Here is a 115343-nt window from a genome sequence, read left to right as displayed (position 1 = left end):
GCTGCCGGGCGGATATAGCACGAGGCGCGGCGCGAGCAATGCGCGTATGAAGGCAAGAAGAGCATGGCGAGTTTGCGGCCGATGCTTTTTTTGTCTTTTTATGTCGCTTGATTGCTAGACAAGCAGTCGAATCTAGTCGATTATGCTATACTTTGAAATAGGAAAAATAGTCCTTGTAAAATCTTTCAATGGGGGTACCCTACTATGATCGGAAGACACGGAAGACGTATAAGAGCGATGCGTGGCTTATCGGTATTTGTCGTATTGGCCATTATGCTTACTAGTTTCAGCGGGCTGGCTTTTGCTACTGTTCCGGACAGGGGAACGGCAGCGACGGCGACGAGCAGGACGATTTCGGATTTTGATTTCTCGGGGATCAACGCCAAGAACTTCTCGATCAGCGATGGCGCTCACGCGGCCGAGATCGCGTTGACGGGGGATCTGACGGACATGGACGGCTTGGTTGGCTTTATCAATCAGGCGCTTACGGATGCTCATGCTGCTCTGACTGCCTCTAATTCCGGCAGTACATTTAAGCTCACCTCCTCCATAATCGGGAAGAACAGTTATCTTGCCGTTTCGGGCAATGACGCTGCTGCGTTCTTTGCGGTTGTCGAGTCCCGGGGCATGGCGACCGATGCGGAAAGCGTCGCGGATACGAAGGCGAGCCTGACGCCGTTCTTCGGCGAGGACGAGAGCATGGGCCGCGTCCTCACGAGCATGACGCTGCCGACGGAGGACATGTTTACGGGCACGGGCATTACCTGGTCTTCGGGTACGCCAGACATCATCGAGATCAACGGCAATCAAGGGTTCGTCAAATCGCAGCCGCTGCATGACACGATCGTCATATTGACGGCTTCGATTACGAAAGGCTCGGTAACGGAAACGCAGGACTATGAACTCAATGTCATCGGCTCGGCTCCGCCTGCGATGACGGATACCGATGCCGTGGCGAACACAAGCGCAAGCCTTTCGCCGTTCTATGCTGCGGACGAGTCGTCCGGCTATGTCACGCAGAGTTTGAGGCTGCCGACTGCCGATGCTATTAATGGGACGGATATTTCCTGGAGTTCGGAGAATCCGACTATCATTCAAACGGATTGTGCTCCGGTATTTGCTGCGGTATGCACAGCTATGCCGAACATGATAGAGGTAGCGGTACGTCGGCCGGCCGTTACAGCCGAAGTGACGTTGACGGCTCACATTAATAGGAACGGCGAGTCTGCGGACGTAACGTTTCCGATCACGGTAATCGGCACGGATTCCGAAGTGGTTCTGTTCGCGAAAGCGGGCTTGAACCCCGGCTATGCAAACGGAGATTCGCCTTCTTCGGTAACGCAGCCGCTGGTGCTGCCTTCTACCTTGAATGGTAATACTGTAACCGTCAGCTGGAGCTCCGCGAATGCAGCCGTGCTCGGGGCTGACGGCACCGTGCATCGCCCAAGCTTCACGGCAGGCTCGGCGGAGGTGGAATTGACGGCAACGCTCAAGCTGCATGATGCCGTAGAGACCAAAACCTTCTCCATTACGGTTTCGGCGATGCCTGAAACCGACGAAGAAGCGGTGACTTACGATCATGACCATCTTTCGGTCGGATACCAAACGGGGGATTCCGCCAGCAAAGTTACAGGCAATCTGACTTTGGCGGCTCTGGGCGCGCACGGTTCGGCCATCGCGTGGTCTTCCGACAAGCCTGCTGTCATTTCGAATGACGGCAAGGAACATCGGATTACGGGACGGGATGAGACGGTTACGCTGACCGCCGAGATTACGAAGGGCGATGAAACGAGCTCGGCTTCGTTCATAGTAAAAGTGCGGGGTATGGCATACGAGACTGTCGCCGATCCGGGCGAGACGGTCACTCCTCCGGCGCCTGCCGTTGATTTGACCAGCGCGACCAAGGCGTTAATCGGGGCATTCGACAGCAAAGTAATCGTTGCTCCCGTCCGTGCTTCCACTACTGATACCGGAGATACTGTAACGACAATCAATGAAGCGGACCTTCTGAAACAAGCCGGGGATACAGGCGTGCAGGCCGTCGTCGTGCCGGTGGCCGAATCGAATGGCAAATCGATCGTATCGTTAACGGCCGGATTGCTAACCGAACTGCTCAAGCAGGATGCGAAGGCGAAGGTCGTCTTCCAAGTCCATGGCGTAACCTATGAGCTTCCTGCCGCGCTGGCGAATACCGCCGCCCTGGAGCAAGCGCTCGGATTGTCGGGCGAGGCCGTCAAGGATGCCGAGCTTCGAATCACGATTGAGCTAGTACCGGCAAGCGCGGTGCAGCAGCAAATCACCGCCGCAAACGGTACGCCCGCCACGGCTGTCGCAAGCTTCTCGATCGACGTCGTCACGGCGGACCGGACATACGCGTTGAACGACTTCCAAGGCATCTACGTGAATCGCTCCTTTGAACTGCAGCCAGCTGCGGACAAGACGACCGCAGTAGGCGTAGTGCTTCATTCCGACGGCTCGGTAACGCCCGTGCCAACCGACTTCACGGTCGTCGGCGATACGACGGTAGCCGTTCTTAAGACGGATCATAACTCCGTGTACACCGTCATCTCGCACGCAAGCAAGCTTTCCGATATCGATGGCTCTTGGGCCAAGGATAAGATCGGCGCGCTGGCGAACAAGCTGATTATTAACGGCTACGAGAACGGCATGTTCAAGCCGAACGCGAACGTAACGCGCGCGGAGTTCGCCCAAATGATCGCGAAAGGCCTTGGTCTGAACGCGGGTACCGGCACGCCGGAATTTACCGACGTGCATGCATCGGCTTGGTATGCCGGCGTTCTTGACGCAATGGTCTCTCGCGGGTTCATCACCGGGTACGCGGATGGCAGCTTCAAAGCGAACCAATCCATTACCCGTCAGGAAGAGGCCGTCATTCTGGGCCGCGTGCTTGCTTATTTGCATCAGGCTCCAGAATCGAATGCCTCCAGCCTGGAGCAGTTCCATGACCGGGATGCGATTGCCGGTTATGCCAAGTCCGCAGTCGCGGCGCTTGCGGGAATGAAAATCATGAACGGCGATGCCAAGGGTAACTTGAACCCTACGGCAGCCGCCACGCGCGCGGAAACGGCAGCGTTGATCTATAACCTGCTGCATCTGACGGGGCTTATTAACGAATAGAATCCTGAACTTTTACCGGCACGGAAACGGGGAGCGAGCAGTACGGCTTTCCGCCCGTGCAATGATGGCCGTTAGTCCCCTCGGGGCCTGACGGCCTTTTTGCTTTGCGGACATGCGCATAGTTCCCTGGAGCGGGGCGCACACTATTGGAGCCATTTCCCAAGCATGCCATTCTATCAATCGGGGGAACATTCATGTCGGAACGTACGGTATTCGCTTATTTCAATACGCCGGATCAAGCCAAGGAGGCGCTGGAACAGCTTCGCTCGCTTAAGCTCGTCGACTATGCGATCGAGCGCATCGACGGTTATGCGGGCCCGGGCGTTCAAAGCCTGGACAAGCTCGGGGCGACCATATCCGGAGACTTTCCCGGACTCGGGTCATTAACGCTCGGCGGCGACTTCGACGGTCCCGACGCGGGCATTCTGTCCGCTTCCAGCGTCAGCGCAAGCGGTTATAGCTCGGGCAGCCCCGACAATCGGGTCAGCGGGCGGGATATTATGCTCGTGGCGATCGTGGAAGAGGAAGATTACGAGCAAGCGGATGAAATCGTCCGGGCGGCGGGCGCCCTGTAGTCGGGCCCATAGAGATGGCCGTCGCGGAATGACCCTTGTTTTGTATAGGTAAGGCGCAATGAGCGGGACTTAATGCGCCTAATATGGAGTACGAAGTTTGGAGCACGGCGCAGCGGCGCTGATGCTCTTTTTTGCATGCCCGCGGGCTGCCAGGATCGGTACATTCTGCCATGCCAGAAACATTTTGCCCCTGTCTGGCGTATAAGAGGGATACATAAATTTTGCACCGAGGTGGGAGCAAGGAATGAAAATGAAAAAAACGACGATCGGAGTGGCTGCCGCTGCCGGTCTATTCGGCTCGTTATGCATTTGGGCGGGGGCGGCATCTGCCGCAGAGAAATTCAGCGACCTGCAGTACTCGCAATGGGCGGCGGACAGCATTGAATATCTGTCGAATCGGGGTACGGTAGCCGGTTACGGAAACGGAAAGTTCAAGCCGGAGGGGGCGGTTACCCGCGGCCAGGCGGTCACTTTCATGGTGCGGGAGCTGTACCCGATGGGAGTGCCCGAAGCCGCAGGTAGCGCTGCGTATACGGATGTCTCGCCGACGCACCCGTTCTACCGGGAAATTGCCGCGGCCGCGAAGACGGGGCTGGCAGGCGGATTTCCGGACGGCTCTTTCCATCCGGATGCGCCGATTACCCGTGCGGAGACGGCGTCTTTCCTCGCTCGTGCTTACGCGCTTGAGGAAGGGGGTAAGCATATGCAGCTGTCGGATGCGGATTCCTCCTGGGCGGCCGCGCCGATTCGCATCATGAGTTCAAACGGATTGATCGGGGGCTATGCGGACGGTACCTACCGTCCGAATCAATCGGTAACGCGCGCGGAATTCGCGGTCTTCATGACGCGTGTGATCCGCTTCGAGCGCGAGGCGGCCATCGGGGCGAAGGACTGGGACAAGCTGATGTCGTACATGACGTTGAACGAGCAGGTCGGACAGATGCTGATGCCGGATATCCGGATGTACAAGGGTCAGCCGACGACGACCGTCAACGACGGTCTGAAGGACATCATCCATGAGCAAGCGCCGGGCGGTTTCATCGTATTCGATAAGAACATCGTTAATGCGGAACAGCTTACGACATTGACCGACGGGCTGCAGGCCGAAGAAGCGAAGGCGGGCGATATTCCGCTCTTCCTCGGCGTCGATCAGGAGGGCGGCGTCATTAAGCGCATTCCTGGAGGCACGAACCTGCCGGGGCAGATGGCGCTCGGCGCAACGGGCGATGCCGGGCTCGCCGAGGCGGCGGGCAAGCTGACGGGCGAAGAGCTCAAGGCGCTGGGGCTGCAGCTGAACTTTGCGCCGGATTTGGACGTGAACAGCAATCCCGATAATCCGATCATCGGGAAGCGGTCGTTCGGGTCCGATCCCGATCTGGTGTCCAGCCTCGGCCTTGCGACGATGCGGGGACTGAAGGCTTCGGGCGTTATCGCGGCGGTGAAGCATTTTCCGGGACATGGGGACACGACGGTCGACTCTCACCTGGGTTTGCCGGTGCTCATGCATGACCGCAATCGGCTGGACGAAGTGGAGTTGAAGCCGTTCAAGGCTGCCGTCGCGAGCGGCGTGGACATGATCATGACCGCCCATATCGCCTTCCCCGCCGTGGATGACGAGCATGTCGTCTCCTTGAAGGACGGCAGCAGCGTGCCGATTCCCGCGACCATGTCGAAGAAGGTGCTGACGGGATTGCTGCGGGAAGAGCTGGGCTTCAAAGGGGTCATCATCTCCGATGCCTTCACCATGAACGGCATCGCGGAGCATTTCGGCGAAGCCCAGGCGGTCACGCGCGCCGTGAATGCCGGCGTGGACATCATTCTCATGCCGCAGGATCCGGCTGCCGCGCAGCGGACGCTGGTGAAGGCCGTTCAGAACGGCTCCGTTCCGATGGTACGCATTCATGATTCGGTGAAGCGCATCCTGTCGCTCAAGGACAAGTACGGGCTGTTCGATCGCGGCGAAAGTCTATCTGCCAAACTTGCGTCCTTGAAGGGCGTTATCGGAACCGACCAGCACCGGCAGGTGGAGCGGACGATCGCGGAGCGCGCGGTGACGCTGCTGGCCGGACGTGACGGGAAGCATCCGGATCTCATCCGGCAGGGAGATCGCGTGGCGATCGTCGCGGCCGACGAGGAGCAGGCGAAGCAGCTGGAGAGCCAGCTGGCATTGGCGGGCGCGGGGAAACTGTTGAGGACGCAGGTCGTGGTGATGAAGCCGGGCAAAGCGAATGAGGCGATGCCGGCCATCGACCAGGCGGATTACGTTATCGCCGCTTCTTATCAGTTCCGCAATACGGCGAGCCAATTCAGCTGGTCCGACAGCCAAGCCGTCATTGACGAGCTGAACAAGCGCGATAAGCGCTATGTACTGCTGTCGCTCGGCAATCCGTACGAGATGCTGTACGTGCGGAACGTGAAGTCGGGCATTGCCGCGTACGGGAAGGAAGAGCCGAATACGGCGGCGGCTATCCGCGTACTGCTCGGACAATTGGATCCGCAAGGCGTTCTGCCCGTTGCTTCCTAAGCACAGGCGAGAGCGGAGGAGAAGGGCTGCGACAGTTTGCCGGAAGGCGGGCGATCGCAGCCCTTCTTCGCGTTCTTTTCGTTTGAATGAATGGGCCCCTCCCTCTTGGCGGGCTGCGCATAACACGGACCGGCCGGGCTCCTATTCGAGGAGTCCGGCTGGTTTTTTTTGGCGGCTGCTCGGCCTGGTCGCGCGCCATCAGCCGTACGGACATACAGGCCGCCGTCATCGGACATACTGACGGTGATTGGCATGAAATGCCTTGAGGGCGGCGGGGGCGAGCTCCATTATCGGGGCAGGCTTCTTCCTCGGGACCGGCCTTTCGATTCGGACGGCAGGCCCTTCGGTGCTGATCGGCTATTTAATCGCGGGTCTCGCGACGCTGATCGTGTTCGCTGCGCTTGCGGAAATGACGGCTAACGACCCGCGGCCCGGATCATTCCGTGCGTACGCCAAGCTGGCCTTCGGGCACTCCGCGGGATTTCTGTCCGGCTGGGTGTATTGGCTTGCCGGCGTGCTGATCATGTCGAGCGAAATCGTCGCGCTCTCGACATTCACGGAATATTGGTTTCCCCGCGTGCCGCTCGGCGTCTTCTCTCTGATTTATGCAGCGCTTGGCTTCAGCATTAATGTGATGGGCGCGCGAAGCTTCGGCCGGATCGAGTCGGTGTTCGCGGTCGTGAAGCTGGCTATTCTGGTCGCGTTCATCCTATTCGGGGGGTTGTTCGTCTTCGGCGCGATCTACCCGGCCAAGGCGGCGCAAGTGGCATCGCTGCACAGTCAGACATGGTTTCCGTACGGTGTCCAAGGCTTATGGTCGGCAATGGTGTTCGTCTTCTTCTCGTTCGGCGGCATCGAAGTGGTGGGCGTGACCGCCTCCGAGCTGAAACGCAAGGTGGATATCGCCAAGTCCGGCATCGTGCTGCTGATCTCGCTCGTCCTCTGCTATGCGCTCGCGCTGTTTATGGTGCTGCGCATGGCAGCCTGGAACCGCTACGACGAGTCGGAAAGTCCGTTCGTCACCGCATTGTCCGTCTTCCGCATTCCTTATCTCGATACGGTGTTCAATCTTGTCATAATTAGCGCCGCCTTCTCTACGATGGTCGGCGCGTTCTTCGCCATCAGCCGCATTATGGTGACCCTGTCGGAGGACGGGGATGCGCCGCGCGCGCTCGGCAAGGTGAACGAACGAGGCATCGCGTGGCGTTCGCTGCTGCTGACGGCCGCCGCGCTGGCGGTATCCATCGGCTGCTCGTACATCCTGCCGAATACGATGTACGAATACGTAACGACTTCCGCGGGCGTGATGCTGATTCTGAACTGGATGCTGATCCTTGCCTCGTATTTGAAGCTCCGCCGCCATTCTTCGGCTGCTCCCTCAAAGCCGCGTGCATGGCTCTATCCATATGGCGCCTATCTTGGAATCGCCTTGATCGCGGCGGCTGTTTCGGGAGCATGGCTGCACCGCGACGAGCGTGTCGGTCTGTTGCTCAGCCTGGGATTGATCGTCCTTGTGTTCATCGCCTCACGGTTCTCGGCCAAAGGCGGGCATTCTCAGTGAAACCGACGTAATACCCTGTAATCAATGCGTCAATCGGTATTCTCCGCGAACAATCCGGCTCGGCTGGCAGCGAGTCCTGCGCCGTACAGATGCGAAATGTCCCCGACGCCATAGCAGCGGGGAGCGGCCCAGCCATGCGCGCGTTCTTCCATGACGACGGTCGTCACCGAGCTCGGCGCGATCCAGAAGCCCGACCATACCATCGACAACGGCAGCTCGAGCAGGTGGGACAGCCAGGCGAGACCGAAGCCGAGGTGGCAGAACACCGCGATTGCTTCCCGGTTCGGCTCCACGATCCGGTATCGGCCGCCTTCGCGGCGATAGCCGTGCTGGAGGAAGAACGCATCGGAGTCCGCTTGGATTTGCGAGAATTTCGCCTTGAAGACCGGATTGTCGAATGGCGCGCGCGCATGCCAATCGTCGCTGGACGGAAAAGGACGCTGCTCGCGTACCCACGTATGGTCGCTGTTCCAGGCTACCATGCTTTCCCCGGAAGGCTGGGTAATCTGCCAGCCGTCCAGCTCCGCCGTCCAAGGGAGTACGGTCGGCGTCATGCCCAGCGCATCGGAAGTATACTGCATGGTGTGCAGCGCCCTGCCGAGCGGCGAGCTGTAGATCCGGTCGATCTTCGTGTTCGCGAGACGTTCGGACAGCGCCTTTGCCTCCAAATGTCCGGGCGCCGTAATCGTATGGTTGGGGTAATCCGGATCCGCGTGGCGAATGATATAAAGTTTCACTTTATTCCCTCCAGATGTTGGATGAATGAAAATTCAACCTTAGTATAGTGGAGCGCGACGGCTCGTACAATGGACGAATTCGTCATCGAGTACACGAGCACGAAGAGCAGCGAATGCGAAAAGGGCGCCTCGCAAGGGGACGCCCTTTCTCTGCTTCAAACTCCGATTAACCGCCGCCGGATCAGCCTTGGTAGAAGTTCCGATCCCAACGATGCGCTTTGAGCTTGCTCAGCTTCTCTTGGGATAATCCCAGTCCGTCGCCGACGCGCATGTTGCGTTCCACGTTGCTAACCGTACGCATGCCCGGGATAACCGTCGAAACGGCGGGGCTGCTGAGCACGTAGCGCAGCGCGGTTTCCGCCATTTCGTCGACGGAGATGCCGAGGTCGGAAGCGATGGCCTGCACGCGGTCGTAAACCTCTTGCTTGCGGTCGCCGCGGAAGTAGCTGCCGCGGAAATCGTTCGCGTCGAACGTCGATTCCGGCGTGATGCGTCCCGTCAGCCCGCCTTCGTCGAGCGCCACCCGAACGATGACGCCCACGTTGTGTTTCTCGCAAGCTTGCAGGAGCGCGTCCTCGGGACTTTGGTCGAAAATATTGTAAATGACTTGGACCGTATCGACGACGCCGGTTTCGATCAGCTTGATGGCGTTGCTTGCTTGATGATCGTTGATCGATATGCCGAAATTGCGGATTTTGCCCTGCTCCTTCAGCTTCTGCACGGCTTCCAGCCAATCGCCGCGTCCGACCCACTCGTCGGACCATACGTGGAGCTGCTGCACGTCGATCGTTTCCAGTCCGAGGTTGCGGAGGCTTTCCTCCGTGCAGGCGACGACGTGGTCCGCCGGGTAAGCTTCGTCCGGGGAAATGCCGGACGGGGCCGGCCATTTGCCGTTCTTCGGCGGGATTTTGGTAGCTACGTAGATGGGCTGCTTATGATCTCGCACCGCTTGGCCGACGAGCCGCTCGCTGTGGCCGCCGCCGTAAGCCAGCGCGGTATCGATGAAATTCAAGCCCAGCTCGATCGCCCGATTCAGCGCCTGCAGCGACTCGTCGTCGGAAGCTCCGATCCAGCTGGTTTTGCCGATCCCCCATGCGCCGTAGCCGATCTCCGAAACGTTCAAGCCCGTTCTTCCCAATGTACGATAATTCAACCTTGATTCCCCCTCATTAGTAGCAACCAGATGCCAGTATAGTCGGCTTGCTTAAGATTCGGATACGTAGTTCCGCCATGCATGCTTCGGCGTCCAGCCGAGCAGCTCCTTGGCCCGCGCGTTGCTGAGCAGCGATTCGAAGCCGTTCATCGGCTCGCGGAAATCGCTCACTTCCGGGAAACGCTCGGCGAGCAGCTGCCTGCTCGGAATGGCCATGCTCGAATCGTCCGCCGCGAGATTGATCGCGACCGAGCCGAGGCCGTCCTTCTCGATGGCCAGCCGGCACGCTTCCGCGATGTCCCGCGTGTCGACATAGCTCCACAGGATGCGGTCGCGTTCGGCAGAGTCGTGGATGAAGGACGGGAAGAGCGCATAGCGCTCAGGCGGAATGACGTTGCCGATTCGCAGCGAGACGACCTGCATGCCCGTGCGGCGGTGGAACATGTCCGCCGTCTGCTCGTTGACGACCTTGGACAGGCCGTAGCTGTCTTGGGGAAGCTGCGGATGGTCTTCGTCGACAGGCACGTAGGACGGCCCGAACCGATTGACCGCGAAGACGATGCCGTAGGACGACTCGCTGGACGCGATCACCGCTTTGCGGATGCCAAGTCCTGCCGCGGCCTCGAGAATATTGTACGTAGACATGACGTTGTTCTGGAACGTGACGTCGCTTGTCCGGATATGCGCCGCCGGAATCGCGGCCAGATGCACGACGGCATCCGCGCCGGCGAGCGCATTGTAGACCTCGCCCAGGTTGTTCAAATCCACGAGCAGCGTCGGGCAATGCTCCTCTTGCGGACGAATGGAATCTACGTTCACCACGTCATAGTTTTGCTCCGCGAAATGCTTGACGACCCAGCGTCCGAGCATGCCGCTCCCGCCGGTAACAACGACTTTTGCCACTTGTTCTTCCTCCTCGAATACTTCTGTCTGCCTTGCTCATGCTGTCTCTCCGGCTAATGCCGCTGGCGTATTGCCGCCGTTGCCGCACCACGCCGCTGCCTGCTCGTCGCTGCTTATACCAGAATTTCTTCGATGCGCGTCAGCGCTTCAGCCGAAAGCGCGATGCCGGACGCCGCGGCGTTCTCGGTGACCTGCTCCGGACGGCTCGCGCCGATCAAGGCGCTGGAGACGTTCGGCTGGCGCAAAATCCACGCCAAAGCCAATTGGCCGACGGAGATTTCCAGCTCGGACGCGATGACGCTGAGCTTCTGTACCTTCGCGATGGCCGTCTCGTTGATGCCTTTGCGAACCCAATCGAGCTTAGCCGCGCGGCTGTCTGCCGGAATGTCGCTGGCCGAGCCGTACTTGCCGGTCAACAAGCCTTGCGCAAGCGGCGAGAAGACAACTTGTCCGATACCGTTCTGCTCGCTGATCGGAATGATGTCTTTCTCGATGTAGCGGTTGAACATATTGTACACAGGCTGGTTGACGACGATGCGGTCGAGCAGATACCGATCCGCCGCCGCCAAGCCTTCGGCGATATTAGCCGCGGTCCACTCGCTGATGCCGACATAGAGCACCTTGCCTTGACGGATCAGATCGTCGATCGCCCGAAGCGTCTCCTGCACGGGCGTTTCCTGATCGTAACGGTGACAGTATAGGATGTCCACATAGTCCAGTCCGAGTCGTTTCAGACTGGCGTTCGCCTGCTCCGTAATATGTTTGCGCGAGAGGCCCCGATCGTTCGGACCTTCGCCCATTTTGCCGAATACCTTCGTGGCCAGGACGTAAGATTCGCGCGGATAGTTCCGCAGCGTTTCGCCGACGACGATCTCTGCCGCGCCCTGCTCGTAAACGTTGGCCGTGTCGAAGAAGTTGATGCCCAGATCGTATGCGGTCTCGATGGCTTTCACCGCGTTTTGTTTCTCTACATAGCCGCCATAGGTCAGCCAGCTGCCCAGGCTGATTTCGCTTACCTTCAGACCGGTACCGCCTAATCTCCGATAATGCATCGCAAATTCGCCTCGTTTCATCCGATTGTAAGCCTCTTAAAGCTCTAGTTAAGTATAAGAGTTCGCAGAAAACTCTGAAAGTAGTGAATATATGTTTCATTAATGAGGCAGGGGTTACCTACTATACTTTAATGGCGATCCGTATGGACGCGGATTCATGTTCCGAGTCGTGTATGGCGCAGGCGGCGGGGCTTAGCGGGTATCGGCAAGCGTGGCTCCCCATGCCTCGGGATGAACGTCGCGTACATGTTTGGCGAAAATCCATATGTGACCTTCCAGATCCGCAGCGGCGTATTGCCGTTCGCCGTATTCCGTATCGAACAGTTCCTCAATAATAACCGCGCCTGCGGCCAGCGTGTGCCGGTAATGCGCCTCCAGATCCTCGACGAAAATCATAAGCTGCTGCGACCCGCCGCCTAGCGAGGACGGGCTTGTGGCCTTGATCCCCGGGCTCTTGAGCATGACCCACGCTTCCCCGCGATAGAGAAGGGCGCCGTGCAGCGTGCCGTCCGGGAGCGCGAAACGAAACTGCTCGGCGAAGCCGAACGTCTCTTGCAGCCAGGCTAACGCCGCGGCCACGTCCTTGTAGAAAATATGAGGCAGGACAATATTTGCCGGGACAGAACGATTATCGATCATAGTCAAGCACCTCCGCGCTATAGTGATGTCAGTATACCATGGGCGGCGGCAGGGAAGGAGTATGCTAATTAGCAGCACATGAAGCATTCGACGATTTGCTTGCCTTGACGCTCTAATAATTTCCACTTTCTGCCGATAGTTACTTTATTCGACTTTATTTTGGGGAGAGTGTCTATGAGAATAATTATAGCTTCATTACTGAGCGGTTTTGTGCTGCTCTGTTTCTGTATTCCTGTGTCCTACGGTTTGGCTGGAGAGAAGAAGGCTATCACGGTCCAAATTAATGGCATGCCGGTACCTTATGAGGTTTCGCCGATTCGCGTAAATGGAGCTGTGATGGTTCCCATGAGGGAAACTTGCGAACAGTTAGGCGCCGAAGTAGATTGGGACGGTATCTCGGTTAATCTATGGGCAGCCAAGGGAGACCAGCATATGTTTTATCAAATCGGTAAACAAACCGTGCTGTTGAACGAGTCGCAGCTTCAGCTAGCATCACCGGGAATGACCGTAGACGGGACCTTGATGATGCCGCTACGTTTTGTTGCGGAAGCATTTGGTGCAACGGTGCGATGGGATGCGTCAATGAATACCGTCCACATTCAATCCGCACCTCGAATCCCGGCGGTCATTGAAGGGATCCAAGATGGGATGTACATTGTCATTACTTATCAAACTCCCAACGGGAACGCAACAGAACATGTGCGTTTAGCGGGACTGTCGCCGATACGAAACGGCATGGAAGCGACAGAAGCCATCCGGGCTTTGTTGCCAGCAGGATCAAACGTCGATGTGGAATTTTGGGGGGCTAGGGACAGGAACCAGAACCTATGGGCTGCTATTTATACGAAGGACGGCATTTTGATTAATCGAGAGCTTGTAGCTAGAGGGTATGCCAAGATCAGTACGTTAAATGTAACCCCCTATTTGCAGAGATCGCTTGTTTCTCTGCAGCAGGACGCCCAGTCCGCGAAGCTAGGTGAATGGGCAAACCACGAACCTTTCCTGACCCATCCGATTAAAACGGCGAGCATCGGCCAACAAATCTTACTTGTAACAGATACTGGGGAATTGTGGTCGTGGGGCCAGTTTTTTGAGAAGCCAACGAAGATCCTAGATCATGTTGCTCAAGTTCAAGAGGACTCGGATGTCGGGATTGCGCTAAAAACCGATGGAACAGTGTGGGTATGGGGATCTAACTTTGCAGGGGCATGGGGGAATGGTGAGGAATCCTTTACGGCTACCGAGATCCCCCGTCAAGTTGAGGGTCTTGCGCATATTGTTTCAATCGAAGCAAACGGCTTGACTGTCATGGCTATTAATGATCGCGGAGCCGTATATGCTTGGGGTTCGACTCATAGCGGAAGATTGGGAATTGAATATGATCCATGGGATCTTTTTGAATTAAGTCCGATTCAATTGGACTGGGCTGATGTGAAGCAAGTCCAAATGGGATATGCATATACAATGGTGTTGAAAAATGACGGAACCCTCTGGCAGACACAAAGCGACAGCTCCGAGTTAAAACAGGTGAAGGGGCTTAAGGATGTTACAAGCGTGTCGCTGGATAATACAGCTGTACTAGCGTTAAAGAAAGACGGCACCGTTTGGGGCTGGGATGAGCTAAGGGATAGTTATTTTGGGAGTGGTGATATGGCGTTTCCGATATCGCCGGCACCGGTCAAGGAATTAAGTCATATCGTACAAGTCGCATCCGGTTTTAGCCATTTCTTTGCTGTTAATGCTGATGGCGACTTATATGGTTGGGGAGCTAACGGGTTAGGGGAGCTCGGAATAGATGTTATGAATAAATGGATAGAGCGTCCGATGCTTATTCCTACGGTTACTGGTGTTACTAACGTCTTTGTGGGCAGCGAAAAGTCGTTATTCCTCAAGCAAGACCAAACGTTATGGGGATCCGGGAGAAACCCCTATTCGATATTAGGGGAAAAAACGCTTCGGAATAATCTGTATGACGCCGATTATCATCTGCTCACAGAAATTGCACTTCGGTAACAAACATCGATAAGGACTACCGAATGCCGGATCGCTCGTGAGAGTGTATTCCGGCTTTTATGTTTCGACTAAAATTAATTTCGAAGACAAAGCCAAATACGCCTTATGCGCGTCTAATGTTTAGAAGCGGATGCAAAGGTGAAGCGGGTGATGACGATCATAGAACGGGTCAAGCGGGCTCGGCAGGGCGATGAAACGGCCTTTTTGGAGCTTTTTCAACAGTATGAGGCGGACATATACCGCACGGCCTACGCGTACGTGGGCAATCCCGAGGATGCGCTCGATATCGTGCAGGAAACGGCCTACCGGTCGTTCAAGTCCATTGGCGGCTTGAAGGAGCCGAAATATTTCAAAACCTGGCTGATCAAAATCGCCATGGGCTGCGCCGTCGATCTGTTCCGCAAACGCAAGCAGGAGGCGGCGTGGAGGCCGGAGTATGGCGAGGCATTGACGATCGGCGACGAGAATGACGACCTGCCGCTGTCGCTCTCGCTCCGAACGTGGATCGAGGCGCTGGACGCGGATGAGAAACACGTCATTCTGCTCCGGTATTACTACGATTATACGATTCGCGAAATGGCGGAAATCATGGATATCCCGCTTGGCACGGGCAAGACGCTGCTCTACCGGGCTTTACGGAAGCTGCGGATGCGGGCCGAGGCGGAGGGGGAGAACGAATATGCCTGACAATCAACTGAAACAGCAGCTGCAAGCGATACCGATTCCTCCGGAGCTTGGCGAACGAAGCCGCCTCGGCGTTCAGCAGGCCGCCCGGGAACTTCAGGATAGCAGGCGGCGCAAGCGGAACCGCTTCAAGCGGCAGGCATCGGCCATTGCTGCGGCAGCTGCCGTTCTCGTTCTGGCGGCACTGCTTCTGAATCATTCGAAGGTATGGGCCTCCATCCAGAAGGCGCTTCAGTTCGTGCCGGGGATCGGGGTTGTCGAAGAAGAGCATGCGACGCCGGACCGTTATGTGCTGAAGCAGCCGATTACCGTCAAGGCCGGGGACGGCTCCATCATGATTACCGGATTCCAGACCGATGAAGAAATGACCTATATTACGATGGCAGGCGATAATGCGCGGCAATTCGAGCGTATCGATTTGATCAACGAACAGGGAGTCGCGTATGAAGTGAATCGCTCCATGGCGACTTGGGGACCGTCCGAATGGACCGCTTCGTTCTGGTACAAGGGCAAGCTGGATCTGAAAGGGCGCATCACGCTGCGTATTCCGCTGGACCCGGCCATCGACGTGCCGGTGACGCTGGAACAGGCGAAATCGGTGAGCAGCTACTCCGATTTGGGCGAGACGGTGACGGTAAACGGGCTTCCGATTACGTTGATCGCCGACAAGCAGGGCGATAAAGCGAGGGTTTCTCTGGTAACGCCGCAGCGGAAGGACTATCAGCTGTTCGATTACGGGGTATTCGGCGTCTATATGCACGATGAGCGTTTGAAGCTGCGTGTAACGGACGATGCGGGCAAGCAGGCGGCCATCGAGAAAATCCCCGGCGTGAGCAGTCCGAGCGACGAGTTTTACTTCCCGTTGTCGGCGGATGCGAGCGGTTATACGGTCACGCTGCCCGAAGTCAGCGTCACGTACGACGATGAAGTCGAAATCCGCGTGCCGACGGAGCCCAACGCGCAGCTGAATCAAACATTCGACATCGCCGGGTTCCCGGTCACGATCACGAAAGTCGAACGGACGGCCGACGATCCGAACGAGGTCCGCATGTATCTCGACCTGCATTATGATGAGCATGCCATGTCGTCGCTGTATGATTTAAGCATCGATGCCTTGAGCAGCATGGCGAAGCTGAACGAACGGACGGGCGCCATTGATTACATGGAATTTCAAGCCGAGCCTGGCAGCAGCTATGCGACGCTGAAGTTGGTCAGGCCGCATGTCGTTATTCGCGGTCCATGGACGTTTCATATTACGGCGGAACAGCTGCAGGGCGAATGACGGCAATAATCGGCAACTATTTTGTGCCAAATGCGTCAATGATTGGTGAATCCATTATTCCATATGACGATGGCCAAACAGGAGGCTGATATTATGCACCGCAAATCGCTGCGATTGCGTACCCTTGCAACGAACGCCGTTCTTATTGCTGCTATGGCGCTGAGCGCCCCGGTTCTTACCGCTGCCAAGCCGGCAGCCGCGGCCGCAACGGCCGATTCATCCGCATCAGCGGGCATTACGGTCACGGTAAACGGTGCCGCATTCAAGCCGGCAACCGCGCCATTCATTGCCGACGGCACCGTCTACTTGCCCGTGCGGGATACCGGCGAGCTGCTCGGCGCGACGATTGCTTGGCTCGCGCCGACCCGTACCGTTACGATGCATTACCCGGAATTATCGGTCACGCTCGGCGAAGGCTCGGCGAGCGCGGCCGTCAATGGCAAGACTGTTACGTTAACGGCGCCGTTGAAGTCCGTTGGCGGTCAAGTCTTCGTCCCGCTGCGATTCTTCGCGGAGGTGATGGGAGCGGACGTGAAGTGGAATGCCGCGAGCAGAACGGTGAGCATCGCGCATGCGGACGATTTCATCAGGCAGAAATGGGGATCGATCTGGCTGAATCGGAAGACGGGGGAGCTGTATATCGCGAAGGACGATCAGTCGCAGGCCGTGGATTACGGCAAGCTCAATGTTTCGCTGCAAGGGGAAGTGACCTTCAACGCGAGCGGTTACAGCGGCGATAACTGGGTATTAACCGTCGTGGATCGCTACGGCGCAGGCCCCGTCCATTATGACGCGTACAATGTGCTCTTCCGCAAGCAGACGATCGTGGCCCAGAAGAAGGCCAGCTACGAGTCCCGCTATGAGCAAAACACGGCCAGCTTTCAGATGTACCAGTCGAAAGAATGGCTGTCCTACAACGCGTTGACGGACGGCAAAATCGTAACGGTGTACGACGGCGACGCGAAGGCGGTGAAGGAATACGATTTGCCTGCGCTGACCGGTCAGGACGATGTTTTCACCGTACTGGCTGTCGGCAACGACTATCTGGAAGTCCGTCCGGGCAAGACCGGTCTCCTGACGCTGATCGACCTGAAAGACGGCACCGTCGCGATTATGGCGGACAAGCTGCTGGATGGCCAAGAACTGAACGCGGTGCATGCGCATGCCGATCCGAACCATACCGACGGTCTCGGCTACGGCGGAGACACGGGGACCGGCGAGCTGGGATTCTACTATACCAGTCCGCTCGGCAGCGCGAACGGAAGCTCCATTCGTCTGACCTATGAGCGGCCGTCATACGACGAAGAGAGAAGCAAGCTGCCGAAGCCGAAGACCCTCGGCGAGTTAGCGGCGGCGTGCGGTCCGGCAACCGTGAAGACCGTTGACATGGCGGATGGCGATCAGATCTATATCCCGCTGTCGGGCGCCAATGAAGCGGATCGGACGGGGATCGCCGCCGTCTGCGGCATCGTGAGGAAATTCGCGGACAAGGGGGTGGAAGAGACGCTGCCTTCTTACTTCGGCGATCGGTTCTTCCACGGGATGGAGATTTCGTTCACGGGAGACGATTACCTCTCGATGTATATCGCGGGTCCGGGCAAGCTGGCGCTCGGCGCCGGATTGGGCGGCAAGACGACCGTGTTGAACGATTCGCAGGCCGTGACGGATTTCGAGCAATTGAAGAAGCTGCCGACCTCGATTGTCGTGAAACCGAATCCGGTTCATTTTGGAGAGACGCTTCATTTCAGCGGCAACAACGGCAACGGCGAAGCGTCGGGTCTCTTCCGGGTGTATTGGCAGCCGTCTGCGGCAGGCGCTTCGAGCCAAGCTCCCTTGGTAATTTACAGCGGAACGACGACGTTCGGGCGTTATGACGTACAATTCGGGATGCCGGCATTCGGGCAGGCGCCGGACGGAACGATGAAACCGATCCTGCCGGGAAAAGGTAAATTGTCGATTACGGGCAACGGCTCGGGCATGCCGTTTCCGGCGGATACGGAGCTGGCGGCAGCGAGCGCGCCGTTCCTATCCGTAAACGGCGTGCCTGCAGCCGATGCGGCGCTTAAACCTCTGGCAGTCGGCGGGCGGATCTACGTACCCGTCCGGGCCGTAGCTTCGCTGAGCGGTCAGCCCGTGACTTGGGACAAGGCGACGAACAGTATCTTGATCCGCACGAAGCCGTCTACAGCGAAGCCGGCAAGCAAGGGGGCGCTCACGCTGTGGATCGACGGCAAGCAGGGGGCGGCGGATATCCAGCCGATCGTTCGCGGCGGCGCGGCCTACGTTCCGATTCGCGCGGTAACGGCCGCGTTCGGCTACCCCGTAACTTGGAACGGCGCGAGCGGCTGCGCCAATATCACCATCGTCCGCCCGGGTAAATAACCGACGGGGCACAATCTTTAGAAAGAGCCTTCACTCCCGGTCGGAGCGAAGGCTCTTTCTAAAGTGCCAACTAGGCATGCCAGCAGCTTATTTCGCTGCGGGCTTGGCCGGAATGCGGAGCGAGATGCCGGCTTTCAGGCCTTCCTTCTCATTGAGGTTGTTTTGCTTCGCAAGGAAGCTCACGTAGTCGCCCGATTGGTAGAACAGCACGGAAATGCGGTACAGCGTATCGCCGGGAGTAACGAGGTAGGTTGCCGGCAGCTTGACCTTGGAATAATCCGCGCTTGAAGGCTTGGTGGGTACCGATGCCGCATCCGAGGTCAAAGCGGGAATCTTAATCGTATCACCGACTTTCATGTCGTTCACGAACGCAATCCCGTTGCGTTTCGCCAAGAAGGCCACATACTGCTTGGATTGATAAAACTTCAAGGAAATCGTCGATAACGTATCGCCTTTCTTCACGACGTAAGTCGTCGGGAGCTTCGAACCCGAAGCGTGGCCGGAGACGGCGGGCGCCTTGGTTCCCTTATCCGATCCGGTTTGTTTCGGAGGCTCTTGCTTAACGGGATCGGCGGCCGGAGCAGTGTCGGTCCCGGTATCCGCAGCGGCGTTTCCGCCGGAATCGGGCACTGAATCGCCGGCAGCAGGCGCGTCGCCGGCGTTGGAATCGGATGGCGCGTTCGCGCTCGGCTGGCCGGCATCCGCCGTGCCCGCATCATTGGCGCTTCCCGCCGCGCCCGGGGAATCGGTCGTACCCGCAGAGTCTGGAGCGTTCGCGGTATCCGAGTCGTTGGCGCTTGCGCCGGCGTTAGCCGAATCGCCGGCTTGTCCTTGATTCTGATTCGTACCGGAACCGGCTCCTCCATTGGCAGCGTTGCCCGCCGCAGGCGGCGTGGAAGCCTCGAGAGCTTTAGACCCGGAGTCTTTATGCGAAGCGAATATACCGTATAAGATAGCGCAAAGCACGATCAGAAAAGCCCCGGTCGTCAGCAGCATGCCGCTGGATCCGGCTTTCTTCTCCCGCACGCGTGCGGCTCTGGATCGATGACCCGTTTCGTTCGATTTGTTCTGCTGCATGCAATCAACTCCTTGTATGATGCTTGTCCTATGACTACTCTATTTTACTATAATTTCCTGAATGAGAATCACCCGCCGCAAAAATCAGTCCGTTTGCACTATCCCCTGCACTGCCTGGTGGCGTGGCGAGCAAGACCATTGAAGGTTAGGCGAACAGGAAGACATCAGTCATCCGGCGAATAATAAAGGTATATTCTTCGCCATATCGACAGGAGGAACGGCTAATGAATGAACATAAAGGATACGTCCCGTCCGCAGCATCAATCGCCCCGTGGCTCTCGGTAAGCAATGCTGCCGAGGCGCTGCGGTTCTACGAAACGGCGTTCGGCTCCGTGGAGTTGTACCGGCTGGAGGAAGAGGACGGCCGGCTCGTAATCGCAGAGCTCGCCGTAGGCGGCGCGGGCTTCTGGATTCAGGAGGATCCCGATTCCTCCCCTGACAAAGGGAGCGGAGGCGGATCAGTCCGCATGATTCTGACCGTGAGCGACCCGGATGCCGTGTTCGGGCAGGCCATCGCGGCCGGGGCGGCCGAAATCGCGCCGGTCGGCGAAGGGCATGGCTGGCGCATCGGCCGCCTTGCCGATCCGTTCGGCCACCACTGGGAAATCGGCCGGCGGCTTGAGGCGCGATGAAAGCGGCAGCGTCCAAGCCCAGTCGAAACAACAACAAAGACGCTTGAGCGGCCCATGCTCCAGCGTCTTTGTCTTTAAGCCCCTTGAATCCTTAATCCCCTAAATTCTATATCCGATTAAAGGAATTCCCGCACTCAGCCCATCTTGCTAGCTCGGATAATTTCCTCCCATGTCATGGCGATCCGCAGGACGTCCTCTTCACCCAGCAAATTCTCGCCGATCTGGACTGCAATGAACGTAAGCGGCGTAATCGCCTTGACGGCGTGCTTGGATCCGGCGGGGATCCGCAGCACGTCCCCGGCTTGTATCTGCATATGCGCGGCGTCCAAGAGGAATTCTCCAGTGCCCGAGAGGATGATCCACGTCTCCGTTCGCTTCCGGTGAAGATGATAGCTTGTATTTTTCCCAGGCAGGAGGGTGACTTTCTGCGTTAAGGTTTCCGATTCCGCATCTGTCTTGGCATCGTCCAGCACGTGATAGGTTCCCCATCTTTTCTCCCCGAAGCGGGGCTGCTGCCCGTCGGTTAACCGCTGTTTGATCTGATTGGATTTGTCTTTGCTGGCCACGAGAATACCGTCCGCGCTTGCAGCGACGATGACATTGGAAAGGCCGATTACGTGAATCGGACAAGCGAGCTCGTTGACCACGTGCGTATGAACGGAGTCGCTTGATATCTCTCCCTGGCCGATGACGGGACTGCCCAAATAATCCGGGAGCGCGTTCCAGTCGCCAAGATCCCGCCAAGCCTGATCATAGGCAATCACCGCGCGGCGCTGCGTCTTCTCCACGATCTCGACATCGAAGCTAACCTCGGGAAGCTGTTCATAGCGATCAAGCAGGTCTTCATAGTCCACGGGCAAACCTTTGCTCTGCAAACTCGAAAGCATGAACGACAACGGAAACGCGAACACGCCGCAGTTCCACAGCGCTTGCTTGTCAATCAGACGGCGCGCGGCTTCTTCGTTCGGCTTCTCGATGAATTGATCAACGGCAGCGTAGGCCTGCGATGTATGATCGCCCTTGTCCGTTGGCTGCGGCACGATATATCCGAATTGGCTGGAGGGATGCTTCGGCGTCGTACCGAGCAGGCCCAAATCCGCGCCTGATTGCGCAAGAACATCGGGAAACGCGTGCAGCAACCGGAAAAACTCCGACTCCACGAATAGATCGACCGGCAGCACGCAGATCGTTTCGTCCGCCGCCGCCAGCTGCCGGGCATGCAAATAGCTTGCAGCCAGGGCAACCGCCGCGAACGTCCCTCTTCGATGCGGCTCCGCATGGAACAGAATGCGGCTGCCCACATGATTTTGCGTAATTTCAGCTTGGCTATGATGAGCAACGATCGAGCTGTAAGGGAGCAATCCGGCCTCCTCCAACTGTCGGCATACCCGCTGAATCATGGATTCTTTGCCGCCGTCTTCGGAGGGGAGGAGCTTCAAGTAAATTTTCGAGCGAATCTCGTTCGACAACGGCCACAGTCTCTTGCCGGAGCCGCCGCTCAATAGAACAATCCGCAAGCGCAATCCTCCTCTCTAAAGATTAGGGCTGGCGATCGTTACAGTGGAATTCGAATCCTTTCTGAAGCCTGATCCAAATTCAAATCATCGCTTCTTACTCCTTGCATAGCCTTTGCGTTTATGGAAGGAGAGCGAGCGGTACTTCCGCGCCAGCGTCTTCCTTCGTCCCGGGGAGAGCTGCGCGATGTTCGTCGACAGGCTCTTGTTCAGCGCCTTCCTGAGAAGGACGCCGCTCGGATTGTTCGCATAGAGAAAGTTGCCGTACGTTTCGAATTCGGAGAATGCGAACTGCTTCGTGCGGTCCATCTTTTTCAGGATCGCCGCGTACCAGCTCATGCGGTGTTTCGCCGCGATGACGCGTTTCAATCGCCGCAGCTTCGATTTCTCGAACAGCATGTAGTGGGTGACGAAGGATGAAGGGGAGGCTGCCTTTCTGCCCAGAAGCTTCCGGTAGGTTTTAAAGTATTCAGGCTGGCTCCAATTCCGGCAATAAAATAACGTCTTTGCGCCGATCCTGAATACATGCGGACGAATGAGCACCGTGTCCGCGTCAATGGCCAAAAAGTAGTTGGAATTGCCCAGGTTGTCGCCGCTCATCTTCAATAATTGCTGAAAAAGCCAGCCGGAGCGTTCCCATTTCTTGGAGCGATAGCGGATGTTTCGTTTCGTGATTGGAAGCACGCTGTTTTCATTAACGAATCGGCATCCCTTGCGCCTGCACAGATTCCGCATCCGGGGGCGGTCCGGAGAGACGATCATGATTTGCCCGATAGGATGTTTCACTTGTTTTCTGACGGCGTCGATGACGTAGGGGAGCGTGACTAAATCTTTCTCGATCGCGGGGATCAAGACATCTATCTTGGTCTTGCTGTTTATTCTGGCTCGGATGGGGACTGACATCGCTTCATCTCCATTTTGGCAAGTAATGTGATCATGATATGCCATTATGGCGCTAAAGTGTGTTCATCCTCCGTTCATAATCCGCGGGTATCTTCGTTATTATCGTGAGAGCAGCAATCTTAATAATTTTGACATATGATTCAAATTGACAGTAACTATTATTTTATATACACTCTCATTATGCGAAACGCACGAAAGAGGAGGCAAACATTTTGACACGCACGAATAACAAGGCACTCATTATTATCGGTCTGATTATCGGGATTGTGTTCGCGGAGCTCGATGAGACGGTCGTCAGCACCGCGATGCCTACGATTATCCGCGATTTGAACGGATTGTCGCTGTATGGCTGGGTAGCCGGCATCTATATGCTGACCATGACGGCTTTCATGCCGATTCTCGGCAAGCTGGCCGATCTGTACGGCCGCAAGAAAATTTACATTCTAAGCATGAGCTTGTTCATCGCCGGCTCCATCGTGAGCGGATTCGCGGAGAACATGCCCGTACTGCTGCTCGGCCGCGGTATTCAAGGGATCGGCGCCGGCGGTCTGATGCCGCTCGCCATGGTGATCTTCGGGGACACCTTCACCGTTGAACAACGGGCCAAGATGCAGGGGGTCTTCGGCGCGATCATGTTCGTCCCGCAGCTGCTCGGGCCGCTCATCGGCGGTTATCTGACCGAGCATATTTCATGGCATTGGATCTTCTGGGTCAACATCCCGGTCGGCGTCGTGGCTGCGATCGTGCTGTCCGCGGGACTCAGGGAATCGACCGGCAACAAGAACGCCAGCATCGACTGGGCAGGCGCATTCCTGCTGGTCAGCTCGATCGTTTCGCTGCTGCTGACGCCCGTGCTGCATGAGACGGAAGGGTACGCATGGAGCTCTCCGACGCTGATCGGCCTATGGATACTCGGTGCGGTGCTGCTCGTCATCTTCGTCTTCGTCGAACGGAAGGCCAAAGAGCCGATCCTGCCGATGCATTTATTCAAAAACCGGACGTTCGTCGTCCTGTCCATCATCGTCTTCGTTCTCGTCTGCGGCGTTATGGGCTCGTTCGCTTCGTTCCCGTTCTTCGCTCAGAACGTGCTCGGCCTGACGCCGATCGAATCCGGCTACTTGACGCTTCCGCTCATGGTCGGCGCCGTGATCGCCAGCGTTATTACGGGACGTCTCATGACGAAAGTGCCTTACCGCACGACCTTCATCGTATCGATGCTGCTGCCGGCGCTCGCGTTCTTCCTGTTGACCGGCGTCGACATGAATACGGCGATCATCACGCTTCTAGGGTACTTCGTTATTCTTGGACTCGGGTTCGGAGTCATATTCAATAACAGCTTGATCGTGCAGGAGTCGGTGGACAAAGAACACAGCGGCATCGCCTTGACGTCGGTTACGCTGTTCCAATCGTTCGGCATGACGATCGGCGTGAGCATCTTCGGCAGCCTGCTGGCCGCCAAAATCACGTCGGGCATCGGCGGGCTGGCGAGCGGACTGCCGGCCGATCAAGCGCAGGAGCTCGGCCAAGCCGCGAAAGGCGGCATTCCCAAAGATATCGACCCAAGTCTGATCGAGCAAATTAAAGGCGTCTTCTCCGAAGCGTTCCAGCATCTCTATTGGGTATCGTTCTTCTTCGCGCTGCTCGTCGTCGTCATCTGCTTCTTCCTTAAGCGGGAAGTGTTGAAGGTAGGTAGCATACCCGAGCAGCAAACGGAGTTTGGGACCAGGGTCTCGACCGACAAGAACAAAGAAGAGTCGGACGCGGATGCTGACGGACCTGTGATGGAAGTTCAAAACTGATTATGGATACAATGAAACAGAAGAGGTGATGCGGATGTCATCGGAAGTTCCGGAACCCGGGAAGATCGGCCTTCGGGAGAAGAAGAAACGGAAGACCCGCCTGACCTTGCAGCAGCAAGGTCTGCGGCTCATTCGCGAGCAGGGCTACGCGGCGACGACAATCGAGCAGATCGCGGAAGCGAGCGAAATATCGCCCAGCACGTTCTTCCGTTACTTCCCGACGAAGGAAGCGCTGATCCTCGAGGATGACAACGATCCGCTTCTGATCGCCGCTTTCCTGAGGCAGCCTGCGGAATTAAGTCCGATTCAGGCGTTCCGCGCGGCCGTGCGCGAAGGGTTTGCCGACATGACGGGCGACGAGAAGGAGTCGCTGTATGAGCGCTTCAAGCTCTTGGAGTCCGTTCCCGAGCTGCGCGCCGCTTCGCTCCTGCAAACGAACGCAACGATGTTCATGATCGCGGAGCTCGTGGCAAAGCGGCTGGGGCGGGTTCGCAACGATTTCGAAGTGCTGTTGTTTGCCGGATCCGTGATGGGCGCAATGATGGCCGTGCATCATTATTGCGTCGACCATCCGGAGGCGGACTTTGTTTCGGTCATCGACCGGGCGCTGGCGTTTTATGAAGCGGGGCACCCGCTGGGGCCGCTCGGGATGACCAATTTATAATGATATATACGAAATTCAACAAGCCGTTCCGGGCCGATTCCCGGACGGCTTTTTTTAATTTGAATCGCTATTTCGGATGACATTACGTAAACAGTTCGGGTTTACAATTGAAGGATGGCTTCTACCGAACCCGAGGAGGTGCTGGGTCAGTGGCGGTGATGCGAAGGTTGGCGCCGACAGCTATGAAGGCTGCGCTTGTCGGGGTTATTATCTTCTTCGTAATGCGGAACATTCCGCTCAAGCTGGCGGATATCGAATCGTTCCTGGCGCATGCAAGCCTGCAATTCTATTCGTCCATGCTCGTATTCGCGTTCTTCCTGATGCTGCAGGCCGGCATTTGGGTCTTGATCGTGAACGCGGCGGGGGAGAAGGCGATTCGGAACCGGCAGGGCAGCAAGCTCCGGCTGCTGGAAGGCCTGCGCATCTTCATCGACTCGCAATTCGCGAAGTATCTCCCGGGCGGGTTCTGGAACTACGCCGGCCGAGTCGTGCTTGCCTCGCGCGCGGGCGTTGCGCTTGACGCGCAGCTGTCGTCGATCGTCTATGAGAACGTCCTGCTCGTCTCCGCGGCGCTCTGTTATGCGCTCATTCTGCTCGTCAGCTTGGACATTGCCCCAATCTTGTGCATAGTTGCCGTTCTCGCCGTGTTAATACTGGCATACGTCTATTACGACAAGGGCTCGACTGCGGTTCGCGGGTTGTTCGTCCGGGCATCGCGCTGGAAATGGCTGCATCGGGCGGCCGGCAAAATGACGGCTTCATTCCGGACGACCGGCGCGGATGCCTTATTGTCGCGCAATCGGTTCTTCGGCTATCTGGTCTGCTTCCTTGGCAGTCATTTCATCATGGGTATCGCATTCTGGATGCTGACGAACAGCTTCGGCAGAGGCCATATCGGCTTGCTGTACGCCGCGGGGACGTTCGCGACTTCTTGGCTGCTCGGCTTGTTCAGCCCTCTGCCGGGCGGGCTAGGGGTGCGGGAAGGGTTTCTGGTGTACTTCCTGTCCCTGAAGCTTGGCTCCGAGACCGCATTGTATATATCCGTCATCGCGCGTTTATGGAACATGATGGCCGAAGTGATGTTCTGGGCGATCGTAAGAACGGTCAGCCACATGACGAGAAGGGTGAAGACATATGAGGAATCGTAGGAAGGTCGTTCTTATAACGGGCGTGTTCCCTCCAGGCATCGGCGGCATGCAGAACTACTATTACAACCTCTCCAAGTTTTCGAAGCATGACGTGACCGTGGTCGCCCCGGAATATCCGGGAAGCGCCGCATTCGACGAAGGGCAGTCGTTCCGCATCGTTCGAGGGTCTTTCCTGCGGGACGAACGTACGGATGTAACCAGCTGGCTGCGCTTGTTCAAACAGGTGCGCAGGACGATGCGCGGCGAGGACCCAGACGTCACGATATATGGTTATGTGCTTATCGGTTTCATCGGTTTGCTGCTTCAGGTGACCACCGGGCGGCGGTACGTCATTTCGACCCATGGCATGGATATGCTGATGTTCAGGCGTTTCATCGGTCTGAACGCGATCGTGAAGCTGATTCTGCGCAAAGCCGACGGCGTGCTGACGAACAGCCATTTCACGAAGAAGCTGGTGGAGGAATACGGGGTCGATCCGCGCCGGATCGGCATCGTCAATCCCGGCGTGGAGCGCATCTACGAGAAGCGTCCGGCCGACATGGAGCTGATTCGGGAGCACGGCTTGGAAGGGAAATATGTCATTCTATCGGTAGGGCGGCTTGTTACGCGCAAAGGCCATGATAGGGTGATTGCGTCCATGCCGGCCGTCCTGCAGAAGATTCCGAACGCCGTCTATGTCATCGTCGGAGACGGGCCGGACCGGGAGCGGCTGGAACAGCTGACCAAGGCGGCGGGCGTCGCGGATGCGGTAGTGTTCGTGGGCAGCGTGCAAGGCAGCGAGCGGGTAAACGATTATTATAATGTGTCCCAGCAATTCATCATGGTGAGCCGGGAGCTGGAGAAGGGCGACGCGGAAGGCTTCGGCATCGTCTATCTGGAAGCGGCATCCGCCGGCGTCCCCGTCATCGCCGGGCGTTCCGGCGGTGCGTCGGAAGCCGTGCTGGACGGCGTTACGGGCTTGCTCGTCGATCCGCAATCCGTGGATGAAATCGCGGCCGGCATCGTTCGGCTGGCGAATGACGCCGCGCTGCGAGAGCGGCTTGCGCGCGCCGGCTACAAGCGCGCGAAGACGGAGTTTCAGCATGACGTGCTGGCGGAGGGCTTCGATCGCTACATCGGACGGATTTGCGCGCTTCCGGCGCTAGGTGCGGTACGGCGCAGATTGTCGAGAGAGTCCGCCCGCGAGAATGCCCGGTAAGACCGGCGCAGGCGACAATGGAAAAGGCTCCCGCAGCATCATTTCGATGATGCTGCGGGAGCCTTTTGTGCGGAATTGGCGTGCAAGGGAGCGTGCTAGTGAGCATGCAAGTGAGCGTGCAAGTTAGCATGCAAATGAGCAAATGAGCCAAATGATCAAATAAAGCAACTAAGCAAACGAGTGAACAAGTGTGCATGCAACTGAGCAAACGAGCAGACAAGCAGTTGAGCAAACGAGCAGGCAAGCAAGCTTAAAGCGCCGTATTAGGAAACGGACTCTTCTTTGCGCAGCCGGTGCAGCACCCAGACCGCGAAGCCGAACAATACCGAGCCGCCGCCGGCGATGCACACGCCGTGCCAGCCCCAGTGCCGCCAGGCAAAGCTGCCCAGCGTGGAGCCGAATGCCCCGCCCAAGAAAGTCGTCACCATCTGAACGGTGTTCAGCCGGCTTCGAGCCTCGGGGTTCAACGCGTAAATGCGCGCCATATTGGCGACCTGGGTACCTTGTACGCCGAGATCAAGCAGAATAACGCCGGCAATGAGCGCCCATAGAGACCCGCCCAATGCGCCGAAGAGCAGGTAGGAAACCAGGTTGAGCGCAAGCAGAATGCCAATCATCCACTTCGTGGGCAGCCGGTCGGAGAATCGGCCGATGACAGGCGCGCCGAAAGCGCCGGCGGCGCCAACCAGGCCGAACAAGCCGGCAATCTGGCTGCTGTAATGGTAGGGCTCGCCTTCTACGTAGAACGAAAGCGCCGTCCAGAACACGCTGAAAGCAGCGAAGTTGGCTCCGCCGATCAATGCCGATTCGCGCAGCGTCGCGTAGCGTTTCACGAGACCGCCCATGGAGCCGAGCAATTGGCCGTAGCGAATGTCGGCCGTCGGCTTGTTGAGCGGCAGCTTCATCCGCAGCAGCACGAGCAGCGCAAGCATGGCGGCAGCGGCGAGCGCGTACATGAAGCGCCAGCCCCAGGTGCCGCCGATCAAGCCGGACACGGTCCGCGTCAGCAAGATCCCGAACAGCAGGCCGCTTATGACTGTGCCGACTGCCTTGCCCTGTTCGCCGGGCGCGGCGAGCGTCGCGGCAAGCGGGACGAGAATTTGCGGAACGACCGTCGTGATACCGACGGCGAAGCTGGCGATGTAGATCCACGGCAGGTTTTGCGCAGTCGCGACGCCGATTAGGGAGACGCAGACGAGCGCGAGCAGAATGGTGATGAGTCCTTTGCGTTCCTTGATGTCGCCTAGCGGGACGAACAGGAACATGCCGAGCGCGTAGCCGATTTGGGTACATGTCGAGATGAAGCCGACAGCGTCCGGACCTACGCCGAAGTCGCGGCCGATGTCGGCGAGCAGCGGCTGGTTGTAATACAAATTGGCAACGGTCATTCCGGCGGCCAGTGCCATTAGCAGCAGCAGACCCCTGGAAAGCGCGGCCGGGGCTTGGGTCGCCGAAGGCGACGGCGAGAGCGCGTGTTGGGACATGGTTAGAATAAGTTCCTTTCTTTCAATCCGTGCCGCATGCGGCGGCCTGACGAGGATGGCAGCTGTTGCCGATTCCGCTGCTTGGCGCACGGTGTCTTTTGGTCCCATTCTAACAGTATCGGTCCGGCGTATCTAGTAGGGAATGGCCGCGGAGGGTTCTGCAAGCCGTGTACCGCATGGAAACGACGAACGGAAACCAATAGCGTGTTTGCAGCAGCGTGATAGTCATAGATAAAAAATCGTCAGCCGTCGGAATAGAACCGACAGCTGACGTTATGTTTGTTCTGATCAGAGGATGGCGGAGGCCGCACCTGCTAATCAGGCCGCTGGACACCCAACCACTTCGCCGGATACCGGAACTTACTGGTCCTGTCCGGCCATGCGGCTAAGCTCCGTTGCCAGCTGATCCAGCTGCAGGAAGCTGTTCATGACGTCGGCGATACGGGCGTCCTGCGTGCTCATGCTGCCGGCGATTTCTTGAATCGCGGTCATGTTCTGGCCGGTAAGCGCCGCGATGGTCGCGACCTGGTCGGCCATGCTGGCATAACGAAGATGCAGGTCGCCCGCGGAGCTCGCCACTTCTTCGGACTGGCGTTCCACCTCGCCCGAGTTGCCGGCGATCGCCTGCATGGCTGCCGCCACTTGCACCGCTGCCGAGCTGCTCTCGATGATCGCCGCCCGGCCCTCGTCGACCGTCTCGGCGGCTTCGCCCGCCTTCAAGCGGATCATCTCCAGGATCGTCTCGATCTCCTCGGTCGATTGCCGGGAGGATTCCGCAAGCTTGCGGATTTCGACGGACACGACGCCGAAGCCTTTGCCATGCTCGCCGGCGCGGGCCGCTTCGATGGCGGCGTTCAGCGCGAGCAGATTCGTCTGCGTCGAAATATGCTTGATCGCCGAGACGATATCGCCGATGGCCGCCGTCTGTTCGCGCAGCTCGATCATCAAGCTTGCGGATGCGCGGATCGTTTCGTTGGCCTGATTCATTTGTTTCTCCAGCGTCTCCGCTTTGCCGCTGCCCGCGCTGGACAGCTGCGCCGAGCTGGCGGAGAGCTCGCGCATTTCCGTCGATAATTCCGCGAGCGCGGCAACGGATTGCCGGGACAGCTGCATCGTCGCGCTAATATCCGTCACGCTGGCCGTTTGCGTCCCGATGCTGCCGGTGATTTCGTCGAACGACGAAGTTACCTCGCCCGAGATGACGCTCGTCGCGGCAATGTTCGTCTTGAGATTGGCGCTGAATGCATGCAGCGTGCCGAGGGAGCCGGAGACGCGGTCGACGATGGCCTGCGTGTGGTTCTTCTCGCGGATCGCGCTGTCGCTTTGGGCGAATACTTCGGTTTGCAGACGCTCGCTGAACCTGGCGGACGCGTAGAGCGGCGCCGCGAACAGCACCAGATACATCAAGAGCGAGAATGCGTCCTGTTCGCCGAAGAGATCCGCGGAATAAGGACTGAGGAACAGGTAGACGGTCAGGCCTGCGCCGGAGATGCCCGAGAAGGCGATGGAGCGGGAATTGCTGTATAAGGTCATGATGCCTAGATTCACGTACACGAGTAGATAAGTGCTCCAAATCGGACCGGTCATAATGAGCAGCAATGTCAGTACCGTCACGATGGCGGATATGAAATACATAATGTAGTTGGAGAACCAGCGGTTGAAGGTGAGAACCGTTGCCGCGGTGCAGGTCACGCCTCCGACCAGCAGCAGGATGGTAATGGATTTCATCGGGGCGCCCGTCAAGGCATCGACCGTGAATCCGAGCGCAAGCATCGCCCAAATGATATAAACGAGTAATTTATTGCGGTTATGCAGCGTTTCCGATTGCTTCAAGGCAGGTCCACTCTCCACTAGAAGATTTTAGGAAAATCGTACCACAGCTCCCTCCATTCGACAATCGTGCCAGAGAATTTGTCGAAAATAGGAAATGGGGCGCGAGGTTCATTTTCTAGCGGCGGGAGCGTGGGCATTCGTGCCTGAATCGGCTGCCACTCAGTAGGCCTCCCGCAGGGCTTCCTCCAGCTTGGCTTGCAGCCCGACCGTGATCGGCTGCAGCGGCGAACGAAGCGTATCGGACGCGATGAGGCCTTGGCCGGCCAGCAGCCATTTCAGCGGGGCGGGGTTGGACTCTTCGAACATCAGCCGGATGAGCGGAAGAAGCGCGTCGAACGTTCGGCGCGCCTGCCCGGTGTCGCCTGCCCGAAACTGCCGGTACATGCCGATGAACGCGTCTGTCCGCAGGTTGGCCGATGCGAGCATGCCGCCGGACGCGCCTTGGCGCAGCATGGCGTAGAAGTCCGCGTCTTCCCCGCACAGGACGGGCTTGCCGCTAAGCGTCGTGACAGCCGAGATAAGCTCGATTCCGCCGGAGCTGTCCTTCATGCCGATAATGCCGTTCAGCTCCAAAATCGCCGCGGCCGTATCCGGTTGAAGACGAACGCCCGTCCGGGACGGGACCTCGTAGGCAATGACGGGCAAACCCGTCTCCGAGGCCCGCCGAAAATGCTCCGCGATGCCGGATTGCGGCGGCTTGCTATAGTAAGGCACGACGACGAGCGCCGCGTCCGCGCCTAGCCGGCCGGCCAGTTCGGTGCGCCGTACGGTCGTCCGCGTATCGTTCGTGCCGGTGCCGACGATGATCGGAACCTGTCGATGCATAGCTGCCATGACGGCCTTAGCCAGCGCAACCAAACGCTCGACTTCGTCCCAGGATACCGTGGGAGATTCGCCGGTCGTGCCATTGATGACGAGACCTTGAATATCATGGGCGAGCAAGTGCCGCAAATAACGATCGAATGATGCTTCGTCGAGTGATTCGTCAGCCGAGAACGGCGTGGCGACAGGGACGAAAATCCCTCTTAAATCCGCTTCCTTCAACATAGCCGCACCTCCGAAAATGTGGTTGTGAAATCAATATAGCATGACGCGAGGTATCGGAGTTATCTATAATAAATGATAAGAGAAATCAATAATATTGATGATAGAGGAGGCGGAAAAATGGACCTGGTTTATTTGCAAACGTTCCGTGAAGTCGCGCTGCGCCAGAGCATCACCCGGGCTGCGGAAGAGCTGGGCTACGCGCAATCCAGCGTGACGACGCAGATTCAGAAGCTGGAGAAGGCCTACGGCGTCGAGTTGTTCGAGCGGTTCGGCAGGGGGCTGCGGCTAACGTCGGCCGGCGAGGAGCTGTTGAAGCTGGCCGTGCAGATGCTGGATCTCTATCAGGAGTCGAAGGAGCGGCTGGCTCGCCAGGGAGGAGGAACGCTGTCGATCGGGACGATCGATTCCGTCGCTTCGTACTATCTCCCGCCGTATATCCAATCCATGCGGCGGGATTACCCCGAGCTTTCGATCCGGCTGCAGCCGGATCGCGAAGATACGATCGTCCAGCTCGTCAGGGAAGGGGAACTCGATGCGGGACTCATCCTGGGAAGCGGTCCAACCGATCCGCTGCTGGAATGGCAGGCGATTCGAGAGGAACCGCTCGTGTTGATTGCCAATCCAAGCCATCCTCTGGTGCGACAGGACATTATCCGGCTGCCGGAACTCGCCGGCATGGAGTGGTTTATGAGCGAGGAGAGCTGCAATTACCGCATCATGCTGGAGAAGGTGCTGCGGACGAACGGCATCGCCTTCCGCGTCGGCCTCGAGCTGGGCAATCCCGAGGCCATCAAGCGCTGCGTGATGGCCGGGGACGGCATCGCGCTGCTGCCGCGGATGGCGGCGGAAGAAGAGATCCGCCGCGGGGAGCTGGCTGCGCTCGCTTTCGCCCACCCCGATATTCGGTTGTCGCTTCAGCTTGTCATGCATCCGAAGAAGTGGATCTCCCATGCGGTGCGGGATTTTATCGGCCGCTTGCAAGTGAGGGCGTCGGGCGAGACGAACGGGGCAGCCGGCTGACTACTGCGCGGGAGCGGAGAGATGCCGGTCGAGAAAATCGAGCACTCGGCCGATGTTCGCCGACGCTTCGAATGCAGGACCGCCATGTCCGGCGTCTTCGATGAAATCGAGCGTTACGCGCTCCGTGCCTGCGGCTTGCTCAAGCGCCGCGGCGAATGCGATGCTCTGTTCGACGGGGATCAGAACGTCCTGCGTTCCGTGCTGGATGAGGAAAGGCGGCGAGTCGGCCTTAATGTACGTTTCGGCGCTCGCCTTGCGAACGAGTTCGGGGTTGTCGCCGATCGGTGCGCCCCAATATAGGGATTTCCGGTGAATCCGGGGCGCTGTGCGATGGCTCGCCTATGCCGCTCTTACGGAACTGCGCGTCCATATCGTTGAAGTTGACGGGGCCGTACCAATCAACGACCGCTTGCACCGCGCAGGATACGGTTCTTTATCCGTTCAGGATTCGTTTGTCTCATGCAGCTCGAAGGTATGCATGAACCGCGTGATGATTTCGTCCACGGCTTTGAGCTCTCCGCTGACGACTTCTTTGATGATGCCCATATCGGGATCGTTCATCTGCGCGCGAAGGACGTCGCGTTTGATGCGCAACTCTTCAAGGAAAGCCAATGCGCGTCCTCTGCGGAAAGTTTGTGCGGCGGAATGATGCCCGTCACGGCCTCTATGCCCGCCGCGTCCGCCATGCTTGCCATGTCCGCCATGTTCGCCGTGGCGATGCCCGCGTCCACTGCGTCCGCGCGTTTCATCTTCGGACCCGTCCTCCGTAACTTGGCCTCCGCGGCCATTAGCCTCGCCCGATTCTTGCAGGGCTTCGCCTTCAAGAGAGCGTTCGCGGCCGTCGTGCTGCTGATCTTCCGGGTGCAACTGGTCGTTCGTATCCATGGGTCGACCTCCATTCATGATTTTGTATACGAATGTATACATCTATTATCATATCCGATCTGTATACATTTGTATACAGAGGTTCTTTAAAGGTCGTTCCATGCTTCGTCTCCGGATGAACGAGGGACGACTCTTGGTGCGCGGCACGACGCCATTGCCAGCAGCGCTCGCGAGCAGAAATTGGCAGCGATCAAAGAGGGGAAAGGTGGAATAATAACCGAAAATCCGCAGGAAAGGAAGGGTAACCGTGAAAAGCCTGATTGCTCTTGCGATCGCAGCCATGCTATCCGTGTCGGTTCCCTCTTCGCCCAGTTCGGCGGCTCCGACGAAATATGATCCCGATGACGGCTATCACCAATACATCAAGTGGATTGGCGTGGCGCGCAAGGCCGCGAGTCAACGTTATCCGCAAGCGTCCCTCGTCGACCTGCTGTACGTAGGCTGCAAATCGGAATGGCCGTCCGCCAAGCAATTCGTGTATAAGTTCTGGATGCAGGAGAACGGCAAGGAATTCGGCGTGTACGTGACGGTCGACGAGGCGAAGGACCCCGGTAAGGCATTCGCGTCTCGCATCGAGAAGACCGACGCCCGCAACACTGCCTACGGGCGATGGGAACGGTATGCCGAAGAGGCCGTGAAAGCAAAGTACCCGGACGCGGAAATCCGCAGCTACCGGCCGTTCGGCTGTGCATGCCTGAACAAACAAGCGTCCAGCCAGATTTTCCGGTTCTGGATTGAGCCGGGCGGAATCATCGAGGCGGCGATTGAATACGACGTCAAGACGGACAAGGTGCTGGCCGTGAAGTTTAGGCCGCTCCGAAGCTTCTGACCCATCGCGCCGGCTGCTTAAACCTGCTCCGTCAGCAGCTGCACGAAATACTGCGCAATGACCGGCAGCGACATGCCGCGCCGCGTCGCGAGGCCGATCCGCCGCTCCGGAATCGCTTCCGCGGCGCGAAGCTCGAACAGCTCGCCGTCCTCCAGCTGCTGCCGGACGAACGCGCGCGTCAAGAAGGCCGCGCCATATCCGCGCCGCGCGAATTCGACGAGCATGTCCGAGCTGTTCAGCTCGAAGGCGGCATCGACGGCAAGCCCGTGCGCGGCGAACCAGCGCTCGGCGAACTGCCGCGTGCTGCTGCCGCTGGACAGCAGCAGCAGCGGCAGCTTGGCCAGCTCCGCGGCGGAGAGCGGCCGTTCCGCCAGCTGGCGGTAGCGCGGACCGGCGACGAAACAGTCTTGAATGGCCGCGAGCTGCCGGATATCCAGCTCGGGGTCGTTCATCGGCAAATGCACGATGCCGATATCGATCCGGTTCTCCTTCAACCAGGAGGCGATCTGGGCCGTCTTCCCTTGATGGAGCCGGATTTCAAGGTTCGGCGTCTCGTCGCGGAGCTTATCGAGCGGCGGCAGCAGCAGATGCTTGATCATCGGGCCGCTGGAGCCGATTCGAAGTTCGCCGGAAGCGCGATTGCGGAGCGAGGCCATCTTGCGTTCGCCGGCATCGAGCAGCGACAGCGACTGTTCCACGAATTTCATCAGATCCGCGCCTTCGGGCGTCAGCACGACGCCTTTGGACAGCCGGTCGAACAGCTTGACCCCCAAGCCTTCCTCCAGCTGCTTGATGGCATAACTGACGGAAGGCTGCGTGACATGCAGCTCCTGCGCCGCTTTCGTAAGATTGCCGGCATGCGCCGTATGCAGGAAAATCCGGTACCATTCCAGATGAAGCTTTGTACTGATATAAATCACCTCTATGGCAGACTGATGAAATTGCGATTTCATTTATCGTTATCCGTTTATTATAATCAAACCTAACATAAATGAAAACGTTACGGAGGTGCCTGATCATGGCTGGAAGTTCATTTGGGGATCGTTTCAAAATCACGACATTCGGAGAATCGCACGGCGTCTCGGTGGGCGTCATCGTCGACGGCGTCACGCCAGGGGTCGAGCTCGACGAGGCCTATATACAAGTTCAGATGGACCGGCGCAAACCGGGGCAATCGGCGGTCACGACGCCGCGCAAGGAATACGATACCATCCGCATCGTGTCGGGCATGTTCGAAGGCCTTACGACGGGGACGCCGCTGTGCATCCTGCTTGATAACAAGGATATGCGGCCGAGCGCGTACGACGGAATGGACGAGACGTTCCGCCCCGGACATGCGGATTATACGTATTTGAAGAAGTACGGCATCCGCGATCATCGGGGAAGCGGCAGGGCTTCGGGCCGCGAGACGGCGGCGCGGGTAGCCGGAGGCGCGGTCGCGCGCAAGCTGCTGGAAGGCAGAGGCGTCGAGATCGTCGCGTATACGAAGGAAATCGGAGGGATTGTCTGCCGGACGTATCAGCCCGAGACGATCGAGAAGAACAATGTTCGCGCCTGCGATCCGGAAGCCGCGGTCTGGATGGAAGATTACATCAAGACGCTTGCCTCCAAAGGCGACAGCGTCGGGGGCATCGTGGAATGCCGGATCAGCGGAGCGATGGCGGGCCTGGGCGAGCCGGTGTTCGACAAGCTGGACGCGGATCTAGCCAAGGCGATGCTGTCGATCGGCGCCGTGAAGGGCATCGAATTCGGCGCGGGTTTCTCGTCGGCCGGCATGCTGGGCAGCGAACATAACGACGGCATGAACGCCGACGGGTTCACGAGCAATCACGCAGGAGGCATATTGGGCGGCATCAGCACCGGAGCGGATATCGTATTCCGGGTGGCGGTCAAGCCGACCTCTTCGATTTCCGTGCCCCAGCAGACGGTAACCGTTGACGGCGAGGAGCGGGAGATACGCACGGAAGGCCGGCACGACCCTTGCATTTGCCCGCGCATCGTTCCGGTCATCGAAGCGATGGCATGCCTTGTGCTGGAGGACCATTACAAGCGTCAAGCAGCGCTGCACGGCTAACGATTTCGGCAATCGCAATCAGCTGCAACCAGTATCGATCAGCACAGCCAGCAACAATCAGTAACGACCAGCACAATCAGCAGCAACAGCACTAATCAGCGCAAAGCACGCTTCTTCCCTTTCATTCCGTGCATCGGCAGGCGGAACGGCCATGGGGAGCAGCGTGCTTTTTTCGTTTATCGGCATGGCAGTCCAAATTCAATATTTATCCAATACTATATTGACAGTCGATATATCATTTGCTAATGTATCATCATACGATATATCGACAGTCGGAGTAGTTATAAAACGAAGGAGGCAACCGAGGTGGCCGATTTGAAAGGCATGCTTCCGCTTACGGAGGCGTTTTATTACATCTTGATTGCACTATATGCCAAGCCGGCGCACGGCTATGGCATCATGCAGGACGTGGAAGAGATGAGCGGCGGCAGAGTGAAGATCGGGGCGGGAACGCTGTATACCGCGTTGAACACGCTGCTGGGCAAAGGGCTGATCGATCATTATCCCGTTCCCGAAGGGACGGATGCAAGACGGAAGATGTATGCGATCACGGAGGACGGCAGGGAAGTAGTCGCTGCCGAACTGGAGCGATTGACCGAGCTGCTCGCTTCCGGGCGGCGAATCGTGCATGCGGAGGAGGCATAAGGGAATGGCGAAGAAAGTGGAGAAACGGTACCATGTTTGGTTCAGCTGGGAGCATGAGAAGGAAGAGCGGTGGATCAACGATTTGTCGCGGCAAGGGCTGCATCTGACGGGGGCGGGTGCCATCAGCAGCAAATTCGAACGCGACGAATCGGTTCGTTACACGTATCGGATCGATCATCAGCCCGGCCTTGGCAAAGGGGAGAAGTGGAACGATTATGTTGCGCTTTACCGCGATGCCGGCTGGGAGTATGCGGGGAAATCGGGGGCCGTTTGGTTTTATTTCCGCAGGCCGTGGTCGCCGGACGAGAGCCCGCAGCTTTATACGGATCGGGACTCGATCGTCGCCTACTACAATCGCATTCGGCGCTTGATGGTCGCCATGTTTTTCGTCAATTTGATTATACTTTGCCTGAACGGCATTAACCTGGTGCCGCGCATTCACAGCAGCTTATGGGGAATCGTCGTGCCCGTGCTTGCGATTTACGCCGCCGTCTTCCTGCTGCTCGGGATCGGAATCATCAAGATCGGCCGCAAAATCAAAAAGATTCTATAAGCATTCGTGAAGCAAACGCAGAAAAACGCGGTCCCGCCGAGGGGCCGCGCTTTTCTTGGCTAGAGGTCGAAACATGGCTTCCTATGCTTCGTATGCCGTATGCTTCGTATGCCGTATGCTTCGTTTGTTTGCTTCCATACTTCATATGCTTGCAATACGTAACGCTTTGACGCTGCTTACTTAATTCGATCCCTGAGTCGTCTTGCCCGCCGCGTAGATGGTAGCCGCTTTGGCCACGCGCGCTCCGAGCGCTTCTCCCAGTGCGAGGCCCTTCGCGAAGAGCGATTGGCTCAGCGCATCATGGGTATCTTCGACGGGGGACGTAACCCCTACGCCGTAATAACTGCCGTACAGCGCATTCTCGGGAATATTGGCCGGCAAGCCGACGATCATCATCCCTTGGTGCAGCATCGGCGTAATCAGGTTCAGCAGGGTGGCCTCGCTTCCGCCATGGATGGTTGCCGTCGTGCAGAACACGGCGCCGACTTTGTCGATCAGCTTCCCGTTCGCCCATAAGTAACCGAGCTTGTCGATCCATTCTTTCAAGCCGGAGCTGATGGTGCCGAAGTGTCCGGGACATCCCCAGATAATCGCATCCATATCTTCGAGGTCTTTGACGTTCGCCTTATTGACGTGATTAATGAACACCTCTGCCCCTTCGACGCGTTCAGCCCCTCTGGCAATGGACCTAGCCAGTTGTTCCGTGTGTCCAGCTTCGCTATCGTAAACAATGTACATTTTCATCGTGTAATCTCCTCTCTTAGATGGGAAATCAAGTCAGATTCCTTACTCGTTTTCTTTTAGCGGTTTGGTTAACTTCCTTAGCGACTCGCGGTATGCTTTGTCGTTCATTTCTTCCTGGTGTTCCTCGGCATACGAAGTTCCCTTTAACTTAAGAATCGCTTTCCGGTACTCGTTATCGTTAAAATGCTCGTCCTTCGCCGGTTCGGGTTTCTTGACAAACCCTCGGATAGCGCTGCGGAATTCGTCGTCCGCGCTTGGCTGATCGGAGCGATCTTGGCTCTCGACGACGATTTCGGCCGCGGGCGCCGCCATCTCGGCAGCAACTTTGACTGGCTCTTGCAGCACGTCCTCGCGCGGCGACACTTTGCGAATGAAGAAGGCCAGAACGAGAGCGGCGACGGTCAGCCAAGTCGCGACGACGAAGGAATGGTTAATCCCGTAAATCGTAGCTTGCTGCGCGATCTCGCCCATTTTCACTTTGTCGGACGGATCGACCTGGCCGGCGATAGCCAGCTCTTTGGCATGCGAGGTCGCCTTATTCGTCATGAGCGTCACGAGTATGGCCGTGCCGAGCGCGCCGGAGACGTTCCGCAGCGTCTGGGACATGGCCGAACCGTGCGCGTTCAAGCGGCGAGGCAGCTGGTTAAGGCCTGCGGTTTGGATCGGCATCATCAGCATGGACATCCCGAACATCCGAAGCGTGTAGAACAGCATCATATGATTGTACGAAGAATCGATTTCCAAATGGCTGAATTCATAGGTGGTGATCGTTGTAATAATAAGACCGATAACGGCCAGCCAGCGAGCGCCGATTTTATCGAACACCATGCCGGTGATCGGCGACATGATGCCCATCAGGATAGCGCCCGGAAGCAGCAGCAAGCCCGATTCAAGCGGCGTAAAGTGACGGATGTTCTGCAAGAAAATCGGCAGCAGGATCATGCCGGAGTACATGGCCATCGTGATAATGGCATTAATTAGTGCCGTAAGCGAGAACATCGGATATTTGAAGACGCGCATCTCGAGCAGCGGCACCTTCACGAGAATCGAGCGGACGATGAACAGCAGGAGCGCGACCGCCCCGACAGCCAGGCAGACGATAACTTCGGTCGAGTCCCAGCCTGCCGTTCCTGCATCGCTGAAGCCGTAGAGCAGCCCGCCCAAGCCGAGCGTGGACAGGATGACGCTGAGCACCTCGAGCTTCGGCCGCGATGTCTTAATGACGTCCTTCATGGAGAAGGCGCCGAACACGACCGCCACGATCGCCAGCGGCAAGATGATGTAGAACAGGACATGCCAATCGTAGTTTTCGACGATCCAGCCGGACAACGTCGGTCCCACGGCCGGCGCGAAGATCATCGCTACGCCCATCATGCCCATCGCCTTGCCGCGTTCTTCGACAGGGAAGATGGTCATGATGACGATCATCATCAGCGGCATCAGGATGCCTGCGCCGCATGCTTGTATGAGACGGCCTGCCAGCAGCCAGGTGAAATCGCTCGATACGGCGCAGACGGCGGTACCGATCGCGAACGTGACAGAAGCGACCAAGAACAGCTTGCGGGTCGTAAACCTGTTAATCAGGTAAGCGCTGATCGGCACGAGCACGCCGTTGACCAGCATGTAGCCATTGGACAGCCACTGGATCGTGCTTTCGCCGACGTCGAGATCCACCATCATTTGCGGCAGCGCGACGTTAAGCACCGTTTGGGCTAGCAGCGCCACGAAAGCGGCGATGAGCAAGGAGGCCATAATCGGCCCCTTGCGCAATTGATTAGAAACCATAGTTGTCATGGCTTAAGCTTCCTCCTTGGATAGTTTCAGAATACGCAACACTTCATGTTGGAGCCGGTTGAGCTCGCGATGATCATGCTCGGACATAGAGAGGAGCGGACGCATCATATTCATGCGCGTCGCATCCGTCTCCCGCCAGAGCTCCATGCCTCTATCCGTCAGCGTCAGCGTCATGGCCCTGCGGTCCGCTACCGTGCGCTCGCGCTCCACGATCCCCGCCTTGACCATCCGGTCGACGATTCCGCTCGTCGTGCTGTTGCCGAGATTCAGCTTCTCCGCAAGCTCGGATACACGAATCTCGGGGTATTCATGAAGCACGCGCAGCACCACGAGCTGGAGGGCGGTAAGCTTATGCTTGCTTGCCGCTCTGGTCAGGAGCTGGAAGAAAGCCTGATTGACTTCGCGATAGGTTTGGAAAATATCTACGACCCGTTGATCCTCCACTACAGCTTCCTCCGTAAATAGTTCGTATGCGAATTATTATGAACCCAAACTATATTTTATGTCAATACAGACATATGTGAAAATGTTGCCCATGCTGGAATCAACCTGTTGCCCGTGGTCGTTAGTATCCGCAGACCGCTTGTCGTTCATCCCGCTGGCTAGGGAAGAAGCCGGATTCCAATGGATGTAAATAAATGCTATGATGGGCAAAACGGGACGGTATTGGATAACCGGATAGACGCTGCTGCGCTTGCGCTTATCGGACTAGCTTCCTGCGGTTCCCGATTTCGTGAACGAAGGCCAAAATGACGATGAATCGGAAGGTGACCGGTCATGTGCAGAAATATTAAAACGTTGTTCAATTTCGACCCTCCCGCAACGGAGGACGAAATCCAAGCCGCTTCCCTGCAGTTCGTGCGCAAGCTGTCGGGCTTCACGCAGCCGTCCAAGGCGAACGAAGCGGCTTTCCAGCTGGCCGTTCAAGAGGTTACGGCAGCGGCGGAGAAGCTGTTGTCCACGCTCGTAACGAACAGCCCGCAGCGTGACCGCAAGATCGAGATCGAACGTGCCCGCATCCGGTCCGTCAAGCGGTTTGGTCCGCGGGAGAGCTGAACAAGCAGGGTGGCTGACCCATTGAAGTCGGAACCGATGGAAATCCGAATCTGAAGCGATATTCGCGTTTGGCTAGCGCTCAGAGCTCAAACAACGGTAAGCTTTGCTCCTCCATGGGGAGCAAGGCTTTTTGCCATGTCCATCGTGACGGGCGCTCGCGTACTCAGGCTTAAGTCGGAAGGAAGACCATGCGGAAGTCGAGTTTCATCGCTTCTTCATTGTGCTAGCATGAGAACAGATGAAGAAATTGCGGCGGATCGCGAAGGATGTGCGGAGGGATGCGGGTGCGGGGCACAATAAGCAAGCATAAGGGATTGACGGCGATTGCGGTGCTGACGGTAGGGTTGTGTCTCTTTCTGGGCGTGCAATACTTCTATTACGGAAGCGACAGCTCGGGACTCGTGCAGGAGAAGCTGAAAAGCATGAGACTCGACAAGCTGTGGTATGCCATGCTGTACGTCCATATCGTCGGTGCCATGATGGCGCTCGGTTTCGGCTGGCTGCAGTTCGTCGGGCGTTTCCGGAGAGGTAAGGCTGTCCTGCATCGATTGATCGGGGGACTCTATACGCTTGGCGTTACGGTCGGGGGGATAGGCGGGTTATACCTGTCTTTCTATGCGACGGGAGGATGGGCGTCAAGACTCGGCTTCCTTTCGCTCTCGCTGCTGTGGCTGTATACTTTGGTTCGTGGCGTTCGCGCGGTGCTGGTCAACGAACGGGACCTGCGTGCGCACCGGGCCTGGATGACCCGCAACTATGCGCTCTCCCTTGCCGCGGTGGCGCTGCGCGTCTATCTGCCCGTCGCCATCGTGATCGTCGGCGAAGCGCGCTTCGATGATGCGTACCGCGTAATCGCCTGGCTGTGCTGGCTGCCGAATTTGTTCATTGCGCAGCTGCTCCTTAACCGGGCTGACCGGAAGAGGCGCAAATCCGGCTCGTCTTCGAAGCATGTATTCTAGTATTCTAATAAGCGATTAAGCGAGGATTACCGACTCCAATGTTGAAAACAAAATTGCCCTATTACCTTCTGCTCGTCATTGCTGCCTTCTTCATGGTCCATGTCATGTACGCCAATTTGATTGCCGATCCCGAGGCTTCCAATTTCTTGGGCCATAAGAACAATCCGGCCCATCTCGTCAACCTGCCCGTCTGGCTCGGCGTCATGCGCGTGCATCTCGGATTCGCATGCCTCGCGATGCTGTCGGGAGCCGTTAATTTCTCCCCTTGGGTGCGGCGTCATTATCGGCGGTTTCACAGGCGCAACGGTTACGCATACCTTGTCTCCGTGCTCGTCGTATCCATCACTTCCGGGTATATGGCGCCGTATGCGACAGGCGGGAAGCCGGTCAGTATTGCATTTAATATGCTAAACGTTCTCTGGCCGGCGTTTACGGTGCTCGCCATCAACAGCATCCGGAAGAAACGGATCCTGCAGCATCAGCGCTGGATGGTGCGCAGCTACGCCTTCTGTTTCACGAATATGGCCGTGCATCTGCTTGCCTACGCGTTCCGTCATTGGGCCGGAATGTCGTACCAGGCGGGTTACACGGCGGCTATCTACGGTGCTATCGTACTGCTTCTGCTGCTGGCGGAGCTCGTCATTCGGATCTTCTTCCGAAAGCCTGCCGGCGTTAGCGTGCTCCCTTAGCGGTAGAAGCAAGGGAAGGTCCGGCGGAAGAAACGGCGCCTCCCTTGCGCGACATAAGGTTAGCTGCATGCCTCCTCACGGGTGCTTGATGCAGCTGCTCGGCGCAGGCGGCCATCCGCTAGGAGCGGCCAAGCTCCCTGCTGTATTCCTCCGGCGACCGGCCGATCATCGCCTTGAAGCACTTAATGAAATGCGCCTGGTCATAGAAGCCGAGGTCCTGCGACAGGGAGATCCAATCCGGGACGCCTTGCTTCTCGATTAATTCCGCCGCTTCCTGCATGCGAAAGCGCTGGATCGTCCATTTCGGGCTGACGCCGACGTAGCGGCTGAACAGGCGCTGCAGCGACCGCTTGTTCAGTCCGAATCGATCCGCCAGCTCCTCGACCTTCGTGACTTCCCGGTGATCGATGACGTGCTGCACGATATCGCCGGCGAGCGCCGCGCCTTCGTCCTGCTCGGGCATTCGCGAGCGCAAGAAGGCTTCCGCCAGACGTATTTTCCCCTCGTCCGTTCCCTCGTTGAACAGCTGCGTCTCCGTCTCCCGTGCATGCTCTCCGAAGATGGCTGCGAGCGCGATCGTTTTCCCGGTCAGCAGCACCGCGGGCTGCTTCCAGAACGGATAGAAGCCGCCTGGCCGGAATTTGATGCCGAGCACTTCGCCCTCGTCTTGCAAATGGCGGGTGTACGTGCGCTGCGGGATGCCGTATACCCCCGCGAACGGCCCCTTATGGTCGCGTTCGAACGAGATATTCAGGTTCGGATAGGATAAAATCACTTGCGAATAGGGGGCTTGTCCGGTCAAATCCCAGCGCACGGTCCAATAACGTTCGATATAAGGGGCAAGGTCGGGCGAGGGCTCGAAGCGTTGCAGCGTAAAGTGCTGCCTGGCCGCTTCTGCCTTCAGTATGCCCCGGTCGGATGGGGGAATCGCGTTTTCGTTCATGACGATGACTCCCTTCGGGGGATGGTTGTCGCGTTTTTACAATACATGCTGTCCAAATCCTTCTACACTTGAGACTATCAGTTCGCTTCAATTCGCACAATGACCTTTCAAATTCGAAACGGAGGCTGCAAAATGGACGATCTCAAGTACGACATTTATATCGGGGCCAATCCCGAAGACGTGTGGAAGGTACTCGTTACGCCGGAGGGAACGAAGGCGATTTTCTTCGGCAGCGTGCTGGAGTCTACGTTTGAAATCGGCTCGCCCTACGCCTACGTCGGACCGGGCAATGACGGCGAGCGCACCGTGCACGTCTATGGCGAGGTGCTGGAGTACGAGGCCAATCGACGAATGAGCTATACGGAACATCCGGGCCCGTCCTATCGCGACAATCACGCGGAGCTGGAGACGCGCGTTACGCTGACGATGGAAGTCGTCGGCGCCGTAACGAAGCTGACGCTCGTCAACGACCGCTGGCCGGACGGACATCCTTCCTACGAGAGCACGAAGCAAAGCTGGCCGATGATACTCAGCAACATTAAGACCTATGCCGAGACGGGGAAAACGCTCGATTTCGGTTATTAACACAGTGAACTTGTCAGGCAAGGCATGTAACCCGTGCTAACCATGTTAAGACAGCCAGCCATAAGGCAGCCATGAGGCCATGCAAAAACGCGTCCCCTTTCGTCGTACGAGGAAGGGGACGCTTCTTTGTTTTATCGTGTTAAATGTTTGCCGTTCGTACCGGTTCCAGCCGGCAGATGCGCGCCGAGAAAGCCGATCCCCACAGGGATACGGTAATCAGCACGGCGAAGACCACGGCCGACAAGAGCAGCGCGGGGATGGAAGCGGAGAACGGATAGATTACCGCCAGCGCCAGCAGCCCGACGAGGTAAGGCGCGGGGAAGACGTTGGCGACGATGCGCATGAACAGCATGTTGCCGAGCAGGAACAGCGCCGGTCCCGCGAGGATAACGGCAGCCGCCTTGGCATGCGCATGGCCGGTAGGGTGGGCGAGCAGCAATTCGTCGCCTACGGCCGTCACGATAATGCCCGCGACCAGCAGCAGATGCGTGTAAGTATAAGCCGACCGCGCAATTCTGCCGGGGTCCGAGGAATGGGCGATGAAATGATGGCCCGTCTTCGCGGTCATATCGAAGTAGATCCACCACATGGCCACCGTTCCGGCGAAAGCGGCGGCGAAGGCCCCCATGGTAACTTCGCTCCACGCCAGCTTGCTGAACGTGGCGCCGGTCACCAGAATGGACTCCCCGAGCGCGATAATGATGAACAAGCCGCAGCGCTCCGCCATATGCGAGCCCTCTACGTCCCAGACGGAAGTCGGCGTTCTCCCGAGACGCGGCGTCCAGAAGCCGAGCGAAGGGGAGAGAAACTCAATGACGAGCGCGACAACCCACAGTGCGAGCCTCGACGATTCATGCGCGAATCCTCCGGCAATCCAGAATACGCCCGAACATGACAACCAGCACAAAATACGAACGAAGTTGATGCGCAGTTCTTTCAGCTCGTCCCGGCCTTTGCGCAGCACCCAGACCGTAAAAGCCGTACGGCCGATTTGGAAGCCTGCATAGGCGAGTCCGAAGTAGAGCCCCGAAGCTTCGAACGCCTCCGGTATGGAGGCCGACATAATGAGTCCGAGCAGCATGAGGGCAATCAGCAGAACGCGGACCTGCCGCGCTTCGGGATTAAGCCAGTTAATGACCCATGCCGTGAAAATCCACACCCACCACACGGCCATCGTCAGAAGGCCGAGTCTAACGGCGCCGATGAACGTGAGATTTTCCAAGAACGAGTGCGACAGCTGCGTGACCGCGAATACGAAGATTAAATCGAAGAACAACTCGATGAAGGATACTTTCCCGGAGTCGATGTGTCCTCTCGAGCGAAACAGCATCGCATGCGAAGCCAACTTTTTCATATTTCTCTCCTTCTCGTTAATGATTCAACGGCTTGATGGGGCCGTGTTTTTCCCTGATTGTATCACGGGCAACTTTGGCTAGTCATGGTAAAATGCCGCTGCTATGGCGTTCGTGCGGATAGTGGAGTGTTTAAAGCCGTTTTGAAGGCGGGTAATAGAGCATAGAACGATCGAAGGAGGGATTGCAATGAGCTTCTCGAATATTCTTGTTGCGTACGACGGAGGAAGTCCGTCCATGAAGGCGTTGGACAAAGCAATTGAAATGGTACGGCAAAATCCGGAGGCTAAACTGACCGTATTGTTTGTATATAGCGTGGCCGCAGTCGCCGTCGCCGATTCGGTCGTGGCCTTGCCGGTATCGGTTCAGCAGGAGCAGTTCGATCAGGCGCGCGAATTGTTGTCGGCGGCGGAACTCAGAATCATATCGCTTCCGAACGCACGCACGGAGTTTATGGAAGGCAGCCCCGGAGAGAGTATCGTGAACTACGCCAACCAGCACCAATGCGATTTAATCGTCGTGGGCAGCCGGGGGCTCGGAGCGATTCGCGAATTCGTCATGGGAAGCGTCAGTCATTACGTGCTCCAACATACGCTGCTGCCGCTGCTCGTCGTGAAGTGAGTTGAGAGTTGAAGTCGGCTAGACGCCATTATGAATTTATAAACCTATATAACCATTAGAGAGACCCGTAAGCGGACATGCCAGGTTGGCATCGCTTGCGGGTCTTTGATTTGCGACTATGTCCGGAAGTATGTTTGCGAGCAAGATTTCGTTATGGAAAAAGGAGGGAGTATGTGGTATTGTAATTTTGTAATATAAATTACAATCTATTGTGCAGGCAGGAGAACGTGAATGCCCTCGAAGAGAAAGAAAAGCATGGTCCTATCGATCCGGCTGGACGAAGCCGCGTTGGAGGCTGTCGACCTGCTCGTGGAATCCGGGCTGGAGCCGAACCGTTCCCGGGCGGTGACGCATCTGCTGAACGTCGGGCTTGGAGCGTCGGAAGAGCTGCTGGTCAAAGCGAGATCGCTGGCCGACCAGGTGAAACAGCTGCGCAGCGAAATGGTGGAAGCCGTCAAGGGCGGCCAGCTGGACAAGGTGTCCGCGCTGCTCGGCCAGGACGCTTCGCTTGCGAATGCGCGCAACGACAACGGCGAGACCGCGGTGTTAATGGCCGCCTATTACCGATCGTCGGCAATTAAGGAAATGCTGCTCGACCACGGCGCGGAGCTCTCCATCTACGAGGCTGCGGCCGTCGGCGGCACGCAAAGGGTCGCGGAATGGCTGGAACAATCGCCCGAGCTGCTGGGCAGCTACAGCAGCGACGGTTATACGCTGCTCGGCCTCGCGGCGCATTTCGGCAGCGAAGAGACGGTGCAGTATCTACTCGGGCAAGGGGCGGACGTCAATGCAAGAAGCCGCGACGGCAATCTAAATAACATGGCAATTCATGCCGCAATCGCCGGCCATTACGATTCGGTCGTCAAGCTGCTGATCGCCCACGGCGCAGACGTTAATGCGGTATGCCAGGGAAAATGGCGGCAGGGCTTCACGGCACTGCATGTCGCGGCGTATTTTGGCCGCAACGCCATGATTCCGCTGCTGCTCGAAGCGGGCGCGGACCGCGCTGCGCTGACGGACGAAGGAAGAACGGCGGCCGAACTCGCCGCGATGCGGGAGCATCCAGAAACGGCAGCTTTATTGCAAGCCTAATCCATCGATAAGGGAGAAGACGCACATGGAGTCCAAACCAAGCATCGCACCTGATTTGGTTAAAGAGTTCGTCGGCAATGCACACGGAGACTTGAATCGCGTCGAGCAGCTGCTGGAGCAGGAGCCGGGATTGCTGAATGCGGCTTGGGACTGGGGCGGCGGCGATTGGGAAACTGCGCTCGGCGCAGCGGCCCATATGGGAAGAAGAGATATCGCCTTGTTCCTGCTGGAGCGCGGAGCGCGGATGGATCTATTCGCGGCGGCGATGCTCGGCAAGCTGGAGATCGTCAAAGCGATGATCGCGGATCAGCCAGAATTGAAAAACGCGCTCGGGCCGCATGGCATTCCGTTATTCGTGCATGCGCAGGCAGGCGGCGAGGAAGCGTCCGGTGTAGTTGCTTTGCTGCAGGGACAGTAGCAGCCCAGCCGTAGGGCATTCAAATAGGAGCTGCCTTGACCCGTCATAGAGACGGCCAAGACAGCTCCTATTTATGTTTGCACGATAAACCAACCTCGCCGCTGAAGACCTGGCGGCCCAAAATTGCCGGCAAGCGCAGCGCACCCAGGCAATTAACATAAAACCAACTTCGCCGCCAAGAACCTGGCGGCCCAAAATTGCCGGCAAGCAAAGCGCCCCCAGGCAATCCACCCCCGCACCGAAAGTAAAGCGTGTCCCGCCAGGGACGAAAGCGACCCCAGCACGAATGAACTCACCATGCGTCTCTTGGGCGCAACACGTTCTAATGGTCCCGCAAGGGACAGCAGGTAACTCACAACCGCCAAACGTATAGCGTGTCCCGCCAGGGACGAAAGCGAGCCAACCACGACGTACCCCGGGTGCGCTGCTCAGTAACGCCAACGTTCGTCCGATTCCGGGTGTCCAGAGGGCGGAGCCCTTGGGGTCCCCCTTGGAGAAGGGGGATTTAGGGGGATTGCCGGCGAACAAAGCCATGATCGACGGCTTGAAGAAACAAACGCAGGATGCGGGCCTGATCGCGGCGATTACGGCTCTGATGGGCGTGCAAAAGGAATTCCTGCAAGCGGGTCTGGACGAAATGAAAGCGAAATACGGCTCCATCGACGCTTTCATCGAGAAAGGCCTCGGCGTAACGAAAGAAGAGCGCGCAAACTTGAAAGCCATGTACTTGGAATAGGTCTTATCCATAATTAATCCGCAAGCAAGCCAAACAAACCGGGAGGTCCTCATCATGAGGACCTCCCGGTTTGTTTGGTGTTCTTGTTTACGGCTGACTTCACCCTTCTTCATTGCTCTCTACAGCCGCATCCGCATTTGCTTCAGGGGCGGAGACGCCTGCTCTCTGCAGCGCATCGTCCAGCACGCTGCGGTACAGCGGCACATCCGGCTGCTGCTGGGCCAGCTGCTCGTAATAGTACGCCACTTTGCTGAAATAGTACGGGTAAGCGTCAACGGCCGGCACCAGGCCGCTGTTCTCTTCCCAGCGATAAGCCTCAATGCGGTACGATTGCTCCGAATCCTGCAGCCAGAGGGCGAGCTCGCATTTGCCGTCGGGTCCGTTCGCGGCAGGCATATCCTCGATTTCCAGCCAATCGTACGAGATCCCGTCCGGTACGATGCGCGCTAAGCCCGCCCCCGTCCATTGCAGGATATCGAGCTCGACTTCGCCGTCTTCGTGCTGCCAGCCGATCAAGATGCTGTTCTGTCCGGCTCTCGCGACGGGAGCGGCCGCCAAGTCGGCCACGTAGACGCCTTTGCCGCTGGCATGCGCGTACATATGCCAGTTGGAACCGCTGTTCTTCAACACGATCAGATTTTGCTCGCCTTGATAGCGGTAAAGCGCGATCAGCTCCACGTTGTAGTCATAATCGATATCCGCGAACAAGACGGCAGGCATGCTCCCGTGCCGCGACAGAACTGCCAGCTCCGCGCCGTACGGGATAAAGTGCTGAACGACCGATACCGCGTAGTTGACATTGTTATTCATCCTGGTTCCCTCCGTTTCAGTGGCATTCAAGATAGCATATGCCGGGGGAAAGGGGTGCATGTCACCGGATAGAGCCACGCGGGTCTTAGAGCGGCCGCATGCGCGCCGAGACCGTGCGAAGCGGACTTCAGGCCGTTTTATTATCTTTTGTAATCCTCGACAATGACATCAAGCACGCGTTTGCCCCAATTGGACAATTCCGAGCCTTTATCGTTCCAATCGTAGGTGATCAGCGCCTTCCACAAAGCCCAGCCGCGCGCGCGATTGACCATATGCTCGCCGGCATTCATGCTGCCGAGGAAGCGGCGGCGGCTTGCGTCATCGAAGAAATTCCAAGCCATCACGAGATCGCTCGAGGGATCGCCTACGCCCATCGTGCCGAAGTCGATGACGCCGCATAGCTTCCCGTTCCGGACAAGCAAGTTGCCTGCCGCAACATCGCCATGCAGCCAAAGCGGAGCCGAATCGTAGGTCGAGGCGAGCGCAAGCTCCCAAATTTCAATCAGCAGGTTTTGGTCGTAAACCCGTGCCAGTTTCTCGATGACGGACTGCGTATCCCGGTGGTACACGGCAAGATTGCCCCCGCGGTGGAAGTTTTGAACGCCTGCGGGCACGCCGCCGCTTGCATCGATCGCCTGCAGCTCGTGCAGAAACGCCGCCAGATCCTCGGCAAATTCGTTCCTATCGCGCACATTGGCATGCGTGACCGTATCGCCTTCAATCCAGAGGTTGACCGACCAGGGGAGGGGGTAGTCTTCCGTCGGTTCGCCCTTAGCGATCGGAGCGGGTATCGGCAGCGAAAGCCGAGGCTGGAAGATTGGAAGCCAGACCGTCTCTTTCTCCACGGCCGAGGCGTAGCTCTCGTGACTCGGCAGACGGACGGTCATTTCGTCACCCAAACGATACGTGCGGTTATCATGGCCGCTTTTCTCGACGGGTTTCACAGCCAGATGGCTCCATTGCGGAAATTGCCGGTCGATTAACCCGCGTACCAGTTTCGTTGTAATCTCGATCATGGTCGTCACTTCCTTTCGCTCCTTATTATGCTAAAGACTTACTTCGACATGCAGGATGCCATTCCCTTATGAAGCAGGAAAAAGCTGCTGTAACCCACGAGAGTAAGGAGGCGGCTATCGCGCTTTCTGCCTTCGCTGCCGAGGTGGTATAATGAGCACATTCAGTTTGGACAAGGAGTTGCATTTCATGGCGTTGGAAATCGAACGGAAATTTCTGTTGTCTGGCGATCCGTACAGCTTGATTAAGGAAGGCGTGCTGACGGTGCTGTCGAAGCGAAGAATCGAGCAGACGTATCTTGCGCTGGACGAGAATCAGGAGGTGCGCGTGCGGCGGCTTGTGGACGCATCGACGGGCGACGCGCACTACACGCATACGTTCAAGGCAGGCAATGGACTGTCCCGGGAAGAGATCGAGTACGAGATTACGGCCGGCATCTATGAACAGCTGACGGCCGTCAGAGGACTCGTCCCGTTGACGAAGGACCGCATCACGGCGCAGTGGGGCGAGCGCGTGGTGGAGATCGACTGCTATGATCAGATTCAATTGACGGTGCTGGAAGTGGAGTTCGACTCCATCGAGGAGGCGCATGCGTTTACGGCTCCGGAATGGTTCGGCAGCGACATCAGCTCCGAGCGGCAGTACAGCAACAAGAAGGTGTGGCGGGATCTCCAGAGCCGCGGCCTGTAAGGGAAAGGACGGTCATACTCGGAATGACAAGGACAACGGCAACCGATTCGGTCCTCGCGGCCGCGGAGGAGTTTGCCCGCGAAGAGCTGGGCGGGGACGTCACCGGCCATGATTGGTGGCATATTCACCGCGTCGTTCGAATGGCGCGGCATTTGGCCGAGCGGGAAGGGGCGGACGCGTTTATCTGTTCCCTTGCGGCGCTGCTGCACGACGTGGCGGACGAGAAGCTGAACGATTCCAAGGAAAGCGGGCTGCGCAAGGTCCGGGATTGGCTGGACGCTCAGCCCATGGAAGAGCAGGATCGCGCGCATGTCATCGACATCATCGCGAATATGTCCTTCAACGGCGGAGCCAATCCGCCTATGCGGTCGCTGGAAGGGCAAGTCGTGCAGGATGCCGACCGGCTTGACGCGATCGGCGCGATCGCGATTGCCAGAGCGTTCCTCTATGCCGGCTGGAAAGGCGATCCGATCTACGATCCGGAACTGAAGCCTCGCGATGCGATGACCGCGGACGAGTACCGGAACGGGAAAAGCACGGCGATCAATCATTTTCACGAGAAGCTGCTCAAGCTGAAGGACCGCATCAACACGGCTTCGGCGAAGGCAATCGCCGAAGAACGGCATGCTTATATGGCCGGCTATGTGGATCGGTTCATGCAAGAGTGGAACGGGATGGGAAGCTAGGCGCGCAAGCGCAGAAAGGCCTGCCGGGCTGCGGAGTTTCTCCGCAAGCCGCCGGCAGGCCTTAATCATTTCGAGAGTGAAGTGCAGCCGATTCCTTAAAGCTCAAGCTCCAGCACGACCGGGCAGTGGTCGCTGCCCATCACTTCGCAGTGGATTTCCGCATCGATGATCGCGGGCGCGAGCCTCGCGGAAAGGAGGAAGTAGTCGATCCGCCACCCCACGTTCCGTTCCCGCACCTTCGCCATGTAGGACCACCAGGAGTACACGTCGCCGCGGTCGGGGTAGAGATGACGGAAGGAATCGACGAAGCCCGACTCCAGCAATGCGGTCATTTTGCCGCGTTCTTCCAGCGTGAATCCGGAGTTGCCCATGTTCGGCTTCGGATGCTTCAGATCGATCTCCTCGTGGGCCACGTTCAAGTCTCCGCAGACGATGACGGGCTTCTTCGCATCGAGCTCCAGCAGGTAGTTCCGGAAGCGGTCTTCCCATTCCAGGCGATAGCCCAGCCGCGCCAGGTCGCGCTTGGCATTCGGCGTGTAGACGTTGACGAGATAGAAGGATTCGAATTCCAGCGTCAGCGTCCGGCCCTCGGGCTCGTAATCTTCCTCGATGCCGTAGCGGACGGAGAGCGGCTCGACTTTCGTGAACACCGCCGTGCCGGAATAGCCTTTCTTCTCCGCGTAATTCCAATACGGCTTATAGGCATCCCCGTGGTCCAGCTGGATTTGTCCCTCCTGCAGCTTCGTTTCCTGCACGCAGAAAATATCCGCGTCCACGGATGCGAAATAATCCATAAACCCTTTGGTCACGCAGGCGCGCAGCCCGTTGACGTTCCAAGAAACCAGTTTCATTCCGTACAGCTCCTCTATGCCATGTTGGGTTTACTGTACCCGGGATTCGGGGGAGGTGTCAACTTGTCCGGCATCGGGCAGGAGCAAGGCCGCACGGGCTTTTCGGACGCATGGAAGCGCCCCGGCTGCTCACGGCCGATCGCAAATTGACTTCCTGGAACCGGCTCATCTATACTTGCTTTCATTAGACTCGCTAGGGCAGATAGGGGATTGAACGGCTTGTCATCCACACGCAAACAGAAGTACGAGAATTTAGTGCCGACCTCCATGGGCATGAGCCTGGGGTCGTTAGCCGGTATGCTTCGGGACCAGTTCAAGCGGGACTCGCGCCGCAGGCCTCCGGGGCCGATTCCGGTCGTTCCGCTGTCGCTTCCCGCGGAGCTGCCGTCAGACGGCGTGCGGGTGACCTGGTTCGGCCATTCCGCTTTCCTGCTGGAGTTCGAGGGTAGAAGGCTGCTGTTCGATCCGATGCTCTCGCCATCGCCTTCGCCGGTGCCGGGCTTCGGCAGCAAGCGGTACAGCGGCGGAAGCCTGCCGCTCGAGCCGGAGGATTTTCCGATGCTGGATGCCATCATTCTCTCCCATGACCATTACGATCATTTGGACAAAGCGTCGATCCGCAAGCTGCGGAACAAAGCCCATTACTTCATCGTCCCCCTTGGCGTCAAGAAGCGGCTCATCCAATGGGGCGTGGACCCCGGCAGGATTACGGAGCGCGGCTGGTGGGAGGAATTGCAAGTGGCCGGATTGACGCTGGCATGCACGCCGGCGAGGCATTTCTCGGGAAGAGGGCTGGGTGACCGGAACGGAACGCTGTGGTGCTCGTGGGTCATTCTCGGGGAGCGTCATCGGGTGTTCTTCAGCGGCGACAGCGGCTATGCGCCGCATTTCAAGGACATCGGGGACAAGTACGGTCCGTTCGATCTGACGATGATGGAGTGCGGGCAGTACGACGAGCGCTGGGCGGCCATCCATATGATGCCGGAACAGACGGTGCAGGCGCACCTGGACGTTCGCGGCGGACTGCTCATTCCGGTCCATTGGGCGGCGTTCACGCTCGGGTTCCACGCCTGGGACGATCCCGTCGAGCGCGCCGTGCTGGCCGCTCATGCCCATGGCGTGCGCATTGCCACGCCGCGGATCGGGGAGACGGTAGATGCCATGGCCGGCGACTATCCGCAGACGGCATGGTGGCGGGAGACGACGATACGATAATTGGGAGAAGCCGGACTCAGGCGGAGTCCGGCTTCTTTGTGCTGCCCGATTTAGATGACGCGTTCGATAACCCAGTAGAATCCGACCACCGCGATCACGGAGAACATAACGGCCAGATTCATCTTATTGAGGAAATGTAAATTTTTAGCAACTTTTACCTTGCTATGACGTCTGGATATTAAAGGAGTTTATTATAGGAGGGGGTTATGCAATGAAACGCCTAAAAGCATCTTTACTAATGGCAGTATTATGTTTGGCTTTAACAGCTTGTGGTCAAAAAGTAAAATCTTTTGATGATACCATTGACTCAATACGAACTAATGAATTGATTGTAAATTGCTCCGATGTAATAAATCAGGGGAAAAGTAAAGTGAATGATATTGGATATTTATGTTCTATCAATGTGAATGAGACAACCGAATATAAAGCAAAGAATGGGGATTCGATCCAGTTCGATGATTTTTTGAAAGGAGATAAAGTACGAATCGTTTTTTCAAAACCAACAAATATCGAAAAGGAGAAACATCTATCGGCAAAAGAGATTATATTATTAGAACATGCCTCAAAGGAATAAGCAAAGTCACCTAAAGAATGAATTAAGATTACATCCCTTTCATTGTAATGGATAATATTAGATATTATTATAAAATTTGTAATCTAATATATATTCTATGAGGTGAAAGTGATGTTCAAGAAATTTGCAGGGGTAGTGACCACGGTACTAATTAGCTCATCCGTCATACTGGGAAGCACCGCCACTGCTGACGAAAGCACACCTAACGCGGATCATGTACTTGAAAGCTCTTCAGAACAAGCTCTTTCTGTTAAAGAGCAAAATGAAGAAGCTAAATTCAGAAATGAGTTTGGCCTCAACACATCCATTAGTCTCGCAAGATCTAATATTCAGTTGGAAGATTCGAAATATGGCGTGCGTTTATCAAAAGAGGAAGAGACTCTCTTGGATCAGAGATTTGCTTTTCAAGACAGTATTATACCCAAAGTTAAGAGTTTCCTAACAAATAATGCACCGAAAGATTCAGTAATCTTTATCGATCAAGCACATGGCGGCATAATTAATGTAGGTTTAAAAAACCTAAACATCGACATGAAAGAAATTACAGATCTATTTAAGTCAGCGCCCTCTAATTTAAACGTATTTAAGATTAATGCTTCTGAAAAAGATTTGAATAATCTTCAAGATAAAATTTGGAGTGGAAAAGATGAATTGGCTTCGAATAATGGGATAGTGATTCAACATGTTGAAATTGACCCAATATTACAAAAGGTTGTCATTGGGGTAGTAAACCTCACTCCAGATCAAACGGATCAGTTGATTAAACTGTTCGGGGATCAAATCGTTGCCAAAGAAGCTTATCAACAAGTAGATGATGATCGTGCGTCCACATTCAATCCAATTGAAGGTGGTGTCAAGATACTATATCCGAAGAATGATGGAAAAAATTATAAATGCTCTGTTGGTTTTCCAGTCACTGCTGGTTCTAATAAGTTCATTGTTACAGCAGGGCATTGTGTGTCTGACAATATCTCGGCGTATTATCACCAAGGAAGCACCAATTTGGGGCAAATGGTAATTCACGTACAGGGTGGATCTGCCGATGTCTCGATGATTGGCGGTGGGCCATCTAGCGTGACTTATCAAGGTGGCAATATTTACGATCCTTCAAATTCATCTCTAAAATACACAATGACGCAAAATGCTAGTGAAGACGTAGTAGGAGAAGTAGTTTGTATGTCCGGTTCTGCTACTGATACAAACAGCGTCCAATGTGGAACAATTGTTAGCACAAATTATAATACATCTATTGACGGTTTTAATTTCTCACAATTGAGAAAAGCGACCTACTTTAGTGATGGTGGCGATAGTGGAGGAACAGTGTATAACGGTAGCAAGTTAAAGGGGATTAATAAAGGACATGTAACTGATGGCGGAACTAGATATGCCATTTACTCCCAATTGGAAAAAGTTATGAGCGCTCTTAATAATGCTTATGCTAGTACGGTCTCAATTACTTTTTAGAAAACTTACAGTAGAAGCCGGACTCAGGCGGAGTCCGGCTTCTTTGTGCTGCCCGATTTAGATGACGCGTTCGATAACCCAGTAGAATCCGACCACCGCGAACGCCGACGACAAGCTGATTCCGGCCGGCAAAAGGCGAAGTTGCAGCCATGAAGCAGCTTGGCATTATTTCCGGCCAAGGCAATAATGCTTTTGCTCCGGCCGCGAATACGACAAGAGCCGAGGCTGTCGTCGTATTGATCAACATGCTGGGACAGAAGTAAAGATTAGCGCGGAGTAGTAAAGTAGAATAGTAAAGTAGAATAGTAAAGTGGAAAAGTAGGTGAATAAGCGAATACCCAGGCTGCTTAGGCGGCCTGGGCATTCGCTTTTCGTGTGCTTGGGGGCATAGTTCGAAATGGTTGATCTACGGCTGCGACGATGCGTGGTTCTGTGCGTTGAACAGCCCTAATATCGCAGGAGATTGCGCGAGCTCGTCGGCGCCGAGCTGGACCTCCCGAGCATGGCCGGTACAACCGGCAATCATCGCAAGGAAGATAGCCGAGCCCGCGGCTGTTGCTTTATGTTTCATTTTACAAACTTCTCTGCGATCACTTGTTCACGTAACAGATAGAAATATCTGGAAAATGTTTTATTTGACGTTCGCTGAAAATGACCCTGATTGCAATAAAAATAGGCCTCCGCGATAATGCAGCAAGCTGCGATCGCGGAGACCTGGAGCAAACGAATGATATGCGCCGGAGGACTGGCTTCGCAGCTTCCTTCCCCCAATGGCGGACATGCGTGACTCCGATTAGGACGGGGTATCGGCCGGAAGCGGCGGGGCGGCGAATGTAAGGCGGTGTTCTTGGGCGCCGGCAGCGGCGAATTGGAGCAGCTTCCTGCCTTCATCCGCCAAGGCGGCGCGATCGGTATCCGCAAGCGGCGTAAACGGCGTAATGACGAGTTCGGCTGTTTCCTTCGTCTGTTCGATCTTCCACAGCCCGCTCACGAAGCCGCCCACGAGAATAGCGGACCGTATGATGCCGTTCTCGGTGAATACGAGCGGGCGGTAAGCCTCCGGCAGAATGCGCGAGCGGTCGGCATGCGACAGCAGGATATTATCGAACTCCGCGAGGAAGCGTACGGGAGCGGGCGTGTTCTCATCCGGCAGGGGCGCGTCCGGCACGTCGAACAGCTCGGCCCCATGCTCGTCGCGGAAGACGCGCAGACGCGGGCGGAGCTTATCGAGGATGCCGCGCAGTCCCGACAGTCCCGACCAAGCGCCCATGTCTTTCGCGGAGGCGGGGCCGAACGCCGCGAGATAGCGGAGCAGCAGGGAGCCGGCATCCGTCTCGGCTTCGGCGGCCAGGCCATGCAGCCAAGCCTCCGCCGACGTGTGCGCGGCTTGCGCGCTCGCGCCCCACATGCCGCGGGGCGTTACCTGCACGAGCGGCACGTACGTGCGCACGGCATTGGCGAGCGCAGGCCCGTCGCGGTCCGGCCAGCACCGCTCGCGCAGCAGGGAGCCGAGCTCCGCGAACGTGAGCGGCCGCCCTTCGACGAGGGCGCGGCCCTCCCTAGCCAGCTCGGCAGGATCAAGCCCCGCAAGCTTGCGCCCGAAATTTCCTTTCAGCGCTCGTTCGTGCACGGACTGCAGGACATTGCGCAGCCTAAGGCAGTCCCTGGCGGAAACAAGGTGAATGGTCGAGCGCATAAGCGCGATCCGGACTGTCTGCCGATCGGCCAACAGCTGCGACAGGTCGTCCGTATGGAAATGCGCCAGCCGCGACCACAGCCCGACATACGGGGCGGTCGGAGCCTGCGACTGCATGCCGACGAGATGCTCGATGGCATCGACCGGCGTCAGGGAAGACCGTTCAAGCAGGAGCTGCCGGGCCAGGAGCGCCCGATTGAGCGCTTTTCGACCGAGCAGAGGAACTTCTTCTCCCCGCGAAGAACGCGTAAGGCTTTTCCGGGAAGCGGCGGGCAAGCTGTCCATCTTATATCACTCCTCTTCGGAATAATAGGCATACGCCGTAGAAGGCGCTCTAGGTTCATCATCTGTTCATAAATTGGGGATATGCTAACAACATCGAAAGAACGGCCGCGAACATAGCGATGGAGAAGAGGGATTAGGTGAAATGACAGACAAACCGACCTATACGATGCATCATGCGATTTCCGCCGACGGCACGGCCATCGGCTACCGCCGGCTTGGCAATGGACCCGGACTGGTGCTTATTCACGGCGCTTTCGTGTCCGGCGAGGACTACGAGAAGCTGGCCGCGGAGCTGGCGGACGTCTTCACCGTGTATAACGTCGACCGCCGCGGGCGCTTGAACAGCGGTCCGCAGGGCGACCGGTACTGCATGGAACGGGAGTGCGAGGACGCCTTGGCGGTCCTGCGGGCGACGGGTTCAAAATGGCTGTTCGGCCATAGCTACGGGGGATTGATCGCGCTGGAGCTGGCACGCACCTGCCCGGATGCTTTGACCAAGGCAGCCGTCTATGAGCCGGGCGTCTCTACGAACGGCGAGTTTCCTACCGATTGGCTGCCCGCATATAAGAACGCGATGGCTCGGGGCAAGAGCTTGAGCGCCTTCGTTTATTTTCTGAAGGGCATCGGCGCGTCGCCGGAGATTTCGCGGATGCCGGGCTGGCTAATCAAGCTGATGCTGACGCCTTCCTTGATGTCTCGGAAAGGCATGAGGCTGCGCGACAAGCTGCCGAATTTGCTCCATGAAATGAACGAGATGCTGCGGCTTGATTCCACCGTCCACCGGTATGCGGCGATTACGGCGGAGACGCTCGTCCTGGCGGGCACGAAGAGTCCGGAGTTTCTCCTGCAGGGCGCCCGCGCGTCGGCGGCGGTCATTCCGGGAGCCAGCTTAATGATGATGGAAGGGATGGGTCATAATGCGCCCGACCTGTTCAACCAGCGGGAAATTTCCGAACGGCTGAAGGCGTTCTTCTTAAAGTGAATCGCCCATCGGCTGCCTATGATGCGACAAAGAACCTCGGAACTCCGCTGCGCGCGGCGGAGACCGGAGGTTCTTCTGGCTGCATTTCTTGCAACGAACGGGCATGTCCCGGTGATTACTTCACACGATAGCATAGCGGAACGGGAAAGCCTGTCTACCGCTGTCTTTGGCAGAATCAGCGAAACTGCTCGCGGAGGAAAAGAATCCGTTCCCTGTTCTGCGCTTCGCTCACCTCATGGCCGCTGAACGGGTAATCCTTGATCGTTTTGGCAGACGCGATCCGGTTGTAGACCGCATAGATCGTCTCCGGCATGCAGACGGGATCCTTCCAGCCGACGGACATCAGCACGGGCGCTTTCACCCGCGGAGCCAGATTCAGCATATCGTAATGGGCGAGCGTGCGAAGCACCGCTTCGAGCCGATCGGGATAGCGCTTGAGATGCTGGGCGAGCTCGGTCAGCGAGCTGCTGGAATTGAGCACGCCGAAATCCATGTGGCACAGGTTCGGAATATCCGCGACGATCGCCGTCACCTTGGGATTCAAAGCCGCGGCGATCAGCGCCAGCCCGCCGCCTTGGCTGCCGCCCACGGTCGCCAGCTTCGATGCGTCGACTTCGGGCTGCGCGGCAGCGGCGTCGACGGCGCGGACCGCGTCGATCGTCATGGCATGGTAGTACGAGCTTTCCGGTTCCAGCACGTTGCCGGACACCCAGCCCTTGACGGCGCCGCCGCGAAGCGGCAGATGATTGCCGGTTTCGCCGCCTTGGCCGCGGACGTCCACCGCCAGCACGGCGTAACCTTGGAGCAGCCAGCTTGCATGGCGCTCGGGGTAACCGCGGTCATCGGTATAGCCGGGGAAGAGGACGACGCATGGGAGCGGAGCATCCGCGCCATCCGGGCCGCGGCGGGCGGCGGGCACCATGAACCAGCCATGGATCGGCGTATCGTCGTAGCCTTGATAAGTCAGGCGGTCGACCGTCACGCCGGGAAAGGGCGATTCCGCCGATTCGCGCCTGACGTCGAGCGGCTTCTCGGCATAGCTTTGAAGGGCGGCGTCCCAGAAGGCGTCCAGCTCGGCCTGATCGATCGTCAGGGGAGCGTTGTAGTTTTCCAGCTCTCTTTTGCGGCGGGCAATGGCATGATTCATGAGAATGATTCCTCCTATAGGGATCTTGTCTGTTCCTGCGCCCCTGCGATTCGCAGGCTGCTGCGGGATTGGCGGGCGGCGCTCGCTGCCCATGCCATGACGATCAGCAGCGCGAACGCGGCTGCGGCAAACAGCCAGCGCGTGGCATCGGGACCGTATTCGTCGAGAAACCAGCCCGTGGCTTCGGGCACCAGCGCGCCGCCGATTCCGCCGCAGGCCATCAATAGGCTCGTTGTCCGCTCGGCTGCGCCCGGGACGGCACGGTTGGCGAAGACAATGGCGATAGCGAACATGCCGGACATCATCAGGCCGACGATGAACGTGAAGAGGAAAGCAGGCACGGTGCCGGTGAAGAAGGTCATAAGTACGAAGAGGACAGCCGCGGCCAGACAGGTGGACAGCAGATAAACGGCACCGCCGACGCGGTCTGCAAGCTGGCCGGCCACCAACCGCCCGATGACCATTGCGCCCCAGAACAAGCTAAGCACAAGGGTAGCGGAGGCCTCGGTCATACCGTTGCTCACCACGAGCAGGGAGGGCAGATAGTGTATGAAGCTCATCTCCAGCCCGACATAGACGATGAAGAATAAGCAGCAAGCGGCCATGATCATGCCGGCTTGCCGATGCCGCCCGGCCGCGGATGCGGCTTCAGGTGCGGGCGGCCTTGCTTCCGAGCCGGTGCTTGCCGTAAGCGCCGGATCTTGCCGGGCCTGGTCTTGCGGGCGTCCGTCCAGTATGGATGGCCACCAAACGAGCCAGAGCGCGAAGAGGAGCGCGGACAAGACGCCCACGATGCCGAACGACAGCTTCCACTGGCCGGCTTCGATGAGCGCCGCTCCGGCGAACGGGATGAGCAGCGCGCCGACGCCGAAGAACGTTTCCACGCGGCTCATGGCGGTGTTGGCTTTGGCGCCGGAGGAGCCTACCACGAAGGCGCCGACGACGGACTCCGTCATGCCGAGCCCGATTCCCGCGAACGGGGCGATGGTCAGCATAACGGGCCAAGGAGGGAGCATGGCGTAGAGGAGCTCCGCGACTGCCATGATGCCGATCGCCGTCAGGAGCACGAACTTCTTGCCGCGCTTGCCGATGAGCCAGGGGGCGCACAAAATGCCGGCCATGCCGCCGAGAAACTGGTGCATGACGAGCTGACCGCCGTCCCCGTAATGAATGCCGTACGCGTGAACCATCGGTTCCAAGACGGCGCCGATCGCGAGCTGGCCCAAGCCTACGACCAGATAAGCGATGCAGCCTAGAACAAGAAGCCTCGACATCGAATAAACCCCTAACATGATAGACTGCTTTCACCTTAACACAATCCGACCGGCGGCAGTAGGTGAAAATGCTTTCATCATGAAGGGGCTTTGGATGCGCTTGGGCGCGTTATGGCAGGAGCAGGTGTGCTGCGGGCGAAAGCCGGTGGAGCTGGCGGCGGCGTGCCCGGTGAGCCTATCGGCTCGACTGCAGAAGCCTGGTCTGCCTGCGGGCGAGAACGCCCACGGAGGCCGGCCGCTGGCTGGTGCGAACGCACCCATGGAGGCCAGCCGTTGGCGGGCGCGAGCGCATTCATGGAGGCCAGCCCGCGGAGGGCGAAAACGCACCCACGGAGGCCAGCCGCTGGCGGGCGCGAGCGCATTAATGGAGGCCAGCCACCGGAGGGCGAGAACGCACCCATGGAGGCCAGCCGTTGGCGGGCGCGCCTCGTCCGCGGTGCACGTTCACCCGGCCGACTACTGCGGCGCAGACCGCCTTGCCGCAGGAGCCGGGCCCGCCGCCGTTCGGCTACCGCAGGTCGCTCGGCCAAATCACGAGCGAGCGGTTGTCGAGCTCCGCTCCCAATGCCCGCAGGATGCCGGCGGCGGGCGATTCCGTGACGGGCGCGCCGTTCCAGCGGTCGATTTTGATTTTGCTCAGCTTCTGCTGGCGCAGCAGCGTGCGGAAGATTTCGCGTAAGGCTGCGGCGAGTTCGCCCTCGTCCTCGCCCTCGCCCTCGTCCGCAGCCGCTTGCCGCCCGCTTGCCGCCGATTCGCTGGATGGCGGCTCTTCGGTCCGCTCCGGCAGTGCCGTCAAATCAACGATATGCCGGCCGTTGTTTTCCAGCCAGAAGCGCCACTTGCCCTGCTGCAGCACGAGGAAGCTGCCGCTCTTGCGGGCGAAGCCCGAGCCCCGCGCGGCAGGCCAGTCGGCCGCCAGCCCGAACGGGTTTGCCGGGTCCGTCGCCGCGAGTACCGTAATGGCGGCGCCCTCTTGAACGGGCGGCGCGAGCCGCACCGCATCGAGTCCTTCGCGTCTTGCAAACTGCAGCGTGCCGACGCCTTCCACGAGCAGGCCCCGCGTCACGACGCCCCATTGCTCGAGCTGCTTCAGCACGGGAAGCAGCTCGTCCCAGCCGAAGGGCGACAGCTGCTGCACGAGCTCCTTGGACACGATGCCGCAGCTGTCCAGCAAATGCTGCGTCCAGTGCAGCGCCGATTCCGACAGGTCCGAGCTCACGGAGCGAAGCGCCTCGGCACCGAGCTCGCGCCCGCCCGGAACGCTAGGCTCGTCTGCCGAAGCGGCAAGGCCTGCAATCTCAGCCCGCCCGTTTCCGCGGGCGGCAGCGCCCGCCGGCCCGGAAAGCCCTGCCGGCGCGGAAGGCCCCGCAGCTCCGGCGCCCGGCGCCTTTGCCTGCTGGCCGCGGCCAGCCCCCGTCGTGCCGCTTGGCATGCCGGCGGCATCCGCGCCCGACATCGCATCCGCGTCCGCGAGCGATCCCGTCCAGTACCAGCGCCCGAGGCCGGAGCCCGTCCGGGCGAGCTGCTTGCCCTTGGTCGCGAGCTGCAGGCGCAGCGGCGCGAATTGGTCGTTGGAGACGGCGCCTTCCCAGACGAGGTCGAGCAGGTCGGCCAGCAAGTCCGACGGCACTTTGCCGTATTCGCGGCTCAGCTTGGTCAGGAAGCTCGCGCCGCCCGTCCGGAGCAGCCGCAGCAGCTCCGGATGCTTGGACGGCTCGTCCGATCGGGCGGCCTCCCGCAGAATCGGCGCGTAGAGCAGCTTGGCTTCGGAGAGGAAGAAAGCGATCCGGCCTTCTTTCTCGCCATCGCCCTTGCGCCCAAGCCAGATCACTTCGCCGGAGGCGCAGAGCAGATCCAGATCATCCTTCCGATAGCCCGTCACACGCGCGGGAAAAATCAGCGTCTCCCAGTGCGAGGCCGGCAGGAAGAACCCCTGCAGCCGCTCGATAATAAGCCGCAGCCCGTCGATGCCGCTCAGCTGCGTTCCCGACAAGACATGCTGGAGCCGCGACATATGCGTCATCCAGTCCACGGGATCGATCGCCTCCGCTTGTTTCCGCGCCTGCTCCAGCGTAAGCCGGATGAGCCGCCTTGCCACGCCGCGGCTCGTCCAGATCCGCTCCGCTTCATCGGCGAAAGGCGCATGCTCCGTGCGGTCCAGCGCCAGCAGCACGTCCGCGACGTTCGCGGCATCGGAATCGCCGAGCAGCGGATAGCGCTCCCGCAGCTCCTCCTCGGTGAAGGAGAGACGGTTGTCCGCGAACCGGCCGCCCACGAACGCGATCGACGCTTCGCTCTGCGGGAATGCCGCGTAGAGCTCGCTTTCCTCCGCGCAGATCCAGCGCATGCGATCGCCGCCGAAGTTCACCTCCAGGATGCGCCCCGCGAAACTCAGCGTTTCTATCCACGCTTCTACATTGCGGCCGGCGGCTGCCGTAAGCTCATCGCGGGACAAGTCGCCGCGCCGCTTGAGCAGCGCGAACAGCTCTTCGGCGCTTGCAGGAACCAGCTGTCCCGCGTCCAGCCGCGCTTCTTCTTCGCGGGCGATGGAGGGATCGACCGCCCGCCGCACCGCTTCTTCGCCGAACAGCTGTCCGGCGAGCGACTTGCTGACGCTGAGCAGCTGCAGCTGCGTCGCCTCGCTCAGCCCGTCGCCTTCGTACACCATCGAGCTCGCATATTCCGCGAGGAATTGCACGGCGAAAGGCGAAGGGGCGTTGACCTCTTTGACGGAAACCGATACGTCTCCCGCTTCAATGGCGCTCAGCAGCCGTTTGAGCCCGTTCGTATCGAGGTACGTATGCAGGCACTCCCGCATCGCCTCCTCCAAGTACGGAAAATGCTCCGCATACGGCATCGCCTGCTTCAGCAGCTCCTCGCTCCGCAGCCTTTTCTGCCACATCGGCGTGCGCGTGAAGCTGCGCGAGAGCAGGAGCGACGTTTCCGCGATCCGGCGAAACGAGACGGCGAGCAGGGGAGAACCGGTAATCGCCTCCGTCAGCAGCGGCTCCACGCTGGCGGCGGTAATTTGCCACAGCGTCTGCAGCCAGGATGCATCCCAATCCGGCACGACGAGCTCGATGCCGTTGTCCTTGGCGTTGCCGTACATCGAGTAGGGCAGCAGCCGCTGAAAATGCCGCTGGATGGCCAGCAGCCACGTACGGTTCACGCGCCGCCCGAGCGGATTATGGATAATAATCCGCGTTTGGTTCATCAGGTCGCGGTAATGTTCGATGATGATCCGCCGTTCGGTGGGCAGTCCGACCGCCCGATGCTGCGCCCGCGCAAGGTCGATCAGCTCGAGGGCCGAATAGTGGTCGAGCCCGTACTCGGCATCCAGCCAACGGATCGCGGCTTCTTCGCGCGCACGTTCTTCGCCGGAGTCGGCGTCCGATTCCGATTCCGAGGCAAGCTGCAGCCCCAGCCGATCGGACAGCTGTTCCTGAAAGGCGCCCAGCTGGACGCCGACCTCCACGCTCCGGCTGCTTGCCTCCGCCCTCCAGAAGGGAATCTCGCTGAAGCGGTTCGGGGCTTCCTGCACGTACACGCGGTCGTTCTCGATGCGGCTGATCATCCACGAGCTCGTCCCCAGCTGAAACACGTCTCCGGCCCGGCTTTCCGTGATGTACTCCTCATCGAGTTCGCCCAAATGGACGCGGCTGTCGGCATGGTGGATCGGATAGGCGGAGCTGGACGGAATCGTGCCCGCCCCTGTGACCGAAGCCATTGACGTATTGGCGCGCTTGCGCAGCGTATCGGTTTCCCGGTCCCACTCCAGGAGCGGGCGAGCGAACGGGTAGAAGCCGGACAGCACCTTCAGCGCGCCCTCCAGCCGTTCGCGGGGGAAGGCCCGGTAGCACTCGCTTTGCAAAATAAGACTGTACAGCGCGTCCACCTTCACGTCGGCGGCTGCGGTCATCGAGACCATATGCTGCGACAAGACGTCCAGCGGCTCGTGCGGCAGCACGATTGCTTCGATGTCGCGCCGCGTAATATTGCGGCACAGCACGGCTGCCTCCGGCAGCTCGCCGCGGTGGCGCGCCACGATATAGCCGCGGCTGACGTCGCCGACGGCATGCCCGGCGCGGCCGATGCGCTGTATGCCGGCGGCGGCGGCTTTGGGCGAGTCGACCTGAATGACGAGGTCGACGTGGCCGACGTCGATGCCGAGCTCGAGCGACGAAGTGGCGACGAGGCAGCGCAGCTCGCCGGTTTTCAGCATGTGCTCGACCTCGAGCCGCCGCTCGCGCGCCAGGCTGCCGTGGTGGGCGCGCGCCAGCTCATGGCCGGCATGCTCGTTCAGGCGCAGCACGAGCCGCTCGCACAGCCGGCGGCTGTTCACGAACAGCAGCACGGAGCGCGCGCCCTCCATCAGCGAGAAGATCCGCTCGACGACCGGCTGCCAGATGCCGTCCCGGCTTCGAACGGGGCGGCTCAGGTCAGGCATCGTCACGCGCACTTGAATGCGCTTGACCATCGTGCTTTCCACGATGACCACCGGCCGCGGCAAGCAGCCCGAAGGATGGGCGTCCTCGCCTGCGGCGAGCGATTCGGCAAGCCGCTGAGCTTCACGCTGAGCTTCAGCCTCCGCGTCCGCGCCTAAGCCCGTCTTGTTTCCAACGCTCGACTCGGCGCCAACATGCCGCCTATTCGTACCCAAGTCTATAGGCGCAGCCGCTTCACGCGCGTCTAAACCGTGCATCCCGCCGACGCCCGTCTCGGCGCCAGCATGCCGCTCATCCCTCTTGAAGCCTGCGCGCCCGGTTCGAGCCGCCGGCTCCCATCCGCCCAGAAACCGGGCGACCCGCGTCAGCGGCTTCTGCGTCGCCGATACGCCGATGCGCTGCACGGCATGCGGGGACAGCGCGGCCAGCCGCTCCAGCGAGAGCGACAAATGCGCGCCGCGCTTGTCGCCTGCAAGGCTGTGGATTTCGTCGACGATGACAGTCTCCACGATCCGCAGCATGTTACGGCCCTTGTCCGACGTTAGCAGCAGATAGAGCGACTCCGGGGTCGTCACGAGCACGTCGGGCGGCCGATTGGCCATGCGGGCCCGATCGCGCGACGGCGTGTCCCCGGTGCGAACGGCCGTGCGAATGCCCGGCCAAGCGCCGCCCGGCTCTTCGGCGGCATACGCTTCAATTTGTTCAAGAAAATCGACCAAATGATGCTGAATATCGTTATTAAGTGCTTTAAGCGGGGTAATATAGAGTACGCGTACGCCGTAAGTCCAGCTCTTGCCCTGAGCCGAGACGCGTTCCTTGGCCAGCGCGAGGCGGCTGAGGCAGGGCAGAAGCGCAGCGAGCGTCTTGCCCGAGCCGGTCGGAGCGGCGATGAGCGTATGGCGGCCGGCGGCAATGGACGCCCAGGCGTCGTGCTGGACGGGCGTCGGCTCTCCGAAGGTCCGGTCGAACCAGCCGGCAAGCGTCCTATGGAATCCTGCGAAGACGTCGGAAGATGAGTGCATTCGGACAGCAGCTCCTTTTGATCAAAGACCTATTTACTGCATCTATTTACCAGTCTATCACGCTACTATTCATCATGTCGCAATCTATTCCGTTTCAGACGTCGGACAAGCCGGAACGAAGCCAAATGGCAGTTCAATAAGCAAGCTTATGCGCATACATATAGTTCTACAATCAACATCAGCGTTGGCGCATAGACAGCGGGAGGTATCGGGCGGATGGCAAAATGGCGGGACAGCCTGGAGAGACGGTTCACGGAGTGGCGACTGCTGGAGGATGCGGTGGAAGATACGCTGGCGGGCAGGCGCGTGCTTCGCGTCGCGGGACCGAGAGCGCCGAGATTGAAGACGCCGGTGTCGGTGGCGGTCAGACAGGCCGAGCTGGGCGCGGTGGAGGAGAAGTTCAAAGCCGGTCTGGCCTGCTTCTGTCTGGGCGAACTGACGGGCGAGGAGCGGATGACGTTCCTGAACGCGTGGCATGCACGGCTCGAGTCCGGGGCGACGGTCGTGTTGGCGGACCGCAGGGGCGAAGGCTGCGAGACGCCGGCCCAGCTGCGCGATTTGTTTACGCCGCACGCCAAAGCATTGAACGTCCAAGTCGGCCCGACCTTCTGGTGGGTCCGTTACGAAAGGGCGTAAGGGACGATCGCGACGGACCCCGAGAACGCGAGGAACACGAAGAACAAACAAATAAAGCGAAGAACCAACAAATAAAGCCGCGGCTGCTTGTCCCGAAGGAGAAACAACGGCGGCTTTGCCTGCAATGCGAGAGGAGAGAGCCTAAACTCCGTCCGGCGAGCATTCGTTACAATAATCAATTGCGGATTAATCGGAGTCTCCGTCGCCTGGTTCGTCGGAAGGATCATCGGCATATTTCTCGAACGTCTGTTGGCTCATAACGCGGCGAGCGGTTACGTAACGCTTCGCGTAGTAGGACTCGTCCAGACCGCTGATTGTGACGCCTCTGCTGGAAGATGCATGGGCAAACTTGCCGTCGCCGACATAAATGCCGACATGCGAGATTCCGCTTCCTGTCGTATTGAAGAATACGAGATCCCCAGGGATCAAATCGCCTTTAGCGATTTTCTTGCCGAGCGCTGCCTGCGAACGGGATGCGTGCGGGATGTCGACGCCGAGTTTCTTGAACACGTACATCGTGAATCCGGAGCAGTCAAACCCTTTCGTAGTCGTGCCGGTGTAAACATAAGGCGTGCCGATCAGATCATGAATGACGCCATCCATTTTCGAGTCCGCGAAAACGCTGCCAGCTTGGAAAATGAAGAGCATTGCAAGTCCGATCACAAGTGCGGAAAGCTTCTTCAAAACGGGAAACTCCTTCCAGTGCCTACGAGGTTAGCTGTGGGGTTCGGTTGAAGGCTCCCTATGATCGCCTCTGGCAGACGCGTTCAAGCTCATGCGGCTGTCGGGATCAATTCACCCAGAATGGTTCCCCCGTTTCCCGATATGGGAATTCGGCAAAATTTTCATTTCTCTGGAAATCTAATTCGATCATTTTGTCGCTTCTCCTTCCGAGTTCACGTTTTGTTCACAAATTAAAATTATTAGAGTGCAACCTTTTTTTTCTCATTTTCGTATAATAGCGCCGTTTTTCGGTCGTAACGGCGTATTTGTCATGGTGTCGGATCTTCGCGGGGACGATGTGAAAACTTGTCTGCCGACGTCGTATCTTCAAACGCGAAAAAGCCCCTTCAGGGTCGAAGGGGCTTCTTGCGCATGGTAGTTTGGGCGCATATCCGGTCCTGGATTGTCGGTTCCGCCCGTCGCGCGGGCGGTAGCCCGGACCAGCGGCCCGGGCCGGCAGTCCGGATACGGCCGCTCATCTGGCTAAACCTTCCAGAAGCTGACGGGCTGTCCGGCCGAAGAGCGCGTTGGCTCAAGACTGCTGCTTGGACTGCCAGACATCGTACTGGGCGGCGGCTGTCCATACCTTCATGATCGTCCGCAGCAGCTGATAGCCCTGGTGCAGGAGCAGCGCGAGCAGTCCGGCCCACAGCAGCGAGACGGAGGCGACCGTCGCGCTCAGCAGAGCCCCGATGCCCCACATTAGGATCGAAACGCCGCAGAACGGGATGAAATTCGCGATGCCGCTCCATAGTGCGCGCATGGATCCGCTGCCGGTCACGGCGCCGAACTGCATCGAGAGGAAGAGCAGATGCATGAGCACCGCCCAGAGCAGCCAGGCGCCCGCCCACGGTCCGGCGGCTTGGGCGAATTCGATCAGCGAACCGCTCGACAGCAGCAGCCGGAGCGCCCGCGGCAGCAGCCAGACGGCGGGAGCCAGCGTAAGCGTCGTTTCCACCAGGTAGAGCAGGGCGATCGGCTTCCACGCTTTCCGGATGCCTTTCAGAAACGTCGTCCCTTTCTCGTCGGTCGTATGATGCAGCGAGTGGAACAAACCGGCGTTCAAGAGCGGCGTCACGAGCATCCTGGCGCCGAGCAGTCCGCAGAACAGCAGGGCGTAAGGCCGGATCAAATCGGTCTTCATCAGCTGGAACTGCGCTTCCGTCAAGAAGAGGGAGATGGCGCTGCTGCTGGCCGCATACGAGTCGGGAAACCTTTTGAGCAGCGGAACCGCGATATTCTCGATCGTCCGGTAGAGGAAGAAGCCCCATATGAGTTCGTACAGAAAGAGCAGAATGATGATATAGAAGTGTTTGGACATCAGCCGCCAGCCTTGTTTAATATGCGTCTTCATCTGTGAAGTCACCTCCTTCGTTCAAAATGGCACTACCAGGCGAGCGATGAGAAGAGCGTCTCGACCAGCTTCGAGAGGCCGACGCTCCAGCGCGTGCGGGTCTTCTCGTCCAGGTCGGCTTTCATGAAGTTGTTGATATGCTTGTTGTCGAGCACGTTGTCGTTCTGCGGATCGACGGCGGCCCAGAGCAGCTTGGAGCTGTGCACGATTTTAATTTGGACATGGGCGTCCTGGCCGTCCCATACCCGGGGCATGACCGTGCCGTCCGCAAAATGGAGCATGACCGTCACGGGTCCGATGCTGCCGCCGGTTTTCTTAATGAGCACGACGTTCTCGTACTCCTGTTGTCCGTCCTGCTTGACCGGCTTGACGCGGATGGAGTCGACGGAGTAATCCGACATGGCGTCGCCGTACACGAAATGACTGAAGTAATCGTTCCATTTCGTCTTCGTCACCGTCTCCACGACCTTCTGGAAGTCGGCGGTGGACGGGTGCTTGAACTTGTACTTCTGGAAGTAGGTCCGCATGATCTTGCGCATCGTCGCATCGCCGACCTGCCTCTCGATGCCGACCAGCACGAGCTTGGCGCGAATGTACACGTTCTCGGCGTAGTGATTGTTGCTCTGATAGGACCAGGACAGCTGCTTCAGCGGCGCGGGATCCGTCATGTAGCTCGACTCCACGGGCAGGTTCGGCGCTACGCCGTATTCGCTCTCCATGACTTTGTCTTCGGCGTAGGAGGTGAAGCCCTCGTCCAGCCACGCTTCTTCGAACTCGTTGGAGGCGACCATGCCGTACCAATATTGATGGCCGATCTCGTGTACGACGGTGCGCTCCAGGTCATAGCCGGGATTGCTGTTCTCCGCCGAGAATGCCGTGACGAGCGTCGGATACTCCATGCCGCCCGCGCCGTTGCCGCCTTTGGGCGGGACGACGACGGAAAGCGTCGTATACGGATATTCCCCGTACCACTGCGCGTACTTGGCTAGCGCGGACTTGGCCGCGTGCAGGTAGCGGTCCTTGAACTTGGCGTGCAGCGGATCGAGATACAGCTTGATGCGTACGCCCGGAACGCCCGTCGTGGAATACGGCTCTTCGTAATAGATGAAATCGGGCGAGGCCGACCAGCCGAAATCGATGACGTCGTCGGCGTAGAATTGATATGTCTTGCGGCCGTCCTTCACGACGGACGCTTTCGTCTGGAAGCCCGTCGCGGCTACCTTGTAGGAGGAAGGCACGTTGATTTTCACGCTGTAGATGCCGAAGTCGCTGTAGAACTCGGAGTTGCCGTGGTACTGATGCACGTTCCAGCCTTCCGTCGCCCGGCCTCTCGTGCCTGCCGTCTCGTAGACGGCCAGCTTCGGAAACCATTGGCCCGCCATGACGAAATTGCCGGAGTAGCCCATGCGGGCGAACACCTCGGGCAGCTTCACCTCGAACTTCATGCGCAGGGTTACGCTCTTGCCTGGGGCAACGGGAGTCGGCAGTTTAAGCTTGGCCAGCGTAAGGTCGCTCGGATTGCCGTCGTCGGGCTGAACGAAATGCAGGCGCGGCAGGAGGCTGTAGCCTTCCGTCGTTTCAAGCGACAGCAGGTTCATGTAGCCCGTACTGTCCGAGGTAGCCTTGTCCTCCCGCAGCTGACCCCCGGATTCCTTCATGAAGGTAGTGTCCTTGGAGCGGAACGCGTTCGGATAGAAGTGGAAATACAGCTCGGACACCTGCTGTTTGCCGGGGTTTGTCCATGTGACGGACTGCTCGCCCTGCAGCATATGCGCGTTCTCCTGCAGCGTGACGTCGATGTGGTACTCCGTGACGCGTTTGCTGAGCGCGACGGGCTTCGGCTGCATAACGTTGTCCGGCTCCTGCGCGACGGGCGGCGCTGCCGGTTTAGGGGCGGCGTCTTTCTTCGCGGGGGCGGAAGCGAACGTATATTGCGAAACCCAGGCATTCCCGAACCCTTGCCGCGCCGTGACGCCGATCAGGACGGCGGCGAGGACGAAGAGCAGAATACGTTTGGCGTGACGTGGATTCATTCAAAGATTCCCTCCCGTTGACAAGCTTCTAAAGCATGTATATGTTTGCTTTTCCGAGATTATTAGCTAAAATGGAATTAAAGTGTGGACAGGTAAGAAGAAGCGTCCGATGCCTGAATTACTGCGGCAAAGTCCGTTTCTTCCCTCGAAAATAGACGTTCAGATTGACCTCGGGCGAGAGCGTTCTTATCGCTCGGGGAAGCCGCGCCGGACGCGGGATTGAAAGCTTTGGATGAAGGATTGGGACGGGAGTTGAACGGTAAGATGAGCGAACAAGACAACGGTCAGCAGCCGCCGCCGGAGAAGAAAGAGAAGAAGTCGCTTTCTCTCAATGTGGTGAGCAATAAGGAACATCGGGGTTTCGGTGCGGGGACGATCGACTTAAGCGACGTCGCCTGCGTCATGATCGATAAAGGCGAAGCCTACATCGACGTGGGCGCGATGCACGCGAAGAGCAAGATCGAGAAGGGCATCAAGTTCAGCATGAACAAGGAGGACGTTCCGAACGGGCGTCCGTGCTGGATCGTATGGGTCGCGGTGGACCGTAACGAGGAAGGCGCATTCTATGCGGGAGCGACGGCATGTCCGATGCTCGTGGACACGGAAGCGCGCCGCGGATGGAAGATCCTCGCGCAGCACGTGAACAATCTCGATTACGCCATCAAGCGCCGCTTCATTCTGGATGAGCTGGGAGCGGAGGAGAAACAGGCCCTCAAGACGCTGCTCGTCTCGAACAATCCGGAATGGTGGGAACGCTCGCCGGATAAGTTGAAGGAAGCGTTGAACGTTTAAGTGCGTCGCCGAGAGTAATGAAGAAGAATGAAGAAGCGCGAATGGCTCTGGGCCAAGCGCTTGTAGAGGAGAAACCCGCGTTCATTCAAACGTTGGGTTTCTTTTTTTTGCGCAGCAGGCAGTGGAAGCTTTGCGGGGCTTTCGTGTACTGCGTGGCAGGCGGGGGCTAGATCGGCGCGGCGGAAACCTGTGAAGGAAGTACTGGACGCGACTGCCGCCGATCTGGAGGCGTACGATCATATTGTGTTCGGCGTGTATACGTGGGGGGACGGCGACCTGCCGGACGAGTTTCTGGATTTGTACGACGAGATGTGCGAGATGGACCTGTCGGGCAAACGGGCAGCGGTATTCGGCTGCGGGGACAGAGCTTACCGTTATTTTGCCGTGGCGGGCGACACCTTGCATGAATGTCTGGAAAGCCGGGGCGCCGTTGTTCTGGATCGAACGGTCAAAGCCGACGGCTGTCCGGGTTCCGCGGAGCTGGAGGCATGCAAGCAGCTAGGCGCTGCCTTTGCGGCTTTCATCCAACAAGGCGCCGCGGCCGAAATACCGGGATGAAGCTAAAGAAGCTGCTCCCGCTCTCTCCTCATCGGAGTCGGCGGAGCAGCTTCTTTGATTTCGATCTGCAAGAAAGTTAATTCTTCGTCTTACAACTTAATCGCTGCGGCCAGCACGGCGGTTCCCCTCGGCAATTGGCCGAACGCGTCCGGCTCTAGGGTGATGGCGATTTGATTGTAGCCCGAAAGGTTCCGATCCAGCGTGAGATACAGCCCGCCCGTGCCATCACGGGAAACGAACGTCCCTGCGTTCACGACGCCGCTGCCGTCTTTCATAAGCCAGACTTGGAACGCTTCGTTGCCTTTGAGCTGAGGAAGCTTCTCCGCCTGCACGAGCAGATGCGTGCCGTTGGTGTCTATCACGATCGTCGCCAGTCCGCTCGCCACGATATCTTGAGCTGCGGCGCTCAAGCTGACCGCTTCGTTCGGACGCAGGCCTTGCGGCGGCTCCGTCGTCGCCGTCAGTTCGCGGCGAAGGTCGGACACTTGATCCTTCAGGGTAAACACGTACGCGCCGAGCAGAACAACGGCTGCGGCTAAAGCAACGTTCATCCACGTACGCCATCCCCGTTGCGCTGGCTGCCGCCTAGAGGAGGGGAAAGGAAGGGACGGTATCGGCGCTGCCGTCTGCTGGACGCTCGCTTGCATTTGCGGCGAAGGAGAAGGTGATTGCGCAATGCCGGACGACTCCGAATCAGTCTTGGCGAGCGGCACGCCCGATGATGCCGCCGGCGATATAGCGAAGGAAACGCCGGATGACTCGCCGCCTGGCGTGGCAGTTGCCTTCGGAGCGGAATCGCTGCCCAGGATATTTCCCAGTATCCGGTCTTGCATGCCCGCAGGCACGTGAACCGGTTCTGCCGATAACGGGAGCAGATCAATAATGGTTTGAAGCTCCTTTACTTGCAAGGCGCAAGCTTCGCAGCCTGCGAGATGTGCTTCGAATGCCGCGCGTTCTTCCTCGTTCAGTCCGCCGAGCGCATATAGTTCCGCATTTTCGCACTTGTTTTCATTAAGGACCATAGCTCAGCCCCTCCTTCCCGATATCCTCAAGCTGCGTTCGCAGCGCCTTCATGGCCAATCTTACCCTGCTCTTGACCGTTCCGAGCGGAATGTCGCATTTCGCGGACACTTCCTGCTGCGTATATCCGTTGAAATAAATCAGTTCCATGACTTCCTGCTGTTCGCCGCTCAGCTGCTTGATCGCGCTTCTGACCTGTTCTCCGACGATGTTCGCGGCCGCAAGACTCTCCGTGTCCGACTCCGGATCCGGCTTCCGGTTCAACTTCTCCGCTTCCGTTACCTGCTGCGAGGTTCGCGTCTGTCTTCGCCGAAGCGCATCGATCGCGATGTTTCTCGTGACCGTAAACATCCAGCTGGCAAGCTGCCCTTGAGCGGGATCGTATCGTTCGGCGGCGTGCCAAATGCGCATGAACAGCTCTTGCACGATTTCTTCGGCCAACATGGCGTCTTTGACGATCCGATAGGAGAAAGTATAAATCGACCGCTCGTATCGTTCATAAATAAGCTTCAGCGCTTCGGGATCTCTGTTCAAGATACCCGTCAGCAGCTCCAAATCCGTTTGATTATCCGACATAGGCGGGTCGTCCCCTTTCATGCACCTCCTTATTATACAAAAATTCCCGATCCGGCATAGGAATAAGCCGAATCGGGAGAGATGGCGCGTACGGATGCAGCGTGCGCGGATAGATTCTACATGGACTTCGTCAACGAAATGGACCAGTCCGCAGCGTTCCAGTTCAAATCCCAGCCGAGCAGCTCGGCGATGAAGCGGAGCGGTACCTGCGTGCGTCCTTCTTTAATGAACGACTTCGCACCGGCATGAACGTTCTTGCCATTCACTTGCGCGATTTCATTGCCGATCCAGAAGACGATGCGATCGGAGCCCGCCGTGACGGTGACTTCGCCCTTAGCGGGCGTCCAAGCGATATTCGCTCCGAGCGCCGTGGTCAGCGTTCTGAGCGATACATAAGTCGTTCCTTTCATCGTGCTCGGAGCGACGTCCATCGCAGCGGGCTGTCCGTCGACTTTGGCGGTTCGGTTGTTGATTTGAAGCCAAATGCTCTTCACGGACGGCGTTGCGGGCTTCGTTGGCATCGTTTGGAACATCGCGGGCTTCTGCGCAACGATCGCGCCGCCGAGTGCTTTGCCTACGCCGAACATAAAGCTGTAGCCCTTATCGTAGCTCGCATACAAGCCGGAAGCGTCTTTTGCGTTGTACAGATCGAAGGCTTCCAGAACGAGTAGTTCGTGCTCCGCCACCGCGGCCGTTGCGGCAGATGCCGGCAGGTAGCCTTCCGTTGCGGCGCCGAGGAAGGTGCCGAAGTCGACGGCAAACTTGCCCAGCTTCGCTCTGGCTGCGGCGATTGGAGCGGCATCGCCTTTCAACGTCGCCTGGACGATTTCATCCTGCGCGTTGATATGGTCGCCGAGCCAGACTTGCTTGAACGCCTCTCCGCCCGCCTTGCCGTAAATGGAAGCGACGGCAGCGGTGAAGCCGTCCGTGTTACCGCCCTCGGCCATTAGAATCGCAGGATAGGCAGGGGATTTATCGAAACCCTTCTGCATGCTTAGAACAGCCAGCGCATAGTGCTCGGCAGCCAAGTAATCGAGCGCGGAGCGCAGATCGCCCGCAGGGGTATCGGGACGCGTGTTCATGAACTTGCCAGGCATCTGAGCGACGATCGCGCCGGACAGCGCATCGCTGATGTCGAACATGAAGCTCAGCCCTTCTCTGTACTTCATCATCGCGTCCTTGTAATCTCCGGCTGCGTAGTCGTCGAATACTTCTTTGACCTGCTGTTCATGCGTGCGGAGTACGTCTTGCGCTGCCGCGGCAGGCAGTTTTCCTCCCGTCGCCGTGCCGAGGAAGTTTCCTAGATCGATCGCGAACTTCTCGATTTCGGCGGCAACCGCGGCTTTGTCAGCGGTACTGTTCATCTCGACGGCCGTGACGTAATCCTTCGTGTAGCTGAGGTGACTGCTGAAAATGGCGTCGAATGCCTTTGCGCCGTCCTCCCCGTAGAGGGATGCAATCGCCGGAACCATGTCTTTCGCGTTCTTCTCCAGCGCGCTTTGCGCAGCCGCGGCATCGAAGGAATGGTCGTACTTCTTGATCATGGCATCGACGGCGAGCGCGAAATGTTCGGACAATAAGTAATCGAAGGTAGCTCTCAGTTCGACGGCTGGCGTATCTGCGGTCGGCACAGCCGGCGCTGCCGCGTTTGCGGCCGAGGCTTCTGCAATCGTCGGGACGAGCAGAGAAAGACTTAGGACGGGGGCCAGCCATTTACGGGAATACATTTTCATGGTTTGCACGCTCCTCGAATTAGGCTAATTTACTTGCTCATCTAGGCTAACGAAACGAGCAGGCATTCGGATCACTCCTATCGTAAAAAAAATTGGGGGTCTGCATCTTCTTACAACGGAGCGATACGGCGAACAGGACAAAAAGCCTCTTTCAGAGCCATATAAGGAATGGCTTCGAAGAGGCTTTAACCGGCAGGCAGCAAATAAACGGCGCTCCGGCCTTATTAATAGATCCGCCGCGCACCGGCATATCGGGGGCCCCAATAGGAGTTGTCCAGCTGTTGGACGTAGATTCCCTTCGAGCTCGTAGCGGAGATGAACGCTCCATTGCCGGCGTAGATGCCGACATGATCGACGTCGGTTCCGCCGGCGATGCGGAAGAAGACCAAGTCGCCGGGTCTCAGCATGGATTTATACACGGTGTAGCCTTGCTTGAATAAGTTGACCGTGGTCGTGCGCGTCTGCGGAACGCCGAATTTACTGTACATATAATAGATGAAGCCGGAGCAGTCGAACCCGGGGCTCGGCGTCGCGCCGCCCCATATGTAAGGGATGCCGATGTACGAATAGGTATCTTGGACGAGCGACTGTTTCAAGACGGCGCGTCGAACCGCTTCCGCCGTGATGGCATCGGCCTGTCCGGTAACGGGAAGCGCGTAGCTGGACTGGAATTCCGAGACGGCCGCCTGGGTGTACGAGCCGTAATAGCCGGTCGCCGACGGATAATCGAAGAACCCCAGCGACAGCAGGTTCGATTGCAATTGCGTAACGGCGCCGCCGGTAACGCCAACGGATAGGACGGCGGACGCCGCTTGCGCTTGGCCGGCTCCGGGCAGCAGAACGGCGCCGGCCGGACCGGAAAGGATCAGGGCGGCAAGAAGGAACGTAACGGATTTCTTCATGGTGTCGGACTCCTTTTCAGGCAACATATTCTAATCGGCTGTCCATTCAGTATAACAACCCTCAAGGCCGGCGGGAGCAAGCAAGTGTTGGTAATAGCAAGGCGCGATGCGCGGTGATGGGGATCTGCTTTGAGATATCCGTGTCTTGTTTTATGATAAAAGCAAACAGTAAGCCGAAGGAGTGATAGAATGGCGCGTGTCTTATTTATTAATGGCGGATCCGAGGGACATATCAATCCAACAATCGGCGTGGTACAGGAGCTGATTTCGCGCGGGGAAGAGGTCGTGTACGTTTGTACGGAAGCTTTCCGGGAGCGAATGGAGAAGACGGGAGCATCCGTGCGTACATTCGACGGGCTTTCCTTCATTAAAGCCTTCATCTCCGGCGGCAGGAACTATGTGCTCGAGAGAGTCAACGGTCTCTTGCTAACGGCCGATATCGTCATTCCAAGCGTTCTTGAACAGATCAAAGGCGAACGTTTCGATTACATCATCCACGATTCCATGTTTGGCTGCGGACGGCTGCTGGCGCAAATGCTCAAGCTTCCCGCGATTAGCTCTTGTACTTCTTTCGCGCAGTCGGAAGCGTCCTTCGATCGCATGCTGGAACAATTCACGGCCAATGTCCCGGCGGATATCGCGAAGCCGATCGCCGATCGCTATCAAAGTCTGACAGCTCTAATGAAGGAACAGTATGACGTGGAGATCGGTTCGCCCTACGAGGTGTTTTGCAATCCGGCGCCGCTTACCCTCGTGTATACGACAAAGGCGTTTCAGCCCGATGGAGAAGCTTTCGACCACGCGTACGCGTTCGTAGGCCCGTCCATCGCTTCGCGTTTCACGCAGGAATCCTTCGATATGGCTGCTATTCAGGGGAAGAATCCGATTTACATTTCACTGGGCACCGTCTTTAATCAGTCTCTCGACTTCTATAAGCGTTGTTTCGAAGCGTTCGGGAATACGGCGCATACGGTTGTCCTCTCTATCGGCGAACGCACCCGGATCGCTGACTTGGGAGAAATTCCGGCTAACTTCATCGTCAGAAACTACGTCCCCCAAACGGAGGTCCTGCAATATGCGAAACTCTTTATTACGCATGGCGGAATGAACAGCACCCACGAAGGGCTCTATTACGGGGTCCCGCTCGTCGTCGTCCCGCAAAGCGCGGATCAGCCCATTATTGCCGGGCAAGTCGAGAATGTCGGAGCAGGCGTTCAGCTGCAGATGTCGGACTTGACTGCAGACCAATTAAGCGAGGCCGCGGATCGCGTATTAAGCCGCGCGTCGTTCAAGGATGCCGCTGCGATTATGGGGGAAACTTTCCGGCACTCAGGCGGGTACCGTCAAGCGACGGATGAGATTTTCAACTATAAACGTCAGCAACGCATCCCTACATAAAAATGGACGATCCTTAGGCCGAGCAGGACCAGAAACTCAGAATCCTTCATTTGTCGGCAAGAGCCGCCTTGCTATACTACGTGCAGAGGTTCAGAACCGCTTACGGATGGGAGATGGCAGGGATGACATTATCGCTTGCGGCTTATAAGGAAAAGGTGCTCGGCTGCTGGGTCGGCAAGAACATCGGAGGCACGCTGGGCGCGCCGTTCGAATGCAAACGCGCGGTGTACGATTTCGACTTCTACACGCAGGACTTGAACGGGGAACCGCTGCCGAACGATGATCTCGATCTGCAGCTCGTCTGGCTGAACGCGGTGGAGAAGTACGGCCGCCGGACGGATGCGAAAATACTCGGCGAATACTGGTTGTCCTACATTGTCCCGAACTGGGGCGAATACGGGGCAGGGAAGAACAACTTGCGTCAAGGGATCGTGCCTCCGCTATCCGGCTATGTGAACAACGTGTTCCGGGACAGCAACGGCGCCTTCATCCGTTCGGAACTATGGGCGTGCCTGGCTCCAGGGCATCCCGAAATAGCGGTGCAGTATGCGTACGAGGATGCGATCGTGGATCACAGCCATGAGGGAGTCTACGCGGAAGTGTTCTTCGCGGCGATCGAAAGCGCGGCGTTCGTGGAGAATGACCGGGATACGCTCATCGACATCGGACTGTCCTACATTCCGGCGGATTGCGGCGTGGCCCGCGGCGCGGCCTCGGCTCGCGATGCCCATTCGCGCGGCTTAAGCTGGCAGGAAGCGCGCATTCAAGTGCTGAACGACGTACCGGGCAGCTTCGGCATTATCGGCATGGAGCCGGATGACTTGCCGAAGGATGTCGCCGTCGGCCCGATGGGCTACGACGCGCCGGGCAATGTCGGCATTACGCTCATCGGCTGGCTGTATGGGGAGGGAGACTTCGGCAGCAGTATCTGCATCGCCAATAACTGCGGCGAAGACACGGATTGCACGGCTGCGACGCTGGGTTCCATCCTCGGCATCATCGGCGGGGAAGCGGGCATTCCGGAGAAATGGAAAGCGCCGATCGGCGATTCCATCAAGACGCTCTGCGTTAATTTGGGCGATCAGGGGCTGCGCATACCGAAGACTGTGGGCGAGCTGACGGAGCGGATTATCCGCTTGGCGCCGTCGTTCCTCGGGAGCGATATCGTCGATGTGATTACGGCCGAACGCGGGTATGACGTCGCGGTCAACGAAGGCGGCGCGCTCTACAGCCGGAAGCAGCGGATCAATACGTGGACGTATCGCGGATTTGAGGAGAAGTTAAGCCAAAGCCCGTTTCAAGTGTCGTACGACTTCGTCATTTTCTCGGCGATCGCCGATTACGCGGAAGCGCCGTTCGTGCAGGAGGGCGCGGAGAAGACAGTGAAGATCATCATCGACAACAACCTGTTCATGCAGCAATGGCTGACGTTCAAGTGGCATCTGCCGGCAGGCTGGAGCGTCTCCCCGGGCCCCGTGGTCGGCGCCGGACTCGAGCAGTATCATTGCAACCTCGGACGGACGGAGCTGACGTTCAGGCTGTTATCGCAAGACTTGCAGCAGGCGCGTTACGACGTGCTGCTCGAAATCAGCTCGCAAGGCCGTCCGACCAAAGGCATTATTCCGTTCGTCTTCATTAACGGCCAGCCAATCGCTTAATCGCGCGGGGCGCCGCTGCGCATAGCAAGATTCCGAAACTGCTGGGGGCTGATCGCCTCCAGCTTTTTGAATATGCGGGAGAAATAGTAGGGATCCTGATAACCGACCTGCTCCGCGACTTCCTTGATCATGGCGCCGGTGGCGGCGAGCAGATGCTTGGCCCGTTGAATTTGCAGCTGATGAATGTAGGAAACGATCGTCGTGCCGGAATATTTCTTGAAGATCTGGCACAAATATTCATAGTTATGATGCAGGCTCTGTTCGAGCGCCTCGCTGGAGGGATTCTTCATATAATCCTCGTCCAGCTTATTCACGATCCGCCGATAGAGCAGGAAGGTCGAGGGCATGTCGTGCTGAAGCTGCTCGCGCTCCAGCAGTCCGTGCGCTAGCAGCTCCAACATCTGTGCGAGCAGCAGCGAGCAGCGATAGCGATAATAGCCGCGCGGCTCCGCCAGCTGCGCGCCCATGAGTTCGAACAGCCGCAGCAGCTCGTAGCGGTTGCGCGGTTTGAAGCGGCGGGGGAGCAGCAGGGCATCGGCCGCGCAACCGTCGTCCTTGGCCGTTCGTAAGTCTTGGGCGGCCAGCCGGGGGCGGTTCGGCATGGCGGCCGCGGCTTCGTCCGGCGTGCCTCCCGGCAGGCGAAGCGGGGGATCGGCCGAGAACTGCACCCAATAGAAGCCGGCGCTCGCCGAAATCGGCCGATAGCCGGAATGCTGCTCCCAGGGCATAAGCAGGTAGCACTCCCCGCTCTGCAGCTCCATTCGCCGCCCGCCTGCCTGCAAGTAGACGGGACCTTCCGTCACCATCAGCAGCTCGAAGTTCGGATTCGCTTTCGGCTCGGCTATATGCTCGTTGCCCTGAAGCTCGGAGCTCCATTTCACGTCTAATTTCGTGAGGCGGGACATCTGAAGCACTTCGTCCATCGTATCCATCGGATCGGGGCCACCTTTATTCCGGAGCAATGGCATGGGGGCCGGCCATCATGCTCCTCTGTTCTGTTGCAGTCATTATAGCATGGCGCCCTGTCCGCCAGCGTAAATTAACAGCAGTACCATCTGTTCGGAAACGGGGGTTCTATGGTATATTCATTCAACAAGAACATTTGTTCTAAAATCAGGAGGATATGGAATGAACCGGCAATCGAAAGGCCGCTCGGAATACGCCGACCTGCTTCGGCGCTACTTGCTGCCTCAGAAGAACACGTTATGGATTCTTGCAGCGCTGCTCGTCTTGACGATCGGCCTGCAGCTTGTCAATCCGCAAATCATCCGATACTTTATTGATTCGGCGCAGTCCGGAAGCTCTTTACGGCCGCTGCTGATCGCCGCGTCGCTATTCATCGGCTTCTCCGTGCTGCAGGGCGGGGTAACCGTACTGGCTACGTATTTCAGCGAGAACCTCGGCTGGAAAACGACGAATGCGCTGCGAAGCGACTTGGCGGCACATTGCTTGTCGCTCGATATGCCGTTTCACAAATCGCAGACATCGGGCGCCATTATCGAGCGCGTCGACGGCGACGTGAATGCGCTGGCGAATTTCTTCTCCAGCATGATCATTCATTTGCTCGGCAATCTGCTGCTCATGCTCGGCATTATCGTCCTGCTGTTCCGGGAGAGCTGGCTCATCGGCGCGGGCATGACGGTGTTCGTCATCGCAGCCGTGTTCGTCATCCAGAAGATCCGCAAGTTCAACGGGCCGTTCTGGAAGGATTGGCGCCAGGCGAGCGCGGAACTGTACGGGTTCATCGGGGAGCAGATGGAAGGCACGGAGGATATTCGGGCCAACGGCGCGTCGGGCTTCGTCATGGGACGATTCCATCGGATGCTGCCGAACATGCTCCGAGTGCGGCTGCGCGCGTTTCTGGGCTTCGCCTCCATGTGGAATACGACGATTATCGTCTTTACGCTCGGCAACGCAATGGCATTCGCCATCAGCGCTTACTTATGGAAGACGGATGCGATTTCGCTCGGCACCGTGTATTTGATCTTCTTCTACACGGAGCTGCTTGCCAAGCCGATTGAGAAAATCCGCACACAAATGGAGGATCTGCAGAAAGCCGACGCCAGCATTTCGCGTATTCGGACGCTGTTCGAGACGCGTTCCTCGATCGAGGACGGTCCCGGCGCGCCGCTGCCGGAAGGGCCGCTTGCGGTCGCGTTCGACGGCGTGACGTTCTCGTACGAAGACAATGCCGAGGAACCGACGCTGAGCGGGCTGCAGCTGGAGCTTGCGCCAGGCGAGGTGCTGGGACTGCTGGGGCGGACGGGCAGCGGCAAGTCGACGATCGCGCGGCTGCTGCTTCGCTTCTATGACCCGCAGCAAGGCGCCGTTCTGCTCGGCGGCACCGACATTCGCGATTGCAAGCTGAGCGGGCTGCGCAAGCGGGTCGCCATGGTTACGCAGAATATCGAGATCATGGAAGGGACGATTCGCGATAATCTGACCTTCTACGACGATGCGATACCCGATGCGCGGATTGTCGAAGTCTTGGAGCAGCTCGGACTTGGCGGCTGGTACGGATCCTTGCCGGATGGCCTGGATACGATGCTTGCATCGGGAGGCGGCAGCCTGTCTGCCGGAGAGGCTCAGCTGCTCGCCTTCGCCCGCGTATTCTTGACGGATCCGGGTCTCATCATTATGGACGAAGCTTCTTCCCGTCTGGACCCGTTGACCGAACAGCGGATCGAAGAAGCGATCGGCAAGCTGCTCGCGAACCGGTCGTGCATCATTATCGCGCATCGTCTGGCGACCGTGCAGCGCGCGGACCGGATTGCCATTCTCGAGAACGGCGTCGTCATCGAATCGGGCAGACGCACGGCGCTTGCGGCCGATCCGAAGTCGCGGTTCAGCGCGATGCTGGCGACAGGGCTTGAGGAGGTGCTCGCATGACGACGTTTCAATTCTTGATGCGGCTGATTACGTTCCGGCCGCTGCTCTATGCCGTGAATGCCTTGTCATGGACCATTATTTATTTGATTCCGATCGTACCCGGACTGATCACGCAGCAGTTCTTCGACTCGCTGACGGGCGAGGATACGCTGAAGGTCGGCACTTGGGGCATTATCGCGCTGCTGCTGGCGGCGTCGCTGGCGCGCGTGGCCATGATTTACGTCGGCTGCATTACAGACGTGCAATTCCGGTTCCGCGTGGCCATGATCCTGCGCCGCAATCTGCTCGGACATGTGCTGAAGCAGCCCGGCGCGCGGGCGATCCCGGTCTCGCCGGGGGAGGCGATCAGCTATTTCCGCGACGATGTCGACCAGACGGAGGAAGCCGTAAGCTGGTCCGTGGACGTATTCGGCTTGGCTTGCTTCGCCGCGGTGTCGAGCTATATCCTGCTGAAGATCGACGTGCAGATGACGCTGCTCGTATTCGTGCCGCTCATTCTCGTCGTAACGGTGGCGCAGCTGGCTACGTCGCGGCTGCAGAAGTACCGGGCGGCCAGCCGGGAATCGACGGCTCGCGTAACGGGCGCGATCAGCGAAATGTTCAGCAATGTGCAGGCCATACAAGTGGCGGGCGCGGAGGATCGCGTCATTGCGCGGTTCCGGAGCTTTAACGACGACCGACGCAAAACGATGCTGAAAGACAAGCTGCTCGGCGAAACGCTGGACGCCGTTTTCACAAACTCCGTGAACCTCGGAATCGGCCTTATTCTGCTGCTGGCCGGGACCAAGATGCGCGGCGGCGAATTCACGGTCGGGGATTTCTCGTTGTTCGTGTACTACTTGACGTTCGTAACGCAGGTCATTTCGAACGTGGGCAAGTTCATGACGTATTTCAAGCAAATGAACGTTGCGATGAAACGGATGCTGGAGCTGCTCCAAGGCGCGTCCGCCAAGGTATTGGTCATGAAGGACGCACTGCCGCTCCGTAAGGGCAGCGACGCTGCAGTCAAGCAGGAGAAAGGCGCGAACGTTCGCGAGCCGCTGCATACGTTGGAGGTAACGGGCTTGTCTTACCGGTTCCCTGACACCGGCCGGGGGATCGAGGACATCCGCCTGCAGCTGAGGGGCGGATCGTTCACTGTCGTCACCGGCGCTATCGGCTCCGGCAAAACGACGCTCGTGCGGACGCTGCTCGGGCTGCTGCCGAAGGACGAAGGCACGATTGCGTGGAACGGGAAGCCGGTCGAAGACCCTGGCACGTTCTTCACGCCGGTCCACAGCGCGTATTCCGCGCAAATCCCGCGATTGTATAGCGATACGCTGCGCAATAATATATTGCTCGGCCATCATGAGGGGGGAGGCGCGCTTGATCGCGCGGTCCACGATTCCGTTATGGAGTACGACATCGCTCATCTGCATCAAGGACTCGAGACGGTCGTGGGCCCGCGGGGCGTCAAGCTGTCCGGCGGCCAGATGCAGCGCGCCGCCGCGGCACGCATGCTCGTGCGGGAGGCAGAACTGTACGTGTTCGACGACGTATCGAGCGCCCTCGACGTGGAGACGGAGCAGAAGATGTGGGAGCGGCTCTTCGAAGGCCGCGGGAACGCTACTTGTCTCGTCGTCTCCCACCGCCGCGCCGCGCTGGCGCATGCCGATCATATTATCGTCATGAAGGACGGCCGGATCGAAAACGAGGGCACGGTCGATGAGCTGCTTGCCTCGAGCGAAACGTTCCGGGAGTTATGGTATGGAGAGTCTGCGTCCCAATAGTAGGTGCAGCGTGCAGGCTCTGTCTTATCAGAAGATGATTATTCACTGATTCAGCGAGGCTACCGCTTTATCGTGGCGCGGTCACGGACTGGGCTTGGCCATCGCCAAATCGATCGCGGAGCAGCACAAAGGGCGGATTACCGCACGAAGCGTCCCGAACGTAACGACGGCGTTCGCGGTCCAGTTGCCGTTCGCAGGCAAGTAATCCCGCAAGGGGATAGCTGAAAGCACGTGAATGACTGAACGTGAAAGGCGAAAGGGGCCATCCTATGCAGGATGGCCCCTTTCTGATAATTGCCGTTTCACCTTGAATTCTGAGCAGGTATTACGCGGTAACACCTTTTTGGCGGTAACACTTACACGATCGTATTGCTGATTACCTTCAGGAAACCGTTTTTGTCGGCTGTCACCATTAACTGATCGATGGCTTGTCTAGCAGAATCGCTGAATGAATACCATTGAGCCCCCGTAACGTCATAGAGCAGCACGGTCCGGACGCTTTTCCCGGCGTCGTCCGTAGTAGGCTGAAGAAGCGTATATATTTCGTAGCTCTTCACGCTCTTGCCGTTCTTGTCCAGAAAATCATACTGAGCGGTTTTTAAATACGATCCGGGTATGTCATAGTTAGGGCTCCACGAATAGTTCGCAGGTGCGTCGACCTTGGCGCCCTTGTTCGTTTCAAAACTCGTATAGATGGCTTCGTTGTAGGCATTTCCATTGACCTGCTGTACGATGCCGCCCATAGTCATATGGTATTCTTGCTGCAATGCATTTACTTGTACGCCGTTGATGACCAATGGCGCGCTTTCGACGGTTACGGTGGAGTTGCTGTAATTGACCGTGCAGCCGAACGTCTCGGCAATAAAGCGGAGCGGAACGATGATACGATTATCGACGACATATGGTTTGACATCAAGCTGGACGGCAGTACCGTTCTTCACGGCAGTCGTGCTGTTCGGCTTTAAAATTACTTTCATATTGTTTTTCGTCAGCGTAACTTCCGTTTTCGTCCACGCGACCTTAGCGCCCAAATTCTCGCTGATCACTCGCAAAGGCACCATCGTACGATTGTCCTTCACTTCTGGCTTCACGTCGGAAGCGACGGCTGTACCGTTAATTTCGATCGAATTGTTGGTTGCTGCATAGGCAGTGGACGAAGCAAGAACGGTGCATGCAAGAATAAAACTTGGGATAACCTTTTTCATTGACATTCAATCCTTTTCTAATTGGTTGGGGCGAGTGAAACCCTTGTTGCAAAAGACTTCGGCAAGTGACAGACAACCAATAGACGATGAATGTTCCATTAAGGTTTCTAAGAATTTCCTCAGCATTTGTCGATTCATCACTGTCGGGCGGCCAATGATAGAGCAGGAAGCGTTCCACACAAGCACCAAAAAGGCCGCAAGCGGACAACTCGCTCGCAGCCTGACAGAGCGGCGCGGGGAATAAAAACAAGCCGCTTCAACGTCATCCAGGATGACATCGAAGCGGCTTGGCTATGCTCATCGCAGAATCGCGATCGAGCTTTCATGCAAGGATGATCGATTAAGCTTTATTGGAAGAACCGAATTCGCGGATCTTGCCGATAACTGTCGCTTTGATCGCATCGCGGCCCGGCGTAAGGAATTTACGCGGATCGTATACTTCAGCGTCAGCGGCCAGAGCGGCGCGAGCAGCTTTAGTGAACGCGATTTGGTTCTCGGTGTTCACGTTGATTTTAGCCGTGCCGAGCGAAACGGATTTCTTGATTTGCTCGGTAGGGATACCAGTACCGCCATGCAGTACGAGCGGAAGGTTGATCGTTTTGCAGATCTCTTCCATTTCTTTGAAGCCCAGTTTCGGTTCGCCTTTGTAAGGACCGTGTACGGAGCCAAGGGCTGGAGCGAGGCAGTCGATGCCAGTGCGTTCAACCAGCTCTTTGCACTCTTTCGGATCTGCGTAGATAACGCCGTCTGCAACGACATCGTCTTCTTGGCCGCCGACAGTACCCAACTCGGCTTCTACGGAAACGCCGCGCTCATGCGCGTATGCGACGACTTCGCTCGTAATGCGGACGTTCTCTTCGAACGGACCGTGCGATGCGTCGATCATAACGGACGTGAAGCCCGCGTCGATAGCTTGTTTACACTTGTCCACGCTGGAACCGTGGTCCAGATGGATCGCAACTGGAACAGTGACCTTCATCTCTTCGATGAGGGATTTGACGATAGCTGTAACGACCTTGAAGCCGCCCATGTAACGAGCCGCGCCTTCGGATACGCCCAGGATAACCGGAGATTGCTCTTCTTGAGCCGCCGCGAGAATCGCTTGCGTCCACTCCAGGTTGTTGATGTTGAATTGGCCTACTGCATAACCTTCTTTAAGACCTTTGTTAAGCATGTCTTTCATTGATACCAATGCCATGATTAATTCCTCCTACATCTTATCAATATGGTTCTCTATAGCAAAACAGCGTACTACCGATCGTTGGTCCGATCCGGAGCGCGTCCGGCCCCGTCAACGGAGCGGAACAAGCCCGTTCAGGAGCCCTACATGTTATCATCTCGCATTTGGCGAAATTCGTCAACTATTGCGAACCCCGGGACCCCGTTCGTCATGAACCGCCGCAGCGGGTCGCCGCCTATGACTACTGAAATTCAGAAGTTGGAAAGCACCCGGCCAGGTGCCGCTCCCTGTTTATGATGTCACTCCGTCCGGCATAGCATTCCCAATTCGTCCAGCCCTTACGGACGTCACAGTTTGTCGACCGTGCCCGCATGTCATTTCTATATATTTTTATAGCCATTTAATCGGCCTTCATTAAAGCTCATCCTTCAGGCCTTTCTTCATTGATAGGCATCGCAACCATGACGAAGCCCTTGCATATGCAAAAGGCTGCAAGCCGACAATCCGCTTGCAGCCTTCTCCTCGCGATTCCAAGCTTAGTTCGACCACCAGCGCTTCAACTGCTTCCACCAGGTCTTCGACTGCGCGGCTTGCGCGTCGCTGTCGCCGTTAGCGGATGCGGCCGTGTCGCCATGCGCGCCGCACACTTCTACCGGCTGCGTGCCGCTGACGAACGATTCCAGCCGCCGGTTCGGGCAGGATTTGCCGGCCAGCTTGCCGCTCTCGGGATCGACGTAGACGGAGACGACGCCGTCCGGCAGCGGGAAGATTTTCGGCGGCACCGCAGACAGCGCCTTCTCCGTATAGGAAGCGAAGATCGGCGCTGCGCGATGCGCTTCGACGGGCGTCAGCTTGCGTCCCTTGTCGTAGCCGACCCAGACCGCCGTCGCCAGCTCGGGCGTGTAGCCCACGAGCCAGGCATCGGTCGCCGTCGTGCCGGTCTTGCCGGCTACAGGCCGTTTGATCGTCGCCGATACGCGGTTGCCGGTGCCGCCTGTTTCGAATACGCTCTCCATTAAGCTTGTCAGTACATAGGCATGAGCGGCGTCGACGACCGTAGTCTGTGCCTGCTTGGCCTCGTAGAGAACTTCGCCTTTGCTGTCTTCGATGCGCAGAATCGCCGTCGGCTCGATCCGAACCCCGGCGTTCGCGAACGTGCCGAAGGCGGATGCCATCTCGAACGGGCTGACGGGGAAGGTGCCGAGCGCGAGCGACGGCACCGGCTGCATCGGACTGTCGATGCCGAGCTTCCGCGCCATGTCGATGACGTTCTCGGGTCCGACCTTCATAATGGAATTGACCGCATAGATATTGTCGGAAGAAGCGATCGCCTGCCGCATGTCGATGAGGCCGTTCACGTAGTTGTTGTTGTAATTGCTCGGCGCGTACGTTTGGCGGCCGTCGTCGTAGGTGAAGACGGTCGGCGCGCTCTTGAACTGGGAAACCGGCGACAGCGACCCTTGCTGCAGCGCCGTCAAATACAGAATCGGCTTGAACGATGATCCCGGCTGCCGCGTCGTCGCGAATACGCGGTTATATTGGTTCTTTTTGTAATCGCGGCCGCCGACCATGGCCTTGATGTAGCCGGTGCGCGGATCGATGGAGATGAGCGCGGCCTGCTGCTCGGAATCTTCCGGGATGCCGGCGGCGACGGCTTCTTCGGCCGCGCGCTGCGCTTCGGGATCCAGCGTCGTATAGATGCGGATGCCGCCTTCGCTCAGCAGCCGTTCGTCGATGCCGAGCTTATCGACCGCGAGATAGCGGACGTAATCGCGGAAGTACGGCGCGAGGCCCGTCTGCTTGCTCGTGCCGAGCGGAACGAAATTCAACATCTCCGCGCCGGCCGCCTTCGCGTCGGACAGCTGGATGATGCCTTGGTCGGCCATCGTTTGCAGAATCGTGCGCTGCCGGTCTTTGGCGTTTTTCATATCCATATAGGGCGAGTAGTATTTGGGCCCTTTCGGTATGCCTGCCAGCATGGCGCTCTCCGCAAGCGTCAGCTCGGAAGCGTGCTTGCCGTAATAGAGCTCGGATGCCGCTTCCGCCCCGTACGCGCCGTGGCCGTAATAGATTTGATTCAAATACATGTCCAGAATCTCGTCCTTGGAATAGTGCATCTCCAGCTGGATCGTGTACATGGCCTCTTTCAGTTTCCGCGACCATGTCCGCTCGTGCGTGAGATACAGGTTTCGCGCAAGCTGCTGGGTTAACGTGCTGGCCCCTTGCTGCCGCGAGAAATGCTCCAGGTTGACGAGCGCAGCGCGGGCCATCCCTTTCATATCGAAGCCGAGGTGGCTAAAGAAGCGCTGATCCTCGATCGCGAGCGTCGCCTCGACGAGATAGGGCGATATCTCCTTCAACGGCACGGACTGCCGGTTCTCCCCGGCGTGAAACGTATCCATGACATGGCCTTGCGCATCGAGCATTTGCGACGTTTGACTGATGGAGGAAGCAGGCAGCGCCTGCACCCGCAAATAATATAAGAAGCCGAACGCCGCCATGAACAGAACGAGCAGCATGCCGGCCATGTAGATCAGCCCTTTGCGCAGCCTGCGAAGCAGCGGCATCCACCGCTCGGCCCGAATGGCGAGAGGCAGCCGGCGCTTTCCGCCGCCGCCCTGCCTGAAACGATACCAGCTCATACCTGATGCCTCCTTGTGGTTTGCCACAGCTATCCAATTAGTATGGAAAACATTGGGGCATGCTATTCAGGCAAGGCGTTACAGGGTATGAAATTTTTGTGTAGCATGGGCAGAAGGTTGCTTTTTCCCCTCGTTAACTTATAATACAGATTGAAACATTTGACCTTATGAATCAATGAAAGCCATACATACAAGAAAGCAGGGATTAACCGATGGAATTGTGGTACACGGAGAAGCAAACCCCAAGTTACGGCATCACGGCTAAAATCAAAGAAACGTACGTAAGCGAGCAAACGGATTTCCAAAAGCTCGATATGATCGAAACCGAAGAATTCGGCACGATGCTCGTATTGGACGGCATGGTTATGACGACCGACAAGGACGAATTCGTTTATCATGAAATGGTGGCGCACCCTGTGCTCTACACGCATCCGAACCCGAAGAAAGTGCTCGTCGTGGGCGGCGGCGACGGCGGCGTTATCCGTGAAATCCTGAAACACCCAAGCGTGGAGAAAGCGGTTCTTGTCGACATCGACGGCAAGGTTATCGAATATTCCAAGAAATATTTGCCGAACATCGCTTGCGGTCTGGACGATCCGCGCGTCGAAGTCATCGTGAACGACGGCTTCATGCACATTCATGACCACAAGAACGAATACGACGTCGTGATGGTCGATTCCACGGAACCGGTCGGCCCTGCGGTCAACCTGTTCACGCGCGGCTTCTACCAAGGCATCTACGACTCCCTGAAAGAAGACGGCATCTTCGTCGCTCAAACGGATAACCCTTGGTTCACGCCCGACCTGATCTCGAGCGTTAACCGCGACGTGAAAGAAGTATTCCCGATCGTGCGCGTGTTCTGGGCGAACGTACCGACGTATCCGAGCGGCCTGTGGACGTTCACGATGGGCAGCAAGAAGTACGATCCGCTTGAAGTCGACGAGTCCAGCATTCCTGAAATCGACACCAAATACTACTCTCCGCGTCTGCACAAAGCGGCATTTGTTTTGCCGAAATTTGTGGAAGACCTCGTGAAGTAAGCGCAAGAGAGGAACCAGCCGACCATGAAACTCGATCAAAAATATTCCGGCAACGTGTTTATTCTAAGCTCCGAAAACTATCAAACGTCCAAAGCGGTCATCTACGGCATGCCGATGGACTTTACCGTATCGTTCCGCCCGGGCTCGCGCTTCGGCCCGCCGCGTATCCGCGAGGTGTCCATCGGCCTGGAAGAATACAGCCCGTACCTGGACCGCAGCCTGGAAGACATCGAATACTTCGACGCCGGCGACCTGCTGCTGCCGTTCGGCAACGCGGCGCGCTCGCTCGATATTATCGGTGAATTCGTAGCCGGCGTGCTGGAAGACGGCAAAATGCCGGTCGGTCTCGGCGGCGAGCATCTGTGCTCCTGGCCGATTTTCCAAGAAGTGTACAAGAAGTACCCGGATATGGCGATCATCCACTTCGACGCCCATGCCGACCTGCGCGAGTCGTACGAAGGCGAACCGCTTTCGCACTCCACGCCGCTTCGCAAAGCGGCTAACCTGATCGGCGGCAAGAACGTGTACCAATTCGGCATCCGTTCCGGCTCGCGCGAAGAGTGGCAGTTTGCCCGCGAGAACATCAATTTCTTCCCGTTCGAGGTGCTGGAGCCTTTGAAAAAAGTGCTGCCTGAACTGGCTGGCCGTCCTGTCTATCTGACGATCGACATCGACGTGCTGGATCCGTCCGCTGCACCGGGCACGGGTACGGCGGAAGCCGGCGGCATCACGTCGAAGGAATTGATCGACGCGGTTCACGCGATCGCGCGCTCCGGCGTGAATGTGATCGGCTGCGACCTCGTGGAGGTTGCGCCGGCGTACGACCCGACCGAACAAACGCAGATCGTCGCGGCGAAAGTCATCCGCGAGATGCTGCTTGGATTCATTAAGTAACGCTGCGCCAACCGCATATGGTAACATAACCAAGATCTCCCAAGAGAAGCTGTCGCCGACAGCTCTCGCGGGAGCTTTTTTTTGCGCCTTTTTGCGGCTGCCACGGCGAATGCCGCAGCTTCCTCTGCTCTTGCGGCGGGCTTACGGTGCCCTGATCAATGCCGGATCGCCGGATGCCGCTCCATTATTAAAACGGTTTAATGGGTCCATTCTCCCGCAAAACGGGACAATATTACCGTTTTCCATCCAAAATCTGCGGAAATTCGTGCAATTTTCCCGGGTTTACAATATCTCTGCAACGGTTTTAAACGTATTTTACAAAACCGGTTTAATGTTGTTCTTGGGTCGGACAAGCCGATCGTTCATGCAGCGCTCATCCGTTATTCCAACTCGCATAGGAAAGAGAGGCTAGGATGTCTTGGCTACCATCGACGACGTCGCGAAAGCATCCGGCGTATCCAAGGGCACGGTATCGAGCGTGTTCAGCAAGAAGCGGCCCATCAGCAAGGAAGTTAGCGAGCGCGTGCTCGCCGCGGCCGAAGCGTTGAATTACAAGCCGAATTATTGGGCGCGAAGCCTGGCCAACCGATCCACGCACATTATCGGTTTGAACATTCGGGGCGAATCTTTTAAATTCGGCCAGTTTCATCTCTCGCTGCTCAACGGCGTGCTGCGCGTCTGCTACGAGCATGGCTATCGTCTGCTCGTTAACACGCTGTCGCCCGCCTATCTGAATCAAGTCGAAAATATCGCATCGGATCCCGTGGACGGGGAAATCCTGCTCGATCCCGTGGAGGACGACGCCCGAATCGCGGACCGGCTTCGCAGCGGACTGCCCATCGTGGTCATCGGCCGCCCGCCGGCGAAGTACGAAGCGCAGGTAAGCTACGTCGACAACGACAATGTCGGCATGGCTGCCCGAGTGACCCGCTATCTGCTGGAGCTCGGACATACGGAGATTTTGTTCCTGAACGCCATGGCCGGAACGACCGTATCGGATGACCGGGGGAACGGCTACCTGGCCGCGTTCAAGCGAGCCGGCCGCGTGTCGAAGCCGGAGCTGATGCTGAATAAGCCGCCGGAAGACACGCCGTCGCACGGCTTCGGCTACCATGCCGCGCTCGCGAAGCTGACGGCCTTGCCGGCCATTACGGCGATCATCGTAGACACCGACATGATGGCGCTCGGCGTCTACAAGGCGGCGGAGCAGCTGGGCCTGCGCATTCCGGAGCAGCTGTCGGTCATCGCGTTCAGCGACAACTCCGTCCTATCGGCGGAGTTCCATCCGCCGCTCACCGGCGTTCGGCTGTACGCCGACCGCCTCGGGACGGAGGCGCTGCAGCTGCTGCTGGAGCAGATGCAAGCCGAAGGCAAGAGCGCCAAGCGGGTGCTCGTGCCCGCGGAGCTCGTCGTTCGAGGTTCCTGCGCGTCGCCGATGTTTACGCATAAATAATGCAAGTTCCTGCGCGTCCATTCGTTCGTGCATGGGAACTGAGGTCCTGTCCCTAAGCCATTGCCGCCTAGCGCGGCACGCACGCCGGGTATACGCCGATCAAACGCTAACGCAAGTTCATATCAGGAGGGTATCTATTCATGAAAAAGCTGCTTTTGACGATGTCGACGGTTGCCGTCGCGGGAACGATGATTTTGACGGGCTGCGGTTCGGAGTCCAACGGGAACGATGCGGCGAATGCGCCAGCCAATTCGCAGACGGATAATGCGCCGGCCAATGCCGGAGGCGGCAATGCGGCTGACGCGGCGAACGCGCCAACCAATGCGCCGGCAGCGGAGATGAAGCTGCGCATCCTCGATGCCAACGTCGGCGGCAAGACGCCGGAAGAGAATACGAAGTTCGAAGCCGAAATCAAACGTTTGACCGGGATCGACGCCAAGATGGAGAAGCCCGCGAGCGATTACGACCAGAAGGTGCTGACGGCGCTCGGCTCCGGCGAGAAATACGACCTGATCGAGCTCAGCGATCTCGGCCAGCTGGCGACTTTCGTCGACCAAGGCGTCGTGACGGATCTGACCGATTTCGTCACGAAATCGAAGGTGCTGTCCGATCCGACCGTCGTGCCGACGAGCGAATGGGATCAATTGAAGGACAAGGACGGCAAAATCGTCGCCGTATTCAGCAAGTTCCAAGGCGGCACGATGCCGATCGTGCGCAAGGACTGGCTCGACAAGCTGGGTCTCCAAGAACCGAAGACGCTGGACGACTACTACAACGTGCTCAAAGCGTTCAAGGAGAAGGACCCGGACGGCGACGGCAAGAACGACACGTACGGTCTCAGCACGTCCGACCTCTATGATATCCAAGGGTTCATGAGCGCGGCAGGGTTGAAATACCGCTATGTCATGAAGGACGGCAAACGTACCATTCCGTATGCCAGCGAAGCTGCTATCCCGATGTATCAATGGTTCGCGAAGCTGGTGAAGGAAGGCATCATGGATCCGAACTTCGTCACGAACGACACCGGCAAAATGCGCAATCTGTTCCTTACCGATCGCGTCGGCATGGTCACGTACTGGGATGCGTGGGTCGGCATGTTCAACAACATGAAGCAGCAGGAAGATCCGAGCACGAAGTTCCAGGCAGAGGCGCTTGACGGCATCCCGGGCGCGGACGGCACGGTTATGCTTCGCCGCGGCGACCCTGACTTCTGGATCGTTCCGGTCAATGCCGAGCATCCGGACGCCGCGAAGAAGTTCCTGGAGTTCTGGCATACGGAGCCGGGCATTACGCTGGGCAGCCTGGGCATCGAGGGCGAGGATTACACCAAATCCGGCGACGCGTACACGCTGACGGATACCGGCAAAGATCATAGCAGCGACCACGGCGTGCCGTTCTGGTACAACGAGAACGTGAAGCCGCCGTTCGGCAAACTGCCTGGCGTACAAGCCGCGCAGGATATCGTCAAGCAGCATGCGACGCTCGAGCTGTCGCTGCCGGGCTGGGACGACGCGGAGAAGATCGTCAAGAACTACGCGCTCAAAGCGATGTCCGGCCAAATGGACGCGGCCGAAGCCGTTAAGAAGATGCACGACGAGCTGCTCGGCAAGAAGCTGATCGACGAGTAAGGCAAGTCACGCGCCGCCGACCGCCGCTCCCTGCATGGAAGCGGCGCGAAAGCGGGCCATGCACGGAAACCGCGAGCAGGGGGAGTCCAATCCCCTGCTTGTCCTCTTTTTAACTGCTTATTAGCGATCTTTACCATAGAAGGACGTGGAAAAAAGTCATGAAGGTGTTGAAGCGATACGGCGCGCTCTATGTCATGATGGTGCCGGTCATAGCGTATTTTCTCGTATTTGCCTACTATCCGCTCGTGAAGGGGCTGCAAACCAGCTTTCAGGACTACAGGCTGATGGGCGATCGGCCGTATGTCGGGTTCGCGAACTATAGCGCCGTCATGCACGACTCGATGTTCTGGGATGCGATGGTCAACACGCTCGTCATCGGCGGCGGCATTCTGCTGTTCACCTTTGCAGCGCCTCTTATTATCGCGCTCTCGCTGAACGAAGTGCTGCGAACCTGGTACAAGAAGCTGGCGCAGATGGTGCTGTACGTGCCTCATCTGCTCTCTTGGGTGGTCGTCGGCGGGATTTGGATTTTCATGCTGTCGCCGGACAGCGGGCTTGTCAATATGATTCTCGTCCATGTCTTCCATCGGGCGCCGTTCAATTTCCTGGCCGATTCCACGTGGGCGCGCTGGATCATGATTTGGCTCGCGACGTGGAAGGAGATGGGGTACACGTGCATTTTGTTCCTGGCGGGCATCGTGTCGATCAATCCGTCGCTGTACGAAGCGGCGCGCATCGACGGGGCGACGCGCTGGCAGCAGCTTATCCGCGTCACGCTACCGCAGCTCGGCAATACGATGAAGGTCGTCTTCCTGCTCAATACGCTCGGGATTTTGCGGATTTTCGATGAGGTGTTCGTCCTGCGCAACCCGACGATCGCTACGAAAGTCGACGTGCTGATGATGTACACGTTCCAGAAAGGCATTCTCGACATCAAGCTCGGACCCGCCTCGGCGGCCAGCTTCTTCGTCCTACTACTAACGCTTGCGTTGACGCTCGTCGTACGGCGAGTAACGCGATTTGATGAGGTGTAATGAAATGTCCGATCGATTCGAACGGCTGGGATGGAAAAGTAAAGCTTTCGATACGCTGAACGCCCTGTTCCTGTTTGCGCTCATGCTGACCATGATCATCCCGTTTATCAACGTGGTGGCCTTGTCCTTCTCTTCCGGCGTCGCCTCCATGCAGCCCGAAATCATCCTGTGGCCGAAAGCGTTCAGCGCCGAAGGGTACGCCATCGTATGGAAGAGTCTCGACATTTGGCGGCCGTTCATGAACAGTGCTATCGTGACCGTGATCGGCACCGCGCTTCACGTCCTGCTGTCCAGCCTTGCCGGGTACGTGTTCATCTACCCTCGTCTGCCAGGCCGGAGAATCATGCTGACCTTCGTGCTCATTACGATGATGGTGCCGCAGGAAGCGATCATGATTCCGTTGTACGTGGTGAACAAGGATTTGCATCTGATCAATACGCTCAGCGCGCTCGTCTTGTCCGGGCTGGTCTCGGGCTTTTCGATTTTGCTCATGCGCAGCTTCTTCTTGAACGTGCCCTACGAAATGGCGGAATCGGCGAAGATCGACGGCGCGGGGGAATTCCGGATTTTCCTGACGATGTATATGCGGCTTGCGGCTGCCGGGTTGGCGACGGTCGTCCTGTTCGAATTCGTCGGACGGTGGAATATGTTCACGGCGCCGGTCATGTTCATTAACGACTCGATGAAATATACGCTGCAGGTCGCGCTCAAGGCGATGATTATCGATACGAACAGCAACTCGGGCACGTATATGGTGACGACGAACGTGCGAATGGCGGGTATTATTATCAGCATTATTCCCCTTCTGGCCGTCTATCCGTTCGTGCAGAAATACTTCATGAAAGGCATCCTGCTTGGCGCAAGCAAGGAATAGGAGGACGAGAACGATGGAAGCGGGCATGCACGGCAAGGAGGCGGCCGTCGGTTCGGCAGCCGATGGCGTCGCCGAGGGAAGAACGGCTTCGGGCAAAACATGCGGCAAACGCAGGCTCGTGCTGCGGCGATGGATCGGGAAGGACGAGGAGCGCACGTATTTGGAGGTGCCCTTCCAGCTCGAAGGCGAGGTCGAGCGTATCGATGTCGCATACCGGTACGAACGCGGCGGAGTCGAAGAGACGGTTGTCGATATCGGCCTGCGCGCGCCGGAGCGCATCGTCGGCTGGAGCGGCGGCGACCGCGAAGCGTTCTTCGTCGGGCTGGAGAAGGCGACCCCCGGCTACCGCTGCGGACCGATTGCGCAGGGCGAATGGGCCGTGCTGCTCGGGGCGTACAAAATCCCCGCCGGCGGGGCGGAGGTCGTCGTCGAAGTGGAGCTGTCCTTGCGGAGAGGGCGCTGGATGAAGGGCGACCTTCATATGCACAGCGTGCACAGCGACGGACGGTACACGGTGGAGCAGGCCAAGGAATCCTGCCGGGAACGGGGGCTCGAATTCATGGCGCTCACCGACCACAATACATCCTCGCAAAATCTAGCGGCGCTCGCTCCCGACGAGCAGCTGCTGCTCGTTCCGGGCGTGGAACTGACGAGCTACTTCGGCCATGCCAACGCCTTCGGCGCGCCGGACGCGCTGCGGGATTTCCGTGTCGTGACGGCCGAGCAGGCGGACGGCGTGCTGATCGAAGCGCAGGCACGCGGCGCGTTCGTCTCGCTGAACCATCCGTTCTGCCCGGCTTGTCCGTGGGAGCTTGGCTTCGATGCGCCGTATGACGCGGTCGAAGTATGGAACGGCCCGTGGCGCGCGCTGAACGAACGCGCCGTTGCCTGGTGGCACGGGCAGCTGGCGCAAGGCCGGCGGCTCGTCGCGCTCGGCGGCAGCGACACGCACCGCGTCGACCGGTTCGTCAAGCACGGCCGGCCGACTGCCTCCGTTTGGACGGAGTCCGACACGGTGGCGGGCTTGCTGGACGGCATCCGGCGCGGCCGCGTCGTGCTGTCGTTCGATCCCGACGAGACGTGCATGAACCTCGTGTCGGGGGAGTACGGCGTCGGCGATATAATTCCGGCCGAAGAAGCGGTATCCGGCGTGCCGTTGAAGATAGACGTTTGCGGCGCGAAGGGCGATCGGATTTCGCTCTGGTCGGACCGCGGCATCGAAGCGGTCTGGGACATTGGCGGCGCGGATTCCGGCGAACGGCGGGAATGGGAGCGCTTCGCGGCGGAAGACGGCGAGTGGGCCGTTCAGCGGGAGATAGCCGCGATCCTCGCCATCGAAGCGGAGGCCGATGCCGCCGATGCCTGCGGCGGGCAAGGTCGCGCGGACGGAACGTCTGCGGCGGCAGCGGCAGCGGCTCCGGCGCCGCAAACGGCGGACGCGTCTAACGGGCGCGCCCGCATTTCGTTCCAAGGCGCGGCGAACCGGTTGTTTTACCGGCTGGAGGCGCGCCGCCATGCGGACGGATTGAACGTGTCCGTCATGACTTGCATGACGAACCCGATCTATATCGGCCGCGCCGAGGAACCGGGCGTTTAGGCATTCCCTGTGCGGCGTCGCGGTTCGGCCAAGGCGCAGGATCGCGCGCGTGCCTGCGTCGGGCCGGCTTAATGCGCGCAGACTGCATGCAGGGATGGATACCGCCTTCGGGCGGTTTTTTTATGCTGGCCGGCGTACCGGAGCCATGCTCTCGTCATAAAATAACAAAGCGCTATTTTTAGTTCGTTTTCAGCTGCGATTGTCCATAAAGCGGGCCGATCGGCGCTTGGAAGCTTTCTTTTTTGGTCATACTGGATACTAGTGTGAGACGATAGAGGGAGGCGCGAGAGCATGACCATTTTGCCGATTCATGAACGGCTTGCGGAACTGTGGACGATTCGCGGAGCCCGGCATCTGACAGGGGAAGAGCAGGCCGATTTCGAACACTGCCTCGCCGTCAATGCCATGCATGTCAGACAAATCGCCAATTTGCACAACTTGTCCCTGGCCGCATCGATGATCGGGGACGTCGATTGGCAGCATGAAATCTGCCTGAGGCTGGAGAAGTTGAGCGGACTTCCGCCGGGCTCGCCACAATTGTAGGCGCAGCGCAGACGAGGATCATCCGCTGCTTTGCGGGGGGACAAGCCAAGCGTGAGCAGGGCCTGTGCCATGCGCCACGGTGGTGACGACATACCCGATCGGTTGCCAAGGGACGTCTACTCCGGTTAAGCTCGGAGGTAGAGGAGGCGATCTACCGATGCGCGTACATTCATTCCCGCCGATGATCCACGAAGGGGCGGTGCTTCTCGTGCTTGGCAGCATGCCGGGCCAGGCATCGATTGCCGTGAACCAATATTACGGCAATCCGCGAAACCATATGTGGCGGGTGCTTTACGGGCTGTTCGGCCGGGAACCGGACGAGACCTACGAGGATCGGCTGGCGTTTGCGGCCTCGCACGGGATCGCCATGTGGGACGTTATCGCGTCCTGCGAGCGGGAGGGCAGTCTGGATGCCAATATCCGGGCTGAAGTTCCGAACGACCTGCCGGGCTTGCTCGCGGACTATCCGAGCGTAAGAGGTTTGATTTTCAACGGCGCGAAATCGCATGATACCTTCATGAAGTATTTCAAGGATCATCCCGTCATGGCGGGTCTGACGAAGATAAAGCTGCCGTCGACGAGCCCGATCCCGACGAAAACGATGCGCACGACCGCCGACCGGATCGAAGCGTGGCGCGTGCTGCTTCCGTACTTGAGATGACAATTGCCGCTTGCATTTTTGGCGAGGTCGCATATAATAGGACAAATAACAGCCACATACGATGAACGGGATAGTAGCTTGCAAGGCGCTGACAGCAGCGAGCCGGGATGGTGGAAGCCGGCGCAGCGGGGCAAGGGAATCGCACCCGGGAGTTGATTTACTGAATAAAGGCGCTGGTTCGCTGTCGGAGACGGAGAATGCGGCATTCGCCTTGCTAGGTCGATCCGGTCACCCCGTTATCGTGTTCGAGAGGCACGCGCTCGTATCCGTCGTTCGGCGGGGAGTGCAGCCAGAAGAGTGGTACCGCGGAAATCAACCTCCGTCTCTTTATTGAGACGGGGGTTTTCTTGTTCTCCGAAGCAATTCGCATTAGGCTTCGGAGATTACGCGGCAAGGGGTCCGTATCCGCGCGCAGGGCCCCATTTGAAAATCAGAATCCGCCTGCTATAGTGGGAGTATGAAGAGGACGGGGGGCGACAGCGATGAACGATAAGGCCAACGTGAGAATCACGCTGGAAAGCGATATCGACGGCGAAGAGCAGCACAATCTCATCGACGGCGAGTGGTACCGCAAGGGCAGTACGTTCTTCCTGCGGTATGCGGAGTCCGAGGACGGCAGCGAGGTGCGGACCATCGTCCGCTGGCGCGAAGGCGAGCTCAGCGTAACCCGGCGCGGTGCCGTGGAGTCGCAGCAGACGTTCGCAGCCGGCGTCCGCTATAACGGACAGTATGAATCGCGTCATGCGTCATTCCCGTTGGAGACGGAAACGAGCCTGCTGTGGGTTCAGTTCGGCGACTTGTCGAAAGCGGGACCGAGCGAGGAAGTGCTGCGGCCGAACTTGCCGCTGCTGCTGGAATGGCATTACAACCTGCTCGTTGGCGGCGAACAGATCGGAAGCTTCAAGATTCGCCTTCGTGCGGAAGAAGCGTAAGGCAGCGTGCCGACGATAGATTTAAGACTTACCATTAATAGGAGGACATGATTCGTTATGAAACTCAATGTTATTGAACAGCTGCACCAGCAAGTAAAGGACGCCATCGCCGACGCGGTCGTAGCCGCCGGCCTGGCGGCACGGGAGGAGCTTCCGGTTTTCGTGCTCGAAGTACCGAAGGAGAAGACGCACGGCGATCTCGCCACGAACGCCGCCATGCAGCTGACGAAGCTGGCGAAGAAGAACCCGCGTCAGATCGCGGAAGCGATCATTGCGCATTTGGATACGGCCAAGGCGTCCATCCAAAGCGCGGAGATCGCCGGCCCCGGTTTCATTAACTTCCGCATGGACCGCAGCTACCTGTATCCGGTCGTCGCCGAAACGATGGCGCAGGGCGCCGACTACGGCCGCATCGGCATCGGCGGCGGACAGCGCGTGCAAGTCGAGTTCGTCAGCGCCAATCCGACCGGCAGCCTGCACTTGGGCCATGCCCGCGGCGCGGCCGTAGGGGATGCGCTCTGCAATCTGCTCGATTATGCGGGCTATGACGTCACGCGCGAGTATTACATCAACGACGCCGGCAAGCAGGTGGCGAATTTGGCGCTTTCGATCGAAGCGCGCTACAAGCAGGCGCTCGGCCAAGACGCCGAGATGCCGGAAGACGGTTACCACGGCGAGGATATCGTCGGCTTCGCGAAGGAGCTGGCGGCAACGGAAGGCGACCGCCTGCTGTCGCTGTCCGATGAAGAGCGTTTCACCTTCTTCCGCGATTACGGTTTGGAGCGCGAGCTTGCGAAGATCAAGCGCGACCTGGGCGAATTCCGCGTAAACTTCGATGTGTGGTACAGCGAGACCTCGCTTTATCAGACAGGCCAAGTCGTGCAGGCGCTTGAGGCGCTTCGCGAACGCGGTCAAGTCTACGAAGAAGAAGGCGCAACGTGGCTGAACACGATGGCTTACGGCGACGACAAGAACCGCGTGCTCGTGAAAAATGACGGTTCGTACACGTATTTGACGCCGGACATCGCGTACCACCGCGACAAATACGGCCGCGGCTTCGACAAAATGATCAATATCTGGGGCGCTGACCACCACGGCTACATCCCGCGCGTGAAAGCGGCCATGGAAGCGCTCGGCAACGATCCGCAGAAGCTGGTCGTATTGATCGCCCAGATGGTCAGCCTGTTCCAGAACGGCGAGAAGGTCAAGATGTCCAAACGTACCGGCAAAGCGGTTACGATGGAAGACCTTACGGAAGAAGTCGGCACGGATGCGATCCGTTACTTCTTCACGATGCGCAGCATGGACTCCCATCTCGACTTCGACATGGATCTGGCTATTTCGACTTCGAACGAGAACCCGGTGTTCTACGTTCAGTACGCCCATGCGCGGATCTGCAGCATTTTCCGCCAGGCCGAGGAGCAGGGCATTGCCGTGCTGCCGCTTGACCAGGTGGACTTGAGCCAATTGACGACGGAGCATGAATTCGACCTGCTTCGCAAAATCGGCGAGCTGCCGCTTGAAATCGCGGAAGCGGCAGCGCAATACGCGCCGCACCGCCTGATCCGCTATGTATACGAGCTCGCGTCGCAGTTCCACAGCTACTACCGCGCGGACCGTGTCATCACCGAAGACGCTGCGCAGACGCAAGCGCGCTTCGCGCTGCTCGGCGCAACGCGCGTCGCCATCGCGAACGTGCTGAAGCTGGTCGGCGTTTCCGCGCCGGAGCGCATGTAAGCCAGCTCATAACCTTCCTGCACGCAAAACAAGGCCGGGAACCTACCGTTCCACGGCCTGCAGCATACGCATAACATCCAGCTCCCCGGTCAGCCGGGGGGCTTTTGTGCCTCTTAAGGGGAGCATCGACCGCTTTACGACCGCTTTAATGTCCGTCGGCGTCATGCCCGGGCGATAAGCCAGCAACAGTGCGATGGCGCCGCTGACATGGGAGGTCGCCATCGAGGTGCCGCTCATTTCGTTGTATTTGCCGCGCAGCCAGGAGGACAGGATTTTGTCGCCGGGCGCGTAGACGTCGATATACATGCCGCGGTTACTGAACGGGGCGATGCGCCGCAGCCGGTTGGTTGCGCCGACCGCGATCGTCTGCGGATAGCGGGCGGGATAGTCGATCGCTTTGCGCTTGCCGTCGTTGCCGGAGGAAGCGACGATGATGACCCCGGCGTTGAACGCGTTGTTGACGGCGGTCAACAGCGATTTGCTGCGCGTTTTCATGCCGAAGCTCATGTTGACGATATCCATGCCGCTGCGCACGCACCAATCGATGCCTAGCACGATGTCGGACACGAAGGCGCTGCCGTTGTGGTCGAACGCTTTGACCGGATGCACCGTGGCGCGCGGAGCGACGCCGATCATGCCGTGCACCTGGTTGGCGGCGGCAATCGTTCCGGCAATGTGCGTGCCATGGCCGTTATCGTCATGCGGCAGCGTGCCGCGGTTGAGCAGGTTGATTCCCCGTCCCAGCGACTGCTTCAAGTCGGGATGGCTGAAATCGACGCCGGTGTCGATGACGCCGACTTTGACCCGGTGTCCCGTCGTGGAGCTCCAGGCCAGCGGCGCTTTGATTTCCTGCACGCCCCACGGAATGCCTTTCTCGCGGGCGGCCGGTTTGTGCACGGTGGCGTGAACCGATACCTGGGGATCGTTCTCGATCCATATCCCATTGGCCGGAGCGGAGGCGAGCAGCTCGCTCGTCACGGGGAGAGAGAAGGCTTCTATGGAAGGCAAATGCCGAACGGCTTCCGAAGCATCGGGATCCGGCACGTCGAATTTCGACCATTCCAGCAGGAAGCGCTCATAATCGCCGTGCTGCCGAAAACGGACGATTCGCCGCTTGGCAGCGGGTGCGGTAAGTGACGTCGCGCTATGCAACAGGCGGAGAATTGCGGATCTGTCCAAATTTTGCTTCCCCTCCATGGCGAATCATGCTGCAGTATTGTATGAAGGAGGGTAACAAGCTGTATAAGCAACTTGCCTTTTTTCGCATAATTAGGCTGCAAACCGTGTCATTCGCCGCACGGGGACATAGTATAAACCAAGAGTCCTTTACGGACTCTTGTTACCGGAACCGGCAACTGCCGTCATCCGGAAGGATACAGTCGGAGCGAAGGGGCCATCCTTCGCTTTTTCTTTTTTTTACGGACCAAGCAAGCATCCGCATGGGCAGCGCTTTCTTGTTCGGAGCCAGTCGGGCGGAACCGGACCTGCCGCGAAAATACGGGGATCGTTCGGCCTTCCCGATCCTTGCCGCAAGGCATGCTTGCTTTTTGAGATAAAATAGGTTTTACTATAGTTTGATAATGGATTGCTTGTAATCGGCAGGCAATTTGACATGAGAGGAAGTGTCCGAAATGAGCAGCGAGATCGTCTTGAAAATCGATCCGGAACGCGTCAAGGAAATGCCGATGGTCGACCTGGCATTTGAATTGCTTAAAGCGGCTAATACGCCGTTTTACTATCGCGACATCATGATGGAAATTGCGAAAATCCGGGGCTTGTCCCAAGAACAAATCAACCAAGTGATTGCGCAAGTATATACAGAAATCAACATCGACGGACGGTTCGCCTGCGTCGGCAGCAACATGTGGGGACTGAAACGCTGGTACCCTGTCGAGCGCAACGAGGATCCGGTCGGCAATGCGAAGCGTTCGCGCATCATTAACGACGAAGATGACGACGATGACGTGTACACGGACGAAGAAGAGGATACTTACGCAGCCGAGGACGACGATTTCGATTCGTACGACGAGGATCAGGAAATCTTCGACGAAGCCGAGGAAGAGGCGGAAGTGGACGAAGAAGTGCTGATCGACGACGAGGAAGCCGAAGAAGAAGGCATCGAAGTCGACGGTGAGGCCGAAACGGACGAAGAGAGCGAAGACGGCGACTTCGACGACGAAGAAGACGAAGACGATAAATAAACCGTTTCTGCAACCGCCTGCCAGAGGTTCCCTTGGCGTCCAAGAAAGAATCGATTTCATCTGATTTTTCGCTTGGATTTCGCGGCATGAGACGCGCTTTGCCGGTCTTTGCGGCGCGAGCGTTTCACCTTGACAGGCGGTTTCACAGCGGGTAAACTATTGTTTGGGCTTCAAGTTCGGACATAAGGTATATGCCAAAAATTAGAAAGTGCCCCGTTTATACGGGTGTCACTTTTTTCTTTTTTATGGACCATTTTTCTTCGGGAATTGGGAGAACCTATATCATAACCATACAGGCGTGGAGGGTATCATCAGTGACTAAGTACATTTTCGTAACAGGCGGTGTTGTTTCGTCGCTTGGCAAAGGTATTACGGCAGCTTCACTTGGGCGGTTGCTCAAGAACCGCGGTCTTAAAGTGACCATTCAGAAATTTGATCCGTACATTAACGTCGACCCGGGAACGATGAGCCCGTACCAGCACGGCGAAGTGTTCGTAACGGACGACGGCGCGGAAACGGATTTGGATTTGGGTCACTACGAGCGTTTCATCGATATCAACCTGTCCAAGAATAGCAACGTCACGACGGGCAAGATTTATTCGACGGTCATCACCAAGGAACGCCGCGGCGAATACTTGGGCGGTACCGTGCAAGTCATCCCGCATATCACGAATGAAATCAAGGACCGCGTATTCCGCGCGGGCAAAGAAACCGGTTCGGACGTGGTCATCACCGAAATCGGCGGCACGGTCGGCGATATCGAGAGCCTTCCGTTCCTGGAAGCGATTCGTCAAATCAAGAGCGATATCGGACGCGAGAACGTCATGTACATTCACGTGACGCTTATTCCGTATATCAAAGCGGCAGGCGAAGTGAAGACGAAACCGACGCAGCACAGCGTAAAAGAGCTGAGAAGCATCGGCATCCAGCCGAACGTCATCGTATGCCGGACGGAATATCCGCTGGCCGAAGACATGAAGCGCAAAATCGCGCTCTTCTGCGATATCGACGAGAATGCCGTCGTGGAATGCCGCGACGCTTCCACGCTCTATGAAGTTCCTCTCAACCTGCGCGAAGAGGGCTTGGACGAGATCGTCGTCAACCATTTGAAACTGACGACGGACCAGCCTGATATGACGGAGTGGGAAGATCTTGTCCGCCGCGTGAAACAGCTTAGCCGCACGACGGAGATTGCCATCGTCGGTAAGTACGTTGCGCTGCACGATGCGTATCTCAGTATTGTCGAGTCGCTCAGCCATGCCGGCTTCGACGCCGATGCGGACGTGAAAGTCCGCTGGGTGAACGCGGAAGAGCTGACGGAGCATAACGTTGCGGATCGCCTTCAAGGCGTTCACGGAATCTTGGTGCCGGGCGGTTTCGGAGACCGCGGCATCGAAGGCAAGATCATCGCGATCCGCCATGCGCGCGAGAACAATGTGCCGTTCTTCGGTATCTGTCTCGGCATGCAAGTAGCGGTTATCGAGTATGCGCGCCACGTGACGGGTTTCAAGGATGCCAACAGCTCCGAGATTAATCCGCTTACGCCGTATCCGGTTATCGACTTGCTGCCTGAACAGAAGGATATCGAAGACATGGGCGGTACGATGCGTCTTGGTCTGTATCCGTGCAAATTGGCGCCGGGATCGCTTGCGGAGCGCGAATACAATGACGAGCTCGTTTACGAACGTCATCGTCACCGGTACGAATTCAATAATGAATTCCGCGAGAAAATCGTAAACTCGGGCTTGAAGATTACGGGTACTTCGCCTGACGGCCATCTGGTTGAAATCGTAGAGCTGCCGGAACATCCGTGGTTCCTTGCGGTTCAATTCCATCCGGAATTCACGTCGCGTCCGAATCGGCCGCAGTCGCTGTTCCGCGGGTTCGTTCGCGCCGCGCTTCAACTGGCAGAGAGCTAACATAAGAAGTTAGGACTAAATTTCCAACTTAAGCAGGAATATGGATGCTTGGACGCGAAATCAGTTAGCTGATATTCCAATCCAACCGTGGCGATCGATTGTCGTGCATTCCTAGGAGGGTTTCAAGTTGGAAAACAAGAAAGTCTTGATTGTCGATGATCAGAATGGCATTCGTATCTTGTTGATGGAAGTATTCGGCAGCGAAGGGTACGAGACATTTCAGGCGCCGAACGGCAAGCTAGCGCTGGAGATCGTTCGAAACGAGTCGCCGGATCTGGTTTTGCTTGATATGAAAATTCCCGGCATGGACGGACTTGAGATTCTGAAACACGTGAAAGCCATCAACAAGGAAATCAAAGTCATTATGATGACGGCTTACGGTGAGCTTGACATGATTAAAGAGGCGACCGATCACGGTGCGCTGATGCACTTCACGAAACCGTTCGACATTGACGAGATGCGGCTGGCAGTCAATATGCAGCTCCGCAGCGGCGAGTCCGGCGGATGGTACGCGGTGGGATCCTAACGACGGGGTCCCGCCTTTTTTTTATCCAAGCGCGCATAAATCGGGGATTCGGCCGATTGGCAAGACTTGTACCAAACGTATCACGAATGTGGTATAATGACCGGGTGTGATAACAGAAGCGTGATGCAAGATCGGTCATTTGCAAGTCTGCGCTTCTAAGCGAAGACTTCCCGCAAAATACCTGGTTTTTGCTTGTGCCGCTTTGCTGGCCGTCGTTCAAGAGAAGATCCGTTTGTTCAAATATAGCCGGAATGAAACGCTCTGCGCCGCCTCAAGGACGGCAATAGCCGTTTCGCCTTGGGCAGCAGCAACCAAGCTTAACTTCCGATAGTCAAGGGTATCGAACAGCCGCGTAATGCGTAATCGGACAGGCGCCCCATCCTTTCAAGATCGCTTTGAGAGGTGGAGCGCTTGCTTTATGGCATTATCGGCTGTTTGTTCCATTGCTCTCACCGGATGGGAGGAAAACGAAGACCAATGGAAAAATTGATGATTCGCGGCGGACGCCCGCTGCGCGGCACCGTGCAAATCAGCGGTGCGAAGAACAGCGCCGTTGCGCTTCTGCCCGCGTCGATATTAGCGGAGTCAACGGTAACGCTGGACAACCTGCCTCATCTGAGCGACGTGGCGGTATACAGCGAGATTTTGGAAGAGCTGGGCGGCGTTGTGGAATGGAGCGGCGACTCCATCGTCATTGACCCTTCGGCCATGGTATCGAAACCGATGCCGAACGGGAAAGTCAAACTGCTGCGCGCCTCGTACTACTTGATGGGCGCCATGCTTGGACGTTTTGGAGAAGCGACGATCGGTTTGCCGGGCGGTTGCAATTTTGAACCTCGTCCGATTGACCAGCATATCAAAGGTTTTGAAGCTTTGGGTGCGACAGTTACGAACGATCACGGGTCCATACGCATTGTGGCCAAAGAACTTCGCGGCGCTAAGATTTACCTTGATGTTGTCAGTGTTGGAGCGACCATTAATATCATGCTTGCGGCCTCGCGGGCCAAGGGCTTCACGATTATTGAAAACGCGGCGAAAGAGCCTGAAATCATAGATGTAGCTACGCTTCTTAACGCCATGGGCGCCAAAATCAAAGGGGCCGGAACGGAAACGATCCGAATTGAAGGCGTCGAGCAGATGCACGGCTGCCGCCACTCTATCATCCCTGACCGGATTCAAGCGGGAACGTACATGATTATGGCCGCGGCAACGCGCGGCGATATGTTGATCGACAATGTTATTCCGAAGCATATGGAAGCTATTACGGCCAAGCTCCAGGAGATGGGCGTCCATGTATATGAGATGGACGAATCCATTAGAATCGTAGGACAACCGTCATACGAAGCCATCGACGTGAAAGCCCTCGTATACCCCGGGTTTGCCACGGATTTGCAATCCCCGATGACCAGCCTGCTCACGCAGACGACAGGCGTAAGCATTTTGAGCGATTATGTGTACAGCAGCCGTTTTAAGCATGTCCCCGAGTTATCGCGCATGGGCGCGAACATTCGAGTAGAAGGCCGATCGGCCATTGTCGAAGGCTGCAAGCTGAATGCTGCGAAAGTCCGTGCCGCCGATCTGCGGGCCGGAGCCGCGCTCGTTGTAGCCGCGCTTACGGTCGATGACGGTGTAACGGAAATTACGGGCGTCGAATACATCGACCGCGGCTACGATAATTTAGTCGAGAACCTGCGCATGCTAGGCGCGGACGTTTGGCGCGAATAGCGCGTTTCTATTTTTCTAGCAATCGCCGAGTCGGTCCGAATAGAGCGGGCCGATTCCGGCAATGATGGAAGAAGCTTGCCTGTCTTTGAACATTGATAAGAAGTGGTGATATTATGTCTGAACTTCAGATCACGGATCTTGAAGTGATGAAGCTCACGGAGCTTTATAAGCTGGCCAAGCAGCACCAGATTCAGGGCTATGGCCAACTGAAGAAGAGAGAATTGATTTTTGCGATTTTACGCGCGCAAGCGGAACAAAGCGGCCTTATGTTTATGCAAGGCGTACTTGAGATTTTACCGGAAGGCTTCGGATTTCTGCGGCCGATCAACTATTTGCCGAGCACGGAGGATATTTACATTTCGGCCTCTCAGATTCGCAAGTTCGATCTCCGCACAGGTGATTTAGTATCCGGCAAGTGCCGGGCTCCCAAAGAGAATGAACGTTATTTTGGACTCCTTCAGGTTAATGCCGTCAACGGAGAAAGCCCCGAACATGCTGCAGAACGTCTTCATTTTCCAGCCCTGACTCCTCTCTATCCCGAGAAGAAACTCGTTCTCGAAACCGCCCAGCCCAGACTTTCAACGCGTATCATGGACTTGCTCGCCCCTGTCGGCTTAGGACAGCGCGGACTTATCGTTGCCCCGCCGAAAGCGGGTAAGACGCAGCTTATCAAGGAAATTGCTAATAGCATTTCAATTAACAATCCCGAGATCGATCTTTTCGTGCTGCTGATTGACGAGCGTCCGGAGGAAGTAACGGATATGTCGCGTTCGGTCAAAGGCGAAGTCGTCGCATCGACATTCGACGAATTGCCCGAGAATCATATTAAAGTGGCGGAATTGGTGCTGGAGCGCGCGCTGCGTCTGGTCGAGCACAAGAAAGACGTTGTCATTCTCCTGGACAGCATCACGCGGCTCGCGCGCGCATACAACTTGGTCGTGCCGGCATCGGGCCGAACGCTGAGCGGCGGTATCGATCCTGCGGCTTTCCATCGTCCGAAACGGTTCTTCGGTTCCGCGCGGAACGTGGAAGAAGGCGGCAGCTTGACGATTCTGGCGACGGCGCTTATCGAGACGGGTTCCCGTATGGATGACATCATTTATGAAGAGTTTAAAGGTACGGGCAATATGGAGCTGCATCTTGACCGGAAACTGGCGGATCGCCGTATTTTCCCTGCGCTGGATATCCGTCGTTCGGGTACCCGCCGCGAAGAGATGCTGCTGACCAAAGAACAGCTCGATAAAGTATGGGCAATTCGCAAGAACATGAACGATTCCATTGAATTTATCGACGGCTTCCTGAAGAAGCTGGCGGATACGAAGGATAATGAAGAGTTTCTGGCTTCGCTCGACACGTCGAACGTGACGCCGCCGGCACCGCCGAGAGGCAGACCAAGCTCGGGCAGCAGCTCGTCGGGCAGTTCAAACGGCGCGCCGCGTCGTCCGTCTCCGCGTTCCACGACAGTAACCTAGATTATAAAGAAAAGCAGTTTTTGTTTTGAGGAGGTGCATCATGAATCTCGTATATGCAGACGAACAAGGCAATTTGTTCGATCACCCCGATTGGATCGCTCTCGGCCGCAGCGGCGACATGGTCGTTGAGCTGATGGAAGACGAACTGATCCCGCTGCCTGATGGCGCGACTATGGTTGGCCTGCCGCATACGCGTCCCATCGGCATTCATGCCGCTTCGGGCGAAATGCGTCCGTTGCCGGGCAACTATCAAGCTGTAGGCGCATTGCTGCCGCAGGGCTTTACCCGATTGTGCATCCCCGGCTACATGAAGACGGATAAGGCACAGAAGCTCCCGCTGTTCGGCTATTCGGCCGTTGTATGGAAAGATGGAGGCTTCTACGTCGCCGCGCAGAAATGCGATGACCCGGAACGCTGGAATCCGCTGAATTGCGATCCGAAGGAACTGAACGTCGGCGTCGAGCGTCTGTTGGCCAAGTATCCGGAGAACCGGCTGTACCAGCATCTTTCGAATTGCGCGCTCGGCTATGAGTGCTTGACCGCGTCCAATACTTTCTTGCAGCGCTGGGAAGGAGCCGTCCCGGTATCGTTCTCTTGCAATGCCGGCTGTTATGGCTGTATTTCGGAACAACCGGACGACAGCGGATTTCCCGCGCCGCAGACACGGATGAACTTCAAGCCGACGGTGCAAGAGCTCGTCGACGTGATGATGGAGCATTTGAATGCACCGGATTCCATCATCAGCTTCGGGCAAGGCTGCGAGGGCGAACCGTCCACGCAGGCCAGAATTATCATCGGCGCCATGCGCGAAGTACGCAGCCGCACTTCGATGGGCTACATCAACATCAACACGAACGCGGGGCTGACCGATCATATCCGCGGTATCGTGGACGCCGGTCTGAACCTGATGCGCGTCAGCACCATCAGCGCGTTGGACGACCACTATAACGCCTACTACAAACCGCGCGGCTATACGCTTGCGAACGTAGAGAAGTCGCTTCGCTATGCGACGGACAAAGGCGTGTACACCTCGATCAACTATTTGATTTTCCCGGGCGTTACCGATCGGGAAGAGGAGATCGAAGCGATGCTCGGTTTCGTGAAGCGGACGGGACTGAAATTGATTCAGATGCGGAATCTGAACATCGATCCCGAGAGCTACCTGGAGCTGATTCCGAAGGCGCAAGGCGAAATCTATGGCATGAAGCAAATGCTTGAGATTTTCGCTGACGAGCTTCCGGATGTGGTCATCGGATCCTATACGCACGTTCCTCCGGCTCCATTGAAGCAGCCGCTGTAAGGACTATTTGGCAGCTCGGACATGCCTTCTAAGGCATTGCGTCACGACCCTTGCCATGCTATAATCGAAATTGTCTGTAACAGAACTCTGGGTCCGCCTGTTGATCCAGGGCAGAAAGAGGTGAACGAGATGAAACAAGGTATTCATCCGACATACCACGTCACGTCAGTAACTTGCGCTTGCGGCAACACTTTCGAGTCCGGTTCGATCAAACAGAACCTGCGCGTAGAGATTTGCTCCGCTTGTCACCCATTCTTCACGGGTAAGCAGAAGTTCCTGGATGCCGGCGGTCGCGTCGACAAATTCAAGAAGAAATACGGTATCTAAGCCTAATCGGCCTTCATTGCCGGAATTTAGCAGAATACAAGAACCTCCCTCAGCCATCCTATTGGTTAAAGGGAGGTTTTTTTATGTCAAGCCAACGTATTCTGCTGGGCACACTCGCGCTGGCGACAGCAATTTCGCTTGCTGGCTGCGGCAATAAGGACGAGACCAACAATTACAACACGAAGTCTTATGGACATGACGGATATATGGGCTTATCCAACAGCAATCCGCATTTGCCGAACCGCAATGGCCAGTTTCTGAATCAAGACACGGACGGCGACTTTGCGCAGACGAAATTGAAGCAGGTACCGGGGGTAGGCAAGGCGACAATCCTCTTCCAAGCACCCGACATGTACGTCACGATTACGCCGAAGAAAGGCTTCGACAGCGCACAGGTTAAGGAGAAAGCGACTTCCGTTCTGAAGTTCAACATGCCGCGCTATGACGTTCATGTCAAAATGTCGCGTTGACCATATAACGTTTCCATCGAATAGGCGGTTGCACTTTTGAGTTGAACCAGCTATACTTATCTCTACCGTGCTAGACGGGGAGGTAGCGGTGCCCTGTAACTCGCAATCCGCTGTAGCGAGGTTGAATTCCTATCGTAGGTTTTTGCAGTGTGGGGCTGGTGCCCTGGAACAGTGTTGACGGCCGGGTCCTCCGCAATGGACGCTTGTGAACGGGTCAGGTCCGGAAGGAAGCAGCCATAAGCAAGTTTGTTCATGTGCCGGAGGGGTGCTTGACCAGAGCTGGGAAGGGGCGTTCCGCTCATGTCGCTTAAATCGAGGATAGGTGCACGGTCCTGATTATAAGGACAACAACATCCGAATTGACTCTACGGAGTCATGCAGGGTGTTTTTTTTGTTTCTGGCAGGAAGTTGGACGCCTTTGCGAGAAAAAGTAGAATTGGAATGCCTACAGTGTTTGCAAAATCCGGTTCATGCGGCAGTTTTTTTGGCTGGCGGCATCGTGTATAATAGAAGGACGGCCTGTACGGGCCGGGGACGATCAACAGCCGAAAGGAACGGACTCGATGTCACATATAGCTTTATACCGTGCCTGGCGTCCGCAGACGTTCCAGGATATGGTCGGCCAACAGCATATTATTCAAACGCTGCAAAACGCGATCCGCGAGGACCGGGTTTCGCATGCGTACTTATTCAACGGCCCGCGCGGGACGGGGAAGACGACGACGGCCAAAGTGTTGGCCAAAGCGATCAACTGCGAACAGGGGCCATCGACGGAACCGTGTAACGTGTGCGATGCTTGCCGGGGAATTACGGCAGGCACGGTCATGGATGTCGTGGAGATCGATGCCGCATCCAACCGCGGGATTGATGAAATTCGGGATATACGGGATAAGGTCCGGTATGCCCCGTCGGAAGTCCGCTTTAAAGTGTATATTATAGATGAAGTCCATATGCTCACATCGGAGGCGTTTAACGCGCTTCTCAAGACGCTGGAAGAACCGCCGGCGCATGTTATATTTATATTGGCTACGACTGAACCGCATAAGCTTCCGGCCACGATCATCTCTCGCTGCCAGCGGTTTGACTTCCGTCAGGTGTCGCTGCCGGAGCAGACGGCGCGCCTGCGTCAAATCTGCGCCGAGGAAGGTATTTCGGCGGACGAGGACGCGCTGGCTTATGTCGCAAGGCTTTCGGACGGCGGGATGCGCGATGCCATTAGCCTGCTGGAACAGGTATCCGCTTACGGCGGCGAGCATATTACGCTCAATGATGCGGTAGAGGTAACGGGCGGGCTGGCCGCCGAGCAGTTCGAGCAGCTGGCCGAAGCGGTTCGCGACCGAAACGCCGGCGCGATCCTGCCGCTTGTCGAAGGTTTGATGCAGGCCGGCAAGAGTGCCGACAAATGCCTGGAGAATCTCGTTTATTACTTCCGGGATCTGCTGGTATTGAAGCTGGCCCCGCAAGGAAAAGCATCGACCGAACGGATTGTCGATCAGGATAAGTACAGAACCATGGCGGCCTCTTTCAGTTCAGAGCTGCTGTTCCGGATGATTGACGTGCTCAACCAATATCAGCTTGAAATTCGCCATGCCGCGCTGCCGCAAACGATTTTCGAAGTTGCGCTGATGAAGATTTGCACCTTGCAAGACGCTAGCGGCGGCCGCTCCCATGAAGGGGAGGCTTCATCCGATGCTTCCTCGCCAGGAGCATCCAGCGGCGAGGTTCAACGACTGCAGCAGCGGATCGATTCGCTGGAACGCAAGATCGAGCAAATGGTTCAGTCCGGCGTTCGTCCTGAAGGCGGCGCAGGCCAAGAGCAATCTGGCGGAGCCGGACGCGGAGGCGGCAAGGGCACGAACAACTTCGGCGCCAAGAGCGCTGCAGGCGGGCTGGGCGGTTCCATAGCCCGGGTGAAGCTGGATCCGTTCCTTGCAGCCGCGGAGAGCCAAGCGACGGGGCAGGTGCGCATGAAATGGGCGGATATTCTGCAACGCGTGAAAGGGCACAATATTTCCACGCATGCTTGGTTCGTGAACGGCGAGCCTGTCTCGGCGGCAGAGAACACCATTTTGGTCGCGTTCAAGAACTCGATTCACCGCGAGACGACCGAGAAACCGGCCAACCGCGAAGTGATCGAGCGCGTGTTGCAGGAAGTGTACAACCGTCCGGTGCGGCTCGCGACTGTCATGCTTAAAGAATGGCAGACCGCCGCCGAGAAGGGGCCGGCTCCTGCAGGCGAATTGACTTTATTGCAGGAAGACGAGCAGGGCGGTCCGCCGCCTGAACCGGAATGGGTCGAGGAAGCCGTCAAGCTCTTCGGCGAAGATCTTGTCGTTGTCGAAGATAACTAAGCCCGTTAATATGTAATGACGTAAACTAATCCAAGGAGTGAACCTACAATGAGCAACAACATGAACCAAATGATGAAGCAAGTGAAGAAGATGCAAGAGCAAATGCTGAAAGCGCAAGAAGAGCTGGGCACCAAGATTATTGAAGGCACTGCTGGCGGCGGCGTTGTAACCGTCATCGTTAACGGCCACAAAAACGTTCAAAGCATCTCGATTAAACCAGAAGCGGTTGATCCCGACGATATCGAAATGCTGCAGGATCTCGTCCTGACCGCCGTCAACGATGCATTGAACAAAGCAGACGAGCTGGCTAATAAAGACATGGGCAAATTCACGGGCGGCATGAAAATCCCGGGTCTATTCTAAAATCGTTTCATAAGTAGAGGAGACGCGCTTTGTACTATCCCGAACCGATAGCCAAACTTATTGATGCCTTCAGCCGATTGCCTGGCATTGGTCCGAAGACGGCGGCCAGATTGGCCTTTCATACCCTCAAGATGAA

102 protein-coding genes, 1 other RNA gene, 1 pseudogene and 1 riboswitch (2 of these 105 running past the window's edge) are annotated in these 115343 nt (G+C 57.7%); of the genes and pseudogenes, 65 read left to right on the top strand and 39 right to left on the bottom strand.

What is annotated here, in order from left to right:
* From GZH47_RS15425 to GZH47_RS15405, 5 genes are all read left to right on the top strand, one after another.
* A protein-coding gene (locus tag GZH47_RS15425; protein ID WP_162640866.1) for a hypothetical protein crosses the window boundary here: on the top strand, positions 1 to 18 show its 3' portion. It extends 639 nt beyond the left edge of the window; only the last 18 of its 657 coding nucleotides appear in the window; its start codon lies beyond the left edge, outside the window; it ends in the stop codon at positions 16 to 18.
* Positions 19 to 237: 219 nt separating this feature from the next.
* The gene (locus GZH47_RS15420) at positions 238 to 3138 is read left to right on the top strand and encodes an S-layer homology domain-containing protein (RefSeq protein WP_162640865.1); all 2901 of its coding nucleotides are present in this window, start codon (positions 238 to 240) and stop codon (positions 3136 to 3138) included.
* 194 nt (positions 3139 to 3332) lie between these two features.
* Positions 3333 to 3713, top strand: a complete 381-nt coding sequence (locus GZH47_RS15415) for a hypothetical protein (protein WP_162640864.1) — start codon at positions 3333 to 3335, stop codon at positions 3711 to 3713.
* A 244-nt stretch (positions 3714 to 3957) separates the two neighbouring features.
* Complete coding sequence (locus tag GZH47_RS15410) at positions 3958 to 6237, top strand: glycoside hydrolase family 3 N-terminal domain-containing protein (protein WP_162640863.1); 2280 nt, start codon at positions 3958 to 3960, stop codon at positions 6235 to 6237.
* Between the two features lie 262 nt (positions 6238 to 6499).
* On the top strand, positions 6500 to 7798 hold the full coding sequence (locus GZH47_RS15405; protein ID WP_162640862.1) for an amino acid permease: 1299 nt from the start codon (positions 6500 to 6502) through the stop codon (positions 7796 to 7798).
* A 29-nt stretch (positions 7799 to 7827) separates the two neighbouring features.
* On the opposite strand, the gene GZH47_RS15400 is transcribed toward GZH47_RS15405, so the two are convergent.
* The 5 genes from GZH47_RS15400 to GZH47_RS15380 all read right to left on the bottom strand — a co-directional run bounded on the left by GZH47_RS15400 (position 7828) and on the right by GZH47_RS15380 (position 12282).
* The gene (locus GZH47_RS15400; RefSeq protein WP_162640861.1) at positions 7828 to 8535 is read right to left on the bottom strand and encodes a histidine phosphatase family protein; all 708 of its coding nucleotides are present in this window, start codon (positions 8533 to 8535) and stop codon (positions 7828 to 7830) included.
* A 181-nt stretch (positions 8536 to 8716) separates the two neighbouring features.
* Positions 8717 to 9688, bottom strand: a complete 972-nt coding sequence (locus GZH47_RS15395) for an aldo/keto reductase (RefSeq protein WP_162640860.1) — start codon at positions 9686 to 9688, stop codon at positions 8717 to 8719.
* A gap of 51 nt (positions 9689 to 9739) precedes the next feature.
* On the bottom strand, positions 9740 to 10591 hold the full coding sequence (locus GZH47_RS15390) for an NAD-dependent epimerase/dehydratase family protein (protein ID WP_162640859.1): 852 nt from the start codon (positions 10589 to 10591) through the stop codon (positions 9740 to 9742).
* Positions 10592 to 10704: 113 nt separating this feature from the next.
* Positions 10705 to 11643, bottom strand: coding sequence for an aldo/keto reductase family protein (locus GZH47_RS15385; protein WP_162645270.1), 939 nt, complete (start codon positions 11641 to 11643; stop codon positions 10705 to 10707).
* Between the two features lie 192 nt (positions 11644 to 11835).
* Positions 11836 to 12282, bottom strand: a complete 447-nt coding sequence (locus tag GZH47_RS15380; RefSeq protein ID WP_162640858.1) for a VOC family protein — start codon at positions 12280 to 12282, stop codon at positions 11836 to 11838.
* A 174-nt stretch (positions 12283 to 12456) separates the two neighbouring features.
* On the opposite strand from GZH47_RS15380, the gene GZH47_RS15375 reads away from it, so the two are divergent.
* The 4 genes from GZH47_RS15375 to GZH47_RS15360 all read left to right on the top strand — a co-directional run bounded on the left by GZH47_RS15375 (position 12457) and on the right by GZH47_RS15360 (position 18643).
* Positions 12457 to 14295: a stalk domain-containing protein gene (locus GZH47_RS15375; protein ID WP_162640857.1), complete on the top strand. Its 1839-nt coding sequence runs from the start codon at positions 12457 to 12459 to the stop codon at positions 14293 to 14295.
* Positions 14296 to 14445: 150 nt separating this feature from the next.
* Positions 14446 to 14982, top strand: a complete 537-nt coding sequence (locus GZH47_RS15370; RefSeq protein WP_162640856.1) for a sigma-70 family RNA polymerase sigma factor — start codon at positions 14446 to 14448, stop codon at positions 14980 to 14982.
* Entirely contained in the window at positions 14975 to 16261 is a 1287-nt protein-coding gene (locus GZH47_RS15365) for a hypothetical protein (RefSeq protein WP_162640855.1), read from the top strand. Before GZH47_RS15370 ends, GZH47_RS15365 begins: the two co-directional genes overlap by 8 nt.
* Before the next feature lie 93 nt (positions 16262 to 16354).
* Positions 16355 to 18643, top strand: coding sequence for a copper amine oxidase N-terminal domain-containing protein (locus GZH47_RS15360; RefSeq protein ID WP_162640854.1), 2289 nt, complete (start codon positions 16355 to 16357; stop codon positions 18641 to 18643).
* An 87-nt stretch (positions 18644 to 18730) separates the two neighbouring features.
* Here the strand turns inward: GZH47_RS15360 and GZH47_RS15355 are convergent, their stop codons facing one another.
* Positions 18731 to 19720: a LysM peptidoglycan-binding domain-containing protein gene (locus GZH47_RS15355; RefSeq protein WP_162640853.1), complete on the bottom strand. Its 990-nt coding sequence runs from the start codon at positions 19718 to 19720 to the stop codon at positions 18731 to 18733.
* Positions 19721 to 19944: 224 nt separating this feature from the next.
* Between GZH47_RS15355 and GZH47_RS15350 the strand changes: the two genes are divergently transcribed.
* A complete protein-coding gene (locus GZH47_RS15350; protein ID WP_162640852.1) occupies positions 19945 to 20352 on the top strand; it encodes a VOC family protein in 408 nt (135 codons plus the stop codon).
* Between the two features lie 134 nt (positions 20353 to 20486).
* On the opposite strand, the gene GZH47_RS15345 is transcribed toward GZH47_RS15350, so the two are convergent.
* A complete protein-coding gene (locus GZH47_RS15345; RefSeq protein ID WP_162640851.1) occupies positions 20487 to 21869 on the bottom strand; it encodes a sugar phosphate nucleotidyltransferase in 1383 nt (460 codons plus the stop codon).
* Positions 21870 to 21953: 84 nt separating this feature from the next.
* Positions 21954 to 22769, bottom strand: coding sequence for a DUF6492 family protein (locus GZH47_RS15340; RefSeq protein WP_162640850.1), 816 nt, complete (start codon positions 22767 to 22769; stop codon positions 21954 to 21956).
* A 212-nt stretch (positions 22770 to 22981) separates the two neighbouring features.
* Here GZH47_RS15340 and GZH47_RS15335 point away from each other — a divergent pair, with 212 nt between their 5' ends.
* The 4 genes from GZH47_RS15335 (at position 22982) to GZH47_RS15320 (ending at position 27578) form a co-directional block, all read left to right on the top strand.
* On the top strand, positions 22982 to 24568 hold the full coding sequence (locus tag GZH47_RS15335; RefSeq protein WP_225446500.1) for an MDR family MFS transporter: 1587 nt from the start codon (positions 22982 to 22984) through the stop codon (positions 24566 to 24568).
* A gap of 34 nt (positions 24569 to 24602) precedes the next feature.
* Positions 24603 to 25232: an acyl-CoA-like ligand-binding transcription factor gene (locus GZH47_RS15330; RefSeq protein ID WP_162640849.1), complete on the top strand. Its 630-nt coding sequence runs from the start codon at positions 24603 to 24605 to the stop codon at positions 25230 to 25232.
* A gap of 158 nt (positions 25233 to 25390) precedes the next feature.
* The gene (locus tag GZH47_RS15325; RefSeq protein ID WP_162645268.1) at positions 25391 to 26380 is read left to right on the top strand and encodes a lysylphosphatidylglycerol synthase domain-containing protein; all 990 of its coding nucleotides are present in this window, start codon (positions 25391 to 25393) and stop codon (positions 26378 to 26380) included.
* On the top strand, positions 26367 to 27578 hold the full coding sequence (locus GZH47_RS15320; protein WP_162640848.1) for a glycosyltransferase family 4 protein: 1212 nt from the start codon (positions 26367 to 26369) through the stop codon (positions 27576 to 27578). Before GZH47_RS15325 ends, GZH47_RS15320 begins: the two co-directional genes overlap by 14 nt.
* Positions 27579 to 27841: 263 nt before the next feature.
* Here the strand turns inward: GZH47_RS15320 and GZH47_RS15315 are convergent, their stop codons facing one another.
* From GZH47_RS15315 to dapA, 3 genes are all read right to left on the bottom strand, one after another.
* On the bottom strand, positions 27842 to 29062 hold the full coding sequence (locus GZH47_RS15315; RefSeq protein ID WP_162640847.1) for an MFS transporter: 1221 nt from the start codon (positions 29060 to 29062) through the stop codon (positions 27842 to 27844).
* 360 nt (positions 29063 to 29422) lie between these two features.
* Positions 29423 to 30895 (bottom strand): methyl-accepting chemotaxis protein, encoded by a 1473-nt coding sequence (locus GZH47_RS15310; protein WP_162640846.1) that lies wholly within the window; start codon positions 30893 to 30895, stop codon positions 29423 to 29425.
* A gap of 159 nt (positions 30896 to 31054) precedes the next feature.
* Positions 31055 to 31942, bottom strand: a complete 888-nt coding sequence (gene dapA, locus GZH47_RS15305) for a 4-hydroxy-tetrahydrodipicolinate synthase (protein WP_162640845.1) — start codon at positions 31940 to 31942, stop codon at positions 31055 to 31057.
* Positions 31943 to 32059: 117 nt separating this feature from the next.
* On the opposite strand from dapA, the gene GZH47_RS15300 reads away from it, so the two are divergent.
* On the top strand, positions 32060 to 32962 hold the full coding sequence (locus GZH47_RS15300; RefSeq protein WP_162640844.1) for a LysR family transcriptional regulator: 903 nt from the start codon (positions 32060 to 32062) through the stop codon (positions 32960 to 32962).
* Here the strand turns inward: GZH47_RS15300 and GZH47_RS34650 are convergent, their stop codons facing one another.
* Both GZH47_RS34650 and GZH47_RS15290 read right to left on the bottom strand, forming a co-directional pair.
* Positions 32963 to 33244: an alpha/beta hydrolase family protein gene (locus GZH47_RS34650; RefSeq protein WP_225446544.1), complete on the bottom strand. Its 282-nt coding sequence runs from the start codon at positions 33242 to 33244 to the stop codon at positions 32963 to 32965.
* Between the two features lie 159 nt (positions 33245 to 33403).
* Positions 33404 to 33847, bottom strand: coding sequence for a hypothetical protein (locus GZH47_RS15290; protein ID WP_162640843.1), 444 nt, complete (start codon positions 33845 to 33847; stop codon positions 33404 to 33406).
* Positions 33848 to 34094: 247 nt separating this feature from the next.
* Between GZH47_RS15290 and GZH47_RS15285 the strand changes: the two genes are divergently transcribed.
* Positions 34095 to 34676, top strand: coding sequence for a DUF3889 domain-containing protein (locus GZH47_RS15285; RefSeq protein WP_162640842.1), 582 nt, complete (start codon positions 34095 to 34097; stop codon positions 34674 to 34676).
* A 17-nt stretch (positions 34677 to 34693) separates the two neighbouring features.
* Here GZH47_RS15285 and GZH47_RS15280 read toward each other — a convergent pair whose 3' ends face one another.
* Positions 34694 to 35629 carry a LysR family transcriptional regulator gene (locus tag GZH47_RS15280; protein WP_162640841.1) on the bottom strand — a complete coding sequence of 312 codons (936 nt, stop codon included), beginning with the start codon at positions 35627 to 35629 and terminating at the stop codon, positions 34694 to 34696.
* A 65-nt stretch (positions 35630 to 35694) separates the two neighbouring features.
* Between GZH47_RS15280 and aroC the strand changes: the two genes are divergently transcribed.
* From aroC to GZH47_RS15265, 3 genes are all read left to right on the top strand, one after another.
* Complete coding sequence (aroC, locus tag GZH47_RS15275) at positions 35695 to 36750, top strand: chorismate synthase (RefSeq protein ID WP_162640840.1); 1056 nt, start codon at positions 35695 to 35697, stop codon at positions 36748 to 36750.
* Between the two features lie 324 nt (positions 36751 to 37074).
* Complete coding sequence (locus tag GZH47_RS15270; RefSeq protein WP_162645266.1) at positions 37075 to 37395, top strand: PadR family transcriptional regulator; 321 nt, start codon at positions 37075 to 37077, stop codon at positions 37393 to 37395.
* Between the two features lie 4 nt (positions 37396 to 37399).
* Positions 37400 to 37948 (top strand): DUF2812 domain-containing protein, encoded by a 549-nt coding sequence (locus GZH47_RS15265; protein WP_162640839.1) that lies wholly within the window; start codon positions 37400 to 37402, stop codon positions 37946 to 37948.
* 180 nt (positions 37949 to 38128) lie between these two features.
* Here the strand turns inward: GZH47_RS15265 and GZH47_RS15260 are convergent, their stop codons facing one another.
* Genes GZH47_RS15260 through GZH47_RS15250 form a run of 3 tightly spaced genes read right to left on the bottom strand, consistent with a single transcriptional unit; the run spans position 38129 to position 40930 of the window.
* Entirely contained in the window at positions 38129 to 38692 is a 564-nt protein-coding gene (locus GZH47_RS15260; RefSeq protein ID WP_162640838.1) for an NAD(P)H-dependent oxidoreductase, read from the bottom strand.
* A gap of 42 nt (positions 38693 to 38734) precedes the next feature.
* Entirely contained in the window at positions 38735 to 40486 is a 1752-nt protein-coding gene (locus GZH47_RS15255; RefSeq protein ID WP_162640837.1) for an MDR family MFS transporter, read from the bottom strand.
* Positions 40487 to 40489: 3 nt separating this feature from the next.
* Positions 40490 to 40930, bottom strand: a complete 441-nt coding sequence (locus GZH47_RS15250) for a MarR family winged helix-turn-helix transcriptional regulator (RefSeq protein WP_162640836.1) — start codon at positions 40928 to 40930, stop codon at positions 40490 to 40492.
* A gap of 333 nt (positions 40931 to 41263) precedes the next feature.
* Here GZH47_RS15250 and GZH47_RS15245 point away from each other — a divergent pair, with 333 nt between their 5' ends.
* The 3 genes from GZH47_RS15245 to GZH47_RS15235 all read left to right on the top strand — a co-directional run bounded on the left by GZH47_RS15245 (position 41264) and on the right by GZH47_RS15235 (position 43190).
* Positions 41264 to 41542: a DUF2277 domain-containing protein gene (locus GZH47_RS15245; protein WP_162640835.1), complete on the top strand. Its 279-nt coding sequence runs from the start codon at positions 41264 to 41266 to the stop codon at positions 41540 to 41542.
* A 284-nt stretch (positions 41543 to 41826) separates the two neighbouring features.
* Positions 41827 to 42501 carry a DUF2306 domain-containing protein gene (locus GZH47_RS15240; RefSeq protein WP_162640834.1) on the top strand — a complete coding sequence of 225 codons (675 nt, stop codon included), beginning with the start codon at positions 41827 to 41829 and terminating at the stop codon, positions 42499 to 42501.
* Between the two features lie 38 nt (positions 42502 to 42539).
* Complete coding sequence (locus GZH47_RS15235; protein WP_162640833.1) at positions 42540 to 43190, top strand: DUF2306 domain-containing protein; 651 nt, start codon at positions 42540 to 42542, stop codon at positions 43188 to 43190.
* A 118-nt stretch (positions 43191 to 43308) separates the two neighbouring features.
* Here the strand turns inward: GZH47_RS15235 and GZH47_RS15230 are convergent, their stop codons facing one another.
* Positions 43309 to 44133 carry a helix-turn-helix domain-containing protein gene (locus GZH47_RS15230; RefSeq protein ID WP_162640832.1) on the bottom strand — a complete coding sequence of 275 codons (825 nt, stop codon included), beginning with the start codon at positions 44131 to 44133 and terminating at the stop codon, positions 43309 to 43311.
* A 132-nt stretch (positions 44134 to 44265) separates the two neighbouring features.
* On the opposite strand from GZH47_RS15230, the gene GZH47_RS15225 reads away from it, so the two are divergent.
* Positions 44266 to 44718: an SRPBCC family protein gene (locus GZH47_RS15225; protein ID WP_162640831.1), complete on the top strand. Its 453-nt coding sequence runs from the start codon at positions 44266 to 44268 to the stop codon at positions 44716 to 44718.
* Between the two features lie 139 nt (positions 44719 to 44857).
* Here GZH47_RS15225 and GZH47_RS15220 read toward each other — a convergent pair whose 3' ends face one another.
* A complete protein-coding gene (locus tag GZH47_RS15220) occupies positions 44858 to 46072 on the bottom strand; it encodes a low temperature requirement protein A (protein WP_162640830.1) in 1215 nt (404 codons plus the stop codon).
* 187 nt (positions 46073 to 46259) lie between these two features.
* Between GZH47_RS15220 and GZH47_RS15215 the strand changes: the two genes are divergently transcribed.
* The 4 genes from GZH47_RS15215 to GZH47_RS15200 all read left to right on the top strand — a co-directional run bounded on the left by GZH47_RS15215 (position 46260) and on the right by GZH47_RS15200 (position 48937).
* A complete protein-coding gene (locus tag GZH47_RS15215; protein ID WP_162640829.1) occupies positions 46260 to 46691 on the top strand; it encodes a universal stress protein in 432 nt (143 codons plus the stop codon).
* Positions 46692 to 46922: 231 nt separating this feature from the next.
* Positions 46923 to 47783, top strand: a complete 861-nt coding sequence (locus GZH47_RS15210; RefSeq protein ID WP_162640828.1) for an ankyrin repeat domain-containing protein — start codon at positions 46923 to 46925, stop codon at positions 47781 to 47783.
* 25 nt (positions 47784 to 47808) lie between these two features.
* A complete protein-coding gene (locus GZH47_RS15205; protein WP_162640827.1) occupies positions 47809 to 48201 on the top strand; it encodes an ankyrin repeat domain-containing protein in 393 nt (130 codons plus the stop codon).
* A gap of 514 nt (positions 48202 to 48715) precedes the next feature.
* Positions 48716 to 48937, top strand: coding sequence for a tyrosine-protein phosphatase (locus GZH47_RS15200; RefSeq protein WP_225446499.1), 222 nt, complete (start codon positions 48716 to 48718; stop codon positions 48935 to 48937).
* Positions 48938 to 49036: 99 nt separating this feature from the next.
* On the opposite strand, the gene GZH47_RS15195 is transcribed toward GZH47_RS15200, so the two are convergent.
* Together GZH47_RS15195 and GZH47_RS15190 are read right to left on the bottom strand one after the other, a co-directional pair.
* Entirely contained in the window at positions 49037 to 49747 is a 711-nt protein-coding gene (locus tag GZH47_RS15195) for a hypothetical protein (protein WP_162640826.1), read from the bottom strand.
* 140 nt (positions 49748 to 49887) lie between these two features.
* Positions 49888 to 50763 (bottom strand): aminoglycoside phosphotransferase family protein, encoded by an 876-nt coding sequence (locus tag GZH47_RS15190; RefSeq protein ID WP_162645264.1) that lies wholly within the window; start codon positions 50761 to 50763, stop codon positions 49888 to 49890.
* 187 nt (positions 50764 to 50950) lie between these two features.
* On the opposite strand from GZH47_RS15190, the gene GZH47_RS15185 reads away from it, so the two are divergent.
* Together GZH47_RS15185 and GZH47_RS15180 are read left to right on the top strand one after the other, a co-directional pair.
* Positions 50951 to 51451: a CYTH domain-containing protein gene (locus GZH47_RS15185; protein WP_162640825.1), complete on the top strand. Its 501-nt coding sequence runs from the start codon at positions 50951 to 50953 to the stop codon at positions 51449 to 51451.
* 23 nt (positions 51452 to 51474) lie between these two features.
* The gene (locus GZH47_RS15180) at positions 51475 to 52137 is read left to right on the top strand and encodes an HD domain-containing protein (RefSeq protein WP_162640824.1); all 663 of its coding nucleotides are present in this window, start codon (positions 51475 to 51477) and stop codon (positions 52135 to 52137) included.
* 95 nt (positions 52138 to 52232) lie between these two features.
* On the opposite strand, the gene GZH47_RS15175 is transcribed toward GZH47_RS15180, so the two are convergent.
* Positions 52233 to 52988, bottom strand: coding sequence for an exodeoxyribonuclease III (locus GZH47_RS15175; RefSeq protein ID WP_162640823.1), 756 nt, complete (start codon positions 52986 to 52988; stop codon positions 52233 to 52235).
* A 267-nt stretch (positions 52989 to 53255) separates the two neighbouring features.
* On the opposite strand from GZH47_RS15175, the gene GZH47_RS15170 reads away from it, so the two are divergent.
* The 4 genes and pseudogenes from GZH47_RS15170 to GZH47_RS15155 form a co-directional block, all read left to right on the top strand.
* Entirely contained in the window at positions 53256 to 54203 is a 948-nt protein-coding gene (locus tag GZH47_RS15170) for an MBL fold metallo-hydrolase (protein WP_162645263.1), read from the top strand.
* Between the two features lie 211 nt (positions 54204 to 54414).
* On the top strand, positions 54415 to 54777 hold the full coding sequence (locus GZH47_RS15165) for an LptM family lipoprotein (protein ID WP_162640822.1): 363 nt from the start codon (positions 54415 to 54417) through the stop codon (positions 54775 to 54777).
* A 111-nt stretch (positions 54778 to 54888) separates the two neighbouring features.
* Positions 54889 to 56241, top strand: a complete 1353-nt coding sequence (locus GZH47_RS15160) for a S1 family peptidase (RefSeq protein WP_162640821.1) — start codon at positions 54889 to 54891, stop codon at positions 56239 to 56241.
* A gap of 140 nt (positions 56242 to 56381) precedes the next feature.
* A pseudogene (locus GZH47_RS15155) lies at positions 56382 to 56504 on the top strand (S-layer homology domain-containing protein); the annotation flags it as partial.
* A 143-nt stretch (positions 56505 to 56647) separates the two neighbouring features.
* Here the strand turns inward: GZH47_RS15155 and GZH47_RS15150 are convergent.
* Positions 56648 to 56812 carry a hypothetical protein gene (locus tag GZH47_RS15150; protein WP_162640819.1) on the bottom strand — a complete coding sequence of 55 codons (165 nt, stop codon included), beginning with the start codon at positions 56810 to 56812 and terminating at the stop codon, positions 56648 to 56650.
* 222 nt (positions 56813 to 57034) lie between these two features.
* Complete coding sequence (locus GZH47_RS15145) at positions 57035 to 58222, bottom strand: winged helix DNA-binding domain-containing protein (protein ID WP_162640818.1); 1188 nt, start codon at positions 58220 to 58222, stop codon at positions 57035 to 57037.
* A gap of 142 nt (positions 58223 to 58364) precedes the next feature.
* Here GZH47_RS15145 and GZH47_RS15140 point away from each other — a divergent pair, with 142 nt between their 5' ends.
* Positions 58365 to 59204: an alpha/beta fold hydrolase gene (locus tag GZH47_RS15140; protein ID WP_162640817.1), complete on the top strand. Its 840-nt coding sequence runs from the start codon at positions 58365 to 58367 to the stop codon at positions 59202 to 59204.
* 175 nt (positions 59205 to 59379) lie between these two features.
* On the opposite strand, the gene GZH47_RS15135 is transcribed toward GZH47_RS15140, so the two are convergent.
* From GZH47_RS15135 to GZH47_RS15125, 3 genes are all read right to left on the bottom strand, one after another.
* Positions 59380 to 60351 (bottom strand): acetylxylan esterase, encoded by a 972-nt coding sequence (locus GZH47_RS15135; RefSeq protein ID WP_162640816.1) that lies wholly within the window; start codon positions 60349 to 60351, stop codon positions 59380 to 59382.
* Between the two features lie 14 nt (positions 60352 to 60365).
* Complete coding sequence (locus GZH47_RS15130; RefSeq protein ID WP_225446498.1) at positions 60366 to 61625, bottom strand: MFS transporter; 1260 nt, start codon at positions 61623 to 61625, stop codon at positions 60366 to 60368.
* A 508-nt stretch (positions 61626 to 62133) separates the two neighbouring features.
* Complete coding sequence (locus GZH47_RS15125; RefSeq protein ID WP_162640815.1) at positions 62134 to 67092, bottom strand: DEAD/DEAH box helicase; 4959 nt, start codon at positions 67090 to 67092, stop codon at positions 62134 to 62136.
* A 216-nt stretch (positions 67093 to 67308) separates the two neighbouring features.
* Between GZH47_RS15125 and GZH47_RS15120 the strand changes: the two genes are divergently transcribed.
* On the top strand, positions 67309 to 67728 hold the full coding sequence (locus GZH47_RS15120) for a hypothetical protein (protein WP_162640814.1): 420 nt from the start codon (positions 67309 to 67311) through the stop codon (positions 67726 to 67728).
* Between the two features lie 186 nt (positions 67729 to 67914).
* Here GZH47_RS15120 and GZH47_RS15115 read toward each other — a convergent pair whose 3' ends face one another.
* The 3 genes from GZH47_RS15115 to GZH47_RS15105 all read right to left on the bottom strand — a co-directional run bounded on the left by GZH47_RS15115 (position 67915) and on the right by GZH47_RS15105 (position 71838).
* The gene (locus GZH47_RS15115) at positions 67915 to 68412 is read right to left on the bottom strand and encodes a C40 family peptidase (protein ID WP_162640813.1); all 498 of its coding nucleotides are present in this window, start codon (positions 68410 to 68412) and stop codon (positions 67915 to 67917) included.
* A 4-nt stretch (positions 68413 to 68416) separates the two neighbouring features.
* Positions 68417 to 68577, bottom strand: a riboswitch (cyclic di-AMP (ydaO/yuaA leader).
* 406 nt (positions 68578 to 68983) lie between these two features.
* Positions 68984 to 69805, bottom strand: coding sequence for a hypothetical protein (locus GZH47_RS15110; protein WP_162640812.1), 822 nt, complete (start codon positions 69803 to 69805; stop codon positions 68984 to 68986).
* A 32-nt stretch (positions 69806 to 69837) separates the two neighbouring features.
* Positions 69838 to 71838 (bottom strand): M1 family metallopeptidase, encoded by a 2001-nt coding sequence (locus GZH47_RS15105; protein ID WP_162640811.1) that lies wholly within the window; start codon positions 71836 to 71838, stop codon positions 69838 to 69840.
* Between the two features lie 264 nt (positions 71839 to 72102).
* On the opposite strand from GZH47_RS15105, the gene GZH47_RS15100 reads away from it, so the two are divergent.
* Both GZH47_RS15100 and GZH47_RS15095 read left to right on the top strand, forming a co-directional pair.
* The gene (locus GZH47_RS15100) at positions 72103 to 72630 is read left to right on the top strand and encodes a YwhD family protein (RefSeq protein ID WP_162640810.1); all 528 of its coding nucleotides are present in this window, start codon (positions 72103 to 72105) and stop codon (positions 72628 to 72630) included.
* Between the two features lie 189 nt (positions 72631 to 72819).
* Positions 72820 to 73188, top strand: coding sequence for a flavodoxin domain-containing protein (locus GZH47_RS15095; RefSeq protein ID WP_162640809.1), 369 nt, complete (start codon positions 72820 to 72822; stop codon positions 73186 to 73188).
* Between the two features lie 89 nt (positions 73189 to 73277).
* On the opposite strand, the gene GZH47_RS34510 is transcribed toward GZH47_RS15095, so the two are convergent.
* From GZH47_RS34510 to GZH47_RS15075, 4 genes are all read right to left on the bottom strand, one after another.
* Positions 73278 to 74210, bottom strand: a complete 933-nt coding sequence (locus GZH47_RS34510; protein ID WP_162640808.1) for an anti-sigma factor domain-containing protein — start codon at positions 74208 to 74210, stop codon at positions 73278 to 73280.
* Positions 74200 to 74784: an RNA polymerase sigma factor gene (locus GZH47_RS15085; protein WP_162640807.1), complete on the bottom strand. Its 585-nt coding sequence runs from the start codon at positions 74782 to 74784 to the stop codon at positions 74200 to 74202. Before GZH47_RS15085 ends, GZH47_RS34510 begins: the two co-directional genes overlap by 11 nt.
* A gap of 116 nt (positions 74785 to 74900) precedes the next feature.
* Positions 74901 to 76517, bottom strand: a complete 1617-nt coding sequence (locus tag GZH47_RS15080; protein WP_225446497.1) for a copper amine oxidase N-terminal domain-containing protein — start codon at positions 76515 to 76517, stop codon at positions 74901 to 74903.
* 224 nt (positions 76518 to 76741) lie between these two features.
* Positions 76742 to 77419, bottom strand: coding sequence for a C40 family peptidase (locus GZH47_RS15075; RefSeq protein WP_162640806.1), 678 nt, complete (start codon positions 77417 to 77419; stop codon positions 76742 to 76744).
* 189 nt (positions 77420 to 77608) lie between these two features.
* Here GZH47_RS15075 and GZH47_RS15070 point away from each other — a divergent pair, with 189 nt between their 5' ends.
* Both GZH47_RS15070 and GZH47_RS15065 read left to right on the top strand, forming a co-directional pair.
* Entirely contained in the window at positions 77609 to 78817 is a 1209-nt protein-coding gene (locus GZH47_RS15070; protein ID WP_162640805.1) for a macrolide family glycosyltransferase, read from the top strand.
* 122 nt (positions 78818 to 78939) lie between these two features.
* The gene (locus GZH47_RS15065; protein ID WP_162640804.1) at positions 78940 to 80475 is read left to right on the top strand and encodes an ADP-ribosylglycohydrolase family protein; all 1536 of its coding nucleotides are present in this window, start codon (positions 78940 to 78942) and stop codon (positions 80473 to 80475) included.
* On the opposite strand, the gene GZH47_RS15060 is transcribed toward GZH47_RS15065, so the two are convergent.
* On the bottom strand, positions 80472 to 81407 hold the full coding sequence (locus tag GZH47_RS15060; RefSeq protein WP_162640803.1) for an AraC family transcriptional regulator: 936 nt from the start codon (positions 81405 to 81407) through the stop codon (positions 80472 to 80474). The genes GZH47_RS15065 and GZH47_RS15060 overlap by 4 nt on opposite strands.
* A 196-nt stretch (positions 81408 to 81603) precedes the next feature.
* Here GZH47_RS15060 and GZH47_RS15055 point away from each other — a divergent pair, with 196 nt between their 5' ends.
* From GZH47_RS15055 to GZH47_RS34645, 3 genes are all read left to right on the top strand, one after another.
* On the top strand, positions 81604 to 83364 hold the full coding sequence (locus tag GZH47_RS15055; RefSeq protein WP_162640802.1) for an ABC transporter ATP-binding protein: 1761 nt from the start codon (positions 81604 to 81606) through the stop codon (positions 83362 to 83364).
* Complete coding sequence (locus GZH47_RS15050; protein ID WP_162640801.1) at positions 83361 to 85133, top strand: ABC transporter ATP-binding protein; 1773 nt, start codon at positions 83361 to 83363, stop codon at positions 85131 to 85133. Before GZH47_RS15055 ends, GZH47_RS15050 begins: the two co-directional genes overlap by 4 nt.
* Before the next feature lie 88 nt (positions 85134 to 85221).
* On the top strand, positions 85222 to 85338 hold the full coding sequence (locus GZH47_RS34645) for a hypothetical protein (protein ID WP_404823809.1): 117 nt from the start codon (positions 85222 to 85224) through the stop codon (positions 85336 to 85338).
* A 151-nt stretch (positions 85339 to 85489) separates the two neighbouring features.
* On the opposite strand, the gene GZH47_RS15045 is transcribed toward GZH47_RS34645, so the two are convergent.
* The 3 genes from GZH47_RS15045 to GZH47_RS15035 all read right to left on the bottom strand — a co-directional run bounded on the left by GZH47_RS15045 (position 85490) and on the right by GZH47_RS15035 (position 90160).
* Entirely contained in the window at positions 85490 to 86338 is an 849-nt protein-coding gene (locus tag GZH47_RS15045; RefSeq protein ID WP_162640800.1) for a copper amine oxidase N-terminal domain-containing protein, read from the bottom strand.
* Between the two features lie 340 nt (positions 86339 to 86678).
* Positions 86679 to 87536, bottom strand: a complete 858-nt coding sequence (locus GZH47_RS15040) for a class II fructose-bisphosphate aldolase (protein ID WP_162640799.1) — start codon at positions 87534 to 87536, stop codon at positions 86679 to 86681.
* A gap of 518 nt (positions 87537 to 88054) precedes the next feature.
* On the bottom strand, positions 88055 to 90160 hold the full coding sequence (locus GZH47_RS15035) for a transglycosylase domain-containing protein (protein WP_192043611.1): 2106 nt from the start codon (positions 90158 to 90160) through the stop codon (positions 88055 to 88057).
* A gap of 212 nt (positions 90161 to 90372) precedes the next feature.
* Here GZH47_RS15035 and speE point away from each other — a divergent pair, with 212 nt between their 5' ends.
* From speE to argS, 11 genes are all read left to right on the top strand, one after another.
* Positions 90373 to 91200 (top strand): polyamine aminopropyltransferase, encoded by an 828-nt coding sequence (speE, locus tag GZH47_RS15030; protein ID WP_162640798.1) that lies wholly within the window; start codon positions 90373 to 90375, stop codon positions 91198 to 91200.
* A 24-nt stretch (positions 91201 to 91224) separates the two neighbouring features.
* On the top strand, positions 91225 to 92094 hold the full coding sequence (gene speB, locus GZH47_RS15025; RefSeq protein WP_162640797.1) for an agmatinase: 870 nt from the start codon (positions 91225 to 91227) through the stop codon (positions 92092 to 92094).
* A 418-nt stretch (positions 92095 to 92512) separates the two neighbouring features.
* Positions 92513 to 93547: a LacI family DNA-binding transcriptional regulator gene (locus tag GZH47_RS15020; RefSeq protein ID WP_162640796.1), complete on the top strand. Its 1035-nt coding sequence runs from the start codon at positions 92513 to 92515 to the stop codon at positions 93545 to 93547.
* 140 nt (positions 93548 to 93687) lie between these two features.
* Entirely contained in the window at positions 93688 to 95175 is a 1488-nt protein-coding gene (locus GZH47_RS15015; RefSeq protein WP_162640795.1) for an extracellular solute-binding protein, read from the top strand.
* Positions 95176 to 95333: 158 nt separating this feature from the next.
* Complete coding sequence (locus GZH47_RS15010) at positions 95334 to 96209, top strand: ABC transporter permease subunit (RefSeq protein WP_162640794.1); 876 nt, start codon at positions 95334 to 95336, stop codon at positions 96207 to 96209.
* A gap of 4 nt (positions 96210 to 96213) precedes the next feature.
* On the top strand, positions 96214 to 97083 hold the full coding sequence (locus GZH47_RS15005; protein WP_162640793.1) for a carbohydrate ABC transporter permease: 870 nt from the start codon (positions 96214 to 96216) through the stop codon (positions 97081 to 97083).
* A 13-nt stretch (positions 97084 to 97096) separates the two neighbouring features.
* Complete coding sequence (locus GZH47_RS15000; protein ID WP_162640792.1) at positions 97097 to 98680, top strand: CehA/McbA family metallohydrolase; 1584 nt, start codon at positions 97097 to 97099, stop codon at positions 98678 to 98680.
* A gap of 291 nt (positions 98681 to 98971) precedes the next feature.
* Positions 98972 to 99223, top strand: a complete 252-nt coding sequence (locus tag GZH47_RS14995; protein WP_192043610.1) for a DUF7667 family protein — start codon at positions 98972 to 98974, stop codon at positions 99221 to 99223.
* A gap of 157 nt (positions 99224 to 99380) precedes the next feature.
* Positions 99381 to 99884, top strand: coding sequence for a DNA-deoxyinosine glycosylase (locus GZH47_RS14990; protein WP_162640791.1), 504 nt, complete (start codon positions 99381 to 99383; stop codon positions 99882 to 99884).
* Positions 99885 to 100366: 482 nt separating this feature from the next.
* Entirely contained in the window at positions 100367 to 100816 is a 450-nt protein-coding gene (locus GZH47_RS14985) for a YwiB family protein (protein WP_162640790.1), read from the top strand.
* Between the two features lie 57 nt (positions 100817 to 100873).
* Positions 100874 to 102553: an arginine--tRNA ligase gene (gene argS / locus GZH47_RS14980; protein ID WP_162640789.1), complete on the top strand. Its 1680-nt coding sequence runs from the start codon at positions 100874 to 100876 to the stop codon at positions 102551 to 102553.
* Between the two features lie 42 nt (positions 102554 to 102595).
* Here argS and GZH47_RS14975 read toward each other — a convergent pair whose 3' ends face one another.
* Positions 102596 to 103732, bottom strand: a complete 1137-nt coding sequence (locus tag GZH47_RS14975; RefSeq protein WP_225446496.1) for a S8 family peptidase — start codon at positions 103730 to 103732, stop codon at positions 102596 to 102598.
* A gap of 452 nt (positions 103733 to 104184) precedes the next feature.
* On the opposite strand from GZH47_RS14975, the gene rpoE reads away from it, so the two are divergent.
* The 12 genes from rpoE to recR form a co-directional block, all read left to right on the top strand.
* Entirely contained in the window at positions 104185 to 104754 is a 570-nt protein-coding gene (rpoE, locus tag GZH47_RS14970; RefSeq protein ID WP_162640787.1) for a DNA-directed RNA polymerase subunit delta, read from the top strand.
* Positions 104755 to 105068: 314 nt separating this feature from the next.
* Positions 105069 to 106673 (top strand): CTP synthase, encoded by a 1605-nt coding sequence (locus tag GZH47_RS14965; protein WP_162640786.1) that lies wholly within the window; start codon positions 105069 to 105071, stop codon positions 106671 to 106673.
* A gap of 127 nt (positions 106674 to 106800) precedes the next feature.
* Positions 106801 to 107199 (top strand): response regulator, encoded by a 399-nt coding sequence (locus GZH47_RS14960; protein WP_162640785.1) that lies wholly within the window; start codon positions 106801 to 106803, stop codon positions 107197 to 107199.
* A 477-nt stretch (positions 107200 to 107676) separates the two neighbouring features.
* Positions 107677 to 108924 carry a UDP-N-acetylglucosamine 1-carboxyvinyltransferase gene (locus tag GZH47_RS14955; protein ID WP_162640784.1) on the top strand — a complete coding sequence of 416 codons (1248 nt, stop codon included), beginning with the start codon at positions 107677 to 107679 and terminating at the stop codon, positions 108922 to 108924.
* 113 nt (positions 108925 to 109037) lie between these two features.
* On the top strand, positions 109038 to 110396 hold the full coding sequence (gene rho, locus GZH47_RS14950; RefSeq protein ID WP_162640783.1) for a transcription termination factor Rho: 1359 nt from the start codon (positions 109038 to 109040) through the stop codon (positions 110394 to 110396).
* 40 nt (positions 110397 to 110436) lie between these two features.
* Positions 110437 to 111696 (top strand): radical SAM family protein, encoded by a 1260-nt coding sequence (locus GZH47_RS14945; RefSeq protein WP_162640782.1) that lies wholly within the window; start codon positions 110437 to 110439, stop codon positions 111694 to 111696.
* A 129-nt stretch (positions 111697 to 111825) separates the two neighbouring features.
* Positions 111826 to 112023, top strand: coding sequence for a 50S ribosomal protein L31 (gene rpmE, locus GZH47_RS14940; protein ID WP_162640781.1), 198 nt, complete (start codon positions 111826 to 111828; stop codon positions 112021 to 112023).
* Between the two features lie 83 nt (positions 112024 to 112106).
* Complete coding sequence (locus GZH47_RS14935) at positions 112107 to 112493, top strand: hypothetical protein (protein ID WP_162640780.1); 387 nt, start codon at positions 112107 to 112109, stop codon at positions 112491 to 112493.
* Between the two features lie 65 nt (positions 112494 to 112558).
* An RNA gene (gene ffs / locus GZH47_RS14930) (signal recognition particle sRNA large type) lies at positions 112559 to 112823 on the top strand.
* Positions 112824 to 113056: 233 nt separating this feature from the next.
* On the top strand, positions 113057 to 114844 hold the full coding sequence (dnaX, locus tag GZH47_RS14925; protein ID WP_162640779.1) for a DNA polymerase III subunit gamma/tau: 1788 nt from the start codon (positions 113057 to 113059) through the stop codon (positions 114842 to 114844).
* 48 nt (positions 114845 to 114892) lie between these two features.
* Positions 114893 to 115207 (top strand): YbaB/EbfC family nucleoid-associated protein, encoded by a 315-nt coding sequence (locus GZH47_RS14920; RefSeq protein ID WP_162640778.1) that lies wholly within the window; start codon positions 114893 to 114895, stop codon positions 115205 to 115207.
* 29 nt (positions 115208 to 115236) lie between these two features.
* Positions 115237 to 115343, top strand: partial view of a recombination mediator RecR gene (gene recR, locus GZH47_RS14915; protein ID WP_162640777.1) — the start only. 493 nt of this gene lie beyond the right edge of the window; 107 of the gene's 600 nt are visible here — the first part of the coding sequence; it begins with the start codon at positions 115237 to 115239; the stop codon falls past the right edge of the window.

It is taken from the genome of Paenibacillus rhizovicinus (assembly GCF_010365285.1).
GTDB classification, from domain to species: Bacteria; Bacillota; Bacilli; order Paenibacillales; family Paenibacillaceae; genus Paenibacillus_Z; species Paenibacillus_Z rhizovicinus.
This window is presented reverse-complemented; position numbering and strand designations above follow the sequence as displayed.

Bases quoted from the DNA above. Each gene is read 5' to 3' on its own strand.
- GZH47_RS15230 (WP_162640832.1), bottom strand. From the start codon at position 44,133: ATGAACGAAAACGCGATTCCCCCATCCGACCGGGGCATACTGAAGGCA.
- speE (WP_162640798.1), top strand. From the start codon at position 90,373: ATGGAATTGTGGTACACGGAGAAGCAAACCCCAAGTTACGGCATCACG.
- GZH47_RS15340 (WP_162640850.1), bottom strand. From the start codon at position 22,769: ATGTCAGTCCCCATCCGAGCCAGAATAAACAGCAAGACCAAGATAGAT.
- GZH47_RS15150 (WP_162640819.1), bottom strand. From the start codon at position 56,812: ATGAAACATAAAGCAACAGCCGCGGGCTCGGCTATCTTCCTTGCGATG.
- GZH47_RS15040 (WP_162640799.1), bottom strand. From the start codon at position 87,536: ATGGCATTGGTATCAATGAAAGACATGCTTAACAAAGGTCTTAAAGAA.
- GZH47_RS15280 (WP_162640841.1), bottom strand. From the start codon at position 35,629: ATGAAATCGCAATTTCATCAGTCTGCCATAGAGGTGATTTATATCAGT.
- GZH47_RS15220 (WP_162640830.1), bottom strand. From the start codon at position 46,072: ATGAAAAAGTTGGCTTCGCATGCGATGCTGTTTCGCTCGAGAGGACAC.
- GZH47_RS15245 (WP_162640835.1), top strand. From the start codon at position 41,264: ATGTGCAGAAATATTAAAACGTTGTTCAATTTCGACCCTCCCGCAACG.
- GZH47_RS15350 (WP_162640852.1), top strand. From the start codon at position 19,945: ATGAATGAACATAAAGGATACGTCCCGTCCGCAGCATCAATCGCCCCG.
- GZH47_RS15290 (WP_162640843.1), bottom strand. From the start codon at position 33,847: ATGGATACGAACGACCAGTTGCACCCGGAAGATCAGCAGCACGACGGC.
- GZH47_RS15145 (WP_162640818.1), bottom strand. From the start codon at position 58,222: ATGGACAGCTTGCCCGCCGCTTCCCGGAAAAGCCTTACGCGTTCTTCG.
- GZH47_RS15055 (WP_162640802.1), top strand. From the start codon at position 81,604: ATGAACCGGCAATCGAAAGGCCGCTCGGAATACGCCGACCTGCTTCGG.
- GZH47_RS15385 (WP_162645270.1), bottom strand. From the start codon at position 11,643: ATGCATTATCGGAGATTAGGCGGTACCGGTCTGAAGGTAAGCGAAATC.
- GZH47_RS15180 (WP_162640824.1), top strand. From the start codon at position 51,475: ATGACAAGGACAACGGCAACCGATTCGGTCCTCGCGGCCGCGGAGGAG.
- GZH47_RS15100 (WP_162640810.1), top strand. From the start codon at position 72,103: ATGAGCGAACAAGACAACGGTCAGCAGCCGCCGCCGGAGAAGAAAGAG.
- GZH47_RS15065 (WP_162640804.1), top strand. From the start codon at position 78,940: ATGACATTATCGCTTGCGGCTTATAAGGAAAAGGTGCTCGGCTGCTGG.
- GZH47_RS15270 (WP_162645266.1), top strand. From the start codon at position 37,075: ATGCTTCCGCTTACGGAGGCGTTTTATTACATCTTGATTGCACTATAT.
- GZH47_RS15375 (WP_162640857.1), top strand. From the start codon at position 12,457: ATGAGAATAATTATAGCTTCATTACTGAGCGGTTTTGTGCTGCTCTGT.
- GZH47_RS15070 (WP_162640805.1), top strand. From the start codon at position 77,609: ATGGCGCGTGTCTTATTTATTAATGGCGGATCCGAGGGACATATCAAT.
- GZH47_RS15380 (WP_162640858.1), bottom strand. From the start codon at position 12,282: ATGATCGATAATCGTTCTGTCCCGGCAAATATTGTCCTGCCTCATATT.
- GZH47_RS14920 (WP_162640778.1), top strand. From the start codon at position 114,893: ATGAGCAACAACATGAACCAAATGATGAAGCAAGTGAAGAAGATGCAA.
- GZH47_RS15410 (WP_162640863.1), top strand. From the start codon at position 3,958: ATGAAAATGAAAAAAACGACGATCGGAGTGGCTGCCGCTGCCGGTCTA.
- rho (WP_162640783.1), top strand. From the start codon at position 109,038: ATGTCTGAACTTCAGATCACGGATCTTGAAGTGATGAAGCTCACGGAG.
- GZH47_RS14935 (WP_162640780.1), top strand. From the start codon at position 112,107: ATGTCAAGCCAACGTATTCTGCTGGGCACACTCGCGCTGGCGACAGCA.
- GZH47_RS15325 (WP_162645268.1), top strand. From the start codon at position 25,391: ATGCGAAGGTTGGCGCCGACAGCTATGAAGGCTGCGCTTGTCGGGGTT.
- GZH47_RS15045 (WP_162640800.1), bottom strand. From the start codon at position 86,338: ATGAAAAAGGTTATCCCAAGTTTTATTCTTGCATGCACCGTTCTTGCT.
- GZH47_RS15315 (WP_162640847.1), bottom strand. From the start codon at position 29,062: ATGTCCCAACACGCGCTCTCGCCGTCGCCTTCGGCGACCCAAGCCCCG.
- GZH47_RS15125 (WP_162640815.1), bottom strand. From the start codon at position 67,092: ATGCACTCATCTTCCGACGTCTTCGCAGGATTCCATAGGACGCTTGCC.
- GZH47_RS14955 (WP_162640784.1), top strand. From the start codon at position 107,677: ATGGAAAAATTGATGATTCGCGGCGGACGCCCGCTGCGCGGCACCGTG.
- rpmE (WP_162640781.1), top strand. From the start codon at position 111,826: ATGAAACAAGGTATTCATCCGACATACCACGTCACGTCAGTAACTTGC.
- GZH47_RS15205 (WP_162640827.1), top strand. From the start codon at position 47,809: ATGGAGTCCAAACCAAGCATCGCACCTGATTTGGTTAAAGAGTTCGTC.
- GZH47_RS15225 (WP_162640831.1), top strand. From the start codon at position 44,266: ATGGACGATCTCAAGTACGACATTTATATCGGGGCCAATCCCGAAGAC.
- dapA (WP_162640845.1), bottom strand. From the start codon at position 31,942: ATGTTGAAGGAAGCGGATTTAAGAGGGATTTTCGTCCCTGTCGCCACG.
- GZH47_RS14985 (WP_162640790.1), top strand. From the start codon at position 100,367: ATGAACGATAAGGCCAACGTGAGAATCACGCTGGAAAGCGATATCGAC.
- GZH47_RS15110 (WP_162640812.1), bottom strand. From the start codon at position 69,805: ATGAAGACGCATATTAAACAAGGCTGGCGGCTGATGTCCAAACACTTC.
- GZH47_RS15105 (WP_162640811.1), bottom strand. From the start codon at position 71,838: ATGAATCCACGTCACGCCAAACGTATTCTGCTCTTCGTCCTCGCCGCC.
- GZH47_RS15015 (WP_162640795.1), top strand. From the start codon at position 93,688: ATGAAAAAGCTGCTTTTGACGATGTCGACGGTTGCCGTCGCGGGAACG.
- rpoE (WP_162640787.1), top strand. From the start codon at position 104,185: ATGAGCAGCGAGATCGTCTTGAAAATCGATCCGGAACGCGTCAAGGAA.
- GZH47_RS15215 (WP_162640829.1), top strand. From the start codon at position 46,260: ATGAGCTTCTCGAATATTCTTGTTGCGTACGACGGAGGAAGTCCGTCC.
- GZH47_RS15165 (WP_162640822.1), top strand. From the start codon at position 54,415: ATGAAACGCCTAAAAGCATCTTTACTAATGGCAGTATTATGTTTGGCT.
- GZH47_RS15420 (WP_162640865.1), top strand. From the start codon at position 238: ATGCGTGGCTTATCGGTATTTGTCGTATTGGCCATTATGCTTACTAGT.
- GZH47_RS15160 (WP_162640821.1), top strand. From the start codon at position 54,889: ATGTTCAAGAAATTTGCAGGGGTAGTGACCACGGTACTAATTAGCTCA.
- aroC (WP_162640840.1), top strand. From the start codon at position 35,695: ATGGCTGGAAGTTCATTTGGGGATCGTTTCAAAATCACGACATTCGGA.
- GZH47_RS15195 (WP_162640826.1), bottom strand. From the start codon at position 49,747: ATGAATAACAATGTCAACTACGCGGTATCGGTCGTTCAGCACTTTATC.
- GZH47_RS15085 (WP_162640807.1), bottom strand. From the start codon at position 74,784: ATGTCGGATAATCAAACGGATTTGGAGCTGCTGACGGGTATCTTGAAC.
- GZH47_RS34510 (WP_162640808.1), bottom strand. From the start codon at position 74,210: ATGGTCCTTAATGAAAACAAGTGCGAAAATGCGGAACTATATGCGCTC.
- GZH47_RS15050 (WP_162640801.1), top strand. From the start codon at position 83,361: ATGACGACGTTTCAATTCTTGATGCGGCTGATTACGTTCCGGCCGCTG.
- GZH47_RS15005 (WP_162640793.1), top strand. From the start codon at position 96,214: ATGTCCGATCGATTCGAACGGCTGGGATGGAAAAGTAAAGCTTTCGAT.
- GZH47_RS15355 (WP_162640853.1), bottom strand. From the start codon at position 19,720: ATGCAGCAGAACAAATCGAACGAAACGGGTCATCGATCCAGAGCCGCA.
- GZH47_RS15140 (WP_162640817.1), top strand. From the start codon at position 58,365: ATGACAGACAAACCGACCTATACGATGCATCATGCGATTTCCGCCGAC.
- GZH47_RS15075 (WP_162640806.1), bottom strand. From the start codon at position 77,419: ATGAAGAAATCCGTTACGTTCCTTCTTGCCGCCCTGATCCTTTCCGGT.
- GZH47_RS15010 (WP_162640794.1), top strand. From the start codon at position 95,334: ATGAAGGTGTTGAAGCGATACGGCGCGCTCTATGTCATGATGGTGCCG.
- GZH47_RS15365 (WP_162640855.1), top strand. From the start codon at position 14,975: ATGCCTGACAATCAACTGAAACAGCAGCTGCAAGCGATACCGATTCCT.
- GZH47_RS15135 (WP_162640816.1), bottom strand. From the start codon at position 60,351: ATGAATCATGCCATTGCCCGCCGCAAAAGAGAGCTGGAAAACTACAAC.
- GZH47_RS14990 (WP_162640791.1), top strand. From the start codon at position 99,381: ATGCGCGTACATTCATTCCCGCCGATGATCCACGAAGGGGCGGTGCTT.
- GZH47_RS15060 (WP_162640803.1), bottom strand. From the start codon at position 81,407: ATGGATACGATGGACGAAGTGCTTCAGATGTCCCGCCTCACGAAATTA.
- GZH47_RS15300 (WP_162640844.1), top strand. From the start codon at position 32,060: ATGGACCTGGTTTATTTGCAAACGTTCCGTGAAGTCGCGCTGCGCCAG.
- GZH47_RS15210 (WP_162640828.1), top strand. From the start codon at position 46,923: ATGCCCTCGAAGAGAAAGAAAAGCATGGTCCTATCGATCCGGCTGGAC.
- GZH47_RS14945 (WP_162640782.1), top strand. From the start codon at position 110,437: ATGAATCTCGTATATGCAGACGAACAAGGCAATTTGTTCGATCACCCC.
- GZH47_RS15170 (WP_162645263.1), top strand. From the start codon at position 53,256: ATGGGCATGAGCCTGGGGTCGTTAGCCGGTATGCTTCGGGACCAGTTC.
- GZH47_RS15185 (WP_162640825.1), top strand. From the start codon at position 50,951: ATGGCGTTGGAAATCGAACGGAAATTTCTGTTGTCTGGCGATCCGTAC.
- GZH47_RS15265 (WP_162640839.1), top strand. From the start codon at position 37,400: ATGGCGAAGAAAGTGGAGAAACGGTACCATGTTTGGTTCAGCTGGGAG.
- dnaX (WP_162640779.1), top strand. From the start codon at position 113,057: ATGTCACATATAGCTTTATACCGTGCCTGGCGTCCGCAGACGTTCCAG.
- GZH47_RS15190 (WP_162645264.1), bottom strand. From the start codon at position 50,763: ATGATCGAGATTACAACGAAACTGGTACGCGGGTTAATCGACCGGCAA.
- GZH47_RS15235 (WP_162640833.1), top strand. From the start codon at position 42,540: ATGTTGAAAACAAAATTGCCCTATTACCTTCTGCTCGTCATTGCTGCC.
- GZH47_RS15370 (WP_162640856.1), top strand. From the start codon at position 14,446: ATGACGATCATAGAACGGGTCAAGCGGGCTCGGCAGGGCGATGAAACG.
- GZH47_RS15035 (WP_192043611.1), bottom strand. From the start codon at position 90,160: ATGAGCTGGTATCGTTTCAGGCAGGGCGGCGGCGGAAAGCGCCGGCTG.
- GZH47_RS15175 (WP_162640823.1), bottom strand. From the start codon at position 52,988: ATGAAACTGGTTTCTTGGAACGTCAACGGGCTGCGCGCCTGCGTGACC.
- GZH47_RS15130 (WP_225446498.1), bottom strand. From the start codon at position 61,625: ATGTCGAGGCTTCTTGTTCTAGGCTGCATCGCTTATCTGGTCGTAGGC.
- GZH47_RS15000 (WP_162640792.1), top strand. From the start codon at position 97,097: ATGGAAGCGGGCATGCACGGCAAGGAGGCGGCCGTCGGTTCGGCAGCC.
- GZH47_RS15080 (WP_225446497.1), bottom strand. From the start codon at position 76,517: ATGAAAATGTATTCCCGTAAATGGCTGGCCCCCGTCCTAAGTCTTTCT.
- GZH47_RS15415 (WP_162640864.1), top strand. From the start codon at position 3,333: ATGTCGGAACGTACGGTATTCGCTTATTTCAATACGCCGGATCAAGCC.
- GZH47_RS15320 (WP_162640848.1), top strand. From the start codon at position 26,367: ATGAGGAATCGTAGGAAGGTCGTTCTTATAACGGGCGTGTTCCCTCCA.
- GZH47_RS15120 (WP_162640814.1), top strand. From the start codon at position 67,309: ATGGCAAAATGGCGGGACAGCCTGGAGAGACGGTTCACGGAGTGGCGA.
- GZH47_RS15255 (WP_162640837.1), bottom strand. From the start codon at position 40,486: ATGACAACTATGGTTTCTAATCAATTGCGCAAGGGGCCGATTATGGCC.
- GZH47_RS15360 (WP_162640854.1), top strand. From the start codon at position 16,355: ATGCACCGCAAATCGCTGCGATTGCGTACCCTTGCAACGAACGCCGTT.
- argS (WP_162640789.1), top strand. From the start codon at position 100,874: ATGAAACTCAATGTTATTGAACAGCTGCACCAGCAAGTAAAGGACGCC.
- GZH47_RS14995 (WP_192043610.1), top strand. From the start codon at position 98,972: ATGACCATTTTGCCGATTCATGAACGGCTTGCGGAACTGTGGACGATT.
- GZH47_RS15330 (WP_162640849.1), top strand. From the start codon at position 24,603: ATGTCATCGGAAGTTCCGGAACCCGGGAAGATCGGCCTTCGGGAGAAG.
- speB (WP_162640797.1), top strand. From the start codon at position 91,225: ATGAAACTCGATCAAAAATATTCCGGCAACGTGTTTATTCTAAGCTCC.
- GZH47_RS15260 (WP_162640838.1), bottom strand. From the start codon at position 38,692: ATGAAAATGTACATTGTTTACGATAGCGAAGCTGGACACACGGAACAA.